Consider the following 115343-nt stretch of genomic DNA (forward strand, 5'->3'; position numbering starts at 1 on the left):
AGGCTTATCCGGCCTTGGTGGATGAGAAGGACTCTGTCTCCATCCAGCTGGTGGAGAGCGCTGTGGCCCAGCAGCAGCTGATGTGGGCGGGCCAGCGCCGGCTGGTGCTGCTCAACGTGCCATCACCCATCAAGTACCTGCAGGAGAAGCTGCCCAACAAGGCCAAGCTGGGGCTCTACTTCAACCCCTTTGGCAAGGTGGCCGAGCTTATTGATGACTGCATTGCCTGCGGCTGCGACAAGCTCATTGCACAGCATGGCGGCTTGGCCTGGGATGAGGCCGGTTTCGAAGCGCTCAAGGAATTTGTGCGCGCCGAGCTCAACGATGCCGTGGTGGAAGTGGCCAGCCAGGTGGAAGCCGTACTGACGCTTTCTCACGAAATCAAGAAGCGGCTCAAGGGCAAGATGCAGCTCGACACCGCCTTTGCCATGTCGGATATCCAGCTTCAGCTGGGCAACCTCATTCACAAGGGGTTCGTGACCGAGACCGGCTGGCAGCGGCTGCCGGACTTGCTGCGCTACCTGCGAGCCATCGAGCGTCGGATGGAAAAGCTGGCCATCGACCCCAACCGGGATCGGGTCTACATGCTCAAGGTGCAGAGCGTTGAAGCCGAGTACAAGGCTCTCTTGGCCAAGATCCCCAAATCCCAGTTGATCCCGACCGAAGTGGCCAATATCCGCTGGATGATCGAGGAGCTGCGGGTCTCCTTCTTCGCCCAGAATCTGGGGACCCCCTATCCGGTGTCAGATAAACGGGTGCTCAACGCCATCGCCCAGTGCTAATCTGCTGTAGGAGACAGGCAGGTCTTCGTGTCGGTGGCCCTTGCCGCCGCCCAGGAAAAGGCTAACGGAGGAGCAAGGATGCTTGGATTCTGGTTAAGCGTGGCAATGGTCAACATCAGTGGCTATCAACCCATAGCCGAGCAAACCTGGGTACAACTGAACCCGGAGTATTACCCGCTACACCGTACTCCGCCGGCTATGTTCGTGGCCTGGCGGGGCAATCAATTTCCCCCCCTTGAGCTCAAGAAAAAGAAGGGCCGCTGGCAGGTGCTGTTTCCGGCTCGGCTGGTGCCCCCCTTTGACCTGTTCGAGGGGGAGGCTCAACTCTCCAAGGCGTATCTGGCCCGGCTCAGGCGTATCGATGAGGCCGCCTACGGGCTTGCCCCCCTGCTGCCTGCCTTGGAACAGGGGCAGAGCCAACAGGCTGCGATCCCTGGTCAGGTACCCTTTATGGCGGAATTTTCTTCGCCTGTGATGCCCGGTCAGCCAAGAGCCATCCGTGATGGAGCCGAGCCGCTGCTGGTGAGTCTCAATCTGCGCGCAACCTGGCTGGCGCCGGAGGCCATGCTGGCGAGTGTCGCCCGAGACGAGGCCAAGAGAGAATCGCAACCCGTTGTCACACCGACATCCGTCAACACGACCTTGACGCTGGCGGCTCCCGCAGCCGGTGGTGGCAAGCAGGTCTGTCATCGGGTGGCATCGGGAGAAACCCTGTGGCGCATTGCTGCGACCCTGGCTCAGAACGGTACTGTCACGGGCATAGCGGGGGACACTTACAGCTATCTGCTGGCCATTGTCGATGACAATCGCCCGCTGATGGGCAACGGCATCCGGGTGAAGGCGGGGGATACCCTCTACTGCCCTGCGCCGCAGACGCTGGCGCGCTTCGATGCCCTGAGTCCTGCACAGCGGCAGCAGCGTTTTGCCCGACTGGAGCAGGGGCGTTAAGGTATCTTGTCACTGTTCAGGGCCCATGCTACTATGCGCCCTCGTTTTGCGAGGTGCTGACCGGTCGCAGTCAGCACCATAAATTCATCTATATGAGATAACCACTATGTCTTTCGTATTCCAAGCTGAAGTCCGTTCTGACCTGGGGAAAGGTGCGAGCCGCCGCCTGCGTCACGCTGACCAAGTTCCTGCCATCATCTACGGTGCCGGCAAAGAAGCTCAGTCCATCACTGTTGACCACAAAAAATTCATCATTGCCCAAGAGAAGCCGGAATTCTACGAATCCGTGCTGACCCTGGTCATCAACGGTGAAGAAGTCAACGTTAAAGTGAAGGCTATCCAGCGTCACCCGGTTAAGCCGAAGCTGGTTCACCTGGATTTCGTTCGCGTTTAATAGCGAGCCAATCTGGTTGAAGAAAAAGCCACTCTCAGGAGTGGCTTTTTGCTGTCTGGCGTTTGATGAAGCTTGCAGCAAGCCATGGAAGAGGGCGACCCCGGGGTCGCCCTCTTGGCGTCAGTGGCAAGCCTGCTTGCTGTTACCAGACGGCTTGGGTCAGGTAAGGATTGCTTGCCTTTTCTCGGCCAAAGGTGGAGCTGGGGCCATGGCCCGGGATAAAGACAATCTCGTCACCCAGCGGTAGCAGGGTTTCAGTGATCGACTTTATCAAGGTGGCGTGATCACCGCGTGGGAAGTCGGTGCGGCCTATGCTGCCGGCGAACAGCACGTCACCAACCCAGGCGAGTTTTTCGGCCTGGCTGAGCAGGATGACGTGGCCCGGAGTGTGGCCCGGACAGAAATAGACCTCCAGCTCGCAGTTGCCCACTCGCACCTTGTCACCCTGCTCAAGCCAGCTGTCCGGCGTGAAAGCAGGGGTATGGGCGAAGCCAAACATCTGGCTCTGCCGGGGCAGCATGTCGAGCCAGAAGGCATCTTCTTTGTGGGGGCCTGTGATGGCTACGCCGGTTGTTTCACGCAGCTCTGCGGCGGCGCCCACGTGATCCAGATGGCCATGGGTCAGCAGGATGTGGGTCAGGGTAAGCCCGTGCTTGGCGATGGCTGCGAGCAGCTTGTCGGCCTCGCCACCCGGGTCAATCAGCGCCGCATGGTGGGTCTCGTCACACCAGATGAGGGAGCAGTTCTGGGCAAATTGGGTGACCGGGATCACCTCGAATTTCAACATAGGAGGTCCTCTTGTTTGACGGGAGTGAGTCAGCCTTGCTGCCGGGCTGCGTGTTGCTCGGCAAAGAAGTCCAGACAGGCCTGCTTCTCACCCCGGAACACGATGCGCTCACGCTTGTTGCCCAGTTGATAGAGATACATAGGGTCGTAGTAGCGGGTCAGCAGCAGGGTGATCCAGGCCAGATGGCGCTCGGTGGTGCCGCTGTTGGCTTGCTCGGCAAGGGCGATTTGCATCAGCTGGTCCAGCTCGCGGTGTGCTTGATCGCCAAGGCGGCGCTTGAGGCGGGCCAGCGCATCGGTGAGATAGGCCGCAAACAGTGGCCAGCCTTCTTCGGCACCAAACATGGCCTGATAACGCAGCCAGAGATCGTGCACATAGTCCTGGCGGATCTGTTCGGCACGCTCGCTCTGCGGTACATCCACCACCACCAGCGGTGCCTCGCACATGGCATCAAACAGGGGGTTGGGCAGGCAGCAGCGACCGATGAGCCGGCTCTCGTCCTCCACCACGAAGGCATGTTCACCCTGGTGGCGGCGCTTGAGCAGTTCGATGGCCAGCTTGTTTTCAAAATTGATGTTGCTGGGCTGGCCCCCTGGAAGCTGACCAAATGACGAGCCCCTGTGATGGGCATGCCCCTCCAGATCCACCGCCTGAGTCACGTGCTCCAGCATATGGGTCTTGCCGGAGCCGGTCATGCCGGTCAGCACTGTCCAGTGACATTCGGCCGCGGCCTTGTCCAGGGTATCGATGAGGAAACGGCGCATCTCCTTGTAGCCACCGGCTACCCGGGGACGGGTGACCCCGGCCTCATGCAACCAGAGTTGCACGGTTTGTGAGCGCAGGCCGCCACGAAAGCAGTAGAGCAGGGTATCGGGCTGCTTTCGCAACTGTGCCAGCCAGCCGTCGAGCCGTTCGGCACGCACGGCGCCCCCCACCAGTTGGTGGCCCAGTTCAATCGCCGCCGCCTGGCCTCGCTGCTTGAAACAGGTGCCCACCTGGGCACGCTCATCGTCTGTCATCAGGGGCAGACTGGTCGAGCAGGGGAAGGCCCCTTCCTTGAACTCGATGGGGGCACGCAAGTCGATAAGCGGGACATCATCCAGAAAAATCCGGGCCAGATCCGAGGTGAGTGGCAGTTGGCTCATCGCAGGGCCTCCAGAGACGTCCGAGCCAGATCCGTATCAATAGCAAGCAGCCGCTGACTCATTGGATAACCTCGATAAACTGGTTTCCGGTATAGGCTTTCAGCCGGCCTATGGGGGAGAGGGTCAGCCCCGCTTGTGTCGCGATGGCAAGGAGCTCGGCTTCACTTTCTTTACCGACGGCAACCAGCAAGCCGCCGCTGGTCTGCGGATCGCACATGATGTTGCGGGTGCGTTCATCCATGGCACCGAGCTTGGCACCATAGGAATCGAAGTTGCGCAGGGTACCGCCCGGTACGCAGCCCTCGGACAGGTAGTAATCTACTTCGTCGAGCAGTGGCAGCGCCCTGAAATCGAGGGTGGCACACACACCTGAGCCTTCGCACATCTCAAGCAGATGGCCCGCCAGACCAAACCCGGTCACATCCGTCATGGCGTGCACGCCGGGCAGTTCGGCAAAGCGCTGGCCAATCTTGTTGAGGGTACACATGGCGTTGGGGGCCAGCTGCTCATGCTCTGGCTTGAGCTTGCCCTTCTTCTGGGCCGTGGTGAGGATGCCGATACCGAGGGGCTTGGTCAGGTAGAGGATGTCGCCAGCCTGGGCCGTGTCGTTCTGCTTGATGGCATTGAGCGGCACTATACCGGTCACGGCAAGACCGAAGATGGGCTCGGGGGCATCGATACTGTGGCCGCCAGCGAGCGAAATGCCTGCCTCGTGACACACCTGGCGGCCGCCATCTATTACCTGCTGGGCCACTTCCGGGGCTAGGGTATTGATGGGCCAGCCAAGGATGGCAATGGCAACGATGGGCTTGCCGCCCATGGCGTAGATGTCGCTGATGGCGTTGGTGGCCGCGATGCGGCCAAAGGTAAAGGGATCATCGACGATGGGCATGAAGAAGTCGGTGGTGGAAACAATGCCCTGACCGTTGCCGATATCGACCACGGCCGCGTCATCCTTGCTGCTGTTGCCAACCACCAGGGTCGGGTCGTCAAAGCCCGGGATCTGGCTCTTGAGAATGGTGTCGAGCACCTTGGGAGAAATTTTGCAGCCGCAGCCAGCCCCGTGGCTGTATTGGGTCAGACGAATGGAAGACATGATTACCCCTTGTTTGGCTGTTTCTCAAGATGAAACAGCGTATATCAGGCAAAAGGAGATGACCCTGAGCGGGCCATTGGACAGGGCATTATGCCACAAGGACTCTGCGGGTTCGAATCACAATAGCCTGTCGTCTCTGCTGCCTTGACAAAGTGTCCCTCGCTCCTCTTATCTCAAAGGGTTTCCCCACACAGGCAAGAGGTATGAGATGAAATCATGGATGATAGGATTACTGCTGGCGCTGTCGACCTTTGGGACGCATGCCGCCAGTGTGACGGCTGCGCAAGATCCCTGGCCGCCCTTTGTCATTGATGCCAACAAAGGCATCTCGGTAGAGCTGGTCAAACGCGCACTTGCCACCCAGGGTTATGAGCTCGACATGCGGATCATGCCTTGGGCCAGGGCGTTGTCGGAAGTTGAGGAAGGGAATATCGACATTCTGGTAGGGGCATGGTTCACCGAGGCGCGCACCAAGTCACTGCGTTTCAGTGACGAGTATCTGAAGAATCAGGTCAAATTTATCCAGTTGGCTGGCGGCAGTTTCGAGTTGAATGGCTTGGCCAGCCTCAAAGGCAAGAGCATTGGCATAGTGCGGGGTTATGGCTACGGTGACGACTTCATGCAGGCTGAGCTAAACCGCCAGGAGGCCGGTGACTTGCCGACGAATCTGAAGAAGCTGCTTGATGGGCGTATTGACTTGACGTTGGAAGACGAGGTAGTTGCCCGGGCCATCATGGCCCAGCAGGGAATGGATGCCAGCAAGTTTACCTTCACGGCCAATGCGCTCTCCACCAACCCGCTCCATATTGCCAGTGGCGTGAAAAACCCACGCGGCCAGGAGTTGATCGAGGCTTTCAACAAGGGATTGGCAATCATCAGTGCAGACGGGACCATGGATCAGATCCTGACCAGTTACGGCGTTAAATAAGCCGCCTGTAGTGAGTCATGTCATGGCTAAACCCGGTATCAAGGGGCCACCTTCTTAAGGTGGCCCCTTTTTCAGGTTATTGGGGGGAGGCAAGGGGTGACGGGCAGGGTACTGGTAACCATGGTCCCATGCACAACAGCATCAGTTTTAGCTAGCATCCGAGTCGTCTGAGCAAACCTGGAGATGCTGACCGATAGGTTATCCAGGCTTGGTCACTGCTTGTTTAACTGACTCGCTCCATCGCCGGTTGCCGCGACTTGCCAAGGCGGCGCAGGCGCCGTTGCAGTGGCCGCTCCAGCAGGTTGTAGCTTAAAGAAGAGAGGCCGATCAGCACTGCCAGCATCAACAGGGTCGCCACCACCCCCAGCAGCGGGCTGGTCTGGCCATACCACCAGTCGGTGAGCCCCGGGGCCAGATAGTGGGCAAGCTCACAGCCGGTGAGCAGCACCAGCGCGTGCAGCAGGTAGATGGAGTAGGAGAGGTCTCCCAGCCAGTTGGTGAGGCGGTTGTCCAGCAGGCGCAGCAGCGGGCTCTGGCGCTCCCCCTGAGCGGCGGCAATCCAGATCAGCGACACGTAGGCGCCGATCAGCAACAGGGTCAGCTGCGGCGTCATGGTGAATTGCATCAGCACGAAGGGCAGGAGAAAGGCGATCAGGAGCGGCAGATCCCGTTGCATCATGGGCAAGCGTCGCGCGGCCTTGACCCTGGGCAGCAGCCAGAGTCCGAGCACGAATTCACTCACCCCGCGTCCCACCGCCAGCGCTCCACTGGTGACATCCAGGGTGCCCCGGCTGTGCACGATATAAGCCAGCACCGTCAGCGCCAGCAGCGGCGCGAGATGGCCCCAGCGACTGCGGGTCACGGCGAGCGGGATCAGCAGCGGGAACAGCAGATAACTTATCCACTCTACGCTGAGGGACCAGGCGGCGAAGTTCCAGGTCAGCCCGTGATTGGTTACCACCTGCAGCAGCAGGAAGGCGCTTGGCAGGGCCTCGGCCGGGGTGAAGGGTGAGCCGAAGGGGGGCATCCCTTCCCACTCCCACATCTTGAACAGCGGGCCTGCATAGAAACCCACCCCGTGCTGCGCCTTGTAAAGCTCCCAGCCAACCAACAGCACTAGGGTGACAAGGTAGAGGGGGTAGACCCGGGTCAGCCGCAGCCAGAGGAAGCGTCCATAGCCGATGGTGCGGGGCCTGTGGCTGAAGGCCTCCCCATAGACGTGGGCCAGTACCACTCCGCTCAAGATAAAGAAGAGATCGACCCAGAGGTAGCCGTTCTCGATGAGTTGCGTGTGGCCTGCGATCGACTCCATCCACTGGGGAAAGAGCAGCAATCGGGCATGGAACAGCACCACCATCAGGGCAGCGATGCCCCGCAGCGGCGTCAACAGCGGCAATGATTGATTCATATCGGGATCCCTTGCGATGTTCAGCTTGGCCTGACATCGATTTTGCTGTTGTGCTGGGGCATCGAGCCTGATGCCCCAGCAGCCTGGACTCATGCTGGCTACAGGCAGGATCACCCTATCTAAAAGAGAGTCATACGGGTGTGATTAAAGTCATAAAGTGTGCACGGATTGTGTACAACAACAGTTCAAGCAGTGAAATAAAGACAGGGAAAGATAACAGGTGGAAGAAGAATGAGGGGGGGCAAGGGAGCCGCGTCTCGCTCGGGCATTATACGCAGCGATGCCTAAAAATCAGGCCCGCAATGCGGGCCTGATTGATCAAAGGGAACGGGTATTGACGATCAGCGGGCGCGAACCACCAGCCCTTTGAGATAGAAGCCTTCCGGATAGGCGGTGCCAATGGGGTGATCGGAGGCTTGTGACAACAGCTCCAGGATCTGGGCATCGCGACCGGCGTCGAGCGCCGCATCGGCCACGATCTTCTGGAACAGGCTCTGCTCCATCAGGCCGGAGCAGGAGTAGGTCAGCAGCACGCCACCCGGCGCCAGCAGCTGGAACGCCAGCATGTTGATGTCCTTGTAGCCGCGGCAGGCACCCAGCAGCTGGGCCTTGCTCTCGGCAAACTTGGGCGGATCCAGCACGATAACGTCGAACTTCTCACCCTTCTCGCGGTATTCACGCAGCAGCTTGAACACATCGTGACGGATGAACTGAGTGTTGGAGATATCCAGCCCGTTCAGCTCGGCGTTCTGGCGGGCCATATCCAGCGCAGTCTGGGAGAGATCCACGTTGACCACTTCCTTGGCGCCACCCTTGAGGGCATAGATGCCAAAGCCACCGGTGTAGCTGAAGCAGTTGAGCACCCGCTTAGCCGAGGTGTACTTGGAGACAGCCTGGCGGTTGTCGCGCTGATCCAGATAGAAGCCGGTCTTGTGACCGTTACGGATGTCCACCAGGATCTTGACGCCGTTCTCTTCGATCACCACAGGCTCGGTCGGGGTCTCGCCATGGATGACGCCGGTGCGCTCTTTCAATCCTTCCTTCTTGCGTACTGCCACGTCGGAGCGCTCATAGATGCTGCACTCCGGGTAGAGGGTACGCAGTGCCTGGGTGATCAGCTCGCGCTGGAACTCGGCACCGGCGGAGAGGATCTGGCACACCAGGAAATCGGCATAACGGTCTATGGTCAGACCCGGCAAACCGTCGGATTCGGCGGCGCACAGGCGATAGCCGGTGAGGCCCTGACGCTTGATCAGCGGATCGCGGGACTCCTGGGCATATTTGAGGCGACGCAGGAAGAAGTCGAGATCGACTGTCTCCTCTTTATCGAAGGTCCAGACCCGGGCACGGATCTGGGAGCTGCCTGACCAGGCACCACGGGCGAGCCACCGGCCATCGTTGGCGTAGATCTCGACGGTATCGCCGTCAACGGGATTGCCTTCAACCCGCTCAATCCCTTTGGAGAAGATCCAGGGGTGACGGCGCAGCAGGGATTTTTCGCGGCCTTTGACGAGATAGATGAAAACGCTCATGGGTGTTTGCCGATGGTAAAAAGAAAAGGGGCCACATTCTATGTGGCCCGCTGGTAAAACTCAAACAACCTTGGCAAGAGAGCCTGGCTTGTCTGATCTGGCATCCGCTTCAGATCAGATCTTGAGCCCCTTCAATGCCTGGGCCAGCTCGATTGCCGTGTCTTTGAGACCGGCAGTGCCGGCCACAGAGGCGCTGGCGGATTCCTCCACCTGACCCGCTTCGTGGCGCACCTGGTCCAGGTTGCGGGTGATCTCCCCGGCGACCGAGCTCTGCTCCTCGCTGGAGGTGGCTATCTGGGTGCTCATCTCCAGCACGGCATCGCTGTGGTTGCTGAGCTTGTCGATGTCGAGCCCCACTTCACTGATCAGCGCCTGGCTGCTGGCGGCGCGCCCGACTGTCTTCTCCATGATGTCGTTGAGGGCGCCGGTGCCGGCCTGCAGCTCTTCGATCATCTGCTGGATCTCCACAGTGGCCTGCTGAGTGCGGCTGGCTAGGGTGCGCACCTCGTCCGCCACCACCGCAAAGCCACGACCCTGCTCACCCGCGCGGGCGGCTTCGATGGCGGCATTGAGGGCCAGCAGATTGGTCTGCTGGGAGATGGCATTGATGACGTTGACCACCTCGTTGATGCGATTGGCGTTGTGGGTCAGTCGCTCCACCGCGCCTGAGGCATTGCCTATCTCGTCGGCCAGGGTGCGGATGGCGGCTATGGTACGCGATACCCGGGCGGCGCCGTTGGCCGCCTCTTCGCTCGATTGGCGAGTCTGCTGCAGAGTGTCGTTGGCGTTGCGGGCAACTTCCCGGATGGCGGCCGACATCTGCTCCATGGCGGCAGCCAGGGAGTCCATGTGCTGGCGCTGGGAGCGGGCCATGGTTTCTCCTTCGCTGGCGTGGTCACGAAACTCGTCGGCGGCCATGGTAAGTGCCTCGGCAGACTCTTCCACCAGCTGCACTATCTTGTGCTGGCGGTCGGTGAATCTGTCTATGCTGCCCGCCAGGATGGAGAACTCGTCCCGCACCGGGAAGAAGTTGAGACGGAAGGTGAGATCCCCGTCAGCCACTGTCTGCAACGCCTTGTTGGTGGAGTAGAGGGCGCCGGAGACAAAGGTCATCAGGTAGTGGGTGATGAGGGCCAGCAAGGCCGCCAGCACGGCGATGATGGTGAGGGTGGTGCCCTGTCCGTCCCACATGGAGTAGCGGCCGGCATCCAGGCTGCCGGTCACGAAGCCGGCCTGGCCTGCGCTGGCACTGAAGCGGTAGTTGTCTCCCTGTTGGGTCAGGCCGACACTGCCGGTCGGACTCAGGGTGAGATCCGCAGGCAGAGTGAGGGTCGGTTGCTGGCTCACCAGCTGGGCGCTGGTCTGGACCCTTTGTTGGAGTTGATCCAGCCTGATCTGCATCTGCTGATCATGACCATCGGCCAGCAGATACCAGGTGAGAAAGGCGATAAACAGCAGAGGGCACCAGAAGGTAATGAGAAATTTTTCACTGATCGTGAGATGAATGAGATAGCGGTCAACCCACCGGAATTTTACTTCTTTCATAATGATATTGCGTCCTGCAAGGGGGAAGAGAGTGTCGCGCTCATTATCGCCTTGGAGAGAAATTTCTTAAGGGAAAGGTGTGAGAAATGGGAGAGCAATCGTTTGTCGTGCACGTCTGGGGTCAGGTGCAAGGAGTGGGGTTTCGCTACTTTACCCGTGAGCGTGCGTTGCAACTGGGACTGCGTGGCTACGCCTACAACCTGGCTGATGGCTCGGTGGAGATCCTGATCTGTGGTCCCGAGCAGGGTGTGCAGATGATGCTGGGCTGGCTGGAGCGAGGCCCGCGTACCGCCGAGGTGACCCGGATGGAGTATGAAGAGGCACCGCCACCACAGAAGGGGGGATTTCACACCAATTGAGCAGAGGGAAACCGCCATGCCACGCATAAAAACGGGAGCCATCGGGGCTCCCGTTTGCCTATGTTGGCGTCAGCTGGCCTGGGCGGCGTCGGCGATGGCCTGGGTCTTGGCCAGCACGGCTTGCAGGGCAGGGCGTTTGGCCAGGCGATCCCGATAGGCGGCCAGCTTGGGGGGAATGGTCTGCTCGAAGCGGGTGGCCCACATCAGGGTATGGGCCAGCAGCAGATCCGCTATGGTGATCTGCTCCCCCAGCAGGTAGCCCTGTTCGGGCACCCAGGACTCGGCGATGGCCGCCGCCTTGTCAAACTCCCACTTGGCGGTGGGGAAGATGGCTGGCAGGCGCTGGGGTTCCGGCAGGGCAAACTTGTGCTTGCCGATGGTCCACAAGGGTTGCTCCAGCTCACAGGTAATGAAGCTGACCCACTGGGCATGCAACGCCGATGCCTGCGTCCCTCTGGCTGGCAGCCAATCCGAGCCATAGACTTCGGCCAGATACTGCATGATGGCGGCGGATTCGGTCAGTACGAAATCCCCATCTTTGAGCACCGGCATCTTGCCGCTCGGGTTCAGCGCCAGAAACCACTCACTGCGATTCTCGCCCTTGGCGAAGTCGAGAAACTGAAATTGCCACGCCACGCCCAACTCTTCCAGTAACCAGGATATGCGCAGTGCCCGGCTGACCGGGGTTCCGTATAAGGTGATCATGTTTGCTCCTTGTCTGATGAGTGACGGGCCCATGTGCGCCCCTTGGTGAAAAGGCAGTCTAGGCAAATTGTGCCGCGGCAACAACCGCCTATGTGTGGGGGATAGGGGGCGAGTCTGTCCATGCTGTGGGAAAATGGCATAAAAAAGAGAGGCCAGATGGCCTCTCTTTTCATGGGGGGCAGCAAGCGTGCTTACTTGACGCGCATGCCTGGCTGGGCGCCTTCCTGCGGCTCCAGGATCCAGAGGTCCTTGCCGCCTGGGCCTGCGGCCAGCACCATGCCTTCGGACATGCCAAAGCGCATCTTGCGCGGCGCTAGGTTGGCCACCATCACGGTCAGCTTGCCTTCCAGATCTTCCGGGTTGTAGGCAGACTTGATGCCGGCAAACACCTGACGGGTTTCACCGCCCAGATCCAGTTGCAGCTTGAGCAGCTTGTCCGCTTCCGGTACCGCTTCCGCCTTTTTGATCAGCGCCACGCGCAGATCAAGCTTGGCGAAATCCTCATAGGAGATGGTTGGGCTTATGGGGTCATCTGCCAGCGGGCCTGTGATCTTGGGTGCCTGCTCCTTGGCAAGGTCCTCCTTGGAAGCCTCGATCATGGCTTCAATCTTGGCAGGCTCGATGCGGGAGAACAGTGCCTTGAAGGGGGTCAGCTGATGGTTGGTTAGCGGCAGGGCGACGCCATCCCAGGTGAGGGTCTCACCCAGGAAGGCTTCGGCACGCTCGGCCAACAGTGGCATGACCGGCTTGAGGTAGGCCATCAGCACGCGGAACAGGTTGATGCCCACGGAGCAGACCGCCAGCAACTCGGCGTCTGCGCCTTCATGCTTGGCCAGCACCCAGGGCGCCTTCTCATCCACATAGCGGTTGGCCTTGTCGGCCAGCGCCATGATCTCACGGATGGCGCGACTGAATTCGCGCGCTTCATAGGCCTCGCTGATGGAGGAGCTGGCGTTGGCGAACTCGGCATAGAGCTCGGGCTCTGCACAGGTAGCGGCCAGCTTGCCGTCGAAACGCTTGGCGATGAAGCCGGCATTGCGAGATGCCAGATTGACCAGCTTGTTGACCACGTCGGCGTTGACCCGTGCCACGAAGTCATCCAGGTTGAGATCCAGATCGTCGATGCGGCTGTTGAGCTTGGCGGCGTAGTAGTAGCGCAGGCACTCAGGATCCAGGTGGTTCAGGTAGGTGGAGGCCTTGATGAAGGTGCCCTTGGACTTGGACATCTTGGCGCCGTTGACGGTCACATAGCCGTGTACGTTGACCTTGGTCGGCTTGCGGAAACCCGCCCCTTCCAGCATGGATGGCCAGAACAGGCAGTGGAAGTAGGCGATGTCCTTGCCGATGAAGTGGTAGAGCTCGGCCTCGGAGTCCGCCTTCCAGTAGCTGTCAAAGTCGATATCGCCGCGCTTGTTGCACAGGTTCTTGAACGACGCCATATAGCCGATGGGAGCATCCAGCCAGACGTAGAAGTACTTGCCAGGGGCACCCGGGATTTCGAAACCGAAATAGGGGGCGTCACGGGTGATGTCCCACTGCTGCAGGCCGCTCTCGAACCACTCCTGCATCTTGTTGGCCATCTCTTCCTGAATGGCGCCGGAGCCACGTACCCAGCCGGCCAGCCAGGTTTCAAACTGCGGCAGGTCGAAGAAGAAGTGCTCGGAGTCCTTCATCACCGGGGTCGCACCGGAGACGGCGGATTTCGGATCGATGAGCTCGGTCGGACTGTAGGTGGCACCGCAGCTGTCGCAGTTGTCGCCGTATTGCTCCGGAGACTTGCACTTGGGGCAGGTGCCCTTGACGAAGCGGTCCGGCAGGAACATGGATTTTTCCGGATCGAACAGCTGAGTGATGGTGCGGCCCTTGATAAAGCCACCGTCTTTCAGACGGCCGTAGATCAGCTCCGCCAGTTCGCGGTTCTCATCACTGTGGGTGGAGTGATAGTTGTCGAAGCTGATATTGAAACCGGCGAAGTCGGTCTGGTGCTCTTTGGAGACAGCCGCGATCATCTCTTCCGGGGTGATCCCCATCTGTTGCGCTTTGAGCATGATGGGGGTGCCATGGGCATCATCGGCACAGATGAAGTGCACCTGATGGCCACGCATTCGCTGATAACGAACCCAGATATCGGCCTGGATGTGTTCCAGCATGTGGCCAAGATGGATGGAGCCATTGGCGTAGGGGAGGGCGCAGGTTACCAGCATTGTACGAGGATCAGTTGCCATATAGTCGTTCTTGATGTGCTTGTTGGGATGATACAGTGCCGTGCATGTTACCCGAATTGGGGGTCGCCTGCCTAGGGTGGCGGCGCTGTCCGCCCTGGTGCTCGCGCTGGTTGGCAAGCAGGCAAGCCACTGATTTGTGTGCGGTAACAGTTCACCTCAAGATAATGACAAGATAATGAGGAGTTACTGGTGATTGATTCAGTAAAGCAGATCCTGGCCGAATTTAAGCCGACAGGGTGGGACAAGGATCTGGTTGCGGCCGGGTTTGCGCGCAGCATAGAGCAGCAAGGGCAAGGCCTGGTCATCAAACTGGTGTTGCCCTTTGCCGGATGTTCCCTGTTTGAGCAGATCAAGCAGGAGTTCGATGCCCGCCTGCGCACCACTACCGGTGCGACCCGCATCGACTGGACCTGTGATATAGAGGTGGCCAGCATGCCGCGGGCGCAAGGGCTGGCCGCGGTGCAGGGCATTCGCAACATCCTGGTAGTCGCCTCCGGCAAGGGCGGGGTCGGCAAGTCCACTACCGCCGTCAACTTGGCGCTGGCGCTGCAAAAAGAGGGGGCGCGGGTCGCCATTCTGGATGCGGACATCTATGGCCCCTCCATTCCGACCATGATGGGTACCCTCAAGGAGCGTCCCAGCAGCCTTGACGGCAAGTTGATGGAACCCGTGATCGCCTGTGGCCTCAAGAGCAACAGCATCGGTTATCTGGTGGCCGAGCAGGATGCCACCATCTGGCGCGGCCCCATGGCGAGCAAGGCGCTGGCCCAGATCCTCCATGAGACCCGTTGGGGCGAGGTGGACTATCTGGTGGTGGACATGCCGCCAGGCACGGGGGACATACAACTCACCATGGCCCAGCAGGTACCCACGTCGGCAGCCGTGATCGTCACTACGCCGCAAGATGTGGCGCTGGCCGATGCCCGCAAGGGGGTTGCCATGTTCAACAAGGTCAATGTGCCCGTGCTCGGCATCATAGAAAACATGAGCTATCACATTTGCAGTGCCTGCGGCCATCACGAGTCCTTGTTCGGGACAGGTGGCGGCCAGAAGATGGCAGAGCAGTATCAAGTGGCGCTGCTGGGTCAGCTGCCGCTGCACATTGATATCCGCCAACACATGGATGATGGCTGCCCAACCGTGTTCGGGGCACCGGAAGGAAGCCTGGCCCAGGCCTATCTGAAGCTGGCTCGTCGGGTGGGGGCTGAACTCTATTTTAGCGGTAAACCGATTGCGACCCCTCTCTATACCATGGCGCTGGATGAATAATCGGCTGTCGGATGTTTGAGGTGGATTTGAGGGTGGGCATGGCTCACCCTTTTTTATATAATGGATCGGTTTAAACAATCCCCACTGCTCTTCTCTTTAGGTATTTTCAATGTCTGATACTCAACATTCGTGTGTGATCATCGGTATTGCTGGCGCATCCGCGTCTGGCAAGAGTCTTATCGCTCAAACCATTTATGAAGAGCTGGTGGCCGAACTGGGCGCAGGTCAGATTGGTGTGATCACCGAAGATTGCTACTACCGTGATCAGACCCACCTGACCATGGAAGAGCGGGTCAAAACCAACTATGACCACCCCAATGCCCTGGATCACGATCTGCTGGTGCAGCATCTGAGCCAGTTGGTGAAAGGGGATGCGGTCAATATCCCCCAGTACTCTTATACAGAGCACACCCGCATGAACGAGGTGACACCGTTCGCCCCGCGTCGGGTGATCATTCTGGAAGGGATCCTGCTGCTGACCGACAGTCGCTTGCGGGATCTGATGGATGCCTCCATCTTCATGGATACCCCGCTGGACATCTGCCTGCTGCGCCGTTTGGTGCGTGACGTACAGGAGCGTGGTCGTACCATGGATTCCGTACTCAAGCAGTATCAGAAAACCGTGCGCCCCATGTTTTTGCAGTTTATCGAGCCTTCCAAGCAGTACGCGGACGTGATCGTGCCCCGCGGTGGCAAGAACCGCATCGCCATCGACATGCTCAAGGCGCGCATTCGCCACATGTTGATTGGTTAAGATGAAACAAGCCGGGTGATGCCCGGCTTTTTTAAATGAACATTTTGTCAGGAGAGTCGCCCAATGCGTCTTTGTGATACCGATATTGAACGTCATCTGGATGAGGGCAAGATCGTCATTGAGCCAAGGCCCGGTGTTGAGCGGATCAGCGGCGTCAGCGTCGATGTGCTGCTGGGCAACGAGTTTCGGGTATTTCGCGATCATACCGCTCCCTATATTGACTTGAGCGGCCCGAACAGCGAGATGGCCGATGCCATCGATCGGGTGATGAGCGACGAGATCCACATCCCGGATGGCGAAGCCTTTTATCTGCACCCGGGCCAGCTGGCGCTGGCGGTGACCTATGAATCCGTCACCTTGCCTGCGGATATTGTCGGCTGGCTGGATGGCCGCTCCTCCCTGGCCCGTCTCGGTCTGATGGTGCACGTCACGGCGCACAGGATCGATCCGGGCTGGTCTGGCCGCATCGTGCTGGAGTTCTACAACGGTGGCAAACTGCCGCTGGCGCTGCGCCCCAAGATGAAGATCGGTGCCTTGAACTTCGAGATGCTTTCCGGCCCAGCCGCCCGCCCTTACAACAAGCGGGAAAACGCCAAGTACAAGAGCCAGCAGGGCGCCGTTGCCAGCCGCATCAACCAGGATTGATATCCCCTGATGTGATCCACTTGCTGAGTGTTGAAAGGGGCGCCCATGGCGCCCCTTACTGTAGGGCTTGCTCCTGTGCCCAGTGACAGCGTGCAGGAGACGCAAGTGGTTGGGGCAGGGGAGCGGGCTGATTGCCTGTCCTTATGTCTCCATTATCAGGTGTCGGTCGGCCGAAAATTGACGTTGGAACCGATAGAAGATCTGTCTTGCGGTGCCTGAATGTGATGAATTGTCCCCATTTGGGGACTGTTTTTGTCAGCTCAAGTTTGTTTAATTAATCAACGACAAGCCTCGTCGTGACTGGCTCTAAGCTATTTCCCTACTGAATGCCCTTTTTTTTTCTTACTGAAATATTTCAACAACGGGTATGGCACCGCCAGCCTTCTGGCATAATCCGCCGCAACTCATAAACAGGTTCGTTTTTTATGTTTGAAATGTTTAGTGGTTTGGGTTTGTGGTGGTCAATCGGTTTGGTATTGGCCGTTTTTTTTGTGCTTGCCTATGAATTCATCAATGGCTTTCACGATACCGCCAACGCGGTAGCAACGGTTATCTACACCAAAGCGATGCCGGCTCACCTGGCGGTAGTCGCATCCGGGATCTTCAACTTTTTTGGCGTCATGTTCGGCGGTCTGGGCGTGGCCTATGCCATTGTCCATTTGCTGCCGATTGATTTGCTGTTGGGCATGGATTCCACCCAGGGTTTGATCATGGTGTTCTCCCTGCTGTTTTCCGCCATTGTCTGGAATCTGGGGACCTGGTTCCTGGGCATTCCGGCCTCCAGTTCTCACACACTGATCGGTTCCATTCTGGGGGTAGGCGGTGCCTATGCCTGGCTCAACCATCAGCCGCTGACTCAGGGCATCAACGTCGCCAAAGCCATCGACATCATGCTTTCCCTGATCATCTCGCCGACCGTGGGCTTCATCGTGGCCGCCCTGTTGCTGTTTGCCATGAAGCGAGTCTGGCTGGGCAGCAAGATCCACAAGACTCCGGAAGAGCGGTTGCTGGTGGATGGCAAGAAGCATCCGCCGTTCTGGGCGCGCCTCACCCTGGTGGCTTCTGCCATGGGGGTAAGCTTCGTGCACGGCTCCAACGATGGTCAGAAGGGCATTGGTCTGGTGATGCTGGTGTTGATCTGCATGGCCCCCGCCTATTTTGCACTGGACATGAACAGCCGTTCCTACGAACTGGATCGCACCCAGGATGCCAACCAGCGCATCATGGAGATCTATCAGCGCAACCACGAGCTGGTGTCTCAGGTCGTGGACTTCAAGGTGCCTGCCCAGGCCCAGGAAGAGCTGATGACCCATTGCTCTGCGGACGCTACGCTGCAAAACATGGCAACCCTGGATGCCCGTCTGGGCGCTGTGCGTACCTATGAAGAGATGGACCTGACCAATCGTCGGGAAGTGCGTCGCCTGCTGCTGTGTATTGACGACACAGCCCGCAAAGTATCCAAGCTGCCGCTGCCGGCCAAAGAGCTGACTGACCTTGCCAAATGGCGCAAGGATCTGACAGCGACCGCTGAATATGCACCGACCTGGGTCATCGTCTCCATCGCCTTGGCGCTGGGTTGCGGCACCATGGTAGGCTGGCGTCGTATCGTCTACACGGTGGGTGAGAAGATAGGCGCCACCGGTATGACATACAGCCAGGGCATTGCCGCCCAGATCACTGCGGCTGCTTCCATCGGTGTTGCCAGTTTGACCGGTATGCCAGTGTCCACCACCCATATCCTCTCTTCTGCGGTAGCGGGGACCATGGTAGCGAACAAATCCGGCCTGCAGAGCCAGACCATCAAGACCATACTGATGGCCTGGGTGCTGACCCTGCCGCTGACCATGTTGCTCTCTGGTGGTCTGTTCCTTATCAGTCACCATCTGTTTGGCGGCTGATAACAGCTAATCTTGTTGATTGACGAAGGGCCTGCGGGCCCTTTTTTCATTTCTCTGGATCAGAGTCCGTCTGCTTATTCTCGAAGCAATGCAAAGCGTTGACCAAACAGGATGGGCTTCCTGGTTATATTATGTATGCCATCAAACTAGATGCGTTGTTCACCCAATAACACCGCCTATCCAACATGGATATACTTATCCCGGCAACACATGCCAACAGTAACCCTGTGCATTGCAGACGTCACTCAGGGGGCTGCTACTCTGTGCTGTCCGTTATCAAGGGTCAGCATACGGTACATACTCAGGGCGCAAGAGGGGCATCTGTGCTCATCATCTGGGGCAGATACCCATCCTGGCTGAATATGGAAGACAGATGTAACTGAGGATCCATCCTGGCTAAGCAGAGTCTCTGCTGCTAGCCCCAAGACAGACACGAGTAGACAAGGGTGAGCAGGGCATGTGCAGGGCTCTTGCTCAACCAGCGCATTTGTCAGAGAGAGGGGGGATGACAGGCAAGCATCAATCATAAGCGCGGGGCCAGGCATCATTGCGAACTGGCTGGAGAGGCAAGAAGGGCTTGCTAGCGTTGCCAAAGGGATGACACCAGCTTACTGGTGCGGGGCAGGGGAATCTTATATGCCGGAGAGCAGGGGGGATATTGCAGCGGGAGCCTCATCTACCTGAATTGAGGATAAAAAAAGAGCCACACACTGTGTGGCTCTTTTTTCTATCAGGCTAGTTAGCCAGCAATCAAGGACGACCAGCCGGGCTGGTTGCCACATTGACGGCAGCAGTACTGCCCGCATGACGGCCAGAGCTTGCCACTTCGCTGCGAACCAGCGGTGCTTGCTCTACCGGCTCACGCTCCGGCTGGGCTGGCGCCGCAGCAGGCGTTGCCATCGGGGCTGAAGCCTTGCGAGCGCTGGCCAGCAGACCGGCACCCTTGTTGACCTGCTTGGTCACAGGGGCTGCAACAGCTGCCTTGGCAACAGGCTGTTCAGCCGCAGGCTCAGCGACCGGTTCAACCACAGCAACGTCAGCAGTCACGACCGGCGCAGTTGCGATGACAGCAGGAGCTGCCTCAATGGGCGCAGCTTCGGCAACAGGGGCTGCTTCGGCAACAACAGGGGCCTCAACCGCAGGCGTTGCTGCAACGACCTCAGCAGTCATGATCTCGACAGCAGCAGCTTCGATGACGGGGGTCACTTCGGCAACGACTGGCGCAGTCACTGCCTCTGCCACAACCGGCTCGGCAGCAACAGGGGCTACGTCAGCTTCGGCAACGGTTGCAACGGTGTCGGTCACGACAGGTGCTGCAACTACGGCTACGGCGGCTTCTGCTTGCTCACGAGCTTCTTCGGCAACGGCTTCTGCCACTACGTGCTCGGTCAGAGCGGAAGAGGCTTGTACGGCAGTGGCAATGGCAGCGGCGCTCGGGATGGTGACGACAGGCACAGTCGGCTCTTCCACTTTCACCTGAGCAGCATCCGCCTGGGCGGCTGTGGTCATGGTTGCGGTGTCGGCCTGCTGATCGTCATCATCACGCTGGCTGCGGGCATCTTCGTTGATGCGCTTGCGGCGTTGACCCTCGATACGCTGAGTGCGCGGGGTGCGACGGGAACGACGCTGGCCGTCGGCCTGCTCGTCACTCTGCTCAACGGCATCCGCCACGACAGCAACGGGAGCCTCGGTCGGCACAACAGCAACATCGCTGGCCGGTACGTCGGCACGGATCTGCTTGCGCAGTTGACGACGTTCGCGGCGCTCGGCGACTTTCTGCTCTTTTTCCTGCTGTGGCTCGGCGCTGACAAGGGCAGTTTCAACGGTTTCTACCGCTTCAACGACCACCTCGGCACGGGGCTCGCGCGGTGCACGGGGCTCACGAGCCGGACGCGGGGCACGTGGTTCACGTTCCTGACGCGGTTCGCGGGGCTCACGTTCCACACGCTGCTCGCTGCGTACTTCAGTGCGAGTTTCACGTTCCTGACGGGGCTCACGCTCTTTGCGCGGACGACGGTTGCGGCTTTCGCCACCCTCGCGGCTGGCGGCGCCTTCGCGCTTCTCACCCGCTTCAGCTGTGTTGCGGCTGTTGCGGTTGTCGTCACGACGGGGACGCTGACCACGGCCACGGGTGTCATCACGCTGATGACGATGAGCCTCGTCCTTGCGTGCTTCCCGTTGCACTGCCGGTTTCTCGGCTGGTGTCTTGACATCGGCAGGGGCTGCGTCGGAACCGAACAGACCTGAAATGGCCTTGAACAGTTTGCCAAAGAGACCCGCTTCCGCTTTGGCGGCAATGGGGGCTGGCGCCGCGACGGGGGCAGCAACTGCAGCCGGCGCAGCCGGTTGAGGTGCCTGGACGAAGCCTTGCAGCAGCGGTTGCTCACGCTCGATCACCTGAGTCTGCTTCGGCTGGTAGACCGGCTTGGCAATCTCGGTTTTCAGCTCGTAGCTGGCCGCTTCCGGGATTTCGTTCTGACGGATGCGGGTCACTTCGTAGTGCGGGGTTTCCAGGTGCTGGTTAGGAATGATGTACAGACGTACTTCATTACGCTGTTCCAGACTGGCGATGGAGGCGCGCTTCTCGTTGAGCAGATAGGCGGCAACATCGACCGGCACCTGAGCATGAACCTGCTCTGTGTTGTCCTTCATGGCCTCTTCTTCGATGAGACGCAGGATGGACAAGGCCAGTGATTCGTTGTCACGGATGACCCCCTGGCCCTGGCAACGGGGGCAGATATGACTGCTGGACTCGTTGAGGGAGGGGCGCAGACGCTGACGTGACATTTCCAGCAGACCGAAACGGGAGATACGACCCAGCTGGATGCGGGCGCGGTCCTGATGTACCGCTTCACGCAGACGGTTTTCCACTTCGCGCTGATGGCGAACCGGCGTCATGTCGATGAAGTCGATGACGATCAGACCACCCAGGTCGCGCAGACGCAATTGACGGGCAATTTCATCGGCCGCTTCCAAGTTGGTTTGCAGCGCCGTCTCTTCGATATCGCCGCCCTTGGTGGCGCGGGAGGAGTTGATATCGATGGAGGTCAGTGCTTCGGTCGGGTCTATGACTATGCTGCCGCCGGAGGGCAGGCGCACTTCGCGCTGGAAGGCCGACTCGATTTGGCTCTCAATCTGGAAGTGGTTGAACAGGGCAACTTCACCCTTGTACAGCTTCACGCGGTTGAGGAAGTCGGGACGAACCAGCTCGATGTGAGCACGGGCACGTTCAAAGATGACAGGGTCGTCGATCAGGATCTCGCCGACATCGCGACGCAGGTAGTCACGAATGGCACGTACTATCACGTTGCTTTCCTGGTGGATAAGCACGGGAGCAGTTCGGTCCTGTGACGCCTTGTGGATGGAATCCCAGTGGTTGAGCAGAACGTTGAGATCCCATTCCAGCTCTTCCGGGGATTTGCCCACACCGGCGGTACGCACGATGAGGCCCATGCCGTCCGGTACTGTCAGTCCGCTCAGGGCTTCTTTCAGTTCTGTCCGTTCATCGCCCTCAATGCGGCGGGAGATACCGCCTGCACGGGGGTTGTTCGGCATCAGCACCAGGTAGCTACCGGCCAGGCTGATAAAGGTGGTGAGGGCTGCACCCTTGGTGCCACGCTCTTCTTTATCGATCTGGACGATCACTTCCTGGCCTTCGCGGACCACTTCTTTGATGTTGGGACGACCCTGATAGGAATAACCGGAGGGGAAGTAATTGCGGGCGATTTCCTTTAACGGCAGGAAACCGTGGCGTTCAGCGCCGTAGTCGACAAAAGCAGCTTCGAGACTGGGTTCTACGCGGGTGATCTTACCCTTGTAGATGTTCGCTTTTTTCTGCTCATGGCCCGGACTTTCAATATCCAAATCGTAGAGCTGTTGTCCGTCAACCAGCGCTACGCGCAACTCCTCTTCCTGAGTCGCGTTGATTAGCATTCTTTTCATTGAGTTCTCGTTATTTTGTCATTTTGATTTCCTCCACAGGATCCTGCCGGCGCCGGCCTCGGGTCTTCAGCATACTTGGGCAACCTCCCGGTTGGGGTATGCATGAGGCGCAAACTAAGGGCGCTCTGGTTCGGCCTTCTCGAGAAGGCATGAATTAAGGATGCCGATGTGGAGACAAATAATCGGTTCTGCTTGTGTTCTCCATGCGTTGTACCTCGCACCCGGGAACCGTCATGTTCTTGTATACACGGTGTTTTGGGATTGGGTGGCATAAATATTGGCCACTTAGTACAAGGCTTGAACACAATGACAAAACCTTGTTTATTATCCCATTTAAACCACTTTTATAGCAAGGCGCCATTTTTCAACAAAGCATGCAGCCAAGGGGCGCCGGCGGTGTTAAAATCCGCGCCATGACACAGATACAACAACAAGTGCAGCTGCTCACCATCGAAGCTGAGCATGAAGGGCAGCGCATCGACAATTTTCTCAAGACTCAGCTAAAGGGCGTCCCCAAGAGCCTGATTTATCGCATCCTTCGAAAAGGGGAAGTGCGCGTCAATAAAAAGCGCATCAAACCGGAATACAAACTCTGCCCGGGCGACGAGGTGCGGGTTCCCCCCGTGCGGGTTGCCGAGAAGAATGAACTGCCCTCTGCCAACCTTGGCAGCATCCAGCGTCTGGAGAGCCAGATCCTGTTTGAAGACGACGCCATGATAGTGCTCAACAAACCGTCCGGCATGGCCGTGCACGGCGGCAGTGGTCTGAGCTTTGGCGTCATAGAGGGACTGCGAGCCCTGCGCCCGGACGCCCGCTTCCTGGAGCTGGTGCATCGGCTGGATCGTGACACCTCTGGCGTACTGCTGGTTGCCAAGAAGCGCAGTGCCCTGCGCAGCCTCCATGAGCAGCTGCGGGTCAAAACCATGCGCAAGCAGTATCTGGCATTGGTGCGCGGTCAGTGGCAGCCCCACGTCAAGGTGGTCAATGCGCCGCTGCGCAAGAATGATCTGCAATCCGGTGAACGGGTGGTGCGGGTCAGCAGTGATGGCAAGCCATCCGAAACCCGTTTCCGGATTGCCCGTCAATTTGCCGAGGCGACCCTGGTCGAGTGCAGCCCGATCACGGGGCGTACCCACCAGATCCGGGTCCATACCCAGCATGCAGGTCATCCCATTGCCTGTGATGACAAGTATGGGGAAGCTGCCTTTGACGAGAAAATGCGCAGCCAAGGGCTGAAACGGCTATTTTTGCACGCCTGGAAGCTGACATTCACTCATCCGGTTGATGGCCGCGAGGTGCTGATCGAGGCACCGCTCGCGCCTGAGCTCGACAATTTCCTCAACAAGTTGGCACGCTGATGAAGGCTATCCGACTCGCCATTTTCGACTGGGACGGTACCCTGATGGACTCGGTGGGGCGGATTGTTGCCTGCGTCGCGGGGGCGGCGCGCGATTGCGGCGAGTCGGTGCCCACTGCGGTGCAGACACATCAGATAATAGGGCTCAGCCTGGAGGTCGGCATTCCACTGCTGTTTGACCTGGCGCCGGGCGGCGAGCGGGTCAACGCCCTGATCGCCCGTTATCGTCATCACTATCTGCATGACGGTACACCGAGTCCGTTGTTTGCCGGGGCGAGTGCGCTGCTGCATCACTGGCACGGGCAGGGAATTGCATTGGCGGTGGCGACGGGCAAGTCTCGCCGCGGCCTGGATCGGGTGCTGGATGATACTGGCCTGCGGCCGCTGTTTGCTGCCACCCGTGGCGCGGACGAGGCCAACTCCAAACCCGATCCTCTGATGTTGACGCAAATTCTGGATGAACTGGGCTTTGCTCCCCATCAGGCGGTGATGATCGGTGACTCCATCCACGACATGGCGATGGCAGAAGCGCTCGCCATGCCGCGGATCGGCGTAAGCTGGGGTGTGCACGACAAGAAGCGCTTGCAGACACATGATCCGCTTGCGGTCGTCGATACCATGGACGAGTTGAAGCTGCTGCTGGGTTAGTCTTGCCATATGCCAGTTGAATAGATGACGAAACGGGAGCCTTGGCTCCCGTTTTTCGTTTGGCTCGTCGTGGATAGACTATTCCCGTCAGGGAAGGGCGAGGCCGTGGCGTTCCAGCAGCTCGATCAGACCGATCAGGGGCAGGCCGATCAGGGCGTTGGGATCGCGCCCCTCCAGCCCCTTGAACAGCACTATCCCCATCCCTTCACATTTGAAACTGCCCGCGCAATCAAGGGGCATCTCCGCTGCCACATAGCGGCGAATGGCGGTCTCATCCAGAGTGCGGAAGTGCACAGTGAAGGGCTCCACCAGCTGTTCTGCTTTGCCGCTGGTGGCATCCAGTACGCACAGGCCGGTATAAAAGGTAATGCTGCGGCCCCGTGCGGCCATCAGTTGTGCCACCGCCTTCTCCACAGTGCCCGGCTTGCCCAGAATCTGATCGTCGCAGACACACACCTGATCGGACCCTATGATCAGTCCCTGATCTCGCTGGTTGGCAATGGCATTCGCCTTGGCATAGGCCAGCCGTGCCACCAGCGTCTCGGCAGACTCGCCGGGCAGGGGAGATTCATCCACCTCGGGTGCCGCACATTCAAAGGGAAGGCCGAGTTTTTCCAACAGGGTTTTGCGATAGCGGGACGTGGAGGCGAGGATAAGCTGTGTTGGCATTGTGTTGTGATGTCCTGATTCGATGCAGTCAGGTGCCGATGGTATCGTCACGCCGTGAGCCGGGCAAATCTCCGATGAGGTTTCCATGCTGGACCAGCAATGATGCGGATGGCACTTGGGTTGTCTTCTGGGTGAGCAGTAAATCCGGACAGGATCCTGTGTAGGATCCTGCTGTTTATGGCATAATCAGCCACCGATGAGAACAAGTCCCGGCATCTCAGGGACTTGTATGGTTAAAATCATCGGCGGTAAGGACTTTTTCCTTTGACTATCAGTTGTTGGACCTATAATATTCGCGCCCTATGCAAAAGGTGAAGTTGCCCGTTAAGGTTGATCCAGTCCGTAATGCCTTGAAGCTGCTCGACTATGTCGGGATAGTGGAAAAGTCGCAGATGCCCAGGCTGGAGGAATCAACCGCAGGCTTGCAGAGTGATGTTGATGTATCACTGCACTTTGGCAAAGATGTCCAGAAGTTGACCGTTATGAAAGGCACTGCCCATGCCAAGGTTGACCTGGTTTGCCAGCGTTGTGGAGAGACATTCGAGCACCTTTGTGAAGCTGATTTTATCTACACTCCGCTGTTTGAAAAAACAAACGAGGAAGAACTGCCGGAAGCTTATGAGCCCATTGAGTTGGACGAAAACGGCGAGATAGATCTTCATCAAGTTCTGGAGGATGAACTCATCCTCTCGTTGCCTCAGGTGGCAATGCATCCAATGGATGCGTGCCCTCGTGGTAACATGGACATGACTTGGGGTGATATCGAACCTGCTGATGAGCGGCCGAATCCCTTTGCAGTTCTTGAAGAGCTTAAACGTAAGTGAATCTAGGAGTTAGCCTACAATGGCCGTACAACAGAACCGTAAAACCCGTGCCAAGCGTGGCATGCGTCGTTCACACGATGCGCTGACCAGTGCAGCTCTGACTGTTGATCAGACCAGTGGTGAAATTCATCGTCGTCACCATGTGACTGCCGATGGTTTCTACCGCGGTAAAAAGGTAATCGCTTAAGGATTGCCTTTGTCTACGCAAACTGTCGCGCTAGACATAATGGGGGGAGATATTGGCCCCTCGGAAACAGTGCCTGCCGTTGTGCAGGCACTGTCTCTTTTGCCCCAGCTAAAACTCATTCTGGTTGGTGATCAACACCAGACCACTGCCTTATTGCAGCAACATGGCTTGCTGACTCATCCTCGCGTTCGTTTCGTACATGCATCCCAAGTGGTTGGCATGGGCGACAAGCCGATCGTGGCGCTGAGAACTCTGAAAGACTCCTCCATGCGGGTTGTGCTCAATCTGGTGAAAGCCGGTGAGGCCGATGCCTGCGTCAGTGCCGGTAATACCGGTGCCCTGATGGCCATGGCCAAGTGTGTGCTCAAATCCTTGCCCGGTGTCGACAGACCTGCGCTCATCAAGGCGCTGCCGACCTTGAGTGGCAAGCGTACCGTGATGCTGGATCTCGGCGCCAATGTCAGCTGCGATGCCGACACCCTGTTGCAGTTCGCTGTGATGGGGTCGGTGGTAGCCGAAAAGGTTGAAGGCATTGCGTCGCCCCGGGTTGCCTTGCTCAACGTGGGGGAGGAGGAGATAAAGGGCAATGACCTGGTGCGTCACAGCGCAGAGTTGCTCCGTCAGTGCAGCGCACTCAATTTCGTTGGCTTTGTCGAGGGGGATCGCATCTTCAGCGGCGAGTGTGATGTTATTGTCTGCGATGGTTTTGTTGGCAATGTCGCCCTCAAAACGGCGGAAGGGGTAGTGCGGATGATGGCCCAGCTGGCCGGATATCCCCGCAAAAAACGCAGTTTTCTTGGCCGACTCGCCGGATTTATGTTCAAACGACGTTTTTCTTACCTGAACCCCGACCAGTATAACGGTGCAAGTCTGTTAGGATTGCGCGGCATTGTGGTAAAAAGCCATGGGCGAGCCGAACGGCACGCTCTGTGTAATGCGATCCTGCTGGCCGCACAAGAGGCCAAGCATCAACTTCCATTGCAAATAGCAGATCGCCTTGAATCTGTCTTTTCCGACAGGGATCTATAAGAACTCTATGCATAGCAAAATTCTGGGTACTGGCAGTTATCTGCCGAGTTCAGTGCGTACCAACGCCGATCTCGAGCAAATGGTTGAAACCAGTGATGAGTGGATCGTGGAACGTACCGGGATCCGTGAACGCCGTATTGCCGGTGCCGACGAAACTGTCGCCACCCTGTCTCACCAGGCCGCCCTGCGCGCCCTGGAAGCTGCGGGTCTGACCGCTGCCGATCTCGACATGATAGTGCTGGCTACCACCAGCGCCGAAAACGCCTTCCCGGCTGCCGCCTGCGAGCTGCAGGGATTACTCGGTGTGCCAGGCATTCCTGCATTTGACGTGGCCGCCGCCTGCGCCGGTTTCACCTATGCGCTCTCCATTGCCGATCAGTTCGTCAAGTCCGGGGCCGCCCGCCATGTGCTGGTTGTTGGTGCCGATGTGCTGTCCCGCATGTGTGACCCGCAAGATCGCGGTACCATCATACTGTTTGGTGACGGGGCAGGGGCTGTGATTGTTGGCGCAAGCGAGACGCCGGGGATCCTGTCTACGCACCTTCATGCCGATGGCCGTTATGGCGATCTGCTCAAGTTGCCGCACCCTCGTCGCGGCATGCCGGGCGCCGAGCTCGAAGCCTACATGTATATGAAGGGCAACGATGTATTCAAGGTCGCGGTAACGCGGCTGAGCGAGATCGTGACCGAGACGCTGGCAGCCGCTGGCATAGCGCCGAGCGAACTCGACTGGCTGGTACCGCACCAGGCCAACTTCCGCATCATCAGCGCGACCGCCAAGAAGCTCGGCATGAGCCTCGATAAAGTGGTGTTGACCCTCGACAAACACGGCAACACCTCTGCTGCCTCCGTGCCCATTGCTTTTGATGAAGGGGTGCGTGACGGCCGGATCAAACCGGGCCAGCTGGTACTGCTGGAGGCCTTCGGCGGTGGTTTCGCCTGGGGTTCGGCGCTGATCCGCCTCTGATCTTCAGCGGGATGGCGCCAAGGCATCATCCCGTGACCGATTTCGTTTTGTCTTACCTTAAAGGAATCAATGATGACCCAATTTGCCATTGCCTTCCCGGGACAAGGCTCCCAAGCCGTTGGCATGCTGGCCGAGCTGGCCGAGCAACACGCCGTGATCAAGGAAACCTTCGCCGAGGCGAGCCAGGTGCTGGGTTATGACCTGTTTGCCCTGGTCATGGATGGTCCGGTTGAAGATCTGAACAAAACCTGGCGTACCCAGCCAGCGTTGCTGACGGCATCCGTCGCCCTGTGGCGTCTGTGGCAACAGCAGGGTGGGGCCACCCCCGCCATGATGGCTGGCCACAGTCTGGGTGAGTACTCTGCACTGGTGTGCAGTGGCGCGCTGGATTTCGCCGATGCGGTCAAACTGGTTGAACTGCGTGGTTTGGCCATGCAGGAAGCCGTACCGGAAGGGACCGGTGCCATGGCGGCCATCATAGGTCTGGATAACGAAGCCATCGCCGCCAACTGCGAAAAAGCGGCGCAAGGTCAGGTGGTCTCTCCGGTCAACTTCAACTCCCCGGGCCAGGTGGTGATCGCCGGTCACAAGGAAGCGGTTGAGCGCGCCAACGTACTGATGAAAGAGTCTGGCGCCAAGCGGGCATTGCCGCTGCCGGTCTCGGTGCCATCCCACTGTGCACTGATGAAACCTGCCGCAGAAAAACTGGCGGCTGCGCTGGACGGGATCGAGATCAAGGTTCCAACCATCGCAGTCATCAATAATGTCGACGTATCCTGCGAACAGGATCCGGCCGCCATCAAGCAAGCGCTGGTGCGTCAGCTGTTCAGCCCGGTCCGTTGGACCGAGACGGTGGAGCGGATGGCCAATGAAGGTGTCACCCTCGAGATCGAGATGGGGCCGGGCAAGGTATTGACCGGGCTGGCCAAGCGCATCGACAAGCGCGTGGAAGGTATCCATGCCAACGATGTAGCCTCTTTCGAGCTGGCGCTGGCCCAGTCCAAGTAAACAGGAGCAGATAATGAGTTTTACCAATAAGGTTGTGTTGGTGACCGGTGCCAGTCGTGGTATCGGCCGTGCGATTGCCGAGACATTTGCGGCCCGTGGCGCAAAAGTCGTCGGCACTGCGACCAGCGACAGCGGCGCAGAGGCTATCAGCGCCTATCTGGGTGAGCAGGGTTGTGGCATGGCACTGAACGTGACCAGTCCTGAATCCATCGAGACTGTTTTCGCGGCCATCAAGGCGCGTTTCGGCGACATCGATATCCTGATCAACAATGCCGGCATCACCCGCGACAACCTGTTGATGCGTATGAAAGATGACGAGTGGAATGAAATCATCGACACCAACCTGACTTCCCTCTATCGTCTGAGCAAGCCAGTATTACGCGCCATGATGAAGAAGCGTCATGGCCGGATTATCAGCATCGGCTCCGTGGTCGGAACCATGGGCAATGCAGGCCAGGTCAACTATGCAGCCGCCAAGGCGGGTCTGGTTGGCTTTACCAAATCGTTGGCTCGGGAAGTGGCATCCCGTGGTATTACAGTGAATGCGGTTGCGCCCGGTTTTATTGAGACCGACATGACCCGGGCACTGAATGATGAACAACGTGCCGGCATCATGAATCAGGTGCCAGCAGCCCGTTTGGGTGATCCAAAAGAAATTGCCGCAGCTGTGGTATTCTTGGCGTCGGATGATGCCGCCTATATCACTGGCGAAACCCTGCATGTTAACGGCGGGATGTACATGGTGTAATCAATTTGTCGTGAGATCTGTTCAAATTTGCGATAGTACGCCGAAGTTTGGCGAATTTCGTGGTTTGACCAGAGGCAAGCTACTTGCAAACTGACGTTAATTGAATAAACTACCCCAACCAGACGCAATAGCGTATTTTTAAAGGAAAATTCAGGTCATGAGCAACATCGAAGAACGCGTAAAGAAAATCATCATCGAACAACTGGGTGTTAAAGAGGAAGACGTCAAGAACGCTGCCTCCTTCGTCGACGACCTGGGCGCTGACTCTTTGGATACCGTTGAACTGGTAATGGCGCTGGAAGAAGAATTCGATACCGAAATTCCTGATGAAGAAGCCGAAAAGATCACTACTGTTCAAGCGGCTATCGATTACATCACCGCTAATCAGGAATAAGTTCCTGTTCTGAAAGAAGCGGCCCAAGGGCCGCTTCTTTTATGTTTACTCCCTTTCAAAATACCTCTCGGAGACTACCTCAGTGTCAAAACGCAGAGTCGTGGTGACCGGCTTGGGGATGCTTTCCCCGGTGGGCAACACTGCCGAATCCAGCTGGCAAGCCCTGCTCAACGGGCAGAGCGGCATTTCTCCTATCGAACATTTTGATGCCAGCGAGTTTGCGACCCGTTTCGCAGGCCAGGTCAAAGAGTTTGATCCCGAACAGTACGGTATCAACCGCAAAGAAGCCCGCAAGATGGATCTCTTCATCCAGTACGGTGTGGCGGCGGGGATCCAGGCACTCGATGATGCGGGTCTGGTTGTCAATGAAGACAATGCAGAGCGGGTCGGTGTGGCCATAGGTTCCGGTATCGGCGGTCTGGGTCTTATCGAACAGAACCATACCAGCCTGATCAACGGTGGCCCGCGCAAGCTGAGCCCCTTCTTCGTGCCGTCCACCATCATCAATATGGTGTCCGGTCATCTCTCCATCATGAAGGGACTGCAAGGCCCCAACATAGCGGTGACTACTGCTTGTACCACAGGCACCCATGCCATCGGCATGGCTGGCCGCATGATCGCCTACGGTGATGCGGACGTGATGGTAGCCGGCGGTACCGAAAAGGCTTCTACCCCCATGGGAATGGGCGGTTTTGCGGCGGCCAAGGCACTCTCTACCCGCAACGACGAGCCCCAGAAGGCGAGTCGCCCGTGGGACAAGGATCGTGACGGTTTTGTGCTGGGTGATGGCGCGGGTGTGCTGGTACTGGAAGAGTATGAACACGCCAAGGCCCGTGGCGCCAAGGTCTATGCCGAGCTGGTTGGCTTTGGCATGAGTGGCGATGCATATCATATGACGGCACCTCCCTCTGACGGCAGCGGTGGCGCGCGCGCCATGAAAAATGCCATCAAGGATGCCGGTATCGCTCCCGAGCAGATCGGTTACATCAATGCTCACGGCACTTCTACTCCCTTGGGTGATGTGGCCGAGCTGCGTGGCATGAAGCAGGTGTTTGGCGAGCATGCCAGCGCCCTGATGATCAGCTCCACCAAGTCCATGACCGGCCATCTGCTGGGGGCGGCGGGTGCTATCGAAGCTATCATCACAGTGTTGGCGCTGCGTGATCAGGTGGCTCCACCCACCATCAATCTGGATAATCCGGATGAAGAGTGCGATCTGGATTTGGTGCCTCACGTAGCCAAACCTGGTCACTTTGAGTATGCCTTGTCCAACTCGTTCGGTTTTGGCGGCACCAATGGCTCACTGATCTTCAAACGCGTATAATTCGCCCCAGGGCGGATGACTCGGGCCCGATACTGCCGGTATCGGGCCTTTTTTATCGGAGGGATCCTTTTGCTTATCAATGGAATGCAGACAGATGCTGTGTCCGCCAGGGATCGTGGGCTGGCCTATGGGGATGGTCATTTCACCACCATGCTGGTCAGAAACGGTCAGGTTGTCTGGTGGTCTGCCCATCTGGCACGGCTGCAGCAGGCCAGCGCCAGACTCGGATTTGCCGGAATGGACTGGTCAACTTTGACCCGGGAGGTGGCGCAATTGGCTGCCGGCCAGACGCAGGCTGTCGCCAAGGTGATGCTGACCAGGGGAACTGGCGGGCGCGGTTATGACGGCAGTGCCTGCGAGGCGCCTACCCGTATCGTCTCCCTTGCCGATTACCCGAGCCATTATCAGGGTTGGCAGCAAAACGGCATTCCACTGCTGGTTTGCCAGCAACGGCTCGGCGATGCTCCCATGCTGGCGGGACTCAAGACCCTGAACCGGCTGGAACAGGTCTTGCTGAAAAGCGAACTTGCGACGCGTTCGGGAGTCGAAGGTATAGTCTTGAACAGTCGGGGATTTCTGGTAGAAGGTGTCAGTGCCAATCTGTTTTGGCGCCGTGGCAAGACGGTGTTTACACCGGATCTTTCCCACTGCGGTATTGATGGCATCATGCGGCGCCATGTGATGGCGATGCTAAAACAGATGAGTATTGAACTGCGTGTCGTGGAGGCTCCGCTGGAGTCACTGTGGCAGGCCGAAGAGGTATGGCTGACCAATACCCTGATGGGCATAGTGCCGGTGACCGGCATTGGGGATACTCAGTATCCGAGCCCGGTATTGATCCGCCGTTTACAGGAGCGTTTGGTCATTGAAGTTTAATCGGCTTTACACCCTGCTCGCGGGCGCGGCGCTGACAGTTGCCGTGGCCGGGGGCTATGTATATCACAAGTGGCAGCAGGTGGAGACGCTCACCAACAAGGGGCCGACACGCCTCTTTACCGTCGAGAAAGGGGCCCATGCTGCGCGCCTGATCGCCGAGCTGGGGGAGGGGGAAACCAGTCCCTGGGCCGTGCGGCTCTGGCTGCGTGGTCACCCCGAGCTGGTTGCGATCAAATCCGGTACCTACGAGATCAAGGAAGGGGCGCCACTTAAAGAGACCCTTTCTCTGTTTGCATCGGGCAAGGAGTTTCACTTCAGCCTCACCTTCGTCGAGGGGTCCCGTTTTGAGGACTGGCTGAAGCAGCTCTCCGGCGCGCCCTATCTGGAGCGGCTGACCGTGGAGCAATCTGAAGCCGATCTGGCTCACGAGCTTGGCATCGACAATGGCAAGCTGGAGGGTTGGTTCCTGCCGGAGACCTACGCCTACACCACCCATGCCAGCGACATCTCCATACTGCGTCGCGCTTATCAGGACATGAAAGCCTTCCTGCAACAGAGCTGGGACAAGCGCCAGGCCAATCTGCCCTACAAGACCCCTTATGAAGCGCTGATCATGGCTTCCATCATCGAAAAAGAGACGGGCCAGCCGGATGAGCGGGCGCAGATCGCCTCCGTGTTCGTCAACCGCTTGCGTCTAGGCATGAAGCTGCAGACAGATCCTACCGTCATCTACGGGGTCAAGGATCGTTACGATGGCAATATCCGCCGCAGCGATCTGACGGACGTGAATCCGTATAACACCTATGTGATCGATGGCCTGCCGCCTACGCCCATCGCCATGCCCGGCAAGGCTTCCATCGAAGCGGCCCTCAACCCCAAGTCGACCGACTATCTCTATTTCGTCGCCAAAGGGGGCGGTGCCCACTATTTCTCCAAGACCCTCGATGAACACAATCGGGCGGTTCGCGAATACATATTGAAGAAACCCTAATGTCTAAATTTATCGTGATTGAAGGACTGGAAGGGGCAGGGAAAAGCTCCGCGGTACGTTATGTTACCGATTATCTGCAACGCCACGGCATCGACCAGATCGAATGCACCCGTGAGCCTGGGGGAACCCCGCTGGCCGAGCGGATGCGCGCCATCGTCAAGGAGGTGCACGACGAGCGCCTTACCATCGAAGCCGAGCTGTTGCTGATGTATGCCTCCCGGGTGCAGCTGGTCGAGACCCGGATCAAGCCGGCTCTGGCTGATGGTCGCTGGGTGGTGGGGGATCGCCACGATCTCTCCTCCCAGGCCTATCAGGGCGGCGGGCGTGGCATCGATGCGGCGCTCATCGGCGCCATCAAGCAGGCGGTGCTCGGTGACTTCAAACCGGATCTCACCCTCTATCTTGATATCGATCCTGCCCTTGGTTTGCAGCGAGCCCGTCATCGTGGCGAGCTGGACAGGATCGAACTGGAGCAGCTCAGCTTCTTCGAGCGCACTCGCAGCCGTTATCTCGAACTGGCCGCCAAGGATGATTCCATCCGGGTGATCGATGCCGGCCAAACTCCGGATCAGGTCAAAGCCGCCATCGAGGCCGCACTGGACCACTACCTGTCGAACGAGCACGTATGCATCCCTGGCTGATCCCGGATTGGCATGCCCTGAGTCAGACGGCCGAGGCCGGTCGGCTGGGCCACGCCTGGTTGTTGCTCGGCGATCCCGGTCTTGGCAAGGAGCAGCTTGCAGAACGATTGGCGCGCTTGCACCTCTGCCAGCAGCCGGATCGCGGAGAGCCCTGTGGCCAGTGCCACTCGTGCCAGCTATTTGACAAGGGACATCACCCAGATCTTGGTACCGTTACAATCGACAGCAAGACCATAGGGGTCGAAACTATTCGCGAGATCTGCGCTCGCTTGCAGAACTCGGCCCAGCTTGGCCGGGGCAAAGTGGTGATCATTCCGGATGCGGAGCGCATGACGGAGTCCGCTGCCAACGCCTTGCTGAAGACATTGGAAGAGCCGGCCGGCGATAGTCTCTTGCTGCTGATTGCCTCCCAGGTTTCCCGTCTGTTGCCCACTATCCTGAGCCGCTGTCACAAGCACGTCTGCCAGTTGCCGACGGAAGGGGAGACGGTGCGCTGGCTGGCCGAACAGGGTCACCAGGCCACATTGGCTCAGGTGCGGATCTGCCAGGGAGCCCCACTGCGGGTGCTGCGTTACATCGAAGAGCAGCAGGATGGCAAACGCCGGGAGTTGCTGGAGAGTTTCGTCTCACTGCCACTGACCCCGACTCGGGCCACCCATGTCTGCAGCCAGCTGGCGGATGAAACTCAGGTAAGGCTGCACTGGTTGCAGCTGTTCTTGTGCGATGCACTCAAGACTCAGGCCGGCTGTGGTCATCATCAGCTGGCGATGCCGGATCTGGCGGCCCTCAGTCAGCAGTTGGCCGAGGGCAACTCCAGCGAAAAGTTGCTGGAGGCGGAGCAGCAGCTCGTGGCGCTCAAGGCCGCCTGCCAACCTGGCCAGCTCTCCAATCCCACCATTCATCTGATGAACTGGCTCAGCCGCTGGTTATAAATCTGACAAGACGCAAAGGTTCTTTATGTTACTCGTTGATTCCCATTGCCACCTCGATCGCCTCAGCTATGGCAGCAAGCAGACCGACATGGCCGACGTGCTGGCCAAGGCTGCACAGCAGGACGTGGGATACTTTCTGTGTGTAAGTGTCACCCAGGCACAGTTTCCGACCATGCTGGCGGCGATCGCCCCTTATCCTCAGGTGTTTGCTTCCTGTGGCGTGCATCCGCTCAATCAGGAACCCGGTGTCGATGCCGAGCTGTTGCTGACCCAGGCGGCGGACGAAAGAGTGATCGCCATCGGCGAGACTGGTCTCGACTACTTCTACTCGCCGGAAAACAAGGAGGTGCAGCAAGCCTCCTTCCGCGAACACATCCGGGTCGCTCGTGCCTTGAACAAGCCGCTGATCATTCACACCCGTGATGCTCAGCAAGATACCCTGCAGATCATGCGTGAAGAGGGGGCCGACCAGGTGGGTGGTGTGTTGCACTGTTTCACCGAATCCCTGGAGATGGCCCAGGCCGCGATGGAGATGGGCTTTTATATTTCCATTTCCGGCATAGCGACCTTCAAGAATGCATCCGCGCTGCAAGCCGTGGTCAAGGCATTGCCGCTGGAACGCTTGCTGGTTGAAACAGACTCTCCTTATCTCGCCCCTGTGCCTCATAGGGGGAGGGAGAACGAACCTGCCTTTGTGCGAGATGTTGCCCAGTTTATTGCCGACCTTCGTCAGATGCCACTGACCGAGTTGGCAGAGGTGACCAGCCGAAACTTCTTTGAACTGTTCAAGTTGGCAAAAAAATAAACGACTAGGCCCCGGATAAAGGGGCCTCTTTATTTAAAATCATCCGCATACACTTCCCCTCGTTATCACCTCCCACACCCTTTGTTATCTCTCACAGCTCATTGAATGTCAGTGCGATGAGGTCGTTGAAAACTTGTTCATTACAGATGATGTTGCTGCAGGTGAACATCGGGGTTCAGGGGGTTTAATTAGCGGTTCTATAGATATCGATAATATTCATTATCGATACTTGATGTATATAGAAGATCCTGTAAGATCCTCCCAAACTCCGCATTAAATCATAGACTTACGTGGCTTATCCAACCGTTTTACCCCCTGTTTATCAGTCATTGCAGACTGTGTTCGATCCTCAGCTCAATAGTCGGGCGAGACGCTTCTTGCGCAGTGCCAAATCGGATTCCACCCTCAATGCCTATCAGGCCGATACCCGTATTTTCGTATTCTGGTGCCAGCTCCACGGGCTTGACCCGCTGCAAACCACTCATCACGACATCATGAATTTTCTGGCGGATCAGGCCGATGGCATATTGGCGGACTGGGTGTGGCTGGATAAAGAGGAAGGGAAAGGGGAACTACGCAACGGTGAACCACGTAAACCTGCGACCCTGGTCAGGCGACTTGCCGGGATCCGCTACGCCTTCAAGCAGAAGGGTATTCATCCCATGCCGACCGAGCATGCCGAAATCAAGGAGATGATGCGTGGCATAGTGCGTCTTGGTGATAACCGCAAGCGCAAGACGGGGGCGCTGACCCTGCAACCGCTGGCCAGGGTACTCGATGAAATCGACACCTCCAACCTGGCCGGTTTACGGGATCACACTCTGCTGCTGTTGATGTTCAGTGGTGCCTTGCGCCGCTCGGAGGCAGCCAGAATCGAGGTCAGCGATCTCGATTTTGTGGGGCAGGGGATCCGGCTTCGCCTCAAGCCGAGCAAACATCAGCTCCATGAAACCGAGATAGCGCTCATTCCTGGCAAGCAGTATTGCCCCGTCTCGGCGCTGCACACCTGGCTTAAAAAAAGCCGGATCGGCGAGGGCGCGCTGTTTCGTCGCATGAACCGCTGGGGTCAGCTTATGTCGGACCCCCTCGGCCCCCAGGGAATAAACCTGATGATCAAGCGGCGCACTGGCCAGGTCATCGATGATCTCCATGTCAGTGGCCACAGCCTGCGGCGGGGATTCATCACCTCGGCCGTCACCGCCGGCAAGCCCATGAACAAGATCATAGAGGTGACTCGCCACAAGGACATGCGTACCCTGCAGGAGTATTTCGACGACGCCCACAAGTTCTCCGATCACGCTCTGGATGGTTTGTTGTGACACTCCGCGTCACTGAATTTTTTATGTTAAATCATATCTTGTTGATCTGATGATATATTTATCGCGCTTTGCCAAAGTGCCCGATGGGAGGGGAGAGCCTTCTTGTTCAGGCAACAATGCACTACAGGTTAGAGATAACAAACATTAAAACAGAACATTGCAAGGTCATATGAGCCAGGAAATAAACGTGAATGAGCCCCAAGCGGCAGCTCCACACAACAATGCCGAACGACAGCGCCAGCATGTGAAACGCAAGCAGGAAACCCATAGCCGGTTGCAGTGCTGGATTAGCAATCGCCACGCCGAGCGGTTACAGGAATTGGGGATGCACCTTGAAGACAGTCAGGCTTCGCTCATCGAACAGGCGATCGATCTGCTCTATCAGCATGAGTTGTCATCCCAGCCCCAGATTGAGAAAGAGATGGCGGATGTGCTTGAGTGAAAGGCAGAAAACAGAAAGTCCGGACATAAAAAAAGCCAGGTACGAATTCCTTGTACCTGGCATAGGGGAATTGGCTCCTTGCAGAGCCGTGCGCTAACTGGTGTTCGGATAGCCTTAAGCTTAGACAAGGCTCAAGGCTTTTCAAGATCCGAATAAAAGTTCAACCGAAGTGTGGGTTTTCCAGACTCGATCAGGCGCGGAGTTTATGCACCGAACAGATTGTTGTCGCGCACCAGCTCACGGGGCAGGGCATTCTTTACCCGGCTACCTACCCACTTCCCCATGCCCAGGGAGTGCCCCTGATAACGAACGATCACCTCGCCAGTGCCAGCCTCCTGCTCGGGCCAGACGTCCCGCCCCATCATGAATTCTCGCGCATTGGCACTGTCGAGTTCGACAACCCCTTGTGTCGCCTTGTCGCCATAGGCCAGCGCCCACTCATGGGTAAGGCGATAGCCCTTCTTGAAGGTCTCCGCCAGCTTGATGCCGATGCGATCGAAACGCAACTTGCCCTGCAGCTGCCCAAACAGGTGAGGGAAGAGCCAGATCTCGTCATTGCGACCAAACAGCTGACCTGGGGGTACCACACCAAAATTGGCTTCAATCTCGCGCAGCATGGGCTCAGCCTCTTTGGCTGGCAGTGGCGAGAAGGGAAACTTGCCGAGTTTGCCCGGCTTGAACATGGTGTTGGGCACTGAGTGATGCTTGCGTAATCTGGCGACGAAAAAGCCTTCACTGTCGAAGATCTGGGGCCAAACGTGCAGATATCCTTCGGGAGTACAGGCCTGATCCGCATTGGGGAACAGGTCGGCCAGCGAATCAACGGTCAGGGCATCGCCGAACTTCTCCAGCAGAGACTGACAGACTGCCTGGTTCTCCTGCTGGCTCAAGGTGCAAGTGGAGTAGACCAGCACGCCGCCGGGTTTGAGGGCGTGAAAGGCGCTCTCCAACAACCCTTGCTGTACCGCCGCAATCTCGTCGATGCTCTCGATACTCCAGTTGCGCAAGGCATCTTCATCTTTGCGCACTGTCCCTTCGCCGGAGCAGGGGGCATCGAGCAAGATGGCATCGAAGGTCTCCGGCAACCACTGGCCAAACACCTTGGCATCGAAGTGAGTCATGCCCACATTGGTGACGCCGCAGCGCTGGATGTTGGCACTCAGCACCTTGAGCCGACTGCTGGAATATTCATTGGCAACCAGCATGCCCTGATTGTTCATCAGCGCCGCTATCTGGGTAGTCTTGGAACCAGGGGCGGCCGCCGCATCCAGCAGCATGCCATCTCGCTTGACCTGATCGCTGGCAAATAGCGCCGTCACCGGCAACATGGAGCTCGCTTCCTGAATATAAAAGAGGCCGCTCAGGTGCTCTGCGGTATTGCCAAGGGGCACGGACTCATCGACCCGGGTCAACCAGAAACCGGTCTCGCACCAGGGAACGGCATCGAGTTGCCAGCCAAGTGGCTGCATCTGCATCACAAAGTCGGAGACAGATATCTTCAGCGTGTTCACCCGGATGCTGCGCCGCAGCGGCCGCCGACAACTGGCTACGAATTCATCCATGGAGAGATGAGCCGGCATGATGGCCACAATATGGTGCAAGAAGTGATCGGGAAGATAGGTATTGTCGTGCACGGCGCCGTCTCGTTGACCCAAAATAAGGGGCGATATCCTATCACAAGGCTAGGAATTTTCTTAACAGTGCCGACCGGCAACATAAAAAAGCCCGGCGTCATGGCCGGGCTGGTGTGATAGGAAAGAGACGATCAGGGCAGAATGCGAGGGCTCCACTCCAGCCACTCTTTCTCTGCCTTGCCATGCAAGGGGTAACGATGGCCCGCCTTGACGGTCGGCCCCATCTCCCGCTCTGGGGTGTTGAAGGCGATGCCGCCAGCCAGCAGGCTCTGCACGGTTTCCACTTCGATGGTGCCCCCGGTCAGGCCTATATCTGCCTTGACGCCGGAGACGTTCCAGAAGCGGGTGTTGGCCCGAACCAGGTGGGCATATTCCTGATCCACGCTCACATCGATCAACACTTCGCTGCCATCGCGGGCCAACGCCACGCCTGTGACGCTGCCCACCACCAGTTTGCGAAACAGCAAGGGGCTACCAACACTCAAGCCGCTGACCGACGGGCTCTTGAGGGTCAAGGCCAGCCCAACCGGGCCCGTCTGACTCAAGGGAAAACGGTCCTTGCCCGCCCCCTGGCCTGGCTGAGCCTCCACAAAGGCCCCCTTGATCAGGGTATCGAGGTGAGCTATGCCGCCCAATCCCAGCTTGGCTTGTACCAGGGTAAAGCGGGCGCCGGATTGCATAAAGCGCTCCGCATACTGACCATCCATCTCGGCCTTGAAGATCACCTGACCCAGCGATGGCTCCAGCTCGATTTGCTCAATCTTGCCGATGTCGACACCACGATAGCGGATCGGGCTGCCGACCCCCAGACCCGGATTGTTGTCGGCCACCAGAGAGAGGGCGCGCACTTTCGCCCGTGCCTGCTCTTTGCTATCAAACAGTTGATGGTTGCTGCGGCCGGTTCCCAGCCGGTCAAACTCGATGGCACCGCGCAGCAGGGTAGCAAGATTGCCCACCTTGACGTGTACGCCATCGACGCGCACCCGGGTATCCAGGGCGGGTTTTTTCCAGAACTGCGGCTGCCGGGAGAGCAGGGGGGCATAAACGCCGTCAATCTCCAGCTCGATCTCCACCCCTTCTTTGGCCGCGCGCAGTTGCTTGACCTTGCCCGCCTCAAGCCCCAGATAGAGCACGGGTGAGCCGATGCCGATACCATCTGCCTGTTCTGCCTTGAGCAACCAGCGCTGAGGCTTGGCGTCCCGGGTACCGAGCAATGCCAGCTCCTGGCTCGGGTAGAGGCGGTTGATGCGCTCACCGGTGACGGCCTGCACCAGCTTGATACCGCCGCCAATCCAGGCGCTGGCCGGGCTGGTTTCCACCTTGATACCGCTAAGATCGGCATCGATCTGCAGTGGTGACGCCCGATAGAAACGGGCCCGTTTCAGCAAGTGCTGATATTGCGTATTGACCACCAGAGCGACGCTGGCATTGCCGTTTGCATCCAGGCTCAGCTGGTTTATCTGACCAATCGGCAACCCCTTGTACCAGAGCGGAGCCCCTTCATTGAGGCCCGCCAGATCATCGGCCAACAGTGTGAGCCGGGTGCCGCTGACCTGATCCTGGCCGCTCAAGGTGATGGCTTTGACCCTTTCCCCCGCCACATAGTCGAGGCGAATGGCAGGCCCTGCCAGCAGGCGATCAGCGTGCTTGAGACCACTGGCGCCGAGGGAAACTGTCTCCCAGACCAGCCGGCTTTCGTCGGTGATCCGAAATGCTTGTTCCGGGTTGATCAAAGCCGTCACAATCCGGCCCTTGTCGGTCAGGCGAATGGGGTCAATACGGCCAATCTCGATCCCCTCATAGAGGATGGGCATTCCCTCCTTGATGGGCAGATCCCCCGCGGCTATGTCGATCCGCTCACCACGGGCGGCCTCGGCCAGTCCCTTGTAGAGGGTGAAGGTCTGCCCCTTTTGTGGCTCTGGCGATGCTTTGGGAGAGTCAAATGCTATGCCGCCGCTGAGGATGGAGGTGAGGCTGCCCGCCTCCACACTGACGCCGGCCAGACTGAAGGACCCCTTGATGCCGCTGATGTTCCAGAAACGGGTGTCAGCCTTGACGAGGTGCTCGAAGCGCGGCTCGATCACCAGATCCAGGATCACGTTCTGGTTGTCCTGGCCCAAGCGGGTATTGATGACGCTGCCCACCTCGATACCACGGAAATAAAGCCTGGCGCCAATCCCGACCGACCCCAACGAGTCAGCAGTCAGGTGCAACATGCGCCCTTGAGCCTGATAACCCGGGGGAGGGCCATCCAGTGCATCAAACTCCTCTTCCAGCGGATTGTTGTCCCGGCCGGGCTGCAGGTTGATGTAGTTGCCGGAGACCAGGGTATCGAGGCCGGAAATTTCGGTCAGCGATGCCTTGGGGCTCACCAGCCAGAAGTCGGAGCCTTTGCGGATAAGCGAACGGGCTCGGCTGTCTATCTTGGCCAGTACCGCTATCTTGTGGCCATCTTCAGCCAGCTCCAGATCCTGCACCACCCCTATGGCCACCCCCTGATAGCGCAGCTGGGTCTTGCCCGGCAGAATGCCGTTGCCCTGGGCAAAATTGATGCGAATAAGTTGTCCACTGCTCGCAAACTGCTGGTAGATGAACCCGACAGCCAGCAAGAGGGCAATGAAGGGCAACAACCAGACTGGCGATAACCAGCGACGCTTCTCAATGACGGGTTCAGCCCCGATCATACCGACTCCTTAATTGGCTGATGTGAACAGCACTTCAGATACAAACAAATCATCAACAAGTCACCTTGTCCAAAACAGAAAGGGAGATTATCCAAGGGGTATCAGCGGGCCGCTTTGTCCCACAGCAGCCGGGTATCCAGCATCCTGGCCGACATCATGGTCAGCACAACCACACAGGCAAACGCCGTGGCGCCGGGGCCCGCCCGCACATTGAGCAGCACGCCGCGATCAACCAACGCCACCATCAGCGAGATGACAAACAAATCCAGCATGGACCAGCGGCCGATGAAGTCGATGATGCGATACATGATGAGCTGACGCTTGCGCCGCACCGGCTTGGTGCGCTGCAACTGCCAGCAGATCCAGCCCAGCCCCAAAATTTTGCCCACCGGCACTATGATGCTGGCGGTCAGCACTATGGTGGCGATCCCCGACATCTTGCTGCGATAGAGCATCATGATACCGCTGAAGATGGTATCGGACTGCAATAATCCCTTGTTATAGAAGTGGGTGATGGGCAGCAGATTGGCGGGCAGCAACATGAAGGTGGCCAGTGCCAGCAAGCCCCATGACCAGGCCAGCGAATGGGGGATGCGCAACTGCAACTTGCTGTGGCAGCGGGGGCAAACTGCGCCGGCCTGATGGCGAACCAGCAAACCGCAGCTGTGACAGCGGCAGAGCCCCAGCTCACGGGCGCTGGTCTGGGTCATGTTCCGGCTCCTCCAGTGGCACGCGCTCCCAGTAAGGCGCGGGATCAAACAGGGTCAGCAGTGTCATGTTGAGCAGCATCAGAATACCCAGACTCAACAAGCCGCCTCCCAGGCGCACATCGGCGATATCGATCAGTTTGAACAGCGCGACCAGCAGGCTGACGATGTAGACCTCCAGCATGGCCCAGTGACGAAACACCTCCACCGCTTTCAGGGTCGGGGCCAGTATGTGCCAACGCTTGGCCAGGCCACAGGACAGCAAAAAGATCCCGAGCAGCAGGCCCACCGGTGCCAACACGGCGCACCAGAGCACCAGTCCCGCCACCCAGAATTCGTGTTCGACCATCAGCACCATGATGCCCTTGAGCAAGTTGGCATCCGAGTTCACCCCGGCCAGACGCAGGTAGATAAGCGGTTCGAAGAAGGCGGAGGGCAGCAGCAGAAAACCTGTGATGGTCAGGGCCATCAACTGGGAGGGGCGAAAAGCGTAGCGTCCATACAGATGCTGATGGCAACGAGGACAGTGAGCGTGGCGTCGCATTGGCAATAACTTGCGTTCGATCAGCAAGTCGCAGGCCGGGCAGACGATCACGGGATTGGGATCCGACATACGATTCAACCTGTTGAAGGAATTGGTGAAATTTACCCTAAAACCCGCGCCCTGTCTTGCCTGGCACCGTTCTGCCACGAAAGTATGATTGACGTTAACGTAAACGTGATATTAGATAGTCAGACCAGACAAATGAAAGGAGTCATGATGTCCAGCCTTACCCCTTCGGCAGGCCTGCGTTTTCGCACCGCCCTTGCCAACGAACGGCCACTGCAGATCGTCGGCACCATCAATGCCTACATGGCCCTGATGGCCGAACGTAGCGGCTTTGCGGCTATCTATCTCTCCGGTGCCGGTGTGGCCAATGCCTCCCATGGCCTGCCGGATCTCGGCATGACCTCCCTCAATGATGTGCTGATCGATGCAGAGCGGATCACAGCGGCCACCAGGGTACCCTTGCTGGTCGACATCGACACCGGCTGGGGCGGCGCCTTCAATATCGCCCGCACCATTCGCGCGTTCGAGCGGGCAGGGGTAGGGGCTGTACACATGGAAGATCAGGTCACCCAGAAACGCTGCGGCCACAGACCCAACAAGGCGGTGGTATCCCTCAATGAGATGTGCGATCGCATCAAAGCGGCAGTAGATGCCCGTGAGGATCATGACTTCGTCATCATGGCGCGCACCGATGCACTGGCAGTGGAGGGGATTGGCTCTGCGCTGGAGCGCGCCGCCGCTTATGTGGCCGCCGGAGCAGACATGATCTTCGCCGAGGCGGTGACCGAGCTTGGTCAGTATGATCGCTTCAAGCAGGCGGCCGGGGTGCCCATCCTCGCCAACATGACAGAGTTCGGCCAGACCGAGTTGTTTGATAAAGAGGCGCTCGCCAAGCATGGGGTCGACATGGTGCTCTATCCCCTGAGTGCCAGCCGGGCGGCCAATCAGGCCGCGCTCAACGTCTATCAGCACATTCGCCAGGATGGCCACCAAAGAGCCGTCGTGGACACAATGCAGACCCGGGAAGCCCTGTATGACTTCCTCGGCTATCACCATTACGAGCAGACACTGGATCGTCTGTTCACATCCAGGGATTAGGAGGCAAGGTTATGGGACAACAGAAGCCATTGGGCGGCGCCGGCCTGCGGGGTCAGAGCGCGGGGGAGACCAGCATTTGCACCGTGGGCAAGAGCGGTACCGGGCTCACCTATCGCGGCTATGACATCAAGGAACTGGCAGAGGGCGCCCAGTTTGAAGAGGTCGCCTATCTGCTGCTCAAGGGAGCCTTGCCCAGTGAACAACAACTGGTGGACTACAAGCGTGAGCTGCGCCGCCTGCGCACCTTGCCCACCGCCCTGCTGGAGGTGCTTGAGCGCATCCCTGCCACTGCCCATCCCATGGATGTGTTGCGTACCGGTTGTTCCATGCTCGGCGATCTGGAGCCGGAAGATGGCTTCGAGCACGAGCATGAAGTGGCTGATCGGCTGCTGGCGGCCTTCCCTGGCATACTGCTCTACTGGTACAAGTTCAGCCACGAAGGGCTGCGCATTGCGCTCGATACCGATGAGGAGTGCATCGGTGGCCACTTCCTGGCCCTGCTGCACCAGAAAGCCCCGAGCGAGCTGGCGCGCCGCGTCATGCATGTCTCCCTCATTCTCTATGCGGAGCATGAGTTCAACGCCTCCACCTTCGCAGCCCGGGTCTGTGCCTCCACGCTTTCCGATATGTTCTCCTGCATTACCGCCGCCATCGGTACCCTGCGCGGGCCGCTGCACGGTGGTGCCAACGAGGCCGCCATGGCGATGATCGAGCCCTGGCAGGATGAAGCCCAGGCCCGGCGCGAGCTGCAGGCGAAACTCATCGCCAAGGAGAAGATCATGGGCTTTGGCCACGCCGTCTATCGCACCTCGGATCCCCGCAACGTTATCATCAAGGAGTGGTCGGCCCGGTTGGCCGAGGCGGTGGGGGACTCACGTCTTTATCGCGTTTCCTGCGAGGCGGAGAAGGTGATGTGGGAGGAGAAAGCCTTGTTCCCCAATGCCGATTTCTTCCACGCCAGCGCTTACCACTACATGGGGATCCCGACCAAGCTGTTCACGCCCATTTTTGTCTGCTCGCGGGTCACCGGCTGGTGTGCCCACGTGATGGAGCAGCGGGAACACAACAGGATCATTCGCCCGAGCGCCGATTACGTCGGCCCGGCCCCCCGTCATTTCGTCTCTCTGCAACAACGATAAGGAAATCACGATGTCCGCCAACGTCGACGTCAACCACAGACCTTCTCCCGATCAGGTGCTGGTCGATATTGCCGATTATGTCTGCAACCACCCCATTACCAGCCAGGCGGCGCTCGATACAGCCCGCTACTGCCTGATGGATACCCTGGGCTGCGGCCTGCTGGCGCTGCGTTTTCCCGAGTGCACCAAGCATCTGGGGCCCATCGTGCCGGGCACGGTCGTGCCCTTTGGTGCCCGGGTGCCCGGCACCCAGCTCTGTCTCGATCCGGTCAAGGCGGCCTGGGACATAGGCGCCATCATTCGCTGGCTCGACTACAACGACACCTGGCTGGCCGCCGAGTGGGGCCATCCTTCCGACAACCTGGGGGGTATTCTGGCTACCGCCGACTGGCTGTCACGCACTCGCGTCGCCGAGGGCAAGACGCCGCTCACCATGGCCGATGTGCTGACCGCCATGGTCAAGGCTCACGAGATCCAGGGCGTGCTGGCGCTGGAGAACTCCTTTAACCGGGTCGGGCTCGATCACGTTGTGCTGGTGAAAGTCGCCAGTACCGCCGTGGTGACCCATATGCTGGGGGGCAATCGCGATCAGGTGATCGATGCGGTCTCTCAGGCCTGGGTCGATGGCCAGAGCCTGCGCACCTATCGCCACGCCCCCAACGCGGGGTCACGCAAGAGCTGGGCGGCCGGGGATGCCACTTCCCGCGCCGTGCGTCTGGCGCTCATCACCATGAGCGGCGAGATGGGCTATCCCGGCGTACTGAGCGCACCCAAGTGGGGCTTCTACGATGTGCTGTTCAAGGGCAATCAGTTCGCCCTGCATCAGGGCTATAGCAGCTATGTGATGGAGAACGTATTGTTCAAGATCGCCTATCCGGCCGAGTTCCATGCCCAGACAGCCGTCGAGTGCGCCATGAAGTTGCATGAGGAGGTGAAGGGGCGGCTCGACGAGATCGACCGCATCGAGCTCACCACCCATGAATCGGCCATTCGCATCATCAGCAAGGTGGGGGCACTCAACAACCCGGCGGATCGGGATCACTGCCTGCAATACATGGTGGCCGTGCCGCTCATCTTCGGGCGCCTGATAGCCGAGGACTATGAAGATGACGTGGCCGCCGATCCCCGTATCGATGCCCTGCGCGCCAAGATGGTGGTACAGGAAGACAAACGCTACAGCCGCGAATACCTGGAGGCAGACAAGCGCTCCATCGCCAATGCCATCCAGGTCTTCTTCAAGGATGGCAGCCACAGCGCCAAGGTGGAGGTGGAATATCCGGTTGGCCATCGTCGCCGGCGGGAGGAGGGGATACCCCTGCTGGTGGAAAAATTCCAGCACAATCTGGCGACACGCTTCCCGGCCAAACGGGTGCACGATATTCTCGCCCTCTGCCAGGATGGCAAGCAGCTGGCCAGCACACCAGTCCACGCCTTTATGGATCTGCTGGTGATCTGATCCGCAGGTTTCCCCACCAGAAATAGACGCGGGCCGCAGGAGCCCGCTTCTTATTGGAGCGTCATGCGCCGCCAGTCAGGCCAGCACGCTGGCATCCCCGTCAAACAGCGCCTTCATGATGACTGTTTCCCGGCTGGCGATGGTTTCCAGAAATTCGTTGGCCCGCCCCATCTGATGACAGACCCGATAGCCGCGCTCGACAAAAGAGAAAAGCTCGCCGAGCCCCGCCAGATGAGCCGGCCCAGAGACAAGTTTGAGGGTGGTGCCGAGGAAAGGCTTGCGGGCCAACCTGTCAAGCGTCATTCCCAGCTCTGTGACCAGGGTTATCTGATGGGCGCGTCGCTCGGGTTCACCCACTTCCCGATAGGCGAGGGCATACGCCGTTGCCGTCAACCGACCTATGGCGCCACTGCGACGCAGCGCCACCACCATCAGGTAGTCGAGCTCCTCGGAGAGGGCGTCAAGCTCAATCGCCTGGGCCAGCACCTTGAGGCCCGATTCCGGCAGCAATCGCTCGGCGGTCGGCATGACGCGCATCACGTCCGCATCGCGCCGGGCACAATCCCCGGGGCCATAGAGATCCGTCAGGAAAAATTCGGCGGCCGGGCCGTAGCGCTCGCTCTCCAGCAGATCCCTGTGGGTGCGCCCCAAGCGATCTGCCTGCCATTGACGCAATCTGTCTCTGTCTTGCTGATCTTCCGGGTGGTTACGCATCTGCTCGCGCAGGGAGGCGACCCGATTGAGTTGACGATAGAGCCGCCCCAGTGTGCTCTCGTCTTCGGACTGCGGATCATCGGATAGGCGTGTCTCTTGGGTCATATTCAGCTCTCTGGTGACCTGCAACGAATGGCTTGGCGAACGGATAAAAACAGGGAACATGATAAGTGGATAGTGAGGCGGATAGTAGCGTGCACTACAGCGCCGATACATGCTTCTCCTTGAGTGTAACTCGCGGGCGGGCAGGGGATAAATGCGTGGTGCCCTTGCTCAAGCGGCTTTGTTAAGTGAGTCCCAATTATGTTGCAAATGGCTTTCACTTGTTTGATTCATGTGTTTAATATCAATAAATGTTGTCATCGCTCAGAGAGTTAGCATGTTCCTATACGATCCCCTTGTCGGCAGCAGCCTGTCGACCATCCAGGTCAATCGCCAGCACCCTCTGGGGCTGGCCGGTGTGCGGCTCGCCGCCGAAGCCATTGCACAAGACATGAGCGAGGAGTACCAACTCGACTGTGAATGGGAAGATGAGGAAGAGACCCGGTTGCTGTTTCGCGGTGCCGGGGTCAATGGCTTTCTCTGCCTGACCGACACAAACCTGCAACTGGAGGTGCGTCTCGGCCTGATGCTGCTGCCGGTGCGCAGCGTGCTGGAGCAGGAGATCCTCGAATATGTCGATAACCGCCTGCCTTGTCCCAGTCAGGGATAAGCCGCACAGAAACATCAACACTCGCTCTGTCTGTCGCCGAAAATAGATGCCAGACAGCACGCCTGTATATTAACTGAACGATGCGATGACCTCCGAATAACAAATAAACCGGAGACAAGACGAGCGGAACAATTATTTTTTACGATGCCATGTTCACGTCGCCACGTTTCATTCTGCCCAGGCAGAAATAAATTAATCGAAGCGCATTGGCACCAACATATACGACTCCTGTTTGTTCGCCATCGATATTGCAGTCTTCATGGGAAGATGGCGGACAAATAAGCGAAACGGTAGGGAAAAACCATGTCACCGTGTGAACTTATCTCCTGTGTCGATACCGCCTGGCTGCGGATGGACAGACCCAACAATTTGATGCAAATCGTCGGTGTGCTGATGTTTGACGGTCAGCTCGACGAGGCCCAGCTGCGTACCAGTCTCGAGTACACCATACGGGTACAGCCCAGATTTCACCAAAAGGCCAGCCTGGAGGGGGGGGAGTACTACTGGCGTGACGATCCCGATTTCGATCTCGATTTGCACCTCAAGCGGGTGATCCTGCCGGGCAAGGCTGGCAAGGCCGAGCTGGAGCGGCTGGTGGCCGACTTTGCCTCCACCCCGCTCAACCATCAGCGCCCCCTGTGGGAGATGCACCTGGTGGATACCTCCCTCGGTGGTCAGGCGCTGGTGGTTCGCTTTCATCATGCCATGGGAGATGGATTCTCCCTGGTGCGCGCTCTGCTCACCATGATGGATGAGAGCCCGGTGTCCGCGCCGCGCCCGCAGCCCGAGCCCCTGGCCAGCGACCATGATGACGACCACGACGCTCATCAGGGCAGTCGCCTGCTGCGAGCCGGTCTCAAGCTGACCGGCACCCTCTGGTCCAAGTATGTCGAAGTACTGACCCATCCCACCAAGGCGATGGACTACCTCAAGATAAGCCGGGATGTGACCGCCGAGCTCTACACCATCGCCACCCTCTCCGACGATGCCAGGACACGGCTGAAAGGGGAGACCGGCAGCACCAAGCGGGTGGCCTGGTCTGAACAGATACCGCTACCGGATGTGAAGGCGGTAGGACGGGTGCTCGGCTGTTCGGTCAACGATCTGCTGATTGCCGCCACCGCAGGAGCGCTTCGCCACTATCTGATTGAGAAAGGGGATGACGCCGATGGCGTCGCAATACGGGCCCTGGTGCCGGTCAACATGCGCGCCCCCGACGACAACGGTGCCCTTGGCAACCGGTTCGGGCTGGTGGCCCTGGACTTGCCTCTGGATATCGAACACCCATTGCAACGGCTGCATGCGGTGCGAGAGCGGATGCAGGCGCTCAAGTCCTCCCTGCAACCTGCCGTGGTGCTGAACCTGCTGGAGGTAATGGGTATGGCCCCCAAGGCCTTGCAACAGCAGACCATCGATATTCTCTCGGCCAAGGCCAGCGCCGTCATCACCAATGTGCCCGGTCCCCAGCAGACCCTTTATCTGGCCGGTGCCCGTCTGCGTCAGCCCCTGTTCTGGGTGCCCCAGGCGGGTGACATAGGTGTCGGTGTCTCCATCCTCTCCTATGACAACAAGGTGCAACTTGGCCTCATCACCGACAAGAAGCGGGTGCCGGATCCCGACCTTATCGTCGACCGCTTTGCCGTGGAGTTTGAACAACTGCTGTTGCTGGTGCTGATGGAACCGGATCTGGTCTATGACCCTGCGATACTCGAGCAACTACTACAAGGAGGCTAGGTGTACCGAAAAACAAAGAGGCCAACCCTTGGGTTGGCCTCTTTCATGGCCACAAGGCGGCGTTATTCGTCCTCCAGTTCCTCACGGGCCGCTTCCACATCGAGCCGCTCCATGGCATCCATGGGCTCACACTCGGCAGCCTCGGCATAGAGCGCTTCGGCCGCAGCCATCTTGCTCTTGCCATGCATCATCACCATGGCATTGGCGTATTCCATGCGGGCGATGGTGGAGTGGGGCAGTATGGCCAACGCAGCCTTGAAGTGACGCTCAGCTTCGTCTTTTTTGGCACCATAGGTGATCCCGCCAATCATGGCGCCCAGCTTGTCGATGATCTCCGCATGCCAGGCACCGAAGGCGATGTGGGCCTCGGCATGCTCGGGGGCCAGTGTCAGTGCTTTTTCCAGGCTGGTTTTTATCTTGTCACCTATCCCTTGTGACAGGGCCTTGGAAACCGAGATCACCTGGCTATAGCGACCCAGCGCCAGGGCGTGGAAATACCAGCCATTGGCATTGTCGGGCTGACGCTTTTGCAGTTGCTCGGCGTTGCTGGCGGCCAGCTCGAATGCCGCCCGCTTGGCGTACTTGTCATCCAGCAGGTAGCTGGCGTGGATCACCAGCGCCTTGTTCACCACGTTGAGGCCAGCGTCCCCCGCCGCATTCCCCAATGCCACCGCCTGACCGAAGTCACCGGCATGGTAGGCACGCCAGGCCGCCTGCACCTGAGTATCCTGAGGCCAGGGCTCTGCATCCCCCTGATGCAGGCGAGCCCAATGTTGCTTGAGACCCGCCCCCGCGTAGTCATAGGCCACGTCCGGCCAGGGGAACGGGGTGAACTCGGACAATTTTTGCTGTGAAGTGGTCATGTTGTGCTCCCTGTTAAAAGTCGGAATTGGGCGCCCTCGTCGCAAGGGACGGGCAGTAGTGCATGGCGATGGCATCCAGATGGGCACGGGCATTGGGCCGCAGACGAGGGGCCACCAGCTGCATTACCTGAAACACCCCGAGGGCGATGTCGGCATCGGCCCGCGGGTGCAGTGCCCGTTGATAGGAGATCCAGAAGGTGCCCACCAGCGCGATATTGGCCGCCAGGGCAGCAATCTGGGCATCGCTGCCCTGCAGCAAGCCACTGCCGGACAGGCTGTGACAAATGGCGGCGGCGGTCTGTTCCTTGCGCCGAAGCAGAGCAGAGAAGCGCAGCTCCACCTTGTGATTGCCGCTCATCAGGGTGCTGATGTCGTAGTAGAAGAAGCGATATTTCCAGATGAGTTCGAACATCAGGTGCAAGAAGAACCAGATATCTTCTGTTTCATCCAGCGGAGGGGTGACGGTGTCGAGCAGATGAGCCATCTCCTGTTCGAATTCGCCGAACAGGGCGTTGACTATCTCTTCCTTGTTGTGAAAGTGGTAATAGAGATTGCCCGGACTCATCTCCAGCTCAGCCGCGATGGCGGAGGTGGTGACGGTCGGCTCACCCAGCAGATTGAACTGGGTGAGGGCGGTGGCCAGGATCCGCTCCCGCGTTCGCCGCTTTGGTTTGCTGTCCATGCTACTCCTTCGGTTGCCGGCGGCCCTTGCCGCCATAACGGTGGGTCAACCAATGTTGCAATTGGGTCAGGGAGGCATCCAGTGCTGCGACCGAGCCAGTTCCCGGAGTGAGCAGGGAGCGCTGCTGATCGGTCAGCGCCCCCAGATTGAGCTCAAGCCCATGTTTGGCGAGGATGGGGCCAAGTTCTGCCCGGCGCTGCCACAGATCACGACGGGTATGCTGGAAGGCGTGCTCGCACAGGTGGCGGCGATCCCGATAGCTGAACACATTGGCAAAAAACATTTCGCCATCAGCCTGGGAGGGTTCGAACAGCAAGGCGTCGGCATCCGGGTACTGATGCTTGTAGCGATCCATCCCCACGTGCATGCGCGAATGTATGATGGCGCGAAAAGTCTGGGCCAGCACCACAGGCAAACCACTGTCCACCAGATTGGCGGGGCGCTCGCTGGCGATCCCCGCATCGAACGGCACCAGCGGATTGATGCAAAACACCAGGTCGGCTCCCTCCTGCAGCGCCACAGAGGCATGCAGCGTCTTGATGAGGGCCCCGTCCACATAGTGACGACCATTGATCAATGACGGTGGAAACAGGCCGGGCAGGGCAGCAGAAGCTTGTACCGCCGCCGAAATGGGCACGTCATCGAGTCCCGGGCTGCCAAATGCCACGGCGCGGCCTGTGTCGAGCTCGGTGGCGATGACGAACAGACGGCTCTTGAGTTTGCGAAAGTCATTGCTGCGGCCACGGCGAGAGAAAAATTGGGTCAGGAAGCGATCCACCCCGCGGCTGTCAAACAAACCGGTCGGGATCGCTTTGGACATGCCTTGCAAGGAGCCGAGCAAGCTTTTGTTCCAGGGGGCGGAGAGATAATCGGCCAGGCACTCCCACGCCAATGGCGGCAGTGAGGTCAGTCGGCCAAGGTATTCACCGAAAGCGGGGCGCAGCAGGGTAGAGGGGTCGAAAAACTCGCTGCTGTCATCGCTGAGCAGGATCCGCACCAGCTTGTCGGGGGAAATGCCATTGGCCAGCGCCGAGGCAACGACGGCACCGGAACTGACCCCCACATAAATATCGGCCTGTTCGAAACGCAGCCCCTTGATACTGTCGTCCAGGGCGGCGCAGGCTCCGATCTCGTAAATCCCCCCCAGAGGACCCCCTCCAGCGAGGGCAATCGCAATCGTGCTCATGACACAGCCTCCCTTCTCAAGCAAAACCGGCCCAGCAAGAGGGCATGGGCCGGTCAATCACTATGCCAGGCCAAGCAGGTCTGGCCGGTCAGATCAGGAGAGGGTAGTCTCGCCCTTCTCCTTGACATCCTTGGCGACTTTTTCTACCTCGGACGCCAACGCCTTGACCTCTTCTTTCACCTTGGCGATGGGGGCTGCAGCCTTTTTCACCGGTGGCTTCCTGGCCGCCGGTTTCTTGGCGACAGTGGCGGCGGCAGGTTTGGCTTCGGCAGCCGGTGCAACCGTGTCATCCTGTGCATCGACCAGTTGCTGTACTACTTCTGTCAGCTCGGCCATCCGCTTGGAGAGCTTGTCGATATCCTTGCGGGTCGGGATACCCAGGCTGGCGACGGCGCGGGCCACGCGATCCTCGAACACTTGTTCCAGACGGCCCCAGGTACCTGTGGTCTTGTCAGTGATGGCCGCGATCTTTTCGTCGGCACTCTGACGGGTGCGGGTCTGCAATGCTTCGCCTTCCTGCACCAGGGCTTCGAAGATCTTGCCCCCTTCCTCTTGTGCCTTGGCATAGGCACCCAAGCCCGCCAGCCAGATCTGCTGGGTGGATTCTTTGATGGTCGAGGTGAGCTGGTTATCGGTCACCGAGCTTGCCAGCGATTTCAATTTCTTGGCCATGATTGTTTCCTTACTGGAGAGTGGGATTAGGTAATGACAACAACCTTGGAACATTCGTTGTGGCATTACTGAGCTTTCATTCTCAGTCTATGGGGAAAAAATAGAGGGTTCTACCTAATAACGGAACAGGCAGTCGTGGTAATTTTGGTCTCGGTCACGAAGATGATGTTCGAATGCATATTTCCAATTGAAGCGTGATATATCTAACGACAACTAACAGCCCAATCAGTAAGGGAATAAATACCATGGACTATTTCATCACGGGGGGCAGCGGTTTTATCGGCCGCCGACTGATAAAAAAACTGCTGCAGCGCCCGAATAGCCGGGTGCATTTCTTGATGCGCGCAGCCCATCTTGAGCGGGTACCCGAATTGCTGGCTTACTGGGGAGTCGACGAGCAAAGGGCCATCCCGATCGTCGGAGACATGACCCATCCCCAACTCGGAGTGAGCGCCACCGAGCAGGAACCACTCGTCGGCAATATCGATCACGTCCTCCATCTCGCTGCCATCTATGACCTCAACGCCAAGGCGGGCATTCAGCAGCAGGTCAACACTGAGGGCACCCGTCAGGCGCTGCAACTGGCCGAACGACTCGGCGCTCGCTGCTTCCATCATTGCAGCTCCATCGCAGTGGCCGGTCTGTTCGACGGCCTGTTTCGTGAAGACATGTTCGATGAGGCAGAGCACCTCGACATGCCCTATTTCCAGACCAAGCACGAGGCCGAGGGCATAGTGCGTAAGGAGAGCACCATCCCCTGGCGCATCTACCGACCCGGTATAGTGGTGGGGGATGCCAACACAGGCGAGATGGACAAGGTGGATGGCCCCTATTACTTCTTCAAGACTATCCAGAAGCTGCGGCGCCTGCTGCCGCCCTGGATGCCCGCCATCGGCGTCGAGGGGGGGCGCATCAACCTGGTGCCGGTCAACTTCGTGGTGGATGCCATCGATCACATCGCCCATCTGGACGGAGAGGACAACAAGGCATTTCACCTGACCGACTCCCATCCGATGCGGGTTGGCGACATGCTGAGCACCTTCTCCCGTGCTGCCCACGCGCCCGAGCCCGCCATTCGCATCAATGCGGCCCTGTTCAGCTTTATTCCCCGCCACCTGATGGCCATGCTGATGGCTCTGACGCCGGTGCGCCGCATTCGCGATGCAGCCATCGCCGATCTCGGTCTGCCCAAGGATATTTTCCGGCTCATCAACTATCCCACCCGCTTTGACAACCGCGAAGCCCAGCGGGTACTGAAAGGCACCGGCATTGAAGTGCCGCCGCTGCACAGCTACGCCTGGCGGTTGTGGGATTACTGGGAGCGTCACCTCGACCCCGAGCTGTTCATCGACCGCACTCTGCGCGGCCGCGTCGAGGGCAAGGTGGTGCTGATCACCGGCGCCACCTCGGGGATCGGCAAGGCCACCGCAAGAAAGTTGGCCGAGGCGGGCGCAACAGTGCTGACTATTGCCCGGGACGAGCACAAGATTGCACAGACCCAGGCCGAGTTTGCCGAGCAGGGCTTGACCCTGCAAGTCTATCAGGGAGACATGGCGGACCTCGCCCAAGGGGAGGCTATTACCAAACAGATAGTGGCCGAACACGGCGGGGTGGATATCCTCATCAACAATGCCGGCCGCTCCATCCGTCGCGCCATCGAGGACTCCTTCGATCGTTTCCACGATCTGGAGCGCACCATGCAACTCAACTACTTCGGCACCCTCAAGGTGATCATGGGGGTGCTGCCCACCATGATCGAGAAGAAGAAGGGTCACATCATCAATATCTCATCCATCGGGGTGCTGACCAATGCGCCGCGCTTCTCCGCCTACGTGGCCTCCAAGTCGGCGCTCGATGCCTGGGTGCGCACCGCGGCGTCCGAGTTTGCGGATAAAGGGGTCAACTTCTCCATCATCAACATGCCGCTGGTGAAAACCCCCATGGTGGCGCCGACCAAGGTGTATGAGCAGGTGCCCATGATGACACCTGAAGAGGCCGCCGATCTGGTGTGCGACACCATCATCAACAAGCATGTACGGCTGGCTACCCGCCTCGGAGTATTCGGTCAGGTGATCCATGCCCTAGCGCCACGAGTGGCCCAGGTGATCATGAACACCAGCTTTCGCACCTTCTCGGATCCCAAAGAGGGCGGCGAGTCCAAAGCCTCTGCGGATCAGATGGCGGTCTCTACCCTTATCAAGGGCATTCACTTCTAACCTGCTTTCATCGATCAAGAGAGAGCACAAACACCAAGGGCCTGAGCAATCAGGCCCTTTTCGTTTCTGGCTGGGCGCGGGCAAGCAGGGTCAGCAGCAGGGCCGTGGTACGGCGCGAGTAGATAAGGGAGAGGTGGCCAAGGGCTGAGAGCTCTATGTCCTCCATGCCCGCCATCAGCTGACGGGACTGGGGCAACACAAAGTTGTCATGACTGGTGCGCACCGAAATCCCGGGCACACACAGTGGCACGGCGGCAAAGCGTTGCAGCCAGCCGGAGCCTGGCTCCATCTCCCGCGCGTTGTCACCCAGTGCAATGGTCGCCAGCTGGCTGCCCTGATGGGGCGTCGCCAGGGTAATAAGCTGCGCCACCTTGCCACCGCCGGCCAGGGCAAGATAGTCACGGCACACCAGCCCCCCCATGCTATGGCCAATCAACACCAGCTGAGCGGCACCCGTGGCAGCCAGCACTTCATCGATACGCTTGGCCAGCAGGGGGACCATGTCATCGAGATGACCGAAAGGAGGAGTCAGGGTAACGGTGGCGACCACGTGACCGGCCGCTTCCAGACGGGCTCTTTGTACCCGCCAGATCCCGCGACTGCAACCGTAACCGTGAACCAGCAGCAAGGGCAGGGGGGAGGGGGTAAGCCTGTCCGGCGCCATCAGCAGCCGCTCAAATGGCAGCAGCCAGGTGAAGGTAAACAGATAGGCGAGCATCTCCCAAACCACCATGCGTAACCAGGCCCGCAGGCCGATGGCCGGTGCCGGATAGAAGCGGGAGAACCCACAGGTCAGCAATACCACCAGGCAGCGCAGCCCCAATAACGTCAACACCACAAACAGCAGGGAGAGCAGGGGGGAGAGGCCAATGACCAGATGCGCGATGCCCCCAAGGAGCATCACCTCAACCAGCAGCAGTATGAGCAGTTGTCTTGTGATCGTCATGAGCCCATCATCCAGCTTGCTTAAAGCGGAAGTCAAATGACCCTTTCATCAATGTGATGATGGCCGCGTAATCGGCCACAGTCTCTCATCATCACCCGCTTTATCTGGATATTTGCAATACTGTATATCCGTACATATACTTGTGTTCACTATCATGAGGAGGACGCCATTATGGCTGTTGAAATCAAATATGTTGTCGTGCGTGGGGGAGTGGAAAAGATGACCTTTGCCAGCAAGAAAGAGGCGGATGCCTATGACAAGCTGCTGGATACCGCCGACGAGTTGATGACCTTGCTGGCGGGGGCACCTGTCAATCTGGAACCCGAACAGCAAGAGACCCTGGCCTTCTACCTGGCCGAACAGCGTGACGTACTGCAAAACGTACTGCGCGGTGGCAAGGCGCAGGGGAGTACCAAAGAGGATCCCCAGCCAATGGAAGAGAAGGCTGACGCTGACAAACCCAAGGGAAAATCCCTCAAGAGCGTGGCGTGAAGGCAAGGGGAGTAGAGCGCCAGGTTGAAACAGTGAAACAGCAAGCTCAAACACCCCAAGATATTCACAATTTAAGAATTTACAGTCAATTTTACGGATATTTACCCCGAGAAATTTCGAACAAGGGTGCATATCCATTGAATAAACATAGAAAGTCGCCCAAACGGGTTACAACAGCCGATGCAGCATCGCACACAGCTGGATTTTTTGTCACATCATGATGCCGATAACCCCATTTATCGGCATCAGCTTTTGAACAGAGCACACGGCTCCCATCCTGTAGACCAAGCAAGCACCACCATGACCTCAATGTTACTTCCACCCGCCATGCCGCTGTTTGACGGCCTTGCTCACCTGGAAACGGGCAATCCCCAGGTCAATCAGTATCTGGCCAACCTCAGCCTGAACGACGTGCCCGATGCAGGCCTCGTCTACGAACTGGCAGTCGACTGGCTGCTGGAGCAACGCCATAACGAGAACAACTACAAAACGTACCGTAGCGAGCTGACGACATTTTTGCACTGGTGTTTCAGCGAGCTGGCCATCAGCCCGAAAGACCTGACCCGGCGCATCATGATGCGCTATCTCGACTATTGCCAGGCGCCACCAGACCAGCTGATTGCTTACCGCAATGTGGCGCAGTTCATCCTCGACAAAGAGTGGGGAGAACGGCTGCCCAATCCGTTGTGGCGGCCATTCCTCGGCAAACGGGAGCTGGGCCGCGAGCTGCCATACCGTCTGAGCGAACAGGCAATGAAGACCAAACTCGCCATTTTGTCGGCCTTCTTCCAGTTTCTTATCCAGGAAGAGTACATGGACAGAAATCCGGCTCTGCTGCTGCAACGAGTCAAGCGACCGGTCCAGCAGGAACCAGATGATCAGGGCCAGGCCTTCACCGAGCTGCAGTGGTCCTATGTCATGCAAGCGGCCGAGCGACTGGCAACCGAACAGCCAGAACAGCATGAACGCAGCCGCTTTCTGATAAGCCTGATGTACGCCTGTTATCTGCGCATCTCGGAAGTGGCAGCCAGACCCGGGTTCACGCCCATCATGGGTCAGTTTCGCCGCGACGGCAAAACCGGCGTCTGGGGGTATTACATTCCACGCAGCAAGGGCGGAAAACGACGTACTGTGGCGGTGTCTCAGGCCTTGCTGGAAGCGCTCAAGCGCTATCGCACTTTCTTGGGGCTAGCGCCATTGCCGGCCCCCAATGAACAAACACCACTCTTTGTACGCCATAAAGCCGCCGCGCATGGCCGTGAACAGGGAGAGCTCAATGCCAATCTCGGTATCCGTCAACTACGTGAACTGGTCATGACGGTGATCCAGACTGCAGCCAATCTGGCCGAACAGGATGGTTTTACCCAGGATGCCGCCGAGATGTGCAATCTGACGCCGCACTCCATTCGCCACACCGGCATTACCCATGACATCAATCTCAATGGTCGACCCTTATCCCATGTTCAAGCTGACGCGGGTCATGACAGCATAGACACCACCTCCAAATATCTGCACACCGGCAACAGTGAACGGCACGAAAGCGCCAACCATAAACCGCTTGATAGGTTGCATGAATGAACGTGTGTTGGTGTGTCGATGAAGAGTGAGAGATAACAAATCAATGTGAGTGATACAGTGGCCAACCGAACACGCGCGCTGATAGGAGCAAGAGCGAACGTCACGAACCAGATGAGTGCCAACTCGGTAGCGTGTTTCATCTCATAAACAAAACCGCGTATAATGCGACGTTTTGTTAAATGCCCATCCGAAACCGGCCGATAAGCCAGCCCACGCAATTTTGCTGGTTTATCAGGTATTTACTTGGATGGAACGAGAGTTGACCAAAAACTTCATATTTCGCTGGTTTGAATGCGGCTTTTCCGTTGAAGAGGTGGCAAATCTATGTTTCGTTTCTGTGAGGCAGGTCACATATTGGGATAAGGGTACAAATATCCCACCTGTCTATAAACGGCTTATGCGTATGGCATCTGGGCGGGAGCTGCCCACGATCTTCAAGGCCTGGGAAGGCTGGCGAATGGCGAATGATTGCCTCGTCTCTCCAACCGGAGTGAGGTTCGACAGACGAAGGATCGAGGCCCTGGCCATCATCCAAGTGGAACGATCCGAAAGGCAAATGGCCGCGTTCTACTGGCGGAAGAAACTAGGTTTATAGAAGTCAAAGAAGCCGGGTGAAAACCCGGCTTCTATCGTTTAGTGATGTGACAAGGCTTACAGCAGTGGATACATCCGTTGACCTGAGGATAGATTTTTTCAGCAGCTTTCATCGCCGCCAATGCACTTGGAAAGAGCCCAAGATAGTAAAGCAGGTAGTCCAGTGGGAGATTGTAACAGTCGCCCCTGTGAACCTCATGATCACCGTTGGGTTGTGGTTGTGAGTTCACATAGTAAAGCTCATCAAAAACAGACATGTGCATCCTTGCTCATAGTATCTATGTATAGAGTAACACTCCAAATACAAGGGACAATATGATCGGGCTAAAGAAGCCGAGTTCAATCTCGGCTTTTATCGTCTAGCGTTGCAGCAGTGGATGCATCCGTTGACTAGAGGATAGAGTTTCTCAGCAGCGCTTAACGCTGCCAATGGACTAGGAAAAAGTCCCAGGTAGATCAGCAGAGAGTCCAGTGGTAGATGGTCACAGCTCCCCCTATGAACCTCATGATCCCCATTGGTTTGTGCTTGTAGGTTCACATAGAAAAGCTCATCAAAAACAGACATACATATCCTTGCTCAAGGTAGCTATCTGTAGAGTAACACTATTAATACAAGGGACAATCTCAGCAGTAGAAAAGGCTTTCTACTGGCGGAAAAAGCTAGACAGGAGAGGGGGCTAAAAACCCCTTTGCGGTTACGCGTGTAAACTTGTAATACGCTGATAGTACATGCAAAATCGGCCCAATCTATGCGCCGCGATTACATTGGGGATGGGCAAATGAGGTTTGATACTGGTCATGGCCAGCACACAGCAAGCATTTCTGGCCAAGTGATCAAAAGTAAACTTATCGGTGCTTTCAATTCTGAAGGATGCAGCGCTTGGGTTCGCAGCGTCAAATCCCTCATAGAGAGCCTGGAAGGGAAGTCCTTCTGCCTACTAATCGATACCAGAGATTACAAGGGAGGAACTGACGAAGCCCTTAGCATCGCTAATGACTTCAACGGCTGGCTCAATGGCCAGAAGATGGTGGCAAAAGCCCACGTCATCACATCCCAAGTGCTTCACGAGATCGCTATAAAGCGAGTGCCTAAGATACAGCACCAGAATGTGAAGACCTTCAAGAGCATCGAAGATGCCATGACCTGGCTAACTGAGCAGTTAGAGCAGGCCGAGCAGTAGCATGATGAATTCCCCCCGTATTACTATACGGGGGGGCCGCAACATTCAACCAAAGGGAAAAAATGAGAACTCTGTACAAGTATTACAGCCACCTGCCAAAAGAATACTTCCTTGACCCATCGATTAAGCTGACACCTACCTCACAACTTAATGACCCTTTTGAAAGTATAATTTCTCAAGATATTTTTGATTACATAAATACAGATGATGAGCTAAAGGTCGAAACACAAAAGTACATGGAAAGATGGAAATATGACAGAGCAGAATTAACATCACATATATTAAAATGCTTAAATAACTGTGGAATTGTTTCACTATCAGAAACACCAAGAAATTTATTAATGTGGGCTCACTATGGTAACCAACACAAAGGGATCTGTATTGGATATAAAGAGAGCCTCTTTGATAATCACCTGAGAGATAATGAAGCAGAGGGAGAAGATGAACTCCCGTATTTCCACAGACCAATAAAAGTAAACTACGACTCAACCAGATTGGCACCCAATGAAACAAAAATCCTAAAATACGACAATAAAACCATAATATACAACATGTTAACCCATGTGCTGACAACGAAAAGTGATGAATGGATTTATGAAAAGGAACATAGATGCATTGTCCCAATATATTGGTCAGATGCCTTCATAACAACAAAACCCATGTTCAAAACCCGAGAGCCAGAAAATGGAATGGTGAGACTAAGCACAAAAGAATGCATTTATTATGCGATAGAAGGAAACATGTATAAATTTGATGACGGTGATGATAAATACATAAAGCTGTTATCAATGGAAAGAACGGTTCTGTTAAAAAGAATTGCAAGTGAGGACATAGAGAGTTTATATTTTGGTTGCAAAACAGACATTAGATATATACATGAAATATTACAGTTAATTGAAAACAACAAAGATAAACTGGGACATATAAAAGTATTTTCCTTTACGCCAAATCCGTCTCGGTTTGCTCTTGATGTTGAAACGTGCATAAAAAACAAAGTGTAACCATAAGACCTTGAGAACAGCTTGTCTTCGACAGGGGACAAAGGCAGTCACCACACGCGCCCCATAGCCTTCGGCTGGTTGCTCTGACTGGGGCATTAAAGACGGGTTTAGCAGGGAAGGGGGGTGATACAGTCTCGGGGCCATATCTGCGTGTTCCGCCGCGAGACTTTAGGGACCAAATTAGCATCAAGGGGCGGCTTGTAGGGGCTACCGCCCCCGTCCTTTGGGGCTTATATATCCGTATTTAACATAAATAATGACGTGTCGCGGTTAGGTTTTTATACCCGTTCACATTTATAGTTATGACCGGTCATCCGATGGCGCGTTTTTGGTATCGCCGCCGGCGAAGAGGGCAGCATTGTATTTCCGGCGCAGGGTATCCCCATCAGGGTCGCAATACACATCCACCGGCTTGCCCTGGTACTTCACCACCGCATGACAGCCGCTTACAGCATCCACGCTGGCAAGCTCATCCGGCCAATCATCGCTATAGAGCGGCTGCACCGCGTCACCCTTGCGCAGTGAGAAGCAATACTCAACGCGATACTCGCCCCGGTGATCCTTCACCAGGACATGACAGCTAATGATGATCCGATGCCCAGCGAATGGCCCTACAGAAAGAACCCCGCCAGGAGACGCAGCAGGAGCGCCGCCAGGACGTACCCCATCAGTGGGAGCACCATCCACCTCCCCAGGAACCGAAGAGGCGTCAGCAGCAGCCTGAGAGGCCTTAGCAGGAGCATCAATATACTCAGGCTTGATGAAGCCAAAGAATACACAAAACCCCCACACCGCCAGAAAAAGAAGAATTTTAGGGTCTCGTAATACCGAGCTACCCGCGATTGTATCCGAGACTTTACCGGTTGTAGTCGAGTCATAAAGTTTGAAAACATACTTGGGCACCTTATTAAATGGCTTGGCTTGCAATACGTCAGACATGGATGAACCAGAGTTATCCGAGAGGTGTAATACCGTCTTGTAACGACCACCTATCCCCAATATCGCCATATTGGTATGGCGAATGGCTGTTTCGGCAGCGGCTCGGATTACCTGGTGCACCTTTTTGATGTTCGGAGTCGTAAATACAAAATCCCAGTTATGGTGACGGTGCATATCAAAGGCCACGTCTATTGTTTCCGGTCGCCCATCATTTTTAGCTGCATCCGGCCCACCTGGATAATCCAGCCGGTCTAAATCAGTCTGCCGCCAGGAAGGTGGAAATATCCGTTGCACCTCATCGACCAAGAAGAACACGCCCTTGGGTGCCCAGTGATAGAAGCGAGCGAAATGATCCCGTCCCTCCTGGGATTCGGTTTCGATATACGTTACCTGGAAGTCATCGGGGACGGCCTTGCCCAGTACCTCCCTGCACCGCTCAGCCGTGAAGCCGCGCACGTTGGTAACGATATGACGGCCAGCCTTGATGGCGGGCATCACATCGGTATGAATGGCCCCTGAGGACTTGTAGGAGCCTGGAGCGCCGTGGTGGATCTTGATAGACATTTACCACCCCATCATATTGAGCATGAAGCGGGTAACAAACGCCTGGGTGAGGATGGTTAGCCCTTTGTCCAAGTGAATGTATAACAGTATCCCTTTCATGGTCGGCGGCAGGGAATTAAAGGACGACGACAGCAATTCACTAAAGTGAACGTTCACCAATATTTCCTTGGCAACGTCCCAGGTAAACGTCAGCAGAAAGAGTTTGAACTCTACCCACTGCACCGCCAAGCGGATGGCCAGCCACGCGCCAAACTGCACCGCCAATTGATATATATCGGCGAAAAACGAATTAAAGAACTCTCCAAGCCATTCCATACATCACCTCTTAAATATGATCATCAGCGCAATGAAATAGAACACAAACATCATTATCGCGGCGAGCGTCTGCCAGTAGTCCCCCGTTGGCGGACAAACCGAATAGGTTTTTCCCTGGTGACTGAATAAATCAAGGCACTCCATCGGGTCAGCAGAACCGGACAGGCTAAAGGTAAAGACCTTCTGCACATCGCTAGAAATAGTCGTGTATTTGTCTGTCAGCGACTTGTTGGCATCATCGAGTTTCTTTTGCATCGCAGGCACATCAAAGAAACAGTCTTTTCCCTGGCAAGCCGAATTATATTTACTGCCCTGGACTGCAAGGGGGTTATCACCGGATCCAGGCATTTTGCTGTAATCAATGTCACTACCCTCACCATCGCCACTACCTGAGCCACTACCATCACCCCCAGCACCGCCGTTCCCTTTGAGTATTTCGGCAATCGCTTTGATATTGCGGTTCATTTCAATACTGTTATTCCGCAACTCTTGAGACGTAGTCCAATGAAAACTACTAAATGTGGTATCAAGGTTATGAACGCTCTCTTTTATACTGCCAACATCATATTGATACCCCCTGACTAACTCATAAAAGTTTCCCCCTTCATTGTTTTGGGCGAAGTTAGGGCCAAACGTATTAAGATGAAATTGTTTCAGTTCATCATACAATTTTGAGTCATCCCCATCTTTGTCCCCGCCAGGAGATGAAGAACCTAAAGAATCAAGTTTAGTGTTTATTGCATTCAAATATTCATTAGATGTATTAATTCCACCCAAAAGCTCAGCGCTGTTATTTTTAGTCTGAAGAACATCATTAGACATTTTATCCAAATGGTAGAGAGCTGTTTTCATATCCCTAGCAAATGATTCAGCACTATGAGTAATAGAATTAATGTTATTAGAATCCCGCTTAGTGCCATCCATCAACTGACGAAAAGCAAGACCAAGGTTTTTATTTAGTTTAGCAACGGAACCAGAAACAGAAGTCCCAGTGGCATCACCGATAACGGGCTGGAAGTCAAGCCAACCATCAATTGGTTTAGTTCCTGAAGGCCCCTCACCAGGAGTCTTACCACTGCCATCCGAATCGCCATCACCGCTGCCATTATCTGACAAGCTACAAGCCGAACCCGTTGTTTCAACAGGCCCCATAGTGTTAGCTAAAGGCAACTCTACGCAAACACCCTTACAATCAACGAGACAGCCACCTAATTCAGAACCTTCAAATTTAAGGCAAACAGGAAGACGTGTCGCCATAGTGACATTACCCAATGGAACACCAGTAGGACACCCCATAACAGCGAATGCAAACGATGGAAAAAATAATAAAAGCCAACCTATGCGCACACAGCCCCCAATATGAAAAAAGGCGACCGAAGCCGCCTTAGATTGAAAAGGATGTTCGCCATCCCTCGACAAAGAACAGAAACCACAATGTCCCGATTAGCAGGGACACGGCTTAGGCTTTGCGCATCAGGCTGATCAGGATACCGACACCCACCACAGTGGCCACCACCATCATGACCTTGGGAGAGGTGCTGTTAACGTCCGCGAGCGCGGTATCCAGAGCAGCCCCCGCAGCAGCGGCAGAGCCTTCACCAGCAGCATGAGCAGCACCGGCAGCAGACAGGGAAGCGACAACAGCGATGCAGCCGTTGCGGAACAGACCATTGATTTTTTGCATTTATTTATCCTCGTTTTGCACCAACAATGACACGGGCAATAGCGCCCAATTTGAGGCCAGCGACCCAGATGATTAATCCAAAGCCAAAGGCCATCGTTACCGTGGATGTATCGAATTCAAACCAGCTCGATATATCCGTTAATTTGGTGTGCTCCTGGACAGTCAAGAGCACGTATTGACAGGCATCCCCCTCAGCAAGGCGGGCATATCCCTCAGAGGTAATATTTAAACAAAGCATTATCGCGCCCTCGTCGTCGCTCGCTGCGCGCTCTCGCTCCTCCTCCTCGTTGCGCGGCGGTTATACTGGCTTTTTGGTAGGCTGGAAGCCAACAACAACGTTGCGGGTCGGATTCTGGGGATCCGCTTCCAGGATAAGATCCACCGCTACCAATTTAGGGCAGTCGGCCAGCTCTTTAATAGTCGGTGAATCATTGCGCAGGGCCAACTGGCGAACCTCATAGCCCCAGGAGGTGATATTGCACTCCGGCTTGTTTACGTTATTGGCTACCGCCAGATATTCCACCTGGGCGAAGTCATAAGGCACAGGCGCGCCAGATTTACGGGAAACGCCATAACCATGAGTCACACGAGTGACCAGAACACCAGTTAGCAGAGACATATTATTTACCCTTTCTTTGAAGAACCTGATTTTTAGGTCGATACCAAATTATGTGCACCCGATAAAATCTCAGGTGGCAGCGGCATTCTTAACCGTGCGGGAATATCATCCTCTCCCAGGTGCGCAGTTAATTGGTTAACAATCTTCTCTGGGGCTAACCCCTCAATGTTTGCTAACCAATTGACAAGGCGGCCTGCCATCCGAGACATATTAAAAACGGCATTGTCCCTGGACGTTTTGAATTTATTCTTAAACGTGGTCACACGAACCGGCACAGTATCTTCCTGGGAAACTGCATCCAGCCATTTAGCAAATTGCGGATACATCCCCGAAAAATAGGGGTCAGGGTTTACCAGGACGTCCAGTGGAATAATTCTATCCTTGTTGTGTAATTCGCCTTCGGCGCGAACCCAATTAGGATGCTCCTCAGACTGCATCTGTTTTCCCTTTTCATATATGCGAGCGCATTTACCGTTTATCCGGCTACCCACATAAAAGGAACATCCCTTAGTCGGCACCATGCCAAAGCGCTTGGCGATACCCTTGGATATTTCGGAGATCACGAACTCACCTGATTCGATTTTCATCCAGGAAGGCGCACGGCCCCGTTGCGGATGAAACTCGCCAGCCTCAGCGGCAGTGATCGCGCCCTGGTAACTGATGTGGTCGCCGCTGTAATCGTCCAGGGCCAAATCCACCCGCGTGATCCGCACCGATGGAATGTGAGAGATAACAGAGTGCAGAGCCTGGAAGTCCAGGGCCGCACAACCCACACCGGAAAAACTGACCATGCAACCGTGGTTAGCTGCACCCCAACCAATCAGGCCGCAGGGGAGGCCATCACACAGCAGGTCAGCCGAATTGGCGTAGCCATGCAGACCGGAGCGGCGAGGGCGCATAGTGAAGCGCGGCTCAGGAATGGGAACACCGATGCGGGTATTCAGCTCCTCCAACCATGTCTCCAGTTCGGCGCAGCAGAGGGTGTCCAGGAACTGGACGCCGTAGCTGTCGATCAAGTCGTTATACGCTTCCCAATACTTGGCACCCTCGACCACCTCAAATTCGGAGAACTTGAGCAGGTCAGCGCAGACGGCTTTGAGCTCTTTGCGCATGTCGGCCCGGGATTTGTAATTGGAGTGCAAGGCCCGCTCCATCATTTCGGTCATGGACGGGGTAAAGACGGGGGCAGGGGACTTGGCTATGCCTTTGAGGCTCACCCGTTCGGAGGCCTTGTCGTATACCCGCGCCACGGTCGCAGAGGCAGGGGCAACGCCCAACCGCTCAGCCTTGTCATAAAGCCGTTCTGTCACCTTGTCGAAACGGGCGAGGGGAGCAAAGCCCACCGGACGCTTCCACAGGTAACGCAGCCCCTCAACGGGCGGGGCAGACAGCGCCGCCTGGATGGCCTTGTTCTGGGTATCGAAGCGGGGGATGGCCTTCAACAGGGCACCTTGCTTGGCTAACTCAACCATCTGGCGCAACTCGGTAGGCGCCCAGGTGAAGGAGAGATAATCGATAAGGGTCTTATGGCCGCTCATAGCTGCTTGTCCCAGGAAGTAGCCACCAAGCAAACCAGGGTAGCCAGCAGGCAGAGCACCAGGAGCAGACCGAAGCCGACAACAAAGGGCTGGACGCTCACATCCAGCTTGTCGCCGATAACCCCATTTATCGGCATCACGGATCTATGACCAGTCATCGAAAAACACTCCCTGGTCATAGAAGTCTTGCCATGTGTCCTGGGTCACCTCGACCAGCTCAAATGCCGTATCGGGGTAGGTCATGGACAGGTAGATCCGCATTTCATGCAGGTCGCGAAACATCTCAACCTGACCCGCCACACAGGCGGAGTAATCGCCGGTCGGTTCTGCCTGCCAGTAAACCTTGCGCTCTGTGAGTGCGGGCAGATCCTGGTTTTGTGGGCTAGAGTAGGTCATGGGTTAGTCAGCAAGTTTATGAACTGATTGCATTAGATCAGTTAATTAGCGCACTGACAACCGAGGCATCTGGGCAAAAAATGAGTATGATGGGCCGATTGTCTAACCACTCAGGAGACAGAAACATGGACTCTAAAACGCTGATCCAGGCCTACATGAGGGCCAAAAAGTTCAGCCAATACCAGCAAGTGGCTGCCGAGTTAGGTTTTACCAAGTCGCACATCTCCAGCCTGACCACTGGCAAGATGCAACTGACTGATGCGACTGCAAAAAAGATTGCCGAGGATATTGGCCTGGACGTGCAAGAAGTGCTGTTAAGTCTGGCCGCTGTCAGGGAGACAGATCCCGAGTTGAAAAAGGCCTGGTATGACATCCTGGCGAAGTACACCAAAGGAGCCGGAACGGCTGTAGCCCTTATGGCTGCGGTGTTCCTGACCCCTAGCCACGGGCATGACCTAACCGCGCATAATGTATATTATGTTAAATTGAATATCTTGTTTTCTGTTCCCATAAATTGAACTGTGTATAATGGAAACAAATGATCCTATCTCCGACCGGATATCTTAAGTGGCTGAATTAACATCAGAACAACTAAAACCCGCTTTCACGATTGAACAGTTCCCTGCACTTAGTGAGCTAGAACCCATTCCCTTCGCCGCCTTGCAACCCAGAGTGATTTCCGGCATCAAGCGCCTCGCCAGTTTTGATGGTGATTGCCCGGTCATGCTGCTCAATGGTTTCCCCGGCGCTGACTATGAAGGTGTGTGCCAGACATTGATCGCCGCCTCCAATGGCAAGGATGGTGACCTGTTTGATCTCTGCTATACGGAAAACCTGAACAACCCGTTCAAACCGATCTGGTTGCGTCTGCAACCTGGTACCGGCATCGAGTTTTGCGAAATGGTTGGCGAACTGCTCAAACTGATGAGCCACCATCTGGATGCCGAGCGTCTGGTCACTCGCATCATGCGCAAGCAGAACAACGATCCCAAGATCGATGACTTTCTTTCCGATCTGGCGGCCCATGTGGCTCAAGGACTCGAATTCCAGCACCCTGTGCTCATCAACCTGCTGATCCACCATGAAGATCAGGAAGCTCCGGTGATTTATGGCCGGGATCTGAACTGGGATACCCTGTTCGGCTCCATCAACTATCAGACCGAACAAGGCTCTGTTTACGCCAACCAGCATCTGCTGGAGCCGGGTCTGTTGCGTCAGGCCAATGGCGGCTATCTGATATTGCAACTCGACGAGCTGCTGGATCAGCCCCACCTCTGGTTCAAGCTCAAGAATGCCATTCAGAAAGGCGAACTGGACTGGAATGCCTATCAGGAAGGCAAGACCCTGACTCCCTTCTTTACTCCGGAAGCGACCCCTATCAAGCTCAAGCTGATCCTGGTCGGTGACCGCCTCGAGGTATCCGAGTTCCAGATGCTGGACAGGGACATGTCCGAGCGCATCTTCCTTCGTGCGGATCTGGTATCAGAGGTCAACATTGATGAAGACCTGCCTGAATTTCTGCAGTATCTGGCATGGTTACGCGAGCGTTGGACACTGCTGGACTTCACCCCGGCCGCCCTCGCCGCCCTCTGTCGCCATGCCAGTCGCCTGTGTGACCATCAGGAGTGGCTCTCTCTGTCCGAGATACAGCTCAGTGCCATCATGCGCATGGCGGACAGCCTGGCCCGCGAAATGGAAGCCGAAACCGTGACTGATGAGCATATCCGGTTGGCCCTTGAAGAGCAGGACTACCGCCTGAATTATCTGGTTGAACAGTCTGATCAGGGCGTCATTGACGGCCAGATCCTGTTGCAAACCGATGGTGAAGAGATCGGCCAGATCAATGGTCTGTCCGTCATTCAGGTCTCGGGTCATCCCTATGATTTTGGCGAACCTGTACGTCTCACCGCGACCGTGCACCTGGGCGATGGCGACATTGCGGATGTCGAACGAAAAGCTGAGCTGGCTGGCCATATCCACGCCAAGGCGATGATGATCATTCATGGTTATCTCTCCAACAAATTTGGTGCAGAAACCCCCTCTCCGCTCTCTGCCAATCTGGTGTTCGAGCAGTCCTATCATGAGATCGATGGTGACAGCGCCTCTCTGACCGGCCTGTGCGCTCTCCTCTCTGCCCTCGCCCGCCAGCCCATCTATCAACACTTTGCCGTCACCGGCGCGGTCGATCAGTTCGGCAATGTGCAGGCGGTAGGTGGTGTGAACGAGAAGATTGAAGGCTTCTTCCGGGTGTGCAAGATCCATGGCATCACAGGTAAGCAAGGTATCATTCTGCCGGGCACCAACATCCAGCAGTTGAACCTATCCGACGAGGTGATTGCCGCCGTCGAAGCAGGTCAGTTCCACATTCATCCGGTGGACCATGTGGAAGAGGCTATCGAGCTGCTGACTGGCTGCGTAGCGGGTGAACCGGACATGCCGGATACCCTGTTTGGCCGGATCCAGCAGCGACTGGACGAGCTGAATGGCACCGCGTTCAAGGGGGGCTTGATCCGCCGCCTGCTGGGCCGGTTGTTCAGCCTGTAATAAAGAAGAGATCGGAGTTGTTTAGCGCACAAGTGTACGCTAAATTGGCCCGGCTTTGACCCATATGAAGGATAAACAGCGTGACCGTAGACAATACCACCATTGATCCCCGCCTTTCCCTGTGTGAACAAGGCAAAGACTCGTTTACCCGTGAAGAGCTGCTCGCCTGCAGCCGTGGCGAATTATTTGGTGAGGGTAACAGTCAGCTGCCCGCCCCCAACATGTTGATGATGGATCGCATCGTCAAGATCAACGACAACGGTGGTGAGCATGGCAAGGGCGAGATCCTGGCAGAGCTCGATATTACGCCGGACCTCTGGTTCTTTGACTGCCATTTCCCGGGTGACCCCGTTATGCCAGGCTGTCTGGGTCTGGATGCAATGTGGCAACTGGTCGGCTTCTTCCTCGGCTGGAAAGGCGGTCCGGGTAAAGGCCGTGCACTGGGTGTAGGTGAAGTGAAATTCACTGGCCAGATCCTGCCGACCGCCAAGAAAGTGACCTACAAGATCACCTTCAAGCGTGTCATCAACCGCAAGCTGGTCATGGGGATCGCCGATGGCGTCGTGGAAGTCGATGGCCGTCCCATCTATAGCGCCAGCGATCTGAAAGTAGGTCTGTTCAAAGATACCACTGCATTCTGATCGACTGATTTAGTGGTAACGTAAAGGGGCCTCAATGGCCCCTTTCCTTTTGTAATGAGTGATGAAGTACCAATTACTTCATGAAGAGGCCTGAACCCCGCCCTTCCATGGCGTCTCGCCAACCACCAAGCCAATGCCCTCGGGCATCCAGGCATTGGTACGGACACGCTTCTTTCTGTTTGCCGACCACGCCAGCCTGATAACCACGAGCGCGAGCTCTTTCCAGACGGTCCCGTTTTTGTCTCTTCATCATCTACGACCCTCTTCGTGGAACAAAAAAAGCGACCAATTTTTCATCGGTCGCTTTCATCTTTACCCCACGAGATGGGCAGGGTCAAACAAAAAATGTCATGCTATCCGGTCATTGTGACACAAGACACTGAACCACATTAATTTTTAGTGACATCCCATTTTATCGTTGGTAACGGCGCAGCCAGGTAAACGGCAGGGCCAGCAGCGTCAGCCAGAACAGGCTGCCACCACCACTGCCACCATCCTGACCAGTCTGGTTATTGACCGGCGCATTCGCGACCACATAGCTTGCAGGCTCGTTGTTCTTGTAATCGGCAACGGCTGGCGTCAGCTTCACGCTAACGATGGTGGAATTGGTACGATTGTTGAGATCGCTCTCGCTGTTATAGCGAAAAGCCGTCGCAGCGACAGTACCATCCGTGCTGATGCCGCTGGCATACGCGATGTGGTAGTAGTAGCCGTTCTGGGCACACTGCTTGGCACCCGCATCATCCAGCCCGCAGATGAGGTCGTTCAGATACCAATTTTTGCTGGTTGCAGCATTGAGCAGGAAACCTTCCTGCATGCGGTTGGTGCCATTGACCACAGGTTGGGTCTGGTGACGAGAATCACGCCAGCCCACGACCATGTTGTGGTTGTTGATGGCGGCAGCTTCCGAGCCTGCACCGCTGATTGGGCTGTCTTGCAACGGTACACTCGCCGTCTGTTTGGTGTTCAAGTTGAACACAAACATCTCGACCGGGCGGTTTTGACCCTTGTTGATGCGATAGCGCTGGTTGCCAATCACATAACCGTTGTCATTGACCCCCACAGCCCAGCTGTGTTGCAGCTTGGCGTCATCCTTGCCCGGCTCGCCTTCGGCCAGCGGTATGGTCTGGGTGGTACCGACCTTGCCACCGGCCAGATCTAGCGTCCAGTATGCCGCCAGGTTGCGGCCATCCAGGTAGTTGCTGCCAATTTCACCGGTGGAGGAGTAACCCACACCGAACAAACTGCCATTGACGTTGGCGACCCCGAGGGCAGACGCCGTCTGGATCACTTCGTTACGGCCACGGGAATACTCGTTGGCCTGGATCAGCTTGTTGAAGGTGCCTGTGCTGTTGAGCAACCAGAAGCTGGCCTGGGTGTTGAGGCCCGGGCAGTAGCGGTAGTCGCCATACTGGCCGTCGTTACCGGAGAAGCACCAGTTGTAGGTCTCGGAATTGACGGCAATGGTCTTGCCGGTGGCAGCGGTGCCGGTCACTAGGTACTGGCCGTTGTCCAGCTTCTTGATGCTGGTCGGTACGCTCAGGCTGTGGGTGCTGGCGCCATCCTTGAGGTTGACGGCGTTGCCTTCCTCGACGATGGCAAATGCGGTGCGCAGCTTGCCATCCATCTTGTAGCCCACGCGAGTGCCCGCTACGTCACCCAAAGCGGTAACCAAGCCATCAGTTTCGTTGCTGACTAGGTCACCCACGTTGCTGCGCTGATCGGTTTTGGCCAGAAAGTCGACACGCCACTGATACGCAAAGTTGCTCTTGTCGTTCCAGAAGGCGTTGCAAACCGAGTTGGAGAGCATGCAGCCCTGCTCAAAACGGAAACGATCGACCAGGAAGTCAGTAAACCGCACAGTCGAGAAGTGCTCGGCCATGTCGTTTTTGGTGTTGATCCCGACGAGCCCGTTGCCATCGGCACTGATCGCGCTGGCGAATCCCTTGTCAGACCCGTCGACAATGGTGAAAAAGGGGCTTTGTGCCGCCTGGGCGTGCAGGCTGGCGCTGACCAGAATGGCCAGCATGGATAATTGCTTTTTCATCTACTTCCTTAGTCCTGATGTTTCAACGCTTCCAACTCCTCCCAACGGGAGAAGGCTTGTTCCAATGCAGCCTCTGCTGCATTCAGGGCATCCAGTTTGAGCTGGGTTTGATCGCTCGGCAACGCGAAGAAACCGGGATGGTTTACCTCTGCCTGCAGGGCATTCAGCTCAGTCTCCAGCTGTTCCAGTCGGGCTGGTAGATTATCCAGCTCCAGCTGCAACTTGTAAGAGAGTTTTTTGACTTTAGAGGCAGTAGGGCTTGCCACAGCGACAGGCTCTGGCGTTTTGACCTGAGCCGCTTTTGCCGCCAGCTGAGTGCTCTGCTGGGCCCGCGTCGCCATCATGTCGGCATAACCGCCCACGTAATCGCTGATACGTCCATCCCCTTCAAACAACCAGCAACCTGTCACTGTATTGTCGATAAAGCGACGATCGTGGCTGACCAGCAACAGGGTGCCAGGATAGTCCGCCAGCAGCTCTTCCAGCAATTCCAGCGTTTCGACATCCAAGTCGTTGGTTGGTTCATCGAGGATCAGTAAATTACTGGGCTTCAAGAACAATTTGGCCAACAGTAAACGGTTTTTTTCGCCCCCTGACAAGGCTTTCACAGGGGTACGTGCCCGCTTGGGTTCAAACAGGAAGTCCTGCAGGTAACCCAGAATGTGACGGGAGCGGCCGCGCACCATCACTTCCTGCTTGCCCTCCCCCACGTTGTCCATCACCGTCTGCTCGGGATCGAGCTGATCGCGATACTGGTCAAAATATGCAACTTCCAGCTTGGTGCCCCCCTTGACCAAACCACGGCTGGGCTCGAGTTGGCCCAGCAACAGCTTGATGAGGGTTGATTTGCCGCAACCGTTGGGACCCACCAGGGCGATCTTGTCGCCACGCAGCACCTGCAGATCCAGCCCCTGGAACAGAGTACGATCGCCAAAGTCCAGCCCCAGCCCTTCGGTTTCGAACACCAGCTTGCCAGAACGATTCACATCGTCCATTTGCAGCTTGGCCTTGCCCTGCAGCTCGCGACGCTGGGAACGCTCCATCCGCATCGCCTCGAGGGCACGTACCCGGCCTTCGTTACGGGTACGGCGCGCCTTGATGCCCTGACGTACCCACACCTCTTCCTGGGCCAGCTTGCGATCGAACTCGGCATGTTGCAGCTCTTCAACCCGCAGTGCCTCTTCCTTGCCCTGCAGATATTCGTCGTAGTTGCCAGGCCAGGAGGTGATCACGCCGCGGTCTAGATCGATGATCCTGGTCGCCAGCTTGTGGATGAACTCCCGATCGTGGGAGATGAAGACGATGGCGCCGCGAAAATCCTTGAGGAAATCTTCCAGCCAGTTGATGGCTTCGATATCCAGGTGGTTGGTCGGTTCATCGAGCAGCAGCAGATCCGGATCGCAGGCCAGCGCACGGGCCAGGGCCACTTTACGCAACCAGCCACCGGACAGGCTGTCCAGGGTTGCGTCGGGATCGAGGTTCAGCAGGGTCAACACCTGGCTGATGCGGGTCTCGAACTGCCAGCCATTCTGATAGTCGAGCTGTTCTTGCAGATCGCTCATGATGCGTATGTTGGCATCGCTCGGATCGTGGGCCAGCTCCATGGAGATATGGTGATACTGCTTGAGCAGCTCGCCGACGCCGGCCAGCCCTTCGGCCGTGTAGTCAAACACAGTGAGGTCACTCGATGCAGGCGGATCCTGCTCGAGGCGAGTCACTTTCAGATCCTGCTGCTGTACCATGCGCCCGTCATCGAGCGGCAGTTCGCCGGCAATGATCTTCATCAGGGTGGACTTGCCCGCCCCGTTGCGCCCGACCAGACAGAGACGCTCACCGCGCTCAATGCTGAGCTCGGCATTGTCGAGCAGCGGGAAATCACTGAACGACAGACAAGCGCCGTGCAATGTTAATAAAGCCATGTTTCTTCCTTATTACCTGATGAAAAAAGCGGGGCCAGATACTCTCTGCCCCCCCTTTTTCTCTATTCGTGCTCAGCCGTGACTGGCCTGCGCAGTTACCCAGACACCGAGCTCTGCCAACGTAAAGGGCCAGCCCAGTTCGCGACCGGCCTCATCGCGCAGCACCGGAATGCGTACCCGATAAGCGGCGAGCCATTCGGCATCATTGATGATGTCGCACTGGCGGGTCTGGCTGGCCAATCCGGCCTCCTCCACCAGCTGCCATGCCTGTTCGCACAGGTGGCAGCCGTCAGTGTGAAACAGGGTCAGCATCAAGCCTCCGCTGGCGCCTCGGCGTGGGTGATGATCCAGCAGTTGTGGATATGCTGGTTACGCTCGAAGTCCTTCGGTCGGGTCTGCTGGGTGATATTTCGAGCCTTGAGACCCGCAGCCTCGAGCCCGGCCAGGTCCATCTTGAAGTGACGCTTGTTGTTGGAGAACACCAGGGTGCCATCGGCCGCCAGCAGGCGCTTCAAGTGCTGCATCAGCAGCAGGTGATCGCGCTGCACGTCGAAGCTCTCATCCATCCGCTTGGAGTTGGAGAAGGTGGGCGGATCGATGAAGATGAGGTCGTACTGATCGTCCGCTTCAGACAACCACTTCAGGCAGTCAGCCTGCACAAACTTGTGCTGACGGCCCACCAGCGAGTTGAGACGCATGTTGTCCTGCGCCCAGTTCAGATAGGTGTGGGACATGTCGACCGTGGTGGTCTCGCTGGCACCGCCCAGACCCGCATGCACTGTGGCACTGCCGGTATAGGCAAACAGGTTCAGGAAGCGCTTGCCCTTGGCCATCTGGCCCAGCATGCGGCGAGTCTGACGGTGGTCAAGGAACAGGCCGGTATCCAGATAGTCGTAGAGGTTGACCCAAAGACGGGCACCGTACTCCTGCACTTCCATCCGGTGCTGCTCTGCGGCGAGCTTCTGATACTGCTGTTTGCCCTCCTGACGCTCGCGCACCTTCAGGATCACCTTCTCGCCGTCCATGCCGGTCACCTTGATGGCGGCCTGCACCATGTCGAGCAGACGCTGGCGAGTTTTCTGGGCGGGGATGTCTTTGGGCGCGGCGTACTCCTGCACCACCAGGTAATCCTGATAGCGGTCGATGGCGGCATTGTATTCCGGCAAGTCCGCATCGTAGAGGCGGTAGCAGTCGATGCCCTCTTTGCTCGCCCATTTCTCGAGGGTTTTAAGATTCTTGCGCAGACGGTTGGCAAAGTCCTGCGCCACCTCTTTCTGGGAGGCCACGGAGTCCAGCGCAATCTGGTAGTTGCGCAACTGACACTCGAGCGCCCCGTTGAACAGACGATATTGCTTGTCGGCACGCAGACGCAGACAGCTCAGCAGCTCGGGCGAGGCAGAGAGAATAGAGACGCGCCAGCCCTGGAAGCCACGACGCAAGGCATCGCCGAGTGCCTGATGCACTTCGAGCAGGGCCGGAAACTCGCCGAGACGCTCGCCATAGGGCGGGTTGGAGATAAGCATGCCGACTTGACGGGCTTCCTCCTGACTCGCTTCCCCTTCAACAACGGCTGGCATCGGCAGCGGATTTTCAAGCTGGGTCACATCGGCTTGCTTGAAGGTGATGAGGTGGGCCACACCGGCCGCCTTGGCGTTGTCGCGGGCTTTCATGAGCACACGGGGGTCGGCATCGCAGCCAAACAGCTTCACTTCACAACGCTGCATGCCACGCTTGGCGCGCACCTGGGCTTCCATCATCAGACTCTGCCAGAGTTCGCTGTCGTGTTGCAGCCAGCGATCGAAACCGAAGCGCTCGCGGCGCAGCGCCGGCGCCATGTCGGCGGCGATGAAGGCCGCTTCGATCAGCAAGGTACCGGAACCACACATGGGGTCCATCATGGGCTCACCGGCCCAGCCGCTACGGGCAATCATGGCACAGGCCAGGTTCTCTTTGAGCGGTGCTTCGCCTGTGCCCTGACGATAGAAACGTTGGTGCAGCGCCGGGCCTGACAAGTCCAGCGTGATATTGGCCTTGCCTTTGCCCAGATGCGCCATGATGCGAATATCCGGCGCCTTTTTGTCCACATCCGGGCGCACATGACCGCGTTTGGTGAAGCGATCAACGATGGCATCCTTGATCTTCAGCGCACCGTACTGGGTATTGCGAATGGCGGGGTTGGTACCGGTAAAGTCCACCGCTATGGTGGAGGTGCCGGAGAAGTGCTCTTCCCAAGGGATAGTGTGGGCGCCCAGATAGAGATCCAGATCGTCGTTCATCTGGAATTCGGACAGCACCAACACGATGCGGGAAGCAAAACGGCTCCACAGACAGGCCTTGTAACCAATGGCCAGTTCGCCTTTGAAGTGAACGCCAGCAACAGTCTCACGGACCTGCTCTGCGCCCAGTGTAGTCAGCTCGTCGGCCAACAGGTTTTCCAGCCCCTTGGGGCAGGTTGCAAAAAATTCTTTCATCACGCTCACGGGGATGCCATAAAAATAGTGCCGCATTATACCTTAAGAGCCGATCCGGAGCAGCAAAAGCTTCGCGCTGGCGCGACAGACAGGTACAGGCCAGCTTGCTCACCACCCCCCATTTATCTGACATACGCAAGAAGGCTTGGCCAATTGACATATAGGAACCTGATGGAGATGTGATGCTCATGTGGGTCAGCTTGTGGGTCAGCTTGTGGGTCAGCTATAGACGAGCGGTCATCAGATGATCCCGGATATTCATTGCCTCGTCAGAGCAAGACGCTAGGTAATGGTATCTATATCCAGGTATGAATGGCCCACCGTTCTTCACACTAATTGCCATATCTGACAGGCGTCAAACAAGGCTCATTGCGTTATTATCTTTCCGACAGAGCAAGTCCTTTCTGTAACCCCGTGTTTTGCCCTCCCGTTATCGTCCGTAAACCGGGAGGGCAATTTTTTTGGGTGCAGCCTGGCGATAGCCTATTTATACCGGACTGTCATATCTATCAGGTTTCAGAAGAAACAATTCCCTCTAACATGACCCGGCTGTTGAAACAAACCATCCATTCCTTCTGTCGTGTGTGTTTTACGCCCTCTTATCCTGTTTGGTAGGAGGGCTTTTTTGTGGGCATAACATGAGAGGCAAAAAGTACTATGGCGCGACAGAAAAGGGCTATTCACCAAATAGGAGGGGCATTGAGGAGCAACAACAAAGGGGGCAAAAAAAATATCGGACGAGCAAAATCAGACTAAATATTAAGCACGTTTACTTGGATGGGTATCAGCTCACCTGACGGTATTGTGTCTGGGTTGCAACTCTGGCGGTCATGCGGTTGTTCATCACCTTGATCACACCAAAGCGCGGTAGGATCTTGCTGGTAGTCAGTATCAGATCCTCGGTCAGATTGAGGCACACGCTGGCCTGTTCACCAGCTTCGATCACCATGAACTCCCCCTTGCCATGAGGTGTATTCATGCACACCAAGGATCCGGTTTCAGGAATAATAAAGGGGTGGACCTCACCAAAGAACCAGCTTTGTGGCATCAGCGGTTTATAAAAGCGACTGACAGCGATGGCATTGAGTACCAGCTGGACCTGATGTGGCGTACTCCAGTCGAGTTCGACAGCTTTGTCCATCAATTGATAATAGAGGGCGGCATCGTCCACGCAAAAAGGCTGGGTGGTGAAGGAGCTGGGCACCAATTGTCGCCCTTTATATTCAGTAGCGAATATCATGCGATCGGATAAGTCCAGCATCAGACGATCATCATGAGCATCATAATGCCACTGCCAATTGTCATTGGGTTGGATACACATGGGGGTGCCCTTACTGAAAGTCGTTACTCGACTTTATTCCATGTCGAAAATTTCAGCAACTTTAAATAAAGGGCACCCGTTTATTTCTTAAATATGAGTCACAATTTCTTTGACCAGACTTGGGCCCTTATAAATAAAGCCGCTATAAATCTGGACCAGACTGGCACCCGCAGCGAGCTTCTCCCGCGCAGCCATGGCGCTGTCGATACCCCCGACCCCTATGATGGGCAGAGCACCGTCCAGTGCCTTGGCCAGCTGACGAATAACCTCTGTGCTCTTGTGCTGCAACGGACGCCCACTGAGGCCACCGGCTTCACCGGCATGGGGCATGTCATAAATCATCTCCCGATCCAGGGTGGTATTGGTGGCAATAACGCCATCGATCCCGTTTTTGATCAAAGATGCTGCGACCTGATTAATTTCATCCAGACTCAAGTCCGGTGCAATTTTAACGGCGAGCGGCACGTACTTTTTATATTGGGCGGCCAGCTCTTGCTGACGCACTTTGAGGGCTGCGAGCAACTCATCGAGGGCATCACCGTATTGGAGCGAACGCAGGCCCGGAGTGTTGGGGGAAGAGATATTGACGGCAATATAGCCAGCATGATCATAGACCTTGTCCATGCAGATCAGATAATCGTCCTTGCCCTGCTCTATGGGAGTGTCCTTGTTCTTCCCGATATTGATGCCGATGACACCCTGGTATTTGGCTTTCTTGACCTGCGCCACCAGATGATCGACACCCTTGTTGTTGAATCCCATGCGGTTGATGATCCCCTCTGCCGGAATAACCCGGAACAGACGGGGCTTGTCATTGCCACTCTGGGGTTTGGGGGTGACGGTACCGACTTCTATAAAGCCAAACCCCATGGCCCCAAATGCATCGATGCACTCCCCGTCTTTATCCAGCCCGGCTGCCAATCCGACCGGATTGGCAAAATAAAGCCCCATGACAGTGACGGGGCGTTTGGGCAATGCATGGCGGAAGAAACAATCAAGTGGCGTACCGAGAAGGCGGGGCAAATATTTGATGGAGAGATCGTGTGCCTGTTCAGGATTGAACTTGAACAAGAAATGCCTGGCGAGGGGGTACAACATTTTTGCTCCTTAAAAAAGCCCCGGCAACTGGCCGGGGCTTTCGGGGTTATGCCGAGGTTCGGCAATTCAACTGGAGCAGGTTCAACTCTCGCAAGGCCACCGAGAACTTGGCGAACTCGTGGGTACTTGTGGTCTTGAAGTCGGCCAACATATGGGTCCAACGGGACAAGAGTTGCTCATGCTCCGAAATCCAGTCGGCCAGTATGGTAGCGCATTCTCCCTGCTCTTTGCACCCTTCCAGTACCACAGATGTGAGACTGCGTTGCTGCCAGTCCAGATCTTCACGGAACGATGCCCGTGCCATTGCCTGCCAGTGGTTGCCTACCGGCTGATGGTTGATCTGCTCAAGGAACCAGTGCAGATCGAGCTTGGCACCGAGACGATAGTAGACATTGGCGGCACGCAGTATGTCGGTCTTGTGCTCAGCGGCAATCTGCGCCAGATCCAGGCTGGAGAAGAGACTGCTCATATGGGCCACCTGACGGGCGATGGACTCGGGCACTTGTCTGGCCACCAGGGCTGCCACGGCCTGGCTGTGCTCTACCACTTCACTCTCGTCCATCACCTCGTAGAGGTGCGAGCCCAATGTCTCGAACGCCGGACGGAAGAAGGCGATGTTCTCAGCGATGCTCCAGCTGCGATTGCGGGCACGCAGGAACCAGCGAGTAGCACGACGCACAATGCGGCGGCTGTAGAACATCAGCTCGAGCTGGGTCTGGGCATCCACCAGGTTGTCACACGCTTCGATGTCACGCCACAGGGCCCCTAGGCCAAACACCTCACGGGCCATGGCGAAGCAGCAAGCCACTTCCGCCACAGAGGCACCGGTCTCGTCCTTCATCCGGCTGGCGAAGTTGAGCCCCATGTCGTTGACCAGCATGTTGGCCACCCGGGTCGCAATGATTTCGCCACGTAGCGGGTGCTGGGCAAGCGCTGCACCAAACTGCTGCTGCAACTTGGCCGGGAAGCTGGTGACCAACATGTTGGCCAGGAAAGGCTCCTCGGTGATCTCAGGGCAGTTGAGCTGCTCCTTGAGCACCATCTTGCCATAAGCCACCAGCACCGCCAGCTCGGGACGGGTCAAGCCCTGCCCTGCCGCCATCCGCTCGGACAGCTCCTCATCGGAGGGCAGGAACTCCAGCCCCCTATCCAGCTTGCCTTCGCGCTCCAGCCCCTGGATGAAACGTTGCTGCTCTTTCAGTTGCTCGGTGCCACGGAAACTGGTGACCGAGATGGACTGGGACTGGCGGTAGGCGTTGGTAATGACAATTTGCGCCACATCGTCGGTCATCTCATACAGCATCTGGTTGCGCTGCTTGAGGGTCATATCACCGGCAGCCACCAGCTGGTTGAGCAGGATCTTGATGTTGACCTCGTTGTCGGAGCAATCCACCCCGCCCACGTTGTCGGTGAAGTCGGTGTTGATGCGCCCACCCTGGCTGGCGTATTCCACCCGACCGAGCTGGGTAAAGCCCAGGTTGCCACCCTCACCGACGATGCGAGCACGCAGGTCGCGACCATTGACCCGCAGCACATCATTGCTGCGATCCCCCACTTCGGCGTCGCTCTCGCGGGCGCTCTTCACATAGGTGCCGATACCGCCGTTCCAGAGCAGGTCCACATTCAGGCAGAGCAACGCCTTGATCAGCTCGTTCGGGGCCATGCTGGCCTTGTCAGTACCAAGCAGTGTCTGGATCTGCGGGCTCAGCTTGATGGACTTGGCCGAGCGCAGGAAGATGCCGCCCCCTGCCGAGATGAGGTCACGGTTGTAATCATCCCAGCTGGAGCCAGGCAGTTCGAACAGGCGCTTGCGTTCGACGAAGCTCTTGGCTGCGTCGGGGGTCGGGTCGATGAAGATGTGCATGTGGTTGAACGCACCCACCAGCTGGGTGTGCTCGGAGAGCAGCATGCCGTTGCCGAACACGTCGCCGGCCATGTCACCTATGCCCACACAGGTGAAGTCGGTGGTCTGGCAGTTGATGCCGATCTCGCGAAAATGCCGCTTGACCGACTCCCAGGCGCCGCGTGCCGTAATGCCCATCTTCTTGTGGTCATAACCGACCGAGCCGCCGGAGGCGAAGGCATCGCCCAGCCAATGGCCATATTCCTGGCTTATCTCGTTGGCGATGTCGGAGAAGGTCGCCGTGCCCTTGTCGGCCGCCACCACCAGGTAGTAGTCATCCTCGTCGTGACGCACCACGGATTTGGGCGGGATCACCTCTCCCTGGATGATGTTGTCGGTCACATCGAGCAGACCGCGGATGAAGAGGCGATAGCAGGCCTTGCCCTCCTCCTGGATGACCGCGCGGGCCGCCCCCACCGGCATCTGCTTGCAGTAGAAGCCGCCCTTGGCGCCCACCGGCACTATGACGGTGTTCTTCACCTGCTGCGCCTTGACCAGACCCAGCACTTCGGTGCGGAAATCTTCCTTGCGATCGGACCAGCGCAGGCCACCACGGGCCACCTTGCCCCAGCGCAGATGCACCCCTTCCACCCGTGGCGAGTAGACGAAGATCTCGAATTTGGGCAGCGGCAACGGCATGTCGGTAATACTGGCCGGTGCCAGCTTGAAGGAGATGTAGGGCTTGATCTGCCCAGCCTTGTCCAGCTGGTAGTAGTTGGTACGCAGGGTGGCGTCGATCATCTCCACAAAGCGGCGGATGATGCGATCGTCGTCCAGATTTGCGACCTGATCCAGTTTGGCCGCCAGCTGATCATGGAGCTTGGCCTGTACCTTGGCATCTTGCTTGCCAGCAGGATCGAGGCGGTTCTCGAACAGGGTAAACAGCAGTTGGGCGATGTCAGGATAACGGGTAAGCGTCTCTTCGATATAGGACTGGCTGAAGGAGACACCGGTCTGGCGCATGTATTTTGCATAGGCACGCAGCACAGAAACCTGACGACCCGTGAGGCCGGCCCCCAGTACCAGACGGTTGAAGCCGTCATCTTCCAGCCCCTTGTTCCAGACGGCGGCGAAGGCTTCCTGGAAGCGCTGCTGGCTCTGCTCCAGATCAAAGGGCTGTTCACCGCGCAGCAGCATGGAGAAGTCGAGGATCCAGAATATATCCCCTGAAGGGGTACGCACCTGATACGGGGTCTCACCGATCACCCGCAGCCCCATGTTTTCCAACATGGGCAGCACATCGGAGAGGTGAATGGGCTCGGTGCGATGGAACAGCTTGAGGCGAACCCGGCGATCGTTCTCTTCTTCCTGAGCGCGGTAAAACAGCATGCCCAGCGGTTCGGCTTCGCTCAGATTGTCCAGCGCCATGATGTCGGCCACGGCAGATCCCGGCAGCACATCTTCCTTGTAGGCACGGGGGAAGGCGCTGCTGAAACGGCCACGCAAGGCATTGCCGCGGGCCTCGCCATAATGGGAGAGCAGCACGGAGTCGAGTCGGTCGTCCCAGCTGCGGGCCGCTTCAATCAGGTTGTTCTGTACTTCGTTCACGTCCACATCCACGTTGTTATTGTTGACCCGCACTATGTATTGGGTCCGCGCCAGCACGCCTTCGGAGAAGTAGACGTTGAACTCCACCTCTTCGCTGCTGCCGAAATATTTCTGCAAAATCTGCTGGGTCTTGACTCGCAGCGCCGTGTTGTAGCGCTCCTTGGTGACATAGACCATGCAGGAGAAGAAACGACCGTAGACATCGCGGCGCACGAACAAGCGCAACATGTCCCGCTCCTGCATCTCCAGCACACCGAGACCGGTGGCCAGCAGCTCCTCTTCACGAGCCTGGATCAACTCGTCGCGGGGGTAGGTTTCCAGCACGTTGAGCAGCGCCTTGTAGGCGTGTGAACCCTTCTCATGACCGGAAGAGGCCATGATGCGTTCCAGCCGGTGGCTGATGAGCGGGATCTGGGTAGCACTGGTGTTGTAGATGGAAGAGGCGTAGAGACCGATGAAACGATCTTCCCCTACCACCTTGCCGTGCTCGTCAAAGCGCTTGATGCCGATGTAATCCACATAGGCAGGGCGGTGGACACGGGACTTGCTGTTTGACTTGGTGAGGATAAGCAGGTCGGAGCTCAACGCTGCATGGCGGGCACTGGCCGGCATATTGCCAAGGCGCTGCCCCTCATCCTTGATAGAGTTCTTCATCAGGCCCAGGCTGGATTCCGGCAGCGGCAGTATCTCGTGATCGCCCTCCACCGCCTTGACGTCATAGCGGCGATATCCCATCAGGGTGAAGTTGTGGGCAGCGACCCACTTGAGAAAAGCCACACAGGAGTTGACCTCCTCCTTGCTGACCGGGTTCTTGCGCTTGGGCAGCTCGTCGATGATCTCGTTCAGGCGACCCAGCATGGGTTGCCAGTCCCCCACCGCCAGTGCCACTTCCCCGGCAACCGAGTTGAGCTCGGCAGCCAGCGCATCCATCTGCTCATCACCGGTCAGGTGATCGATCTCGATGAGGAAGGCGGTTTCGACCGAAGTTTGTCCGGCCGTATTGTCGAGATCCAGAATGGCGCTGATCTTGCCTTCGTTGCCACGAATAAGGTGCAGCGGCTGGTGCAGCATCATGTGCGCCGTGATGTTCAAACGCTTGAGCGCCATCCGGATGGAGTCCACCAGGAAGGGAGAATCCTGCAGTATGATCTCGACTATGGTGTGGGGAGATTGCCAACCGTGGCGGGTCAGCTCGGGGTTGTAGACCCGGATGTAGGGTTGTGTGCTGGTACGCTGGTTGAGCGCATTCCACAGGCTGAGCGCGGCGCCGTAGAGATCGCTGTCATTGCGATCGTGCAGATCTGTGCTGGCCATGTTGCCGTAGAACTTGGCAACGAAGCATTCGACCAGGGAGGCACTCTTCTTGGGCAACTTCTGATGGATCAGGCTGAGAACGTTTTCGAGCAGAACTGAGGTAGGGGCGTCTTTCAATGCCATTGCTATATTCCTTATCGGACGACATGAACCACCGACGGAAAGACATCCACCCTGGATGCCCACCGGTACAGAGTTGCTGCGAAGTGTAATGTCTTGGATCAAGGAAGGCGAGCAAAGGTGATAACGACTTGTTAAAAACAAGGGGCAGATCACGGCTTGAGCTGTGAAATATTTTGCCAATTCGGCAAAAAACAGAAAATCCCACTGGGTGATTACGGATTTACCGGATAGATAGTGACTGAAAGCAGATAATTACTCGGGATCCTGTTCGAATTTTGTTAACTTATGCGTTCCAGGCTGATAAAGCGATAATCATCCTGTGTTTTCAGCCGAAAATAGCCGTATACCCCACTGATAGTGACAAATGGCCGGATTTTTTCCAAGGCCAGCTCTATGGTGAGCCCCTGTTCGGTACGTACCACCAGCCGTCTGGCGTGCCCCTGATACATCAACAGTATGTCATCGCTACTGAGTGACAGCCGAAAGGTAAACTGCTTCAACACTGCCTCCTTCTCGATAGCGCCCCACCATGATGCGGTCACTGCGGCGCCTTGCTCGATGGTGTTTTCAACAAAAAGGGCAGGAGAGCCAGGCTCCCCTGCCCCGTCAACACTTACTGCTGTAGCGCCTTGCTCACCTTCTCGAACAGATCCCGTGCCAGTCCGTCCAGGTTGAACAGCCGGAGCAGCTCTGCGCGGATCAGGGCCTTGCGCCCTTCATCCAGTCGCTTGAACTGAATGAGCGGTGTGATGAGGCGAGAAGCCACCTGGGGATTGACCTCGTTGAGCTCGATGAGGATATCGGTCAGGAAACGGTAACCACTGCCATCGATGGCATGGAACTGCACCTGGTTGCTCATGGCAAAACTGCCGATCAGTGCTCGCAGCCGGTTCGGGTTGCGAATGCTGAAGGTGGGATGGGCCATCGCCTGACGAACCTCACTGAGGACATCGGTCGCCGGTTTGCTGCCCACCAGTCGCAGCCAGTTGTCCAGTACCAGCCCATCCCTGGCCCATTTGCCTTCAAAATCGGCCAGCAGTTCGGAACGGCACGGCAGCAGATAGCCATTGGCCACCTGCAGCGCCGCCAGGGTATCGGTCATGTTGTCGGCATTGGCGTATTGCTGGCGCACCAGCGCATCGGCATGCTCGGCATCAAGTGCCGCCAGATAACCGAGCACAACACCTTTGAGCGCACGCTTGGCCATATCGGCATGCACCACCTGATAGCCTTGCAGTTGCAGGCTCGCATAGGTGGTTGCCAATCGAGCACCTAACGCGGCGGCAAGACTAGCATGAATAGCATCACGCACCTGATGGATGGCATCGATATCGGCCACCTCGAACAGCTCGGCCAGGGTAGCTTCCCCCGGCAGGGCAAGGATCTCGGCCTTGAGTGCCGGATCCAGCGAGGCGTCATCCAGGATGGCGACAAAGGCTGCCAGCAGGGTCTCGGAGACGTCGACTCCCTGTCCGTGCTGCACCTGCACAACCCCTGCCATCACCGCCTTGTTGATCAACATCTGGGCCGCATCCCAACGGGCAAATTCGTTGCGGGCGTGGCGCATCAGGAAGGCCAGTGCCTCGTCGCTGTAGTCATAATGCAGCTTGACCGGCGCGCTGAAGTCCCGCAGCAAAGAGGGAACCGGCTTGACCGTCACCTTATCGAAGAGAAAGGTCTGCTCTGCTTCGAGCACGTCAAGCACCTGGCCTATTTCCTTGCCCTGATATTGCAGCGGGATGACGGCGCCATTTTGGTCATACAGCTCGATGTCTAGGGGGATGTGCAGCGGCAGTTTCTGCGGCTGATCCTGAGTCGGCGGCGTGTGCTGGCTCACATGCAGGCGATAAACGCCGCTGGCAGCATCGTACTCATCCGTCACTGTCAGCTCAGGGGTACCGGACTGGCTATACCAGCGGCGGAACCGACCGAGATCCACACCGGAGGCATCTTCCATCGCCTGCACGAAATCATCACAGGTCACTGCCTGACCGTCAAAGCGCTCGAAATAGAGGCGCATACCCGCCTGGAAATTGTCTTCTCCCAGCAGGGTATGCAGCATGCGGATCACTTCCGACCCTTTCTCGTAGACGGTCAGGGTGTAGAAGTTGTTCATCTCGATCACCACATCCGGGCGGATGGGGTGGGCCATGGGGCCGGCATCTTCGGCAAACTGCGGACCGCGCACGGTACGCACATTGTTGATGCGGTTGACACCACGGGATCCCAGATCAGAAGAGAACTCCTGATCCCGGAACACCGTCAGCCCCTCTTTGAGGCTGAGCTGGAACCAGTCGCGACAAGTGACCCGGTTGCCGGTCCAGTTATGGAAGTATTCGTGACCTATGACCCGCTCGATACCATGGTAATCGCTGTCGGTGGCGGTGGCCGGGTTGGCCAGCACGAACTTGGAGTTGAAAACGTTCAGCCCCTTGTTCTCCATGGCGCCCATGTTGAAGAAGTCCACCGCGACGATCATATAGATGTCGAGGTCGTACTCGAGGCCAAAGCGCTGCTCGTCCCAGCGCATGGAGTTAATCAAGCTCTCCATGGCGAAACCGGCTCTGTCCAGGTTGCCCTTGTCAACGAAGATCTCGAGGGCCACCTTGCGGCCGCTCTTGGTGGTGTAGTGGCTGCGCTCTACATCAAAGTCACCGGCCACCAGAGCAAACAGGTAGCTCGGTTTTGGGAAGGGATCCTGCCACTGCACGAAGTGGCGACCGCCATCCAGCTCACCGCTGTCGACCTTGTTGCCGTTGGAAAGCAGGAAGGGATACTTGGCCTTGTCGGCGGTGATCCGGGTGCTGTAACGGGCCAGTATGTCGGGGCGGTCCAGATAATAGGTGATGCGGCGAAAACCTTCAGCCTCACACTGGGTGCAGTAGGCATCACCTGACCTGTAGAGTCCTTCCAGCGCCGTGTTGGCGGCAGGATCCAGCAGGGTAACTATGGTCAGCACACATTCGGCCGGCAGGTTGAACAGGGTCAGGGTATTCTCACCCTGTTCGTACTCTTGATAAGGCACGCCATCCACGCTGACACTGTGCAGGGAGAGCCCCTCACCATCCAGTACCAGCGGCTCATTATGTTCACCGTTACGGCGCAGACGGGAGATGGCGGTGACCTGGGTCAGCGGCTCCTGCAGTTGAAAATCCAGATCGATGCTGTCGATCCAGTAGAGCGGAGCCTGATAATCTTGGCGATATTTGGCCGTCATGGCCTGGGAGTGATCGGTCATTATTGTTTGCTTCCACGCTTGTAATTGACGTGTCAGAGGCTGTCACAACCGGTTGGCAGGGTCAAATAGTTTGCATTCAGGCAAAAGAAAGGACGACCTGAGTCGCCCTTGTGTACCTGTTATTGCCAAGCCAACGTCAGCCTTGTTTGCTGAGTTTGGCCAGATCCGCCGTGATATTGGCCGCTTCGATCAGATACTCGTCGGGGGCTTCAAAATCCGCCGGCAATTCGTCGAGACTCTTCACCGCAGGTTTGCCAAGGCGTGCCAGACGTTCGTTGGTGCGCAGCAGCGCCTTCTCGTCCTGCTTGGCCTGCTCTGCCAGACGTTCCGCCTCATTGAGGGAGACAGACTTCTTGTCCTGCTCCACCTTGTAGTCGGCGATGTCCTGCATCACATAGGCAAACTCGGGATCCTTGGCGATCCGTGCCTCGTGGGCCGTTTTCAGCTTGGGCAAGAGGCTGGCGAAGTTACCGAGTTTTTCGTAACTGGCCGAGGCAATCTTGTCCCAGGGCAAGGCGTTGAACTCGCGACTTTCACCCGTCTCATCCGGTGCTACCGCAGTGGGGAAACCGATGTCGGGAGCGACGCCCTTGTTCTGGGTGCTGCCACCATTGATCCGGTAGAACTTGGCAATGGTGTATTGCACGTGACCCAGCGGCTGCTCGTAGAAGTCATAGACCTTGGCGAGGCTGCGATGCTGCTGCACTGTGCCTTTGCCGAACGAGTTTTCGCCGAGGATCAGGGCGCGACCATAATCCTGCATGGCGGCGGCAAAGATCTCGGATGCAGACGCGCTATACCTGTCGATCATCACCGACATGGGGCCACCGTAATAGATGTTGCCATCGTCATCGCCATTGACCGTGATACGGCCCATGTGATCACGAATTTGCACCACTGGCCCGCCAGCAAAGAAGAGACCGCTCAGGGCAGAGGCTTCGGTCAACGCACCGCCGCCGTTGCCGCGCAGATCGACGATCAGGCCTTCGATCTTCTGCTTGTTGAGGCTGGAGATCTCTTTGATCACATCATCGTGCAGGTTGACGTAGAAACTCGGGATTTCGAGCACCCCAATTTTCTTGCCTTCCGCTGTGATCACTTTGGACTTGGCGGCCCTGTCTTCCAGGCGCACCTTGTCGCGGGTCAGCTCAATCTGCTCGGTCTTGACGCCGGCGCCCTTGCCGCGCTGGATCTCCAGCTTGACCTTGCTGCCTTTGGGTCCCTTGATGAGCTCGACCACGTCATCAAGACGCCAGCCAATCACATCGACAATCTTGCCGTCGTCCTGCCCTACCCCGGTGATCTTGTCATCGGGTTTGAGGTGGTTGGACTTGGCAGCCGGGCCACCGGGCACCAGGGAGCGAATGACGGTAAAGTCATCCTCTGCCTGCAACACGGCCCCGATGCCTTCCAGCGAGAGGTTCATCTCGGTGTTGAAGCGATCGGCGCTGCGCGGGGAGAGATAACTGGTGTGCGGTTCGATGGCACGGGCGAAGGAGTTCATGAAGAGCTGGAACACATCCTCGCTCTCGGTCTGGGACATTCGCTTGATGGCGTTGTTGTAACGCTTGCCAAGCAGTTCCTTGATCTCGGGCCACTCCTTGCCGCTGAGCTTGAGGCTCAGGGCATCGAACTTGACCCGCTGGCGCCACAACTCGTTGAGTTCGCCTTCATCTTTGGGCCAAGCCGCCCCTTCCCGATCAAAGAGGTAATTGTCGGGCTGGGTAAAATCGAAAGGGGTATCGAGCAGTTTGAGGGCGTATTCGAACCGCTCATAGCGCCGCTGCTGGCTCAGATTGAACATCTCGTAAGCAGGCGCCAGCCGTCCTCTTTCGAGATCGGTGTCAAAGCCGTTACGGTACTTTTCAAAGCGGCTGATATCAGAGGCCAAAAACAGGTTTCGGCTGTAGTCCAGATTCTCCAGATACTTGTCGTAAATCACGGAGGAAAAGGCATCGTCCAGCTTGAACTGCTTGTAATGCGAGCGGGTAAACAGATTGGCAATTCGCTTGCTAGCCGTAGCATGTTGGCTCTCTTGAGCCAACACAGGCAAATCACTTTCCTTGAGCACCGGCTCGATGGCCTGTGCAAGCCCGGCAAGCGCCAGGCTACAGGCAACGAGGGAAAAACGAATTACGCCATGCTTCAACATTTGTCTCCTTAGAGAACCAGATGCTCAAATTTGACCCGCAGCATCATGCCGGTCTGCAGTTGGACCTGAACGTCATCCTTGGTCACTTCCTTGATGGTCGCCGGCACCGGAGACTTGCCCAGCACGACCCTGACACCCTGATCCACTTTCAGATTGGCGGCATCGACCTTCACCAGAGGCGCATCGGCAACGACTGCCTTGGGTGCGGCCTTGGGCTTGTCAGATTTGGCGGCAGCATCGGCCTTGCGCGGGGCAGGACGACGGGGCTGCTTGGCCTTCTCTTCTTTATTGTTGGTGCGACGGCTGGCAAAGACACGCTCTTTGCTCTCTTTCAGCGCTTGCTTGGCGTGCTCGATGTGCTCTTCGGTGAGCAGCTCGCCCGGGTTGCCGTCCAGATCGACACGGGCCTGGCCGGCTTTGAGGCCATGCAGGTAACGCCAGCTGGAGGTGTATTGACGCAGTGCAGAGCGCAGCATGGTCTTGGAGACTCTGGCATCGTCAGCGAGACGCTCGGCCAAATCCTGGAAGATGCCAATCTTGAGCGGCTTGGCCTCTCCTTCAGCGATGAAGCAGGCCGGGAACTTCTCGACCAGGTAGGCAACGATCTCTTTACTGTTCTTCAGCTTTTCAGTGTTTTCCATGTATAACCTTGGCTTTCATATAAACGCGCGGGTACGCCCGAGCACAACACAACAAAGGCCCCATTATAGAGAGCTTGGGGCCTTTTGCGAACCATCTAGCAATGACTTAGAGCATGCTTTCCAATATTTGCACCGTTTCTTCGAGTCCAATCCGGTCTTTCTCATCAAAACGGTTAAAAATTGGACTATCGATATCGAGCACGCCGATGATCTCGCCACCACGGCGCACCGGGATCACGATTTCGGCATTGCTGGCACCATCGCAAGCGATATGCCCTTCAAATTGATGCACATCGTCAATGAGCTGTGTTTTACCCTCAGCAACCGCAGTGCCGCATACCCCACGCCCGACCGGAATACGCACGCAGGCCGGTTTGCCCTGGAAGGGCCCGAGCACCAGAGTATCCCCCTGCAACAGGTAGAAACCCACCCAGTTGATGTCGGTCAGCTCCAGTGCCAGCAAGGCGGAGAGATTGGCCAGATTGGCAATGAGGTCCGGCTCCCCTTCCAGCAGCGCCTGCGCTTGCTGGTTGAGCCCGCTATAAAATGCTTGTTTTTCAATCATGATTAAATGAACTTCACTCCTTGATAATCTGTGCAAGGTAACGCCCTGCCTGAAAATTTCAAATCAATTTTCACTTCAACCCCATCCTCTTCTTTATTAAAGAAGAGGATTTAGCGGGCAACCGAGAGCGCCAGCTGCTGGCGCTGGCCATTGCTCCACTCGATATTGAGCTGCCAGATCATCATCGCCGAGGTACAGGATCCCACCATGGTCGTCCCCTGCCAGCCAGTGCCTGTGGACTCGAAACTGAGCGGTATAGTCCCCATGAACATGTCCCGCCCCTCCAGCCAGGCTTTTACCGGTTTGATCCCCGGATCCCCGCCCTGAAGCAGTATCATGAAGTCATGTTCGGCCTGTACCGGCAACGACGCGATACTGACGGTCAAGGGTTTGTCACCCAGAACCATGCTGCATGAGGTGTGAGACAGATCGCAGATTTGATCTTTTTCTGATCCCGCCACCTGGGCCTGCCCCCCGCCAAACCAGGTTCGATAGGCAACCAATCCGAGCAAAATAGCCAGGACGATCGCCAAGTGCACAATTTTGCGTGAAGTGAGTCTCTCTTTCATGAAAAAACAACCTTTTAAGATGCCTGAAAAATGACATTTTCGTGATCTCGCGCAAGGTAATTTATTAAGCAGGCGGGACCCGACGGAGCCAAATATATCACTGTTTATACTGTTATTTTACCTGTCGGTTCAGTATCATTCCCATTGAATTTTCATTTAGCTACTTTTTGCTTTTCCTTTCATTAACAGTTGTTAACAAGAGGCAGGGCAGTAGCCAATGATGTCGGTCCATGTCACTGGACACAAAATCAAACAACAGCAGCATCGGAAGCGGAATACAACGATGAGCCATATAACTAACCATCCTGAGTACAACTACACCGTTGTTCGCCAGTTCACCGTCATGACAATTGTCTGGGGAATTGTCGGCATGTCGGTTGGCGTACTGATAGCAGCCCAGCTGATCTGGCCTGCCCTCAACTTCGACACTCCCTGGCTGACTTACAGCCGCCTGCGCCCTCTGCACACCAATGCGGTTATCTTCGCATTTGGCTGTAGCGCACTGATGGCGACCTCCTTCTATGTGGTGCAACGCACCTGTCAGGTCAGACTGTTTGGAGGCAAGCTTGCCTCCTTCGTGTTCTGGGGTTGGCAGGCGATTATCCTCTCTGCCGCCATTTCGCTGCCGATGGGATTCACCTCCGCCAAGGAGTACGCAGAGCTGGAATGGCCTATCGACATCGCCATCACAGTGGTCTGGGTTGCCTATGCCGTGGTCTTCTTCGGCACCCTGGTCAAGCGCACCACCTCCCATATCTATGTGGCGAACTGGTTCTTCGGCGCCTTCATCATTACGGTTGCCGTGCTGCACATCGTCAATAACATGGAAGTGCCGCTTTCCGGCATGAAGTCCTACTCCATGTATTCCGGTGCCATGGACGCCATGGTGCAGTGGTGGTATGGCCACAACGCGGTAGGCTTCCTGCTGACAGCCGGTTTCCTTGGGATGATGTACTACTTCGTGCCCAAGCAGGCCGGTCGTCCGGTTTACTCCTACCGCCTCTCCATAGTGCACTTCTGGGCGCTGATCTCCCTCTATATCTGGGCCGGTCCTCACCATCTGCACTATACCGCCCTGCCTGACTGGGCTCAGTCTCTGGGCATGGTGATGTCCCTGATCCTGTTCGTTCCCTCCTGGGGTGGCATGATCAACGGCATCATGACCCTGTCCGGTGCCTGGCACAAACTGCGTTATGACCCCATTCTGCGCTTCCTGATCGTGTCCCTGTCGTTCTACGGCATGTCCACATTCGAAGGCCCCATGATGGCGATCAAGACAGTCAATGCCCTCTCCCACTACACCGACTGGACAGTGGGCCACGTTCACTCTGGTGCCCTGGGCTGGGTTGCCATGGTATCCATCGGTGCCATATATCACCTGATCCCGAACCTGTTCGATCAGGGCCGCATGTACAGCATTCGCCTTATCAACGTGCACTTCTGGCTGGCGACCGTGGGGACAGTACTCTACATCGTTGCCATGTGGATTTCCGGTGTGATGCAGGGTCTGATGTGGCGTGCAGTCAACGATGACGGCACCCTGACCTACAGCTTCGTAGAAGCGTTGCAGGCCTCTTATCCCTTCTACTTCGTGCGCTTCCTGGGTGGCTGCTTCTTTGTCACCGGTATGTTGCTGATGGCCTACAACGCCTATCGCACCATCTCTGCGCCCAAGGGTTCCCTGGAACCTGTCGCCACGCCCGCATGATTGAAGAGGTCAAAGCATGAGCAACAATAACCGTCACGAGATCTTTGAAAAAAGCGTACCCATGCTGGTGGTCGGCATCATCTTTGCCATCAGCCTGGGGGGGCTGGTTGAAATCACCCCGCTGTTCTTCCAAAAGCAGACCACTGAGCCGGTGGAGGGCCTCAAGCCCTATACCGCCCTGCAGATGGAAGGACGCGACATCTTCATTCGCGAAGGCTGTACCAACTGCCACAGCCAGATGATCCGTCCGTTCCGGGCCGAAACCGAGCGTTACGGTCACTACTCGGTCGCGGGTGAAAGTGTGTGGGAGCACCCCTTCCTGTGGGGCTCCAAGCGTACGGGTCCGGACCTAGCCCGTGTGGGTGGTCGTTACTCTGACGACTGGCACCGTGCTCACCTCATCAACCCGCGCGATGTGGTGCCTGAGTCCAATATGCCTGGCTACCCCTGGCTCGATACCACTGTGATGACAGGTGAACTGACTGGCAAAAAGCTGGCCCTGTTCCGTGATCACTTTGGCGTGCCCTACACAGAGGCCGACGTGCAAGGTGCAGGCGACGCCGTCAAGGGCAAGACAGAGCTCGATGCGCTGGTAGCCTATCTGCAATCACTGGGTCATGCCCTGAAATAAGGAGTCAGGATATGGATTACGGCACATTTCGCGGCCTTTATACCCTGCTGTTGATGGCCATCATGATCGGCATCATCGTCTGGGCATACAGCAAACGCCGCAAGGCCTCTTTCGACGAGGCAGCCAACCTGGTTTTTGCCGATGACGAGCAACCCGGTGCTGATAACAAGAACGCAGGAGCGAAACAATAATGAGCACTTTGTTTAGCATTTTTGTGACCGTCATAAGTCTGGGAACCATTCTCGGCTGCTTCTTGCTGCTGGTGTGGTGCCTGCGGGACAAGATGGGTGTAGAGGAAGGCAAGTCCATGGGACACGCCTTCGACGGCATCGAAGAGATCAACAATCCGCTGCCGAAGTGGTGGACCTATATGTTCATCTTCTTCATCGTCACCGGCCTGGTCTACCTGCTGGCCTTCCCGGGCCTGGGCAACTGGAAGGGTCTGCTGGGCTGGCAGAGCTCCAATCAGGATGTTCGCTCCCTGGCGGAGTCCAAGGCGGCGGCAGCCTCTGCCAAGGCTGAAGGACGTGCGGTGGAGTATGACCGTGAGCTGCTCAAGGCTGACGAGATCTACGGCGCCAAGTTCCGCGAGCTGACCTACCAGACAGACGGCAAGACTTACAAAGATATCACCGAGATCGCCAAGGATCCGGAAGCACTGAAAGTCGGACAGCGCCTGTTTCTGCAGAACTGTTCCCAGTGCCACGGCTCCGATGCCCGCGGCGGTCGCGGTTTCCCGAACCTGACTGACAGCGAATGGCAATGGGGCGGAGAGCCTGCCCAGATCAAGACCACCATCATGGGTGGTCGTCAGGGTGTGATGGCTGCCTGGGGCGAGATCCTGGGCAAGGATGGCGTCAAGGAAGTGGCCTCCTATGTGCTGGGTCTGTCCGGTCGCAAGGTTGACCTGGTGGAAGCCAAGAAAGGGGAAGCACGCTTTGCCGTCTGCGCCGCTTGTCACGGTCCGGATGCCAAAGGAGGGATCGCCTTCGGAGCCCCGGACTTGACCAACAACATCTGGCTGTACGGCGGTTCCCGTCAGGTGGTCGAGCAGACCATCACTCACGGTCGTCACGGTGTCATGCCAGCCTGGCAGGATATTCTGGGTGAAGACAAGGTGCACCTGCTTGCCTCCTACGTTTACAGCTTGTCCCACACCGACAAGTAAAATCAGCAGTAACATGTGATAAGCACGTGATTACTCAGCAAAAAGCCTCGACTCTTCGAGGCTTTTTGTTATCTTGTGTTGGCTAAATCCCCTCTATTTCGTTAATCACAGGTTTCACGGTAGTAGCACTATGTCCCAACCCTGGTATCGCCAATTTTGGCCCTGGTTTATCATCGCCCTCCCGGCCGCCGCCGTGATCGCCGGCATCAGCACGGCAATCATCGCCAGCAAGGATGGCGTCAATCTGGTCGCCGAAGACTATTATAAACAAGGCAAAGAGATTAATCAGGACTTGAGCAAGTTCGATCGATCCGAAGCGCTCAATATCCGGATTGCGCTGGAAGTGAACGGCAACGAGCTGACTCTCAAGCCCCTCTCGGGAGAAATCCCACCCCGTCAGGCCCTCTACCTCTCCCTGTTTCACCCGACCCTGGCCGGCATGGACAGCGAACACATGGTGACTGCTGACGCCAGCGGCGTTTATCGCCTGCTGCTAGACCAACCCTTGAGTGGCAAGTGGCATGTACGGGTCGATGCCTTCGACCATGAGTGGCGGTTGCAAGAGACAGTCCAGCTCCCGACCACAGCACCCGTCGAACTCGATCCCAAAGGGCGTTAAGTCATGACAGGCGGTTTTTACTGTGACGCGCCGGTTGCCGCCAACAGTCGAGGTGCCCTGCTCGTCATCCCCTGGGGTAACACACCATGAAGGCTTGCTTTCATTGCGGCGAGCCGGTTCCCGCCGCCAGCCACTATGCCCTCGAGATAAAGGGCATAGTGCAGCCCATGTGCTGCCCGGGCTGTCAGGCCGTAGCCGAAACCATCATGGAGTGCGGTCTCTCCAGCTATTACGATCACCGCACAGCGCCCGGAACCAGGGGAGAACTGGTGCCCGAAGAGCTGGCGGCCCTCACCCATTATGATCTTGCCGAAGTGCAACAGGATTTTGTCACCAACAGCGGCACGGGCAGCCACAGGGTGCGCGAGATCCAGCTCAGCGTTGAGGGGCTTACGTGCGCCGCCTGTGCCTGGCTTATCGAACGCCATCTGACCGGCATTGCCGGTCTGCACTACATCAACGTCAACACCACCACCCACCGCGCCCGCATCAAGTGGGATCCGGACCAGCTTTCGTTGAGCGATATTCTCAAGGGATTCGCCAAGATAGGCTATCGTGCCTACCCCTTCCAGACCCACAGCCAGGAAGCCCTCTATGCCAAGGAGGTGCGCAACTACATGTTCCGGCTGGCGCTGGCGGGCCTGGGGTCCATGCAGGTAATGATGTGCGCCGTGGCGCTCTACATGGATCTCTTCATCAGTGTCGAGGATGAGTTCATGGTCTACTTCAAGTGGATCAGCCTCTTGCTCTCGACCCCCATCATGATCTATTCGGCCCAGCCCTTTTACGTGGGGGCGTGGCGCAGCCTGAAACAGGGCCACCTCTCCATGGACGTGTCGGTGTCGCTGGCACTGATCGGCGCCTTCGTCGCCTCCATGTGGGCCACCGTCTTCAACACGGGTGAGGTCTATTACGACTCCATCACCATGTTTGTCTTCTTCTTGCTGCTGGGACGTTTTCTGGAGTTGCGGGCTCGGCGCAAGGCGTCCGAGTCCAGCTCCAACCTGGCACGGTTGGTGCCCATCATGGCCACCCGCATTGATGAGGAGGGTGAGCACGAGGTGGCGGCCAAGACCTTGCAGGCGGGCGATCGGGTACGAGTGCTGGCCGGTGCTACCCTGCCGGCTGACGGCATCATTGTCGAGGGACAGGCCAGCCTCAACGAATCCATGCTGACCGGCGAGCAACTGCCACTGTTCAAGCAGGTGGGCGACAGCGTCTATGCCGGCACCATCAACACGGATGCACCGCTTCAGATCAGGGTCAGCCATCGCATCGAAGAGTCGCGCATCGCCCAGATCATGCGGCTGCAGGATCATGCGCTGGACGACAAGCCAGCCATCGCCCAGATGGCGGATGTGCTCTCCCGCCACTTCATCCTGGTGCTGCTGATCATTGCCGCAGCCGTGTGGACCTTCTGGCACTTCCATCAACCGGAGCAAGCCTTCTGGGTCACCCTGGCCGTGCTGGTCGCCACCTGTCCCTGCGCCCTGTCGCTGGCCACGCCGACCGCCCTCACCTCGGCCACCGCACGCCTCACTCGCTCCGGTATTTTGTTGCGTCGCGGCCATGTGCTGGACGTGCTGACCAAGGCCAACCGGATAGTGATGGACAAGACCGGCACCCTGACCACGGGCAATATCAGCCTGACCAGCACAACGGCGCTGGCGGAGCTGAGCGAAGATCAATGCCTCGCCATCGCCCGGGCACTGGAAGCCTATTCCGAGCACCCCATCGCCCGCGCGTTTAAAAGCACGGCAGCCAACGACGTCTTGCTGCCTGCAAGCGAGGTGGTCCCAGTCATCGGCCACGGTATTGAGGGGGGTGTGGCAGGCAAGCATTATCGCATCGGCAGCGCCCGCTGGCTGGCTCTGCCCACAGAGCACACCGCCAGCCAGGGCCTTGCCATCTATCTGGCGGATGAATCCCGAGTGCTGGCCCGCTTTATCCTGGCCGATACATTGCGCCCAGATGCCAGGGCCCTGATCCAGGCCTTCAAGGCCGCCGGTTTGCAGACCACCATTCTCACCGGTGACAGCTCTGCCCAGGCCGACGAAGTGGCCCGCGAGCTTGGAGTGGATGAGCTGGTAAAGGGCGTCACCCCGGATGGCAAGCTGGCCTACCTCAAGGCGCGCGAAGCCCAAGGTGATATCAGCATCATGGTGGGTGACGGCATCAACGATGCCCCCGTACTGGCTGGAGCCCACGCCTCTTTTGCCATGGCGGGCGGCACGGATCTTGCGAAAAACAGCGCAGATGCCATCCTGCTGGCCGATGACCTGTCGCGCCTGCTGGACGCCCGCACCCTGGCCATCCGCACTCGCAAGATCATCAAGGAGAACTTCGCCTGGTCCATCGGCTACAACCTGCTGGTGTTGCCGCTGGCGGCCAGCGGCTGGTTACCCCCCTATCTGGCGGCAGCTGGCATGTCCTTGAGCTCCCTCATCGTGGTCACCAACTCCATGAGGCTCAATCGCTGAACCGTGAAGACGGCGTGCTCATGCGAATATGAGCGCGCCAACACATTGAATGAAGAGGGATCCTGGCCGGTAACTGGTTTACCATGACCACTCTCATAGCAAGGCTTGCATCATGAACATCATCTTCGTCCTGATCCCCATCGCCATCCTGTTTGTCATCATCGCAGGCGCCGTCTTCTTTTGGGCCATTCGCTCCGAGCAGTTTGAAGATCTCGACCGCCAGGGATCCAACATACTGTTTGATGAAGACAAACCTGCCCAGAAACCCATCGAGTCAAAGTCCGATGACCGCCAGCCTTGATCTGGTAGGGGCCCTGCTGGTGGGGCTCGCAGGCTCTGGCCACTGCATCGGCATGTGTGGTGGCGTCTCGGCCGCCCTCTCCATGGCCATTCCCCCCGAGAAACAGCACTTTTGGGGCCGACTTGGCTATCTCCTCAACTACAACCTGGGGCGGATCCTCAGCTATGTCATCGCTGGCGCTCTGGTAGGCGGGCTGCTGGCCACCACCAGCGAGCTCGGTGCAGGCAAACATGCCATCGCCGGATTGCGGCTGATGGCGGCGCTCTTGATGATAGCGCTAGGCCTGTACCTTGCCGGCTGGTGGCAAGGCATACTGCTGCTCGAGCGGATCGGTGCCCGACTCTGGCCACGGATCAAGCCGCTGGCAGGCAAGTTTCTTCCCTTCACCTCGGCCTGGCAGGCGTTCCCTTTCGGCATGATATGGGGCTGGCTGCCCTGCGGTCTGGTTTACTCCATGCTGACCTGGAGTGCCGCAGCTGGCTCTGCCAGTGGCGGGGCACTGATCATGCTCTGCTTTGGCATGGGAACCCTGCCGACACTCTTTGCACTGGGGGGACTGGCGGACCGGCTGCGCTACTGGCTGACCTTACGCAGTTTGCGTCAAGGCGGGGCTATTTTGCTCATTGCATATGGGCTGCATACCCTATGGGTCGGGATAGCGTCCTTTTGAAACCCTATCCAAAACGGATGAGTTGATGGTAAACTTGTTTGATATAAATCAATTATTCGTATGAGCCTATGATCCCGGAAAAGAAACCTGGCAGACGTATTCAGAGCGGTGGCTGTGCAATTCATTGCCAGGATTGCAGCATCAGCCAGCTCTGCATTCCCTTCACTCTGAACGACAGTGAACTCGATCAGCTCGACAGCATCATTGAGCGCAAGAAGCCGATCCAGAAGGGTGAGGAGCTGTTCAAAGCCGGCGATGAGCTGAAGTCGCTCTATGCGATCCGTTCCGGGACCATCAAGTCATACACCATCACAGAACAGGGTGACGAGCAGATCACCGCTTTTCACCTCGCAGGGGACTTGGTTGGCTTTGATGCCATTCACAAGCATGCGCATCCGTCCTTTGCCCAGGCGCTGGAAACGGCCATGGTGTGCGAGATCCCGTTCGACGTACTCGACGATCTCTCCGGCAAAATGCCCAAGTTGCGCCAGCAAATCATGCGACTGATGAGCAACGAAATCATGGGCGATCAGGAGATGATACTGCTGCTCTCCAAGAAGAATGCGGAAGAGCGCCTCGCCGCCTTCCTGCACAATCTATCGGTGCGTTTCTCCGAGCGCGGCTTCTCCGCCAAGGAATTCCGCCTCTCCATGACCCGGGGTGATATCGGCAACTATCTCGGCCTCACGGTGGAGACCATCAGCCGTCTGCTTGGCCGTTTTCAGAAGTCCGGCCTCATCAGCGTCAAAGGCAAATACATTACCGTGCTGGATCAGATGGCCCTCGGCGTCATGGCTGGCGCCCCCCGTCCTGCCTGCGGTTAATTTCCCCTCTGTCTGCCCTCGTTGCCGGATCGGTTTAGTCTGAAATTTGATCCGGCACATGTCCCCCAGCCTCCTCCTGAGCTAAGCTGTAATGGCTAAAGGTCTGTCATCATTGGTATTTTTGCCAAGGAGGAAGAGAACATGGTCAAGTACCGAAAAATTCTGGTTGTTATCAACCCGGAAGAAGAGCGGCAAGTTGCCCTCGAACGTGCGGTCAAAGTAGCTGAGCTCGATGAAGGCGCTCAACTGACCCTGTTACTCACTATTTATGACTTCTCGTACGAAATGACCGCCATGCTGTCGGTGGATGAACGGGAAGAGATGCGCCACGGCGTGATCGCCCAGCGTCGTGAATGGCTAGACGACATTCTCAAACCCTACCGTGCCAAGGGACTGGACTACGAAGTCAAGGTGGTCTGGCACAATCGCCCCTTCGAGTGTGTCATTCAGGAAGTACTGGAGAATCGCCACGACCTGGTGGTCAAAGCGACCCATCATCACTCCTTCCTGCAAACCTTCATCTTTACTCCGACCGACTGGCATCTGCTACGCAAGTGCCCCTGCCCTGTCCTGCTGGTCAAGGAGGGCCACTGGCAACGGGGTGGCAACATTATTGCGGCCATCAACTGCTCCAGCGACGATCAGGATCAGAAAGTGCTGAACGAACGGATCACGGAGGAAGGCATTGGCATTGCCGAGTTGCTCGGCTCCAACCTTTATCTGGTCAATACCTATCCCGGTACCCCGGTCAATGTGGCCATAGAGTTGCCGGAGTTCGACCCCAACGCTTACAACGAGGCTATTCGCAAACACCATGAGAGCCTGCTGCTGAGCCATGCCGACAAATATGGCATAGGCCATCTGTGGACCCGAGTGGCGGAAGGATTGCCGGAAGAGGTGTTGCCCGACCTGGCTGACGACCTGCAAGCCACCCTGATGATCATGGGGTGTGTCGGTCGCACCGGCCTCTCTGCCGCCCTGCTCGGTAATACCGCCGAACACGTGGTAGACAGGCTCTCCTGCGACATCCTGATCCTCAAACCCGACGATTACAGCTGCCCGGTCGATAGCCGGCGTCGTCAATCATAAGGCGCCTTTCATCCTGGCACCTTGCCCTCCCCCGGGACATGGCTATAATAACGCGCTTATTTGTGTCCCGGGTTTTACGAGCATGCTAGAAGAGCTGAACGCAAAAGATAAATACAGTTTCAACAAACTGCAAAAGCGCCTGCGGCGCAACGTAGGTCAGGCCATCGCCGACTTCAACATGATTGAAGAGGGCGACAAGATCATGGTGTGCCTGTCCGGCGGCAAGGACAGCTTTGCCATGCTCGACATCCTGATGAGCCTGAAGGCAAGCGCCCCCATCCATTTTGATCTGGTGGCCGTCAACCTGGATCAGAAGCAACCCGGCTTCCCCGAGCATGTGCTGCCTGAGTACCTGGCAACTCTGGGCGTTGACTTCAAGATCGTCGAAGAAGATACCTACTCCATCGTCAAGGACAAGGTACCGGAAGGCAAAACCACCTGCGCCCTCTGCTCCCGCCTGCGCCGAGGTATTCTCTATCGCACGGCGCAAGAGCTGGGGTGCACCAAGATTGCCCTCGGCCATCACAGGGATGACATCCTTGAAACCCTGTTCCTCAACATGTTCTACGGCGGCAAGCTCAAGTCCATGCCGCCCAAACTGGTGAGCGACGATGGCAAGAACGTGGTGATCCGCCCGCTGGCCTACTGCAAGGAGAAAGACCTGGTACGTTACGCCGAGGTCAAGGCCTTCCCCATCATCCCCTGCAACCTGTGCGGCTCACAGGAGAACCTGCAGCGTCAGGCCATCAAGCAGATGATGCAGGATTGGGATCGCCGCTTCCCGGGTCGTATCGAAACCATGTTCACCGCCATTCAGGACGTGATCCCGAGCCACCTGCTCGATCACAAGCTGTTCGACTTCAAGAGCATCAACCGTGACTCCGGCATCATAGATGGCGGCGACAAGGCATTTGATCCGCCCGAACTGCCGACAGCCCCCTTGCTGAACATCGACGAGATGGACGTGCTGGATGTGATCGAAGTGCGCTAGGCACTGCACAATCGGTAACGAAATCTGCAACGAAAAAGGAGCGCCTGGCGCTCCTTTTTCTCTTTCTGGCGTGGCGCTTGCTCAGCCCTTGTGCAACCAGGGGGTCAGTCGCAGTATGTCCCCCTTCAGTTGCAGCTTGCCCGCTGCGAAGTCTGCCAGTTGTGCGTTGCTCAGCAGCAACTGCCCCTCTTGCCAGGAGAGTGGCAGCTGGCGGGCGCCATCAACCAGATAGGCAGTACCAGTCGGTTGCACCAGTGTCACCCGCACACCCGCCATCTCGGGCAGGAAATACTTGCCGACCATGCCGGCCAGCTTGCTCAGCAGGGCCTGCATATCCTGCTGGCGCTTGACCACCTCGGCCACCTTGAGCTCCCACTGGCTGCCTGACACTGGTGGGGCATCGGCCATCACCTGCACCGAAAGATCGCAGGCAGCGTGCGCCTCGGTCAAGCCCACCACCACGGTCGCCTTGTCCAGATTGAGATCATCGTCGTAGGGCAGCCGCAGCTCGCTGTCTACCGTCACCTCGGCAGCCACGTCCCGATCCAGGGTAGAAACCCGGGCCGAGGTGAGCAGGCAACGCTGTCCATTTTGTTGATCGGTCAGATAAAATCCCAGTCTGGCATGGCCAAACTCCCCCTTGGCAAAGGTCTTCATCTGGCTGTAGAAAGTACTGTATTGCAGATCCAGTGAAGGCTGTGCCAACCCCAGGGTGGGCAACAGCAGCAAGCTTGCCGCTACGCCATGTCGAGCCATCTTCATGTGCCATCCTTTTGCATCACGCACTCGTCATGCGTTGAAATCTTGGTGTGCCATCTCTTGGCACTGAATACGCCGGTCAAGCGCTGAAATGATCGGGACCTTCGCTCACTTCGGTCACTTCTACCGCGACCCCGCACAGATCCCGATAGAGGATCCCCTTGCAGTTGAAGTAGAGAGGAGCCACCCAGATAAGCCCCAGACCCATGGGGAGCAGCGCCAGGAAAAACAGCGCCAGCATGACACCGTGCAGCAGCACTATGCTGGGCCAGCCGCGAACAAACAACTTGAGCGACACCAGAATGGCCTGCACCGGTGACAAGCCGCGTTCCAGCACCAGCGGCACGGTAAACACCAGCCCCATGCCGATCAGCGCAGACGGTATGAACGCCAGCATCACCGGCAAGCCCACCAGTTCAAACAGAGGACCGAACAGGCTGGTGATCATGCTGCCCAGCAGGCTCAGGCTGCCGAGGCGCAGGAAGTGGCGAAAGAAATCGAATACCTGGCTCGGACGGGCACGGACGCCGACCGATTGCTGCAATCCCAGCATGTCGAGAGACGAGGTCATGGGTGCCATCATGATGGTGATGAGCAGACTCAGCACCAGGGCAATATCCATCCCCCCTTCCTGATTGACGTAAGGCGCCAGCAGGGTATTGCTCAGCAACATCCAGATGGAGGTAACCCCTACTATAGCCAGCAGCAGGCCGAAACCGGTACGGCGCGTCTGTTGCCAACTCTCTTGCAGTACCCCCTTGAGGTCGAGGCGATATCCCTGACTCAGGGATTGCTCGAGGGAACCACCGATCCGCATTTTATTACTCAATGGACTATCCAACATCAGAAAAACACTATTCAGGGGGGCACATTATAGCGATTTGACCCGGTATGCGTAGCCGTTTTTCCCCTTATCTGCTGGTAGGAAAGCCTTTGATTTCATAAGCGCAGGCCGGTTCACCTCCTTCCTTTCCCGCCTTGGCCCGCCGTTGTGATGGGCGTAGGATGCCAACAGATATACCGCATTTGCTGACTGCCTCCGCCCTTCCCCATCCGGATGACGCGAGGAGAACACACTTCACAAGGAGACATGCATGTCTGATTTGACCCTGTATCTCGCCCCTGGCACTTGCGCCATGGCCGTACACATAGCGCTGACCGAGGCCCGGGCCCACCATCAGGTCAAGCGACTCGACCTGGCGGCGGGGGAGCAGCGCTCTGCCGCCTATCTTGCCATCAATCCCAAAGGCCGGGTGCCGGCGCTTGTTACCGAGCGCGGCGTGCTGACTGAAACCCCGGCACTGCTGCTCTATGTGGCGCAGCGCTTTCCCGATGCCAAGCTTGCCCCGTTGGATGACCCTTTCCTGCTGGCCCGCATGCAGGAGGTCAACAGCTTCCTTGCCTCCACCGTGCATGTCTCCCATGCCCACGGACGCCGCGGCAGCCGTTGGGCCGATGATGAACAGGCTGTCGCCGCCATGCAGGTCAAGGTGCCGCAAAACATGCGCGATGGCTTTGCCGAAATTGAACGCCACTATCTGGTCGGCCCCTGGGTGCTGGGGGAGCGCTTCAGCCTTGCCGACATTTACCTGTTCGTGGTCGCCGGCTGGCTCGAGAGCGATGGGGTGGCCATCAGCGAGTTCCCCAGGGTAGCAGCCCACTATCAACAGATGCTCACACGCCCCGGCGTGCAACAGGCCCTCGCCCTCTGATCCCTCTCTCCTTCAATCCTCTGCATATGGGTGCCTGTACGCTGTCTGGCACCTCTTTTCATCCTTTTCCCCCCGGCATTGAGATCGTTTTCACATTTCTGCCATCTCCCTGTAGATCAAGCGTGCCTTAGCGCCTATCGTTTACCTCATGACGCAACCGGTTGCGTAACCGGTTGCCTTGATAAACATCAGATACGCAGACGCAAGTCTGCCGAGGTGCTGTTATGAAACGAGGCGTACTGCTCAATGCTCCCTTGAGTGCCCTGGTGGCACAGATGGGCCACACCGACGAGATCACAGTGTGCGATGCGGGATTACCCATTCCAGCGGGGCCGGAGCGCATCGATCTGGCGCTGATGGCGGGCACCCCCAACCTGCAGACAGTGCTGAAAGCGCTACTGACGGATCTTGTGGTGGAAAAAGTGATCATGGCCAGCGAGATAAAGCTGATCAGCCCTGACACCCATCAAGCCCTGCTCGATCAGATCGAGACCCACGCGCTCGAGCAAGGCAAACCCATTGCCATCGAATATTGCCTGCATGAGGAGTTCAAGACCCGCTCCCGCCAGAGCAAGGCAATAGTGCGCAGCGGCGAAGTAACGCCCTATGCCAACCTCATTCTCTGCGCCGGCGTGGCGTTTTAAGCCTCTTCAAGGAAGCTGCAATGAGCACAACTCCCTCCCCCCTTTCGGGGCTCACCGGGAGCGTTGAGACGCCCCCCTCGCCCATTCTGGAGCTGACCGGGATCGTCAAGACCTTTCCCGGTGTCCGCGCCCTCGATGAGGCAGGACTCAAGGTTTACCCGGGCCAGGTGATGGCCTTGCTCGGCGAGAATGGCGCCGGCAAATCCACCCTGATGAAGGTGCTGACCGGCATCTATCAAGCCGATGCGGGCAGCGTCAGTTACCGCGGCCAGCCTGTGCACTTCAAGGGTCCCCGCGACTCCCAGGATCAGGGCATCAGCATCATTCACCAGGAGCTGAACCTGCTGCCGGAGCTCTCAATTGCCGCCAACATCTTCCTTGGCCGCGAACCGCGTACCCGTTTTGGCAGCATTGACCACAAGCAGTTGCGCGAGCGCGCCAGCAGCCTGCTCGGTCGTCTCGGCGTCAAGCATGGTCCGGATACCCGGCTCGGAGAGCTGTCGATTGGTGAACAGCAGATGGTGGAAATTGCCAAGGCCCTCTCGTTCGATGCCAGCGTTATCATCATGGATGAGCCCACAGATGCCCTGACCGACACCGAAACAGAGCAGTTGTTCACCGTGATCCGCGAACTGCGCCAGCAGGGCTGCGGCATCGTCTATATCTCCCATCGCCTCAAGGAGATCTTCCAGATCTGCGACCGGGTTACCGTGCTGCGTGACGGCAAGTGGATCGGCGAGAAAGCAGTGAGCGATCTCGATGAAGACAGGATCATCGAGATGATGGTCGGTCGGCGGCTGGAAGAGCAGTACCCGCGCCTGCATCGGGAACTGGGTCCTGTCAGCCTGCAAGTCAAAGATCTGGCTGGCCCGGGTGTGCGCGGGGTGAGCTTCTCACTGCGTCAGGGGGAGATACTGGGCTTCAGTGGCCTGATGGGCTCAGGCCGTACCGAGCTGATGAAACTTATCTACGGGGCCAGTCCCATCAGCGCCGGCGCTGTCGAGGTCGATGGCAAGGTCATGGTGCCACGCACCCCTGCCGATGGGCTGGCCGTCGGCATCGCCTATATCTCCGAAGATCGCAAGGGGGATGGGCTGGTGCTGGAACTCTCGGTGCGGGAAAACATGAGTCTGTGCGCCCTCGATGAGTTCATCCGTGGCGGCAAGATCGACGGCAAGGCCGAGCGCCAGGCGGTGAGTGACTATGTGCGCCTGTTCAACATCAAGACCCCGAGTCAGGATCAGCTGATAAAGCTGCTCTCCGGTGGCAACCAGCAGAAGGTGGCCATCGCCAAGGGGCTGCTGACCAAGCCCAAGGTATTGATCCTGGATGAGCCGACCCGCGGCGTCGACGTGGGTGCCAAGAAAGAGATCTACCAGCTCATCAACCAGTTCAAGCAGGAGGGGATGAGCATCATCCTGGTCTCCTCCGAGATGCCGGAAGTGCTCGGCATGAGCGATCGCATCATGGTGATGCACGAAGGGCGCATCAGCGCAGAATTCATGTCCGCGGACGCCAATCAGGAGAAACTGATGGCGGCGGCAGTTGGTAAACAGTGGCAATCAGAGCAAGAGGCCTTTCAATGACAACCCAAACCCTTTCCCGCCGCGGCATCATGAGCAAGGCCTGGTGGATCGAGAACAAATCCCTAGTCGCCCTCTTGGTGCTGATTGGCGTGGTCTCGGCCTTAAGCCCCAACTTCTTCACCGCCGACAACCTGCTCAACATACTGCGCCAGACGTCGGTCAACGCCATCATGGCGGTCGGCATGACGCTGGTCATCCTCACCGCCGGCATCGATCTGTCGGTCGGCTCTGTGCTGGCCCTGTGCGGCGCTCTGGCAGCCACCATGGTAGCGATGGAGTTGCCCATTGCACTGGTGGTGCCACTGACCCTGGGGGCCGGTGCCCTGCTCGGCGGCATCAGCGGCCTCATTATCGCCAAGGGCAAGGTGCAGGCATTCATCGCCACCCTGGTCACCATGACAGCCCTGCGCGGCGTGACCATGGTCTATACCGAGGGGCGCCCCATCTCCACCGGTTTTAGCGAGGGATCCGATCACTTCGCCTGGCTCGGTACCGGTTACCTGCTTGGTCTGCCTGTGCCCATCTGGCTGATGGCCATCGTCTTCCTGCTGGCCTGGTACCTGCTCAACCACACTCGTCTCGGTCGCTACATCTACGCTCTGGGCGGCAACGAATCTGCCACCCGCCTCTCCGGCATCAATGTGGCCAGGGTCAAACTCGCCGTATATGGTCTGTGTGGCATGCTGTCGGCGCTGGCTGGCCTCATCGTCACCTCCCGCCTCTCCTCTGCCCAGCCGACGGCCGGCATGGGCTACGAGCTGGACGCCATCGCCGCCGTTGTGCTTGGTGGCACCAGCCTGATGGGGGGCAAGGGCCGCATCATGGGAACCCTGATCGGTGCCCTCATCATCGGCTTCCTGAACAACGCCCTCAACTTGCTCGACGTCTCGTCCTATTACCAGATGATCGCCAAGGCCAGCGTCATTTTGCTCGCCGTGATGGTCGATAACAAAAGCAATCGATAACAACCTAAGCCATGCCACACACACAAGGAATGAAATGATGAAAAAGCTCAATACCCTGCTCGCTGCCGCCATCATGTCTGTGCTGGGCACCGCCCAGGCCGCCGATCAGACCCTGGCGATGGTGGTCTCCACCCTCAACAACCCCTTCTTCGTCACCATGAAAGAGGGGGCCGAAGCCAAAGCCAAGGAGCTTGGTTATGAACTGGTGGTACTGGACTCCCAGAATGACCCGGCAAAGGAGCTCTCCAACGTGGAAGATCTCACCGTGCGCAAGGTCAACGCCATTCTGATCAACCCGACCGACTCCGAGGCCGTTGGCAATGCCATCCGCCTGGCCAACAAGGCCAACATCCCTGTGCTGACCCTGGATCGCGGTGCCGCACAAGGTGAGGTCAAAGCCCACATTGCCTCCGACAACGTGGCTGGCGGCAAGCTGGCTGGCGACTTCATCACCCAGAAACTGGGTGCTGGCGCCAAGGTGATCCAGCTAGAGGGGATCGCAGGTACCTCCGCCGCCCGTGACCGTGGCGAAGGTTTCGCCCTGGCCGTGGCTGCCAACAAGCTGGAAGTGCTGGCCTCCCAGCCTGCCGACTTTGACCGCACCAAGGGGCTGAACGTCATGGAAAACCTGCTGGCCGCGCACCCGGGCGTGCAAGCCGTGTTTGCCCAGAACGACGAAATGGCGCTGGGTGCCATCCGCGCCGTACAGGCGGCCGGCAAAGAGGTGATGATCGTCGGCTTCGACGGCACTGATGATGGCAAGGCCGCCGTTTCCCGTGGCAAACTGGCCGCCACAGTAGCGCAGCAACCGGCCCTGATCGGTGCCATCGGCGTGGAAACCGCCGACAAGGTACTCAAGGGTCAGCCAGTAGAAAAATCCATCCCGGTACCGCTGCAAATCGTCAGCAAGTAATGTGACAGGGGGGAGCTTGGCCTCCCCCCTTGTTTCTTGAGTTTCCATCAGCTGTGCATCTTGGCTTGGGCCCACTCAAACCAAGATGTTCCAAATCAAGGGTGATAAGAATGAATCGTCTCGTTGTTCTGGGCAGTGTCAATGCGGATCATGTATTGCGCGTCCCTCATTTTCCTCGCCCCGGTGAAACCCTGACCGGCCACAGCTATCAGGTAGTCCCGGGTGGCAAGGGGGCCAATCAGGCGGTGGCTGCCGCACGTCTCGGCGCCCCTGTCTCCTTTATTGCCCGCATCGGTGATGACGCCATCGGCCAGCAGATGCGCCAGGGTTTCGAGCAAGATGGCATAGACGTCAGTGCAGTAGAACTCGATGAGACCTTGCCCACCGGCATCGCCATCATCTATGTAAGCGACGAGGGGGAAAACAGCATAGGCATCTCCGCCGAGGCCAACGGCGCCCTCTCTCCTGCCATGGTCAAACGCCATGAAGCCATGATTGCCGATGCCCATACCCTGCTGCTGCAGCTGGAAGTGCCGCTTGAAAGCGTGTTTGAAGCCGCCAAGCTGGCTAGATCCCACGGCACCCGGGTGGTACTCAATCCGGCGCCCGCACGCCTGCTCCCGGCCGATCTGCTGGCGCTGGTGGATCTCATCACCCCCAACCAGACCGAAGCCGAGCTGTTGACCGGCGTCAAGGTGAGCGACGAGGCCAGCGCGGCTCAGGCGGCGGCCCGCTTCCACCAGATGGGAATAAGCGATGTGATGATCACCCTGGGCTCCCAAGGGGTCTATTGCAGCAACGCCCGGCAGCAACAGCTCATCCCGGGGTTTCGGGTTGAGGCAGTAGACACCACGGCCGCGGGCGATACCTTCAACGGCGCCCTGCTGGCCGCCGAGCTTGCCGGTGCAGACTTCAACGCCGCGGTGCGCTTTGCCCACGGCGCGGCGGCGCTTTCTGTCACCAAGTTCGGCGCCCAGAGCTCGATCCCAAGCAAGGTTGAGGTCGACGCCTTCCTGCTTGCCCAGACTGCGCAGGGGCACTGATGGCCAACATCAAGGAGGTGGCGGCGCGGGCAGAGGTCTCCACCACTACCGTCTCCCATGTCATCAACGAGACCCGCTTCGTGGCACAAGAGACCCGTGAGCGGGTCTTTGCCGCCATGCGCGAACTCAATTATGCCCCCAGCCTGGTGGCCCGCAGCCTCAAGGTGAAGGAGACCAACAGTATCGGCATGCTGGTCACCACCTCCAGCAACCCCTTCTTTGCCGAGGTGGTGCGCGGGGTGGAGCGCTACTGCTTCGAGCAGGGCTACAACCTGATGCTGGGCAACACCGAAGGTCAGGCCGAGACGGCGCTCTCCTACCTCAAGATGATGTTGCGCAAGCGGGTCGACGGCCTGCTCATCATGTGCAGCGAGGGGCAACAGGAGGTGTTCAACCAGCTCGACTGGCTCAAGAGCCTGCCCGTTGTGGTGATGGACTGGGGCATGGAGAGCAAGGACGTGGACCTCATCGCCGACAACTCCCATCGCGGCGGTTATCTGGCCACCCGCCATCTGCTGGCGCTCGGTCACACCGATGTCGGTTGCATCACGGGCCCCCACAGCCGAGCCCCCGCCAATCAGCGACAGGCTGGCTTTGAGCAGGCGATGCAGGAAGCGGGTCTGACCGTCAATCCGGCCTGGATCCAGGAGGGAGATTTCGACTGTGCCAGTGGTTTCAATGCCATGCAGCGCCTGCTGGCTCAGCCCAAACGGCCAAGCGCCCTGTTTATCTTCAACGACATGATGGCCATGGGGGCCATCAGTGCCGCCCATCAGGCGGGGTTGAACATACCGCAGGACATCTCCATCGTCGGTTATGACAATGTCGCGCTGGCACAGTATCTGTCGCCGCCACTCACCACCATCAATCAACCCAAGGAGGAGCTGGGGCGCCTCGCCGTTACCCGGCTGCTGGCACGTATCAATGGGGTGACAGTGGATAACCACCTGATCACTGTTGATCCAGACCTGGTGATCAGACAATCCTGCGCGCCCTTCCCGTCCCCCTGACCCGCTGAAAGACGCATGCAAAAAGGGCGATCCATAGGATCGCCCTTTTTATCGCAGCCAGTCAGGCCTGCCGCGCAGCCTGAACATCTGCCGGAATGAGGCGCACCAACCCCAACTGTTGTGCCAGCGGCTGCAACAAGCCGGTGTGACTTGCGATCTCCGGCAACCAGTAGCGCACCGGCCAGCCGGCGGCCAGCAGCGTTGGTGTGCTGCTGCCAAGCTCGCTCAGCGCCAGGGTACAACCGCGCTGATTCACCTTGGCCAGCAAGCTGGCATCCTGTTGCAAGGCAGGTAACAGCAAGATCGGTTCGACATGCACAGTGGCGGGTAGATAGGCCAGCACATGGGCCAACTGGGTCTGATGATTGAGCGCTATCAGCAATGGTTGAGGCTCATCGAGTGCGGCTTGTTCATGCTCTTGCAGCAACCGCGCGATCACGGGCCCCAGTATGCCCCCCTCCTGCAGCCAGCTCATCTCGCAGGGTGCCAGATTGTCCTGCCAGCGCAGCAACACTCCCCTCACCCTGAGCCCATTCTCACTGCTCAGCAATGGCATATCGACCACCAGAGGGGATGGTATCCGGTGTGCCAACCAGTCCCGCAGCTGGTGCAACTGACGCTGGGTCAGCTGCAATTGCTGCAACATGCCTGGCTGAAACCAGGCGATATCCCCATTGGCATCGCGTTTGGCCTGATTGAGGGCAAGGATGGCCTGATCCAGCAGTCGATTGGGATCCTGCGTCTCCTCTACCTGGGCAACCCCCAGCCGGCACGCCAGCTCGAAACGGCTCTCCCGGGTCACAAACTCGAAATGCAGCAGCTGCTTCAGGGCCTGGATCTGTTCCTCCATGCCCTGTATGTCTTCGGTCAGGATCACCGCAAACTCGTCCCCTCCCAGCCGATAGGCGTGCCCGCTGTAGGCCTGCTGCAGCTTGTTCGCCACCGTTTGCAACAACCTGTCCCCCACCTGATAGCCAAGCAGATCGTTGACCTGCTTGAAGCGCTTCAGATCAAGCACCACCAGCGCCTGAGCACGGGAGGATTGCAACGAGCGAGTCAGCTGCTCTTGCAAGGCCCGGCGATTGCCAAGCTGGGTCAGGGGGTCGAGCAAAGAGAGGCGCCGGTTTTGCAAGTTGGCTCGAATGAGGGCAAACACCAGGGCACCACCGGTCACCAACAGGATCAACTGACAGATTTGCAGCCAGAAAAGGCTGCTGCGGATCTGGTTAACCGAGGCTTCCCGCTCCTGACTGGAGAGGATCCGATCGCCCACCACCCCTATCTGATGGGTCTGTTCAGCAATCCTGGTCTTCAACTGCTCGAGCTCGGCCCCTTCGCGCAACTGCCCGGCCTGCATCTGGGGCTCGAGCAGTTTAATCTGCTCGAACAGTCCGGCCAGGGCCTTGCCCAGTCCGTGACGCTCCCGCGCATCAGCGGTCTCGCTGCTGATGAGGAAGATATCCAGCCGGTTCCACAACAGATCGTAATCCAGGCTCAGGGTCTCCATATCCAGTTGCCCGGCCCGGTAGAGGCGCAAGTCGTAGAGAAAACGCTGGGACTCCAGCATCACCTGGCTGATGTTCCAGTGAATGTTGCGATAGAAGGTATCGACCAGCTGCTCCTGGCGGTGCTGCAGATAGAGCCCGCAACCCGAGGAGAACAGAAACAGCAGGGTGATTGAGACCAGGAGCAGATTGTGACGCTGACGACCCATCAGCCGATGATCTCGATGCGGGTTACCTGCCAGACCATGCAGTTATGAATGAGGGGTATATCCAGCTTGGGGTAACTGGAAAGGGGGATCAGCAACCAGAGCGGTCCCTTGTTGCGGCGGGTCAGCGGCTTGCCATCCTCATGGAGCACCAGGGTCAGTGGTGCCTCCTCAAACAGGGCGAGATCCACCACCTGCTGATAGCCATTAAGCGCCGAGACGGCAATTTTGCTCACATTCTTGACCCCTTGCGCCGCCAGCACGGCCGCCAGGGGCGGGCCACGGTAGTCATGCATATCCGTGGTCCAGGGGGTCGCTGTCTTGAATTGGGTTTGCGGCAAGGCGGCCAGCGCAGCGTCATCGAGCGCTATCTGCCGACCATCGGGCAGCACCAGTGTCATCAAGGGGATCGATGCCAATGCGCTGGCACTGGCCAGCATCAGGAGAAAAAAAGCGATCCATTGCTTCACTAGGGTCATGATCATTTGCGCCAACTGCGTCCCATATTTTGGTTGTCAGTGTCGCGATTTCACACTCTCATTGCAACTGTGACGTCACACAGTAGCTCAGGATCCACGCATCTCCATCCAGTTGTGACCCTCTATCTGTTTGGGTTGATGCACGCCGCAGCGCTCCAGCAACTCGTCAACGAAAGCGGGTACCAGCAGGGAGGCCGGTCCATAGCGCTTCTCGTCAAACTGGCTGCCCACCTCGCTCGGTTCCAGGTTGAGCTCTATGGTATGGGCACCGTTCAGCCCGGCCTCATGCACGAAGCCGGCAGCAGGGTAGACGGCCCCCGAAGTCCCGATGGAGATGAAAAGGTCGCACTGGGCCAAGGCGCCATAGATGCGATCCAGCCCCAGCGGCATCTCGCCAAACCAGACCACGTGCGGGCGCAGCGGCTGGGGGAACTGGCAACAGGAGCAGAGTTCATCCTGATGAAGATCGCCGCGCCATTCGATCACCTGGCCCGACTCGGGACAGCGGGCCTTGAGCAGCTCTCCGTGCATGTGGATGAGGTTCTTGCTGCCCGCACTCTCGTGCAGGTTGTCGATATTCTGGGTCACTAGGGTGACAGTGCCAGGCAACAGGCGCTCGAGACGGGCCAGGGCATAGTGGGCAGGATTGGGATGGATTTGCGGTTGTTGCAGCTGATGACGGCGCGAGTTGTAGAAACCCTGCACCAGGGCGGGATCCCGGGCGTACCCTTCCGGGGTCGCCACATCCTCCACCCTGTGCTCTTCCCACAAGCCGTCACAGGCACGGAAGGTCTTGATGCCGGATTCGGCAGAGATACCGGCGCCGGTAAGAATGACGATGTGTTTAGCTGATTGCACCATGACTGCTTCCCTCTGATCCCATACAAGGCTGACCTTAGCACAGGCTGAAAAGGCAGCCTATTCACCCTTGGTCTTATGAGGATACCCGCTTCACAGGGTATCGAGCACGCTCAGATCGAGCCGGACAAACACCAGCTCCCGCCCCGTCACCAGGGTGAGCGGCAGCCCCAACCCACGCAGGAGCGCCAGCATGGGGCGATTCTGGGCTAATACTTCTGCGGTCCACTCCCGAATGCCCTCGGCGCGCGCCAGCAGTGCCAGCGCCAGCAGAATGCGCCTGCCCGCCCCTCTGTGCTGGAAGTGATCTGCGACCAGACAGGAGAACTCGGCCCGGTCCGGGTGCAGCCGCCGCCGTATGGACTGGGCCTGGGCCAGCGGCCGCCCCTGACCATCGGTCAGCAGCAGCGCTATCTGGGGGGCTCTGGGATAGTCGAGAAAGAAGGCCAGTTGATCATCGGTAGCCGGCTGTTTTGCCCGCATGAAGCGCAGGTAAATGCTCTGCTCGCTCAACGCCTCGTAGGCGGCTCTGATAGATTCCGGATCGGCGCCAGCCAGCTCCTGCAAGCGACAGGGGACCCCGCCTACTTCCATCATCAGGGGCAAGGAGGCCCGTGACGTCGGATGCAGCCAGCCAGCCAGGCTGCGTTGCAAACGCGCCTCATCGGGGGGCCAGCAGAGGTAACGGGGCACGGGTTACCAGCGCCCCGTCATGCCGCGATCGCGCCACAGGGTGCTGTCTAGCAGGTTGAAGGGATCATCCAGATAGAGGGCAATGCCAAGCTCTCTGGCCCTATGGATGAAGCGGCCCAGCAGGGAGTCCGCCGTCATGGCCTCGAGCCCTGGTAGCAGGCTCTGCCCGAGCAGCAGGTGCTGCAATGGCACCCTCTCCAGCAAATCAAACGGCATATGCTGATCATTGTCGAGCAGCAGCGCAAGCTTGACGCCAGCCAGACTGGCTTGCAGCACCAGTGCGAACCGCTCGGCCTGGCTGAGCAGATGATCACGGCGGTGAATGACCAGAGTCAGTTCAGTGGCCTCTCGTCCCTGCCTGCCAAGCCAATCCCGCACCAGCTCCCACCGTGGCGGCAAACCTGTCACCGCCAGCCAGATGGGCAGCGGAGATGGCGGGTCGGACAAGAGCCCGAGCAGCCCCTTCTCCTCCCCCTGCCAGCTGCGGACGGTACGGCGCAATCCACTGAGCCGCTGTTGCCGCTGTGGCCCCAGATAGAGCGCCTTGAGCAGCCGCAGCAGATCATCGCTCAACAGCGGCTTGGCCAGGGCGGCCACTACATTGAAACCCGCATCGTGCAACAGCCGGCGAGCCCCGTCGATCAGGGTCTGATCGTGGGCCGACAGCAATATGATGGGCAGGCCGCTTTGCTGGTATTGAGGCTGGCTCATCAGCAGACCGATGGCATCCTGCTCCACCAGGCTGAGATCGCTGATGAGTAGCTTGACGCCTCCCTGTTCCAGCACCTGGATACAGGCATCGCCATCCTGCACCCATTGGCAGGACAGCCCCAATCCCTGGATCTCCTGCTGGATATGGGCGCCTTGAAACGGGTGATCCTCCAGCAACAAGATCTGCATCTGTGCCAGCCACTGCAGCCACTGCTGATACCTGTCATGCACCCCTGCCAGCCAGTCATCCGAGAGGCGATAGATGCC

At 57.5% G+C, this 115343-nt stretch carries 107 protein-coding genes (2 of these 107 running past the window's edge); 58 read left to right on the forward strand and 49 right to left on the reverse strand.

Annotated elements, in window-relative coordinates; genetic code table 11:
• The 3 genes from hrpA to rplY all read left to right on the forward strand — a co-directional run.
• Positions 1-782, forward strand: partial view of an ATP-dependent RNA helicase HrpA gene (gene hrpA / locus AC1P02_RS16015; protein ID WP_485182645.1) — the end only. It extends 3106 nt beyond the left edge of the window; the window shows 782 of its 3888 coding nt (coding positions 3107-3888); its start codon lies beyond the left edge, outside the window; the stop codon is at positions 780-782.
• Between the two features lie 78 nt (positions 783-860).
• Complete coding sequence (locus AC1P02_RS16020; RefSeq protein ID WP_485182646.1) at positions 861-1730, forward strand: hypothetical protein; 870 nt, start codon at positions 861-863, stop codon at positions 1728-1730.
• A gap of 106 nt (positions 1731-1836) precedes the next feature.
• Positions 1837-2124 carry a 50S ribosomal protein L25 gene (gene rplY, locus AC1P02_RS16025; RefSeq protein ID WP_005311442.1) on the forward strand — a complete coding sequence of 96 codons (288 nt, stop codon included), beginning with the start codon at positions 1837-1839 and terminating at the stop codon, positions 2122-2124.
• A 142-nt stretch (positions 2125-2266) separates the two neighbouring features.
• Here the strand turns inward: rplY and AC1P02_RS16030 are convergent, their stop codons facing one another.
• From AC1P02_RS16030 to selD, 3 genes are read right to left on the reverse strand one after another with little or no spacing between them, the layout of a single operon-like run.
• Complete coding sequence (locus AC1P02_RS16030; RefSeq protein ID WP_485182647.1) at positions 2267-2911, reverse strand: MBL fold metallo-hydrolase; 645 nt, start codon at positions 2909-2911, stop codon at positions 2267-2269.
• A gap of 29 nt (positions 2912-2940) precedes the next feature.
• Positions 2941-4056, reverse strand: a complete 1116-nt coding sequence (gene mnmH / locus AC1P02_RS16035; protein WP_155602716.1) for a tRNA 2-selenouridine(34) synthase MnmH — start codon at positions 4054-4056, stop codon at positions 2941-2943.
• Between the two features lie 58 nt (positions 4057-4114).
• On the reverse strand, positions 4115-5155 hold the full coding sequence (selD, locus tag AC1P02_RS16040) for a selenide, water dikinase SelD (RefSeq protein ID WP_485185467.1): 1041 nt from the start codon (positions 5153-5155) through the stop codon (positions 4115-4117).
• A 205-nt stretch (positions 5156-5360) separates the two neighbouring features.
• Here selD and AC1P02_RS16045 point away from each other — a divergent pair, with 205 nt between their 5' ends.
• Positions 5361-6080, forward strand: a complete 720-nt coding sequence (locus AC1P02_RS16045) for a transporter substrate-binding domain-containing protein (RefSeq protein ID WP_485182648.1) — start codon at positions 5361-5363, stop codon at positions 6078-6080.
• Positions 6081-6303: 223 nt separating this feature from the next.
• Here AC1P02_RS16045 and AC1P02_RS16050 read toward each other — a convergent pair whose 3' ends face one another.
• The 3 genes from AC1P02_RS16050 to AC1P02_RS16060 form a co-directional block, all read right to left on the reverse strand.
• The gene (locus tag AC1P02_RS16050; RefSeq protein WP_306640545.1) at positions 6304-7488 is read right to left on the reverse strand and encodes an acyltransferase family protein; all 1185 of its coding nucleotides are present in this window, start codon (positions 7486-7488) and stop codon (positions 6304-6306) included.
• Between the two features lie 341 nt (positions 7489-7829).
• Entirely contained in the window at positions 7830-9020 is a 1191-nt protein-coding gene (locus AC1P02_RS16055) for a class I SAM-dependent methyltransferase (protein ID WP_042467370.1), read from the reverse strand.
• A 114-nt stretch (positions 9021-9134) separates the two neighbouring features.
• A complete protein-coding gene (locus AC1P02_RS16060; protein ID WP_485182649.1) occupies positions 9135-10565 on the reverse strand; it encodes a methyl-accepting chemotaxis protein in 1431 nt (476 codons plus the stop codon).
• A gap of 86 nt (positions 10566-10651) precedes the next feature.
• Between AC1P02_RS16060 and yccX the strand changes: the two genes are divergently transcribed.
• Entirely contained in the window at positions 10652-10924 is a 273-nt protein-coding gene (yccX, locus tag AC1P02_RS16065) for an acylphosphatase (RefSeq protein WP_373969436.1), read from the forward strand.
• 69 nt (positions 10925-10993) lie between these two features.
• On the opposite strand, the gene AC1P02_RS16070 is transcribed toward yccX, so the two are convergent.
• Both AC1P02_RS16070 and metG read right to left on the reverse strand, forming a co-directional pair.
• Positions 10994-11629 carry a glutathione S-transferase family protein gene (locus tag AC1P02_RS16070; protein WP_058394365.1) on the reverse strand — a complete coding sequence of 212 codons (636 nt, stop codon included), beginning with the start codon at positions 11627-11629 and terminating at the stop codon, positions 10994-10996.
• Between the two features lie 191 nt (positions 11630-11820).
• Positions 11821-13854 carry a methionine--tRNA ligase gene (gene metG / locus AC1P02_RS16075; RefSeq protein WP_485182650.1) on the reverse strand — a complete coding sequence of 678 codons (2034 nt, stop codon included), beginning with the start codon at positions 13852-13854 and terminating at the stop codon, positions 11821-11823.
• Positions 13855-14040: 186 nt separating this feature from the next.
• Between metG and apbC the strand changes: the two genes are divergently transcribed.
• The 4 genes from apbC to AC1P02_RS16095 all read left to right on the forward strand — a co-directional run bounded on the left by apbC (position 14041) and on the right by AC1P02_RS16095 (position 18420).
• Positions 14041-15123, forward strand: coding sequence for an iron-sulfur cluster carrier protein ApbC (gene apbC, locus AC1P02_RS16080; protein ID WP_485185469.1), 1083 nt, complete (start codon positions 14041-14043; stop codon positions 15121-15123).
• Positions 15124-15232: 109 nt separating this feature from the next.
• Positions 15233-15877 (forward strand): uridine kinase, encoded by a 645-nt coding sequence (gene udk / locus AC1P02_RS16085; RefSeq protein WP_021138915.1) that lies wholly within the window; start codon positions 15233-15235, stop codon positions 15875-15877.
• A gap of 63 nt (positions 15878-15940) precedes the next feature.
• The gene (gene dcd / locus AC1P02_RS16090; RefSeq protein ID WP_005311470.1) at positions 15941-16522 is read left to right on the forward strand and encodes a dCTP deaminase; all 582 of its coding nucleotides are present in this window, start codon (positions 15941-15943) and stop codon (positions 16520-16522) included.
• Positions 16523-16947: 425 nt separating this feature from the next.
• Complete coding sequence (locus AC1P02_RS16095; RefSeq protein ID WP_042467361.1) at positions 16948-18420, forward strand: inorganic phosphate transporter; 1473 nt, start codon at positions 16948-16950, stop codon at positions 18418-18420.
• A gap of 750 nt (positions 18421-19170) precedes the next feature.
• Here AC1P02_RS16095 and rne read toward each other — a convergent pair.
• Entirely contained in the window at positions 19171-22362 is a 3192-nt protein-coding gene (gene rne / locus AC1P02_RS16100; RefSeq protein WP_485182651.1) for a ribonuclease E, read from the reverse strand.
• A 413-nt stretch (positions 22363-22775) separates the two neighbouring features.
• Between rne and rluC the strand changes: the two genes are divergently transcribed.
• Positions 22776-23720, forward strand: a complete 945-nt coding sequence (gene rluC, locus AC1P02_RS16105; protein WP_005311488.1) for a 23S rRNA pseudouridine(955/2504/2580) synthase RluC — start codon at positions 22776-22778, stop codon at positions 23718-23720.
• Positions 23720-24367 carry an HAD family hydrolase gene (locus AC1P02_RS16110; protein ID WP_485182652.1) on the forward strand — a complete coding sequence of 216 codons (648 nt, stop codon included), beginning with the start codon at positions 23720-23722 and terminating at the stop codon, positions 24365-24367. Before rluC ends, AC1P02_RS16110 begins: the two co-directional genes overlap by 1 nt.
• 87 nt (positions 24368-24454) lie before the next feature.
• Here the strand turns inward: AC1P02_RS16110 and AC1P02_RS16115 are convergent, their stop codons facing one another.
• Positions 24455-25036 (reverse strand): Maf family protein, encoded by a 582-nt coding sequence (locus tag AC1P02_RS16115; RefSeq protein WP_485182653.1) that lies wholly within the window; start codon positions 25034-25036, stop codon positions 24455-24457.
• Positions 25037-25338: 302 nt separating this feature from the next.
• Between AC1P02_RS16115 and yceD the strand changes: the two genes are divergently transcribed.
• The 15 genes from yceD (at position 25339) to AC1P02_RS16190 (ending at position 37523) form a co-directional block, all read left to right on the forward strand.
• Positions 25339-25860, forward strand: a complete 522-nt coding sequence (gene yceD, locus AC1P02_RS16120) for a 23S rRNA accumulation protein YceD (RefSeq protein WP_005311491.1) — start codon at positions 25339-25341, stop codon at positions 25858-25860.
• 19 nt (positions 25861-25879) lie between these two features.
• Entirely contained in the window at positions 25880-26047 is a 168-nt protein-coding gene (gene rpmF, locus AC1P02_RS16125; RefSeq protein ID WP_005311492.1) for a 50S ribosomal protein L32, read from the forward strand.
• Positions 26048-26056: 9 nt separating this feature from the next.
• Positions 26057-27076, forward strand: a complete 1020-nt coding sequence (gene plsX / locus AC1P02_RS16130; RefSeq protein ID WP_011898705.1) for a phosphate acyltransferase PlsX — start codon at positions 26057-26059, stop codon at positions 27074-27076.
• Positions 27077-27083: 7 nt separating this feature from the next.
• Positions 27084-28043, forward strand: a complete 960-nt coding sequence (locus tag AC1P02_RS16135) for a beta-ketoacyl-ACP synthase III (RefSeq protein ID WP_021138909.1) — start codon at positions 27084-27086, stop codon at positions 28041-28043.
• A 72-nt stretch (positions 28044-28115) separates the two neighbouring features.
• Positions 28116-29051 carry an ACP S-malonyltransferase gene (gene fabD, locus AC1P02_RS16140; protein ID WP_034281768.1) on the forward strand — a complete coding sequence of 312 codons (936 nt, stop codon included), beginning with the start codon at positions 28116-28118 and terminating at the stop codon, positions 29049-29051.
• Positions 29052-29064: 13 nt separating this feature from the next.
• On the forward strand, positions 29065-29799 hold the full coding sequence (fabG, locus tag AC1P02_RS16145; RefSeq protein ID WP_058394355.1) for a 3-oxoacyl-ACP reductase FabG: 735 nt from the start codon (positions 29065-29067) through the stop codon (positions 29797-29799).
• Between the two features lie 157 nt (positions 29800-29956).
• A complete protein-coding gene (acpP, locus tag AC1P02_RS16150; RefSeq protein ID WP_005300909.1) occupies positions 29957-30193 on the forward strand; it encodes an acyl carrier protein in 237 nt (78 codons plus the stop codon).
• Between the two features lie 82 nt (positions 30194-30275).
• Positions 30276-31517: a beta-ketoacyl-ACP synthase II gene (gene fabF / locus AC1P02_RS16155; protein WP_125598508.1), complete on the forward strand. Its 1242-nt coding sequence runs from the start codon at positions 30276-30278 to the stop codon at positions 31515-31517.
• Positions 31518-31532: 15 nt separating this feature from the next.
• A complete protein-coding gene (gene pabC, locus AC1P02_RS16160) occupies positions 31533-32393 on the forward strand; it encodes an aminodeoxychorismate lyase (RefSeq protein WP_485182654.1) in 861 nt (286 codons plus the stop codon).
• Positions 32383-33384: an endolytic transglycosylase MltG gene (gene mltG / locus AC1P02_RS16165; RefSeq protein WP_021138904.1), complete on the forward strand. Its 1002-nt coding sequence runs from the start codon at positions 32383-32385 to the stop codon at positions 33382-33384. The genes pabC and mltG overlap by 11 nt, the downstream gene beginning before the upstream one ends.
• Positions 33384-34025 carry a dTMP kinase gene (gene tmk, locus AC1P02_RS16170; protein ID WP_125598514.1) on the forward strand — a complete coding sequence of 214 codons (642 nt, stop codon included), beginning with the start codon at positions 33384-33386 and terminating at the stop codon, positions 34023-34025. Before mltG ends, tmk begins: the two co-directional genes overlap by 1 nt.
• On the forward strand, positions 34010-34957 hold the full coding sequence (gene holB / locus AC1P02_RS16175) for a DNA polymerase III subunit delta' (protein ID WP_125598517.1): 948 nt from the start codon (positions 34010-34012) through the stop codon (positions 34955-34957). The genes tmk and holB overlap by 16 nt, the downstream gene beginning before the upstream one ends.
• A 25-nt stretch (positions 34958-34982) precedes the next feature.
• A complete protein-coding gene (locus AC1P02_RS16180) occupies positions 34983-35762 on the forward strand; it encodes a TatD family hydrolase (protein ID WP_125598520.1) in 780 nt (259 codons plus the stop codon).
• Positions 35763-36139: 377 nt separating this feature from the next.
• Entirely contained in the window at positions 36140-37081 is a 942-nt protein-coding gene (locus tag AC1P02_RS16185; protein WP_485182655.1) for a site-specific integrase, read from the forward strand.
• Between the two features lie 169 nt (positions 37082-37250).
• Entirely contained in the window at positions 37251-37523 is a 273-nt protein-coding gene (locus AC1P02_RS16190) for a RepB family protein (protein ID WP_059167795.1), read from the forward strand.
• Positions 37524-37726: 203 nt separating this feature from the next.
• Here the strand turns inward: AC1P02_RS16190 and rsmF are convergent, their stop codons facing one another.
• The 4 genes from rsmF to AC1P02_RS16210 form a co-directional block, all read right to left on the reverse strand.
• Positions 37727-39157, reverse strand: coding sequence for a 16S rRNA (cytosine(1407)-C(5))-methyltransferase RsmF (gene rsmF / locus AC1P02_RS16195; protein WP_485182656.1), 1431 nt, complete (start codon positions 39155-39157; stop codon positions 37727-37729).
• A 131-nt stretch (positions 39158-39288) separates the two neighbouring features.
• On the reverse strand, positions 39289-41841 hold the full coding sequence (locus AC1P02_RS16200) for a PqiB family protein (protein ID WP_485182657.1): 2553 nt from the start codon (positions 41839-41841) through the stop codon (positions 39289-39291).
• Positions 41842-41942: 101 nt separating this feature from the next.
• A complete protein-coding gene (locus AC1P02_RS16205; protein ID WP_005311518.1) occupies positions 41943-42551 on the reverse strand; it encodes a paraquat-inducible protein A in 609 nt (202 codons plus the stop codon).
• Positions 42529-43161, reverse strand: a complete 633-nt coding sequence (locus tag AC1P02_RS16210; protein ID WP_310011362.1) for a paraquat-inducible protein A — start codon at positions 43159-43161, stop codon at positions 42529-42531. The genes AC1P02_RS16205 and AC1P02_RS16210 overlap by 23 nt, the downstream gene beginning before the upstream one ends.
• A gap of 147 nt (positions 43162-43308) precedes the next feature.
• Between AC1P02_RS16210 and prpB the strand changes: the two genes are divergently transcribed.
• The 3 genes from prpB to AC1P02_RS16225 are packed head-to-tail and all read left to right on the forward strand — an operon-like array spanning position 43309 to position 46791.
• Entirely contained in the window at positions 43309-44196 is an 888-nt protein-coding gene (gene prpB, locus AC1P02_RS16215) for a methylisocitrate lyase (protein ID WP_485185471.1), read from the forward strand.
• 11 nt (positions 44197-44207) lie between these two features.
• Entirely contained in the window at positions 44208-45335 is a 1128-nt protein-coding gene (prpC, locus tag AC1P02_RS16220; protein ID WP_059167791.1) for a bifunctional 2-methylcitrate synthase/citrate synthase, read from the forward strand.
• Positions 45336-45345: 10 nt separating this feature from the next.
• Positions 45346-46791, forward strand: coding sequence for a bifunctional 2-methylcitrate dehydratase/aconitate hydratase (locus tag AC1P02_RS16225; RefSeq protein ID WP_485182658.1), 1446 nt, complete (start codon positions 45346-45348; stop codon positions 46789-46791).
• A 75-nt stretch (positions 46792-46866) separates the two neighbouring features.
• On the opposite strand, the gene AC1P02_RS16230 is transcribed toward AC1P02_RS16225, so the two are convergent.
• Positions 46867-47610 carry a DUF8198 family protein gene (locus AC1P02_RS16230; protein ID WP_485182659.1) on the reverse strand — a complete coding sequence of 248 codons (744 nt, stop codon included), beginning with the start codon at positions 47608-47610 and terminating at the stop codon, positions 46867-46869.
• 229 nt (positions 47611-47839) lie between these two features.
• Between AC1P02_RS16230 and AC1P02_RS16235 the strand changes: the two genes are divergently transcribed.
• Together AC1P02_RS16235 and AC1P02_RS16240 are read left to right on the forward strand one after the other, a co-directional pair.
• Positions 47840-48217 carry a polyhydroxyalkanoic acid system family protein gene (locus tag AC1P02_RS16235; RefSeq protein WP_085941456.1) on the forward strand — a complete coding sequence of 126 codons (378 nt, stop codon included), beginning with the start codon at positions 47840-47842 and terminating at the stop codon, positions 48215-48217.
• A 303-nt stretch (positions 48218-48520) separates the two neighbouring features.
• The gene (locus tag AC1P02_RS16240; RefSeq protein ID WP_485182660.1) at positions 48521-49951 is read left to right on the forward strand and encodes a WS/DGAT/MGAT family O-acyltransferase; all 1431 of its coding nucleotides are present in this window, start codon (positions 48521-48523) and stop codon (positions 49949-49951) included.
• A gap of 62 nt (positions 49952-50013) precedes the next feature.
• Here the strand turns inward: AC1P02_RS16240 and AC1P02_RS16245 are convergent, their stop codons facing one another.
• The 4 genes from AC1P02_RS16245 to AC1P02_RS16260 all read right to left on the reverse strand — a co-directional run bounded on the left by AC1P02_RS16245 (position 50014) and on the right by AC1P02_RS16260 (position 53354).
• Positions 50014-50814 (reverse strand): hypothetical protein, encoded by an 801-nt coding sequence (locus AC1P02_RS16245; protein WP_485182661.1) that lies wholly within the window; start codon positions 50812-50814, stop codon positions 50014-50016.
• Between the two features lie 13 nt (positions 50815-50827).
• Positions 50828-51496: a TetR/AcrR family transcriptional regulator gene (locus AC1P02_RS16250; protein ID WP_005311531.1), complete on the reverse strand. Its 669-nt coding sequence runs from the start codon at positions 51494-51496 to the stop codon at positions 50828-50830.
• A gap of 1 nt (position 51497) precedes the next feature.
• Positions 51498-52682, reverse strand: a complete 1185-nt coding sequence (locus AC1P02_RS16255; protein ID WP_485182662.1) for a patatin-like phospholipase family protein — start codon at positions 52680-52682, stop codon at positions 51498-51500.
• Between the two features lie 93 nt (positions 52683-52775).
• Positions 52776-53354, reverse strand: coding sequence for a phasin family protein (locus AC1P02_RS16260; protein ID WP_021138889.1), 579 nt, complete (start codon positions 53352-53354; stop codon positions 52776-52778).
• 245 nt (positions 53355-53599) lie between these two features.
• On the opposite strand from AC1P02_RS16260, the gene AC1P02_RS16265 reads away from it, so the two are divergent.
• Positions 53600-55570 carry an SDR family oxidoreductase gene (locus tag AC1P02_RS16265; RefSeq protein ID WP_485182663.1) on the forward strand — a complete coding sequence of 657 codons (1971 nt, stop codon included), beginning with the start codon at positions 53600-53602 and terminating at the stop codon, positions 55568-55570.
• Positions 55571-55619: 49 nt separating this feature from the next.
• Here the strand turns inward: AC1P02_RS16265 and AC1P02_RS16270 are convergent, their stop codons facing one another.
• The gene (locus AC1P02_RS16270) at positions 55620-56516 is read right to left on the reverse strand and encodes an esterase/lipase family protein (RefSeq protein ID WP_485182664.1); all 897 of its coding nucleotides are present in this window, start codon (positions 56514-56516) and stop codon (positions 55620-55622) included.
• Between the two features lie 171 nt (positions 56517-56687).
• Between AC1P02_RS16270 and AC1P02_RS16275 the strand changes: the two genes are divergently transcribed.
• The 5 genes from AC1P02_RS16275 (at position 56688) to AC1P02_RS16295 (ending at position 61362) form a co-directional block, all read left to right on the forward strand.
• Entirely contained in the window at positions 56688-57008 is a 321-nt protein-coding gene (locus tag AC1P02_RS16275) for a YebG family protein (RefSeq protein WP_021138886.1), read from the forward strand.
• A 300-nt stretch (positions 57009-57308) separates the two neighbouring features.
• Complete coding sequence (locus AC1P02_RS16280) at positions 57309-58586, forward strand: tyrosine-type recombinase/integrase (protein ID WP_485182665.1); 1278 nt, start codon at positions 57309-57311, stop codon at positions 58584-58586.
• Between the two features lie 457 nt (positions 58587-59043).
• Complete coding sequence (locus tag AC1P02_RS16285) at positions 59044-59181, forward strand: hypothetical protein (protein ID WP_485185473.1); 138 nt, start codon at positions 59044-59046, stop codon at positions 59179-59181.
• Positions 59182-59959: 778 nt separating this feature from the next.
• The gene (locus AC1P02_RS16290; RefSeq protein ID WP_485182666.1) at positions 59960-60361 is read left to right on the forward strand and encodes a hypothetical protein; all 402 of its coding nucleotides are present in this window, start codon (positions 59960-59962) and stop codon (positions 60359-60361) included.
• 62 nt (positions 60362-60423) lie between these two features.
• Entirely contained in the window at positions 60424-61362 is a 939-nt protein-coding gene (locus AC1P02_RS16295; RefSeq protein ID WP_485182667.1) for a DUF2971 domain-containing protein, read from the forward strand.
• Positions 61363-61662: 300 nt separating this feature from the next.
• Here AC1P02_RS16295 and AC1P02_RS16300 read toward each other — a convergent pair whose 3' ends face one another.
• The 8 genes from AC1P02_RS16300 to AC1P02_RS16335 all read right to left on the reverse strand — a co-directional run bounded on the left by AC1P02_RS16300 (position 61663) and on the right by AC1P02_RS16335 (position 67417).
• A complete protein-coding gene (locus tag AC1P02_RS16300) occupies positions 61663-62865 on the reverse strand; it encodes a zonular occludens toxin family protein (RefSeq protein ID WP_485182668.1) in 1203 nt (400 codons plus the stop codon).
• A complete protein-coding gene (locus tag AC1P02_RS16305; RefSeq protein ID WP_265432641.1) occupies positions 62866-63180 on the reverse strand; it encodes a DUF2523 family protein in 315 nt (104 codons plus the stop codon). It lies immediately after the preceding gene.
• A gap of 3 nt (positions 63181-63183) precedes the next feature.
• Positions 63184-64437, reverse strand: a complete 1254-nt coding sequence (locus AC1P02_RS16310; RefSeq protein WP_485182669.1) for a hypothetical protein — start codon at positions 64435-64437, stop codon at positions 63184-63186.
• A gap of 202 nt (positions 64438-64639) precedes the next feature.
• The gene (locus tag AC1P02_RS16315; protein WP_155602669.1) at positions 64640-64864 is read right to left on the reverse strand and encodes a Flexible pilin; all 225 of its coding nucleotides are present in this window, start codon (positions 64862-64864) and stop codon (positions 64640-64642) included.
• A 298-nt stretch (positions 64865-65162) separates the two neighbouring features.
• The gene (locus AC1P02_RS16320; protein ID WP_059167776.1) at positions 65163-65483 is read right to left on the reverse strand and encodes a hypothetical protein; all 321 of its coding nucleotides are present in this window, start codon (positions 65481-65483) and stop codon (positions 65163-65165) included.
• 32 nt (positions 65484-65515) lie between these two features.
• Entirely contained in the window at positions 65516-67021 is a 1506-nt protein-coding gene (locus tag AC1P02_RS16325) for a replication initiation factor domain-containing protein (RefSeq protein WP_485182670.1), read from the reverse strand.
• Complete coding sequence (locus AC1P02_RS16330) at positions 67018-67179, reverse strand: hypothetical protein (RefSeq protein WP_265432639.1); 162 nt, start codon at positions 67177-67179, stop codon at positions 67018-67020. Before AC1P02_RS16330 ends, AC1P02_RS16325 begins: the two co-directional genes overlap by 4 nt.
• Positions 67166-67417 (reverse strand): hypothetical protein, encoded by a 252-nt coding sequence (locus AC1P02_RS16335; RefSeq protein ID WP_485182671.1) that lies wholly within the window; start codon positions 67415-67417, stop codon positions 67166-67168. The genes AC1P02_RS16330 and AC1P02_RS16335 overlap by 14 nt, the downstream gene beginning before the upstream one ends.
• 125 nt (positions 67418-67542) lie before the next feature.
• On the opposite strand from AC1P02_RS16335, the gene AC1P02_RS16340 reads away from it, so the two are divergent.
• From AC1P02_RS16340 to fabA, 3 genes are all read left to right on the forward strand, one after another.
• Positions 67543-67935, forward strand: coding sequence for a helix-turn-helix domain-containing protein (locus tag AC1P02_RS16340; protein WP_485182672.1), 393 nt, complete (start codon positions 67543-67545; stop codon positions 67933-67935).
• A gap of 49 nt (positions 67936-67984) precedes the next feature.
• Positions 67985-69961 (forward strand): Lon protease family protein, encoded by a 1977-nt coding sequence (locus tag AC1P02_RS16345; RefSeq protein ID WP_485182673.1) that lies wholly within the window; start codon positions 67985-67987, stop codon positions 69959-69961.
• An 80-nt stretch (positions 69962-70041) separates the two neighbouring features.
• Positions 70042-70602 (forward strand): 3-hydroxyacyl-[acyl-carrier-protein] dehydratase FabA, encoded by a 561-nt coding sequence (gene fabA / locus AC1P02_RS16350; protein ID WP_005315696.1) that lies wholly within the window; start codon positions 70042-70044, stop codon positions 70600-70602.
• A 73-nt stretch (positions 70603-70675) separates the two neighbouring features.
• Here the strand turns inward: fabA and rmf are convergent, their stop codons facing one another.
• From rmf to AC1P02_RS16420, 14 genes are all read right to left on the reverse strand, one after another.
• Complete coding sequence (gene rmf / locus AC1P02_RS16355) at positions 70676-70855, reverse strand: ribosome modulation factor (protein ID WP_005315693.1); 180 nt, start codon at positions 70853-70855, stop codon at positions 70676-70678.
• A 159-nt stretch (positions 70856-71014) separates the two neighbouring features.
• A complete protein-coding gene (locus tag AC1P02_RS16360; protein ID WP_485182674.1) occupies positions 71015-72649 on the reverse strand; it encodes a DUF3466 family protein in 1635 nt (544 codons plus the stop codon).
• 8 nt (positions 72650-72657) lie between these two features.
• Positions 72658-74568 carry an ATP-binding cassette ATPase Uup gene (uup, locus tag AC1P02_RS16365; RefSeq protein WP_234576623.1) on the reverse strand — a complete coding sequence of 637 codons (1911 nt, stop codon included), beginning with the start codon at positions 74566-74568 and terminating at the stop codon, positions 72658-72660.
• A 72-nt stretch (positions 74569-74640) separates the two neighbouring features.
• Entirely contained in the window at positions 74641-74880 is a 240-nt protein-coding gene (locus AC1P02_RS16370) for a glutaredoxin family protein (RefSeq protein WP_099993245.1), read from the reverse strand.
• Entirely contained in the window at positions 74880-77075 is a 2196-nt protein-coding gene (gene rlmKL, locus AC1P02_RS16375; RefSeq protein ID WP_198315500.1) for a bifunctional 23S rRNA (guanine(2069)-N(7))-methyltransferase RlmK/23S rRNA (guanine(2445)-N(2))-methyltransferase RlmL, read from the reverse strand. The genes AC1P02_RS16370 and rlmKL overlap by 1 nt, the downstream gene beginning before the upstream one ends.
• 748 nt (positions 77076-77823) lie before the next feature.
• Entirely contained in the window at positions 77824-78360 is a 537-nt protein-coding gene (locus AC1P02_RS16380) for a cell division protein ZapC (protein WP_021138728.1), read from the reverse strand.
• 87 nt (positions 78361-78447) lie between these two features.
• Entirely contained in the window at positions 78448-79458 is a 1011-nt protein-coding gene (pyrD, locus tag AC1P02_RS16385) for a quinone-dependent dihydroorotate dehydrogenase (RefSeq protein ID WP_485182675.1), read from the reverse strand.
• A 46-nt stretch (positions 79459-79504) separates the two neighbouring features.
• On the reverse strand, positions 79505-84346 hold the full coding sequence (locus tag AC1P02_RS16390; protein WP_485182676.1) for an NAD-glutamate dehydrogenase: 4842 nt from the start codon (positions 84344-84346) through the stop codon (positions 79505-79507).
• A gap of 278 nt (positions 84347-84624) precedes the next feature.
• Complete coding sequence (locus AC1P02_RS16395) at positions 84625-84846, reverse strand: DUF2835 domain-containing protein (protein WP_005315647.1); 222 nt, start codon at positions 84844-84846, stop codon at positions 84625-84627.
• A gap of 113 nt (positions 84847-84959) precedes the next feature.
• Positions 84960-87584, reverse strand: a complete 2625-nt coding sequence (gene pepN, locus AC1P02_RS16400) for an aminopeptidase N (RefSeq protein ID WP_485182677.1) — start codon at positions 87582-87584, stop codon at positions 84960-84962.
• Between the two features lie 136 nt (positions 87585-87720).
• Positions 87721-89736, reverse strand: a complete 2016-nt coding sequence (gene prc, locus AC1P02_RS16405) for a carboxy terminal-processing peptidase (protein ID WP_021138725.1) — start codon at positions 89734-89736, stop codon at positions 87721-87723.
• Positions 89737-89744: 8 nt separating this feature from the next.
• Positions 89745-90377 carry an RNA chaperone ProQ gene (proQ, locus tag AC1P02_RS16410; protein WP_017412180.1) on the reverse strand — a complete coding sequence of 211 codons (633 nt, stop codon included), beginning with the start codon at positions 90375-90377 and terminating at the stop codon, positions 89745-89747.
• Positions 90378-90483: 106 nt separating this feature from the next.
• Positions 90484-90942 (reverse strand): GAF domain-containing protein, encoded by a 459-nt coding sequence (locus AC1P02_RS16415; RefSeq protein ID WP_282790323.1) that lies wholly within the window; start codon positions 90940-90942, stop codon positions 90484-90486.
• 110 nt (positions 90943-91052) lie between these two features.
• A complete protein-coding gene (locus tag AC1P02_RS16420) occupies positions 91053-91511 on the reverse strand; it encodes a hypothetical protein (RefSeq protein WP_485182678.1) in 459 nt (152 codons plus the stop codon).
• 283 nt (positions 91512-91794) lie between these two features.
• On the opposite strand from AC1P02_RS16420, the gene ccoN reads away from it, so the two are divergent.
• From ccoN to ttcA, 11 genes are all read left to right on the forward strand, one after another.
• The gene (gene ccoN, locus AC1P02_RS16425) at positions 91795-93219 is read left to right on the forward strand and encodes a cytochrome-c oxidase, cbb3-type subunit I (protein WP_034523587.1); all 1425 of its coding nucleotides are present in this window, start codon (positions 91795-91797) and stop codon (positions 93217-93219) included.
• A gap of 16 nt (positions 93220-93235) precedes the next feature.
• A complete protein-coding gene (gene ccoO, locus AC1P02_RS16430; RefSeq protein WP_005315614.1) occupies positions 93236-93850 on the forward strand; it encodes a cytochrome-c oxidase, cbb3-type subunit II in 615 nt (204 codons plus the stop codon).
• Between the two features lie 11 nt (positions 93851-93861).
• On the forward strand, positions 93862-94041 hold the full coding sequence (locus AC1P02_RS16435; RefSeq protein ID WP_005315611.1) for a CcoQ/FixQ family Cbb3-type cytochrome c oxidase assembly chaperone: 180 nt from the start codon (positions 93862-93864) through the stop codon (positions 94039-94041).
• Positions 94041-95018: a cytochrome-c oxidase, cbb3-type subunit III gene (ccoP, locus tag AC1P02_RS16440; RefSeq protein ID WP_005315607.1), complete on the forward strand. Its 978-nt coding sequence runs from the start codon at positions 94041-94043 to the stop codon at positions 95016-95018. Before AC1P02_RS16435 ends, ccoP begins: the two co-directional genes overlap by 1 nt.
• A 130-nt stretch (positions 95019-95148) precedes the next feature.
• Positions 95149-95637 carry a FixH family protein gene (locus AC1P02_RS16445; RefSeq protein ID WP_113720291.1) on the forward strand — a complete coding sequence of 163 codons (489 nt, stop codon included), beginning with the start codon at positions 95149-95151 and terminating at the stop codon, positions 95635-95637.
• A gap of 86 nt (positions 95638-95723) precedes the next feature.
• Positions 95724-98117 (forward strand): heavy metal translocating P-type ATPase, encoded by a 2394-nt coding sequence (locus AC1P02_RS16450; protein WP_485182679.1) that lies wholly within the window; start codon positions 95724-95726, stop codon positions 98115-98117.
• A gap of 112 nt (positions 98118-98229) precedes the next feature.
• Positions 98230-98418, forward strand: coding sequence for a cbb3-type cytochrome oxidase assembly protein CcoS (gene ccoS / locus AC1P02_RS16455; RefSeq protein WP_005315597.1), 189 nt, complete (start codon positions 98230-98232; stop codon positions 98416-98418).
• Positions 98402-99088, forward strand: coding sequence for a sulfite exporter TauE/SafE family protein (locus AC1P02_RS16460; RefSeq protein ID WP_059112705.1), 687 nt, complete (start codon positions 98402-98404; stop codon positions 99086-99088). The genes ccoS and AC1P02_RS16460 overlap by 17 nt, the downstream gene beginning before the upstream one ends.
• Positions 99089-99156: 68 nt before the next feature.
• Complete coding sequence (gene fnr / locus AC1P02_RS16465; protein WP_005315591.1) at positions 99157-99912, forward strand: fumarate/nitrate reduction transcriptional regulator Fnr; 756 nt, start codon at positions 99157-99159, stop codon at positions 99910-99912.
• A 141-nt stretch (positions 99913-100053) separates the two neighbouring features.
• Positions 100054-101001, forward strand: coding sequence for a universal stress protein UspE (gene uspE, locus AC1P02_RS16470; protein ID WP_005315586.1), 948 nt, complete (start codon positions 100054-100056; stop codon positions 100999-101001).
• Positions 101002-101083: 82 nt separating this feature from the next.
• Positions 101084-101992, forward strand: coding sequence for a tRNA 2-thiocytidine(32) synthetase TtcA (gene ttcA / locus AC1P02_RS16475; RefSeq protein ID WP_005315582.1), 909 nt, complete (start codon positions 101084-101086; stop codon positions 101990-101992).
• An 81-nt stretch (positions 101993-102073) separates the two neighbouring features.
• On the opposite strand, the gene AC1P02_RS16480 is transcribed toward ttcA, so the two are convergent.
• Both AC1P02_RS16480 and AC1P02_RS16485 read right to left on the reverse strand, forming a co-directional pair.
• Positions 102074-102754: a DUF2987 domain-containing protein gene (locus tag AC1P02_RS16480; RefSeq protein WP_059167760.1), complete on the reverse strand. Its 681-nt coding sequence runs from the start codon at positions 102752-102754 to the stop codon at positions 102074-102076.
• A 76-nt stretch (positions 102755-102830) separates the two neighbouring features.
• Positions 102831-103568 carry a hypothetical protein gene (locus AC1P02_RS16485; protein ID WP_005315577.1) on the reverse strand — a complete coding sequence of 246 codons (738 nt, stop codon included), beginning with the start codon at positions 103566-103568 and terminating at the stop codon, positions 102831-102833.
• A gap of 277 nt (positions 103569-103845) precedes the next feature.
• On the opposite strand from AC1P02_RS16485, the gene AC1P02_RS16490 reads away from it, so the two are divergent.
• The 7 genes from AC1P02_RS16490 to AC1P02_RS16520 all read left to right on the forward strand — a co-directional run bounded on the left by AC1P02_RS16490 (position 103846) and on the right by AC1P02_RS16520 (position 110624).
• Positions 103846-104463: a glutathione S-transferase family protein gene (locus AC1P02_RS16490; protein WP_271774918.1), complete on the forward strand. Its 618-nt coding sequence runs from the start codon at positions 103846-103848 to the stop codon at positions 104461-104463.
• Between the two features lie 224 nt (positions 104464-104687).
• Positions 104688-105107 carry a D-ribose pyranase gene (gene rbsD, locus AC1P02_RS16495; protein WP_212539481.1) on the forward strand — a complete coding sequence of 140 codons (420 nt, stop codon included), beginning with the start codon at positions 104688-104690 and terminating at the stop codon, positions 105105-105107.
• Between the two features lie 20 nt (positions 105108-105127).
• Complete coding sequence (rbsA, locus tag AC1P02_RS16500; protein ID WP_485182680.1) at positions 105128-106693, forward strand: ribose ABC transporter ATP-binding protein RbsA; 1566 nt, start codon at positions 105128-105130, stop codon at positions 106691-106693.
• Positions 106690-107658, forward strand: a complete 969-nt coding sequence (gene rbsC / locus AC1P02_RS16505; protein WP_485182681.1) for a ribose ABC transporter permease — start codon at positions 106690-106692, stop codon at positions 107656-107658. Before rbsA ends, rbsC begins: the two co-directional genes overlap by 4 nt.
• Before the next feature lie 37 nt (positions 107659-107695).
• Positions 107696-108571 carry a ribose ABC transporter substrate-binding protein RbsB gene (gene rbsB, locus AC1P02_RS16510; protein ID WP_021138711.1) on the forward strand — a complete coding sequence of 292 codons (876 nt, stop codon included), beginning with the start codon at positions 107696-107698 and terminating at the stop codon, positions 108569-108571.
• A gap of 110 nt (positions 108572-108681) precedes the next feature.
• On the forward strand, positions 108682-109614 hold the full coding sequence (rbsK, locus tag AC1P02_RS16515) for a ribokinase (protein WP_429180962.1): 933 nt from the start codon (positions 108682-108684) through the stop codon (positions 109612-109614).
• The gene (locus tag AC1P02_RS16520; RefSeq protein ID WP_021138709.1) at positions 109614-110624 is read left to right on the forward strand and encodes a substrate-binding domain-containing protein; all 1011 of its coding nucleotides are present in this window, start codon (positions 109614-109616) and stop codon (positions 110622-110624) included. Before rbsK ends, AC1P02_RS16520 begins: the two co-directional genes overlap by 1 nt.
• 61 nt (positions 110625-110685) lie before the next feature.
• Here the strand turns inward: AC1P02_RS16520 and AC1P02_RS16525 are convergent, their stop codons facing one another.
• From AC1P02_RS16525 to AC1P02_RS16545, 5 genes are all read right to left on the reverse strand, one after another.
• A complete protein-coding gene (locus AC1P02_RS16525; protein WP_485182682.1) occupies positions 110686-112338 on the reverse strand; it encodes a GGDEF domain-containing protein in 1653 nt (550 codons plus the stop codon).
• On the reverse strand, positions 112338-112814 hold the full coding sequence (locus AC1P02_RS16530; RefSeq protein ID WP_485182683.1) for a putative pterin-binding protein: 477 nt from the start codon (positions 112812-112814) through the stop codon (positions 112338-112340). Before AC1P02_RS16530 ends, AC1P02_RS16525 begins: the two co-directional genes overlap by 1 nt.
• 87 nt (positions 112815-112901) lie before the next feature.
• On the reverse strand, positions 112902-113675 hold the full coding sequence (gene cobB / locus AC1P02_RS16535) for a Sir2 family NAD+-dependent deacetylase (protein ID WP_005315566.1): 774 nt from the start codon (positions 113673-113675) through the stop codon (positions 112902-112904).
• A 90-nt stretch (positions 113676-113765) separates the two neighbouring features.
• On the reverse strand, positions 113766-114365 hold the full coding sequence (locus AC1P02_RS16540; RefSeq protein WP_011898684.1) for a GNAT family N-acetyltransferase: 600 nt from the start codon (positions 114363-114365) through the stop codon (positions 113766-113768).
• Between the two features lie 3 nt (positions 114366-114368).
• On the reverse strand, positions 114369-115343 hold the 3' portion of the coding sequence (locus AC1P02_RS16545; protein ID WP_485182684.1) for a response regulator. It continues 273 nt past the right edge of the window; only the last 975 of its 1248 coding nucleotides appear in the window; its start codon lies off the right edge, out of view — the gene reads right to left on this strand; its stop codon occupies positions 114369-114371.

The sequence above is a fragment of the Aeromonas sp. TS_SC_11 genome (assembly GCF_057318915.1).

Bases quoted from the DNA above. Each gene is read 5' to 3' on its own strand.
- AC1P02_RS16020 (WP_485182646.1), top strand. From the start codon at position 861: ATGCTTGGATTCTGGTTAAGCGTGGCAATGGTCAACATCAGTGGCTAT.
- rplY (WP_005311442.1), top strand. From the start codon at position 1,837: ATGTCTTTCGTATTCCAAGCTGAAGTCCGTTCTGACCTGGGGAAAGGT.
- AC1P02_RS16030 (WP_485182647.1), bottom strand. From the start codon at position 2,911: ATGTTGAAATTCGAGGTGATCCCGGTCACCCAATTTGCCCAGAACTGC.
- mnmH (WP_155602716.1), bottom strand. From the start codon at position 4,056: ATGAGCCAACTGCCACTCACCTCGGATCTGGCCCGGATTTTTCTGGAT.
- AC1P02_RS16045 (WP_485182648.1), top strand. From the start codon at position 5,361: ATGAAATCATGGATGATAGGATTACTGCTGGCGCTGTCGACCTTTGGG.
- AC1P02_RS16050 (WP_306640545.1), bottom strand. From the start codon at position 7,488: ATGAATCAATCATTGCCGCTGTTGACGCCGCTGCGGGGCATCGCTGCC.
- AC1P02_RS16055 (WP_042467370.1), bottom strand. From the start codon at position 9,020: ATGAGCGTTTTCATCTATCTCGTCAAAGGCCGCGAAAAATCCCTGCTG.
- AC1P02_RS16060 (WP_485182649.1), bottom strand. From the start codon at position 10,565: ATGAAAGAAGTAAAATTCCGGTGGGTTGACCGCTATCTCATTCATCTC.
- yccX (WP_373969436.1), top strand. From the start codon at position 10,652: ATGGGAGAGCAATCGTTTGTCGTGCACGTCTGGGGTCAGGTGCAAGGA.
- AC1P02_RS16070 (WP_058394365.1), bottom strand. From the start codon at position 11,629: ATGATCACCTTATACGGAACCCCGGTCAGCCGGGCACTGCGCATATCC.
- metG (WP_485182650.1), bottom strand. From the start codon at position 13,854: ATGGCAACTGATCCTCGTACAATGCTGGTAACCTGCGCCCTCCCCTAC.
- udk (WP_021138915.1), top strand. From the start codon at position 15,233: ATGTCTGATACTCAACATTCGTGTGTGATCATCGGTATTGCTGGCGCA.
- dcd (WP_005311470.1), top strand. From the start codon at position 15,941: ATGCGTCTTTGTGATACCGATATTGAACGTCATCTGGATGAGGGCAAG.
- AC1P02_RS16095 (WP_042467361.1), top strand. From the start codon at position 16,948: ATGTTTGAAATGTTTAGTGGTTTGGGTTTGTGGTGGTCAATCGGTTTG.
- rne (WP_485182651.1), bottom strand. From the start codon at position 22,362: ATGAAAAGAATGCTAATCAACGCGACTCAGGAAGAGGAGTTGCGCGTA.
- rluC (WP_005311488.1), top strand. From the start codon at position 22,776: ATGACACAGATACAACAACAAGTGCAGCTGCTCACCATCGAAGCTGAG.
- AC1P02_RS16110 (WP_485182652.1), top strand. From the start codon at position 23,720: ATGAAGGCTATCCGACTCGCCATTTTCGACTGGGACGGTACCCTGATG.
- AC1P02_RS16115 (WP_485182653.1), bottom strand. From the start codon at position 25,036: ATGCCAACACAGCTTATCCTCGCCTCCACGTCCCGCTATCGCAAAACC.
- yceD (WP_005311491.1), top strand. From the start codon at position 25,339: ATGCAAAAGGTGAAGTTGCCCGTTAAGGTTGATCCAGTCCGTAATGCC.
- rpmF (WP_005311492.1), top strand. From the start codon at position 25,880: ATGGCCGTACAACAGAACCGTAAAACCCGTGCCAAGCGTGGCATGCGT.
- AC1P02_RS16135 (WP_021138909.1), top strand. From the start codon at position 27,084: ATGCATAGCAAAATTCTGGGTACTGGCAGTTATCTGCCGAGTTCAGTG.
- fabD (WP_034281768.1), top strand. From the start codon at position 28,116: ATGACCCAATTTGCCATTGCCTTCCCGGGACAAGGCTCCCAAGCCGTT.
- fabG (WP_058394355.1), top strand. From the start codon at position 29,065: ATGAGTTTTACCAATAAGGTTGTGTTGGTGACCGGTGCCAGTCGTGGT.
- acpP (WP_005300909.1), top strand. From the start codon at position 29,957: ATGAGCAACATCGAAGAACGCGTAAAGAAAATCATCATCGAACAACTG.
- pabC (WP_485182654.1), top strand. From the start codon at position 31,533: ATGACTCGGGCCCGATACTGCCGGTATCGGGCCTTTTTTATCGGAGGG.
- tmk (WP_125598514.1), top strand. From the start codon at position 33,384: ATGTCTAAATTTATCGTGATTGAAGGACTGGAAGGGGCAGGGAAAAGC.
- holB (WP_125598517.1), top strand. From the start codon at position 34,010: ATGCATCCCTGGCTGATCCCGGATTGGCATGCCCTGAGTCAGACGGCC.
- AC1P02_RS16180 (WP_125598520.1), top strand. From the start codon at position 34,983: ATGTTACTCGTTGATTCCCATTGCCACCTCGATCGCCTCAGCTATGGC.
- AC1P02_RS16190 (WP_059167795.1), top strand. From the start codon at position 37,251: ATGAGCCAGGAAATAAACGTGAATGAGCCCCAAGCGGCAGCTCCACAC.
- AC1P02_RS16200 (WP_485182657.1), bottom strand. From the start codon at position 41,841: ATGATCGGGGCTGAACCCGTCATTGAGAAGCGTCGCTGGTTATCGCCA.
- AC1P02_RS16205 (WP_005311518.1), bottom strand. From the start codon at position 42,551: ATGACCCAGACCAGCGCCCGTGAGCTGGGGCTCTGCCGCTGTCACAGC.
- AC1P02_RS16210 (WP_310011362.1), bottom strand. From the start codon at position 43,161: ATGTCGGATCCCAATCCCGTGATCGTCTGCCCGGCCTGCGACTTGCTG.
- prpB (WP_485185471.1), top strand. From the start codon at position 43,309: ATGTCCAGCCTTACCCCTTCGGCAGGCCTGCGTTTTCGCACCGCCCTT.
- prpC (WP_059167791.1), top strand. From the start codon at position 44,208: ATGGGACAACAGAAGCCATTGGGCGGCGCCGGCCTGCGGGGTCAGAGC.
- AC1P02_RS16225 (WP_485182658.1), top strand. From the start codon at position 45,346: ATGTCCGCCAACGTCGACGTCAACCACAGACCTTCTCCCGATCAGGTG.
- AC1P02_RS16230 (WP_485182659.1), bottom strand. From the start codon at position 47,610: ATGACCCAAGAGACACGCCTATCCGATGATCCGCAGTCCGAAGACGAG.
- AC1P02_RS16235 (WP_085941456.1), top strand. From the start codon at position 47,840: ATGTGTTTAATATCAATAAATGTTGTCATCGCTCAGAGAGTTAGCATG.
- AC1P02_RS16240 (WP_485182660.1), top strand. From the start codon at position 48,521: ATGTCACCGTGTGAACTTATCTCCTGTGTCGATACCGCCTGGCTGCGG.
- AC1P02_RS16245 (WP_485182661.1), bottom strand. From the start codon at position 50,814: ATGACCACTTCACAGCAAAAATTGTCCGAGTTCACCCCGTTCCCCTGG.
- AC1P02_RS16250 (WP_005311531.1), bottom strand. From the start codon at position 51,496: ATGGACAGCAAACCAAAGCGGCGAACGCGGGAGCGGATCCTGGCCACC.
- AC1P02_RS16255 (WP_485182662.1), bottom strand. From the start codon at position 52,682: ATGAGCACGATTGCGATTGCCCTCGCTGGAGGGGGTCCTCTGGGGGGG.
- AC1P02_RS16260 (WP_021138889.1), bottom strand. From the start codon at position 53,354: ATGGCCAAGAAATTGAAATCGCTGGCAAGCTCGGTGACCGATAACCAG.
- AC1P02_RS16265 (WP_485182663.1), top strand. From the start codon at position 53,600: ATGGACTATTTCATCACGGGGGGCAGCGGTTTTATCGGCCGCCGACTG.
- AC1P02_RS16270 (WP_485182664.1), bottom strand. From the start codon at position 56,516: ATGACGATCACAAGACAACTGCTCATACTGCTGCTGGTTGAGGTGATG.
- AC1P02_RS16275 (WP_021138886.1), top strand. From the start codon at position 56,688: ATGGCTGTTGAAATCAAATATGTTGTCGTGCGTGGGGGAGTGGAAAAG.
- AC1P02_RS16280 (WP_485182665.1), top strand. From the start codon at position 57,309: ATGACCTCAATGTTACTTCCACCCGCCATGCCGCTGTTTGACGGCCTT.
- AC1P02_RS16285 (WP_485185473.1), top strand. From the start codon at position 59,044: ATGGCGAATGATTGCCTCGTCTCTCCAACCGGAGTGAGGTTCGACAGA.
- AC1P02_RS16290 (WP_485182666.1), top strand. From the start codon at position 59,960: ATGAGGTTTGATACTGGTCATGGCCAGCACACAGCAAGCATTTCTGGC.
- AC1P02_RS16295 (WP_485182667.1), top strand. From the start codon at position 60,424: ATGAGAACTCTGTACAAGTATTACAGCCACCTGCCAAAAGAATACTTC.
- AC1P02_RS16300 (WP_485182668.1), bottom strand. From the start codon at position 62,865: ATGTCTATCAAGATCCACCACGGCGCTCCAGGCTCCTACAAGTCCTCA.
- AC1P02_RS16305 (WP_265432641.1), bottom strand. From the start codon at position 63,180: ATGGAATGGCTTGGAGAGTTCTTTAATTCGTTTTTCGCCGATATATAT.
- AC1P02_RS16310 (WP_485182669.1), bottom strand. From the start codon at position 64,437: ATGGCGACACGTCTTCCTGTTTGCCTTAAATTTGAAGGTTCTGAATTA.
- AC1P02_RS16315 (WP_155602669.1), bottom strand. From the start codon at position 64,864: ATGCAAAAAATCAATGGTCTGTTCCGCAACGGCTGCATCGCTGTTGTC.
- AC1P02_RS16320 (WP_059167776.1), bottom strand. From the start codon at position 65,483: ATGTCTCTGCTAACTGGTGTTCTGGTCACTCGTGTGACTCATGGTTAT.
- AC1P02_RS16325 (WP_485182670.1), bottom strand. From the start codon at position 67,021: ATGAGCGGCCATAAGACCCTTATCGATTATCTCTCCTTCACCTGGGCG.
- AC1P02_RS16330 (WP_265432639.1), bottom strand. From the start codon at position 67,179: ATGACTGGTCATAGATCCGTGATGCCGATAAATGGGGTTATCGGCGAC.
- AC1P02_RS16335 (WP_485182671.1), bottom strand. From the start codon at position 67,417: ATGACCTACTCTAGCCCACAAAACCAGGATCTGCCCGCACTCACAGAG.
- AC1P02_RS16340 (WP_485182672.1), top strand. From the start codon at position 67,543: ATGGACTCTAAAACGCTGATCCAGGCCTACATGAGGGCCAAAAAGTTC.
- rmf (WP_005315693.1), bottom strand. From the start codon at position 70,855: ATGATGAAGAGACAAAAACGGGACCGTCTGGAAAGAGCTCGCGCTCGT.
- AC1P02_RS16360 (WP_485182674.1), bottom strand. From the start codon at position 72,649: ATGAAAAAGCAATTATCCATGCTGGCCATTCTGGTCAGCGCCAGCCTG.
- uup (WP_234576623.1), bottom strand. From the start codon at position 74,568: ATGGCTTTATTAACATTGCACGGCGCTTGTCTGTCGTTCAGTGATTTC.
- AC1P02_RS16370 (WP_099993245.1), bottom strand. From the start codon at position 74,880: ATGCTGACCCTGTTTCACACTGACGGCTGCCACCTGTGCGAACAGGCA.
- rlmKL (WP_198315500.1), bottom strand. From the start codon at position 77,075: ATGCGGCACTATTTTTATGGCATCCCCGTGAGCGTGATGAAAGAATTT.
- AC1P02_RS16380 (WP_021138728.1), bottom strand. From the start codon at position 78,360: ATGTGTATCCAACCCAATGACAATTGGCAGTGGCATTATGATGCTCAT.
- pyrD (WP_485182675.1), bottom strand. From the start codon at position 79,458: ATGTTGTACCCCCTCGCCAGGCATTTCTTGTTCAAGTTCAATCCTGAA.
- AC1P02_RS16390 (WP_485182676.1), bottom strand. From the start codon at position 84,346: ATGGCATTGAAAGACGCCCCTACCTCAGTTCTGCTCGAAAACGTTCTC.
- pepN (WP_485182677.1), bottom strand. From the start codon at position 87,584: ATGACCGATCACTCCCAGGCCATGACGGCCAAATATCGCCAAGATTAT.
- prc (WP_021138725.1), bottom strand. From the start codon at position 89,736: ATGTTGAAGCATGGCGTAATTCGTTTTTCCCTCGTTGCCTGTAGCCTG.
- proQ (WP_017412180.1), bottom strand. From the start codon at position 90,377: ATGGAAAACACTGAAAAGCTGAAGAACAGTAAAGAGATCGTTGCCTAC.
- AC1P02_RS16415 (WP_282790323.1), bottom strand. From the start codon at position 90,942: ATGATTGAAAAACAAGCATTTTATAGCGGGCTCAACCAGCAAGCGCAG.
- AC1P02_RS16420 (WP_485182678.1), bottom strand. From the start codon at position 91,511: ATGAAAGAGAGACTCACTTCACGCAAAATTGTGCACTTGGCGATCGTC.
- ccoN (WP_034523587.1), top strand. From the start codon at position 91,795: ATGAGCCATATAACTAACCATCCTGAGTACAACTACACCGTTGTTCGC.
- ccoO (WP_005315614.1), top strand. From the start codon at position 93,236: ATGAGCAACAATAACCGTCACGAGATCTTTGAAAAAAGCGTACCCATG.
- AC1P02_RS16435 (WP_005315611.1), top strand. From the start codon at position 93,862: ATGGATTACGGCACATTTCGCGGCCTTTATACCCTGCTGTTGATGGCC.
- ccoP (WP_005315607.1), top strand. From the start codon at position 94,041: ATGAGCACTTTGTTTAGCATTTTTGTGACCGTCATAAGTCTGGGAACC.
- AC1P02_RS16445 (WP_113720291.1), top strand. From the start codon at position 95,149: ATGTCCCAACCCTGGTATCGCCAATTTTGGCCCTGGTTTATCATCGCC.
- AC1P02_RS16450 (WP_485182679.1), top strand. From the start codon at position 95,724: ATGAAGGCTTGCTTTCATTGCGGCGAGCCGGTTCCCGCCGCCAGCCAC.
- ccoS (WP_005315597.1), top strand. From the start codon at position 98,230: ATGAACATCATCTTCGTCCTGATCCCCATCGCCATCCTGTTTGTCATC.
- AC1P02_RS16460 (WP_059112705.1), top strand. From the start codon at position 98,402: ATGACCGCCAGCCTTGATCTGGTAGGGGCCCTGCTGGTGGGGCTCGCA.
- fnr (WP_005315591.1), top strand. From the start codon at position 99,157: ATGATCCCGGAAAAGAAACCTGGCAGACGTATTCAGAGCGGTGGCTGT.
- uspE (WP_005315586.1), top strand. From the start codon at position 100,054: ATGGTCAAGTACCGAAAAATTCTGGTTGTTATCAACCCGGAAGAAGAG.
- ttcA (WP_005315582.1), top strand. From the start codon at position 101,084: ATGCTAGAAGAGCTGAACGCAAAAGATAAATACAGTTTCAACAAACTG.
- AC1P02_RS16480 (WP_059167760.1), bottom strand. From the start codon at position 102,754: ATGAAGATGGCTCGACATGGCGTAGCGGCAAGCTTGCTGCTGTTGCCC.
- AC1P02_RS16485 (WP_005315577.1), bottom strand. From the start codon at position 103,568: ATGCGGATCGGTGGTTCCCTCGAGCAATCCCTGAGTCAGGGATATCGC.
- AC1P02_RS16490 (WP_271774918.1), top strand. From the start codon at position 103,846: ATGTCTGATTTGACCCTGTATCTCGCCCCTGGCACTTGCGCCATGGCC.
- rbsD (WP_212539481.1), top strand. From the start codon at position 104,688: ATGAAACGAGGCGTACTGCTCAATGCTCCCTTGAGTGCCCTGGTGGCA.
- rbsA (WP_485182680.1), top strand. From the start codon at position 105,128: ATGAGCACAACTCCCTCCCCCCTTTCGGGGCTCACCGGGAGCGTTGAG.
- rbsC (WP_485182681.1), top strand. From the start codon at position 106,690: ATGACAACCCAAACCCTTTCCCGCCGCGGCATCATGAGCAAGGCCTGG.
- rbsB (WP_021138711.1), top strand. From the start codon at position 107,696: ATGAAAAAGCTCAATACCCTGCTCGCTGCCGCCATCATGTCTGTGCTG.
- rbsK (WP_429180962.1), top strand. From the start codon at position 108,682: ATGAATCGTCTCGTTGTTCTGGGCAGTGTCAATGCGGATCATGTATTG.
- AC1P02_RS16520 (WP_021138709.1), top strand. From the start codon at position 109,614: ATGGCCAACATCAAGGAGGTGGCGGCGCGGGCAGAGGTCTCCACCACT.
- AC1P02_RS16525 (WP_485182682.1), bottom strand. From the start codon at position 112,338: ATGGGTCGTCAGCGTCACAATCTGCTCCTGGTCTCAATCACCCTGCTG.
- AC1P02_RS16530 (WP_485182683.1), bottom strand. From the start codon at position 112,814: ATGACCCTAGTGAAGCAATGGATCGCTTTTTTTCTCCTGATGCTGGCC.
- cobB (WP_005315566.1), bottom strand. From the start codon at position 113,675: ATGGTGCAATCAGCTAAACACATCGTCATTCTTACCGGCGCCGGTATC.